Origin of the sequence: Microbacterium sp. NPDC090281 (assembly GCF_044769635.1) — a bacterium.
GTDB lineage: Bacteria > Actinomycetota > Actinomycetes > Actinomycetales > Microbacteriaceae > Microbacterium.
This window is the reverse complement of sequence record NZ_JBIVYH010000001.1, coordinates 1871189-1986531: the sequence shown is the minus strand read 5'-3', so window position 1 is coordinate 1986531 and position 115343 is coordinate 1871189. Positions and strand designations below refer to the sequence as shown.

Sequence of the window (115343 nt, the reverse complement as noted above, 5' to 3'; positions counted from 1 at the left end):
CCACGCGGCCGAGCAGGCAGCGCTGATCCGCGCGGCCGTGACGATCGACTGATCTCCCATACGAAGAACGGGCGCCACGACTCAGGTCGTGGCGCCCGTTCTCGTTTCAGCCGAAGGCGGCCTGCGGCCGGTTCAGCCGACGATCACCGGCGCTGGTGCGACACGCAGATCGGAGCTCAGCTCGGATCGCGCACGCTCCAGCGCCGCTGCGTCCGCCCCCGCAGCGCCCAGCACGAGCAGAGCCGCCCCGAGCACAGGTGGGGCATCGACGATCTGCAGGAACGCCGCCGGAGCATGTTCCGCCAGCCCCGCGCGGATGCTCTCGAGCAGGAACGGGTCCCGTCCTCTGGCGACGCCGCCCCCGAAGAGCACCGGCACCTCGGTATCTCGCAGACCGAGTCGCTCCACACAGGCGCGCACGAATGCGACGACCTCGTCGGCCTGCCGCTGCACTACTCCGCGCGCGACCGCGTCTCCTGCCGCTGCCGCCTCGAACAGCACCGGGGCGAGCGCCGCGAAGCTCTGCCCCTGGCGGCGCCCCAGGTGCACGTCTTCGATGAGTGACGCGACCGATGGTGCTCCGGTCGCCCGAAGAAGCAGTGCGACGAGCGCGGTGTCCGGCCCTCGACCGTCCTCGGCGCGGGCGGCATGCCAGACGACGGCGTCGCCCAGTTCGGCCCCGCCTCCCCAGTCGCCCGAAAGCGGACCGAGTGCGGGAAAACGCACCTGAGCGCCGTCCGCACGGACACCGATCGCGTTCATCCCGGTGCCGCAGATCACCGCGATCGCGTCCTCCGCGTCGGTCCCGGCACGAAGGAGCGCATGCAGGTCGTTCTCGACTGCAGCCTCATCCGCCCAGTGCAGGAGCGAGATCGCCGCTCGGAACGACGCGATCTCCTCGGCGAGATCGAGACCGGAGAGGTACAGGCCGACTTCGGCGAGCTCACGGGGTTCGTGGTCGCCGAGCGCGCGACGCACGAGGTCGTCGATCACCCGGACAGACTCGTCCAGGCCGTCGATCTGCGGGCTGGACCCTGGGCCGCGCTCCCATGCCAGCAACTCACCGTCGGTGTCGAGAAGCACGACGTCGGTCTTCGAACCTCCTCCGTCGACCGCCAGAACCAGCGCAGGTCGCCCCGGGACGCTCACGCCCACTCCAGGAATCGCGCGTTGGCGGCCAGGAGCAGGTCGGTCAGCTTCTCAGCGCGCTCATGCTGCAGCACCAGCGGATGCGCCCGCATCGCGCGCAGCACCCGGTCGCGTCCGCCGCCGATCGCCGCATCCAGCGCGAGACGTTCATATCCAGCCACCGCGCTGATCAGACCGCTGATGTCGTCGGGGAGGGCAGCGACAGGCTCGGCCACGAATCGTCCGCCGACGTGACGGGCAGGTACCTCGATCACGTGATCGTCGGGGAGGAACGGCAGCACACCGTCATTGCGCATGTTGACCACACGCGGCAGGTCTGTGCCGCCACGGATCGCGATGAGCAGTTCGATCGCCGCCTCGGAGTAGAAGGCGCCGCCGCGCTTCTCGAGGATCGCGGGCTTGGTGTCGACGCTCGGATCGGCGTAGAGGCCGAGGAGCTCATTCTCGATCGCACGCACCTCTGCCGCCCTGGTGGCGTTGTGCCGCTGTTCGTGCAGCACCTCGTCATGGGCGTAGTAGTAGCGCAGGTAGTACGAAGGGATCACTCCCAGCTGCGCGAGCAGTGCCGGTGCGAGCTCGACCGTGTCTGCCAGTTCTCCGACGCGGGTCTCGAGTGCCTCGGGAAGCCGGTCGACGCCGTCGATGAAGACGCCGCGTTCCCACGTGAGGTGGTTGAGTCCCACGTGGGCGAGCGCCACCCGATCCGGTTCGACTCCGGCTTCCTCCGCGAACCGCCGTTGGAAGCCGATCGCGACGTTGCAGAGGCCGACGGCACGATGTCCAGCCTGCAACAGCGCACGGGTGACGATGCCGACCGGGTTGGTGAAGTCGACGATCCACGCGTCGGGCTTGGCATGCCGGCGAACCACATCGGCGATGCGGAGCACCACCGGGACGGTCCGCAGCGCCTTCGCGAGTCCGCCCGGCCCCGTCGTCTCCTGCCCGATGCAGTCCACGTCGTGTGGCCAGCTCTCGTCCTGCTCCCGAGCGTCCTGGCCACCGACCCGCAGCTGGATGAGCACAGCATCGGCGTCGCTCACCCCGGCGACGAGGTCATCGGTCGTGATCAGTCGAGCCGGATGCCCGCCGCGGGCCAACATGCGACGCGACACGGCGCCGACGAGCTCCAGACGCCTCGGGTCCGTGTCGACGAGCACGAGCTCTTCGATGGGGAGCTCGCGCTGCAGGCGGATGAAGCCGTCGATCAGCTCCGGGGTGTACGTCGATCCTCCGCCGACGATGGCCAGTTTCATCTGGTCTCCTTGTTCCTGAGGGTCATCCGCCCGTCGATGGGCGTCAGTCTGTGGGGATGCGTTCTTCGAGAATGGTGCGGATCTGCTCGACGAGCAGTCGGCGGGCGCCGACGAGTACAGCTCTCTCGCCGGTACCGCTGAGGCGCACCTCGGGGACCGGTCGTTCTTCAGCCGCGGCCCTTTCAGCGACGAGCTCAGCGAGACGGCGGCCTCCGGCCAGGCCCGTAGGGCCACCGAGCACGATCATCGCGGGGTCGAGCACCACGAGCACGGGCTCGATGGTGAGGGCGATCCGGTCGGCGACCGTGTGCAGCGCCTGTTCGTCATCGGCAAGAGCCAGGATGCCCTGCGGATAGTCGACGCCACGCTCGCGCAGGAGGTCGAGGACGACTTGAGAGCCGAGCAAGTCGGTGGTGACGGCGCCGGGCTCTCCCGTACCGGCTGAAACCGTCAGGTAGCCGATCTCGCCTGCGCTCCCGTGCGCACCCCGATGGATCGTGCCACCGAGGTCGACGCCGACGCCGAGGCCGACCCCGACCCAGAGGAACGCGAAGCTGTCGACCTCCTGCGCGACTCCGACGGCACGCTCAGCCATCGTGGCGAGATTCACGTCGTTCTCCAGCGTCACCGAGACGCCGAGCTCGGCTTCGATCCGTGCCCTGGCACCGAAGGCGGGCCAGCCCGGCAGGGAGTCGGTCAGCGACAGCGTGTCCTGTCCGCGGCTGACGGCCGCCTGCACCGCAACGGTCACCGTCTCGATGGTGTCGCGGCCTGCGCCGGCCGCTGCACACGCGGCGTCGATGGCGCGGGCGATGTCGCGCTCGGGCGAACGCTCCTCCCCCTGCACCGGCAGATCGACGATCGGATACTCGGATCCTGCCGCGTCGACGAGAGACGCCTGGATGCTGCCGTCGAGCATGTTCACCGCGACGCCGGCCACGCGGTCGGTCCGCACGCCCCAGCTGACCGCGCTCGGACCACGACTGCCCGCGACCTCACCGACCGGCAGAACCAGCTCGGCGCGCTCGAGCCGCGCGATCATCTGCGTAGCCGTCGGCTTCGACATCCCCGACAGCTCGCCCAGACGGGTCCGCGTGAGGGAGCCGTGCTCGAGGATCAGCCGAAACGCCTCGCGGTCGTTCCTGGTGCGCAACCAGGCCGAGGTTCCCGGGTCGATCTGTGACATGTACTGTTCCTTCCGAGCGGCCTGGTCAGGCAGTGCCGAGTTCGATGCCGAGTTCGGTGCGGACTTCGTCGCGGAGGCGGCCGAGGTTGTCGGGCTCGGGCGCGGCGCCGAGGAGCGTCTTGGTGTACTCGTGCTGCGGGTTCAGGATGACCTCGTCCGCGGGTCCCCGTTCGACGACGTCGCCCTTGTAGAGCACCATGATCTCATCCGAGAAATGCCTCGCCGTGGCCAGATCATGCGTGATGTAAAGAACGCCCAGGTTCTCCTCGCGCTGCAGGTCTGCGAGGAGGTTCAACACCCCCAACCGGATCGACACATCGAGCATCGACACGGGCTCGTCGGCGACGATGAACCGCGCCCCCGGGGCGAGGGCTCGGGCGATCGCGACACGTTGCCGCTGCCCGCCGGACAGTTCGTGCGGGCGACGCTCGGCGAAGCTCTCCCCCGGGGTGAGACGCACCCGCTCTAACAGCTCCACCGCCCGCTCCCGCACCTGCGCGCGGGACAGGTCCGGGTGATGCAGACGGATCGGCCGCTCCAGATGATGCACGATCGTGTGGAACGGGTTCAACGACGCGAACGGATCCTGGAACACCATCTGCACATCCGCGCGATACCGCTCCAACGCCCGCCCCCGAGTACCCGACGGCTTCCCATCCAGAAGAATCTCCCCGGATGTCGGAGTCTCCAACTTCATCAGCATCCGCGCGATCGTCGACTTCCCCGACCCCGACTCCCCCACCAGAGCGACCGTCTTCCCGGCCTCGATCGTGAACGACACATCCTTCACCGCATGCAACACGCTCGTCTTGAACCCGGAACGCAGATGGAAATCCTTCACCAGATTCCGCGCCTCCAACGACGCCGTCCCCGGCACCGTCGTCCCGGCGCTATTCGTATTCGCGTTCATCGGACGCCCTCCTGGCTGACACCGGTGCGCACGAAATCGCCCCGCTCGCCCTTCAGCGACGGGAAACTCGACAACAACCGTCGCGTGTACTCATGCTGCGGAAACCGGTAAATCTCCTCCGCCGTCCCCTCCTCCACGATCTGCCCCTGCAACATGATCGCGATCCGGTCACTGATCTCAATCAACATCGGCAGATCATGCGTGATGAAAATCACCGCGAAACCGAGCTTCTCCCGCAACCGCATGATCTCCCGGATGATCCCGCGCTGCACCACCACGTCAAGCGCCGTGGTCGGCTCGTCCATGATCATCACCTGCGGGTCGAGGGCCAAAGCCATCGCGATCATCATCCGCTGCCGCATCCCACCCGACAACTCATGCGGGAAACTCGACAAACGATTCGGATCGACACCGACGAGGGTGAGCAGCTCCTCCGCCCGCGCCGTCTTCGCCTTCTTCGACATCCCGGGCCGGTGCGTGTCGAAAATGTCGAAGATCTGCGCCTTCACCGAAATCACCGGATTCAACGAGTTCATCGCACCCTGGAACACCATCGAGATCTTGTCCCACCGGAACGCCCGAAGACCCTCCCCATCCAAACCCACGATGTCGATGTCATGACCATCCCGGTCATGAAACACGATCTCCCCACCCGTCATCAACGCCGGAGCCTTCAACAACCGATTCATCCCATACGCGAGAGTCGTCTTCCCGCAGCCCGACTCCCCGGCGAGCCCGAGGATCTCGCCGCGGTTCAACGTCAGCGACACATCCCGCACCGCCCTCACCGGCGGATCCACCTCATACTCAATCGACACATTCCGCGCCGTCAACACCGCCGTCTTCTCGGTCATGCGACTGCTCCCTCTCCCCCGACGCCGCGACCCGCTCGGCGTGCCAGACGCTGCCGTCGAGCAGCAACCGGCACCAGACGCAGCTTCGGATTCACGATCTCGTCGATCGCGAAGTTGATCAGAGACAAGGCGGTCCCGATGAGCGCGATGATCAGACCGGGTGGCACGAACCACCACCAGGCACCGCTGCCCACGGCCTGACCGGTCTGCGCGTCGTTCAGCACGGTACCGAGCGTGATGGATCCGGTGGGTCCGAGGCCGAGATACGAGAGCCCCGCTTCGCCGAGGACTGCGAAGATCACTCCGAAGATCAGCTGAGCAGCGAGCAGCGGGACGAGGTTCGGGAGGATCTCTACGAAGATCACTCGCAGCGGACGCTCCCCCGCGACGACGGAGGCTGCGACGTAGTCCCTGGTGCGCAGCGACCGCGCTGTGCCGCGAAGCACCACCGCAGACCCCGCCCACCCGGTGATACCGAGAACGAGCGCCACGAGCAGCGAGCTGCGGGCAAGATCCCCGAGGCCCTCCGTGTGCTGCACGTACGCGGCGATCACCATCACCAGCGGGAGGCCCGGGATCACGAGCATGATGTTCGTGGCCAGCATCAGGGTCTCATCGAGCGCGCCACCGAAGTATCCGGCGAGAACACCGAACACCAGGGCCAGGAACAGCGCGACCACACCCGCGACCGCGCCGACGAAGAGCGAACCCTGCGTGCCGGTCGCGACCTGGGCGAGTACGTCGAAGCCGAGCTTGGTCGTGCCGAGCGGGTGCTCGAGGCTCGGCGGGAGCAGCGCGTCGTAGCTCGCATCGCGCGGGTCGCCGAGGAACAGCGGCCCGATCAGTCCGAAGAGCACGATTGCGCCGAGCATGATCACTCCCGTGAGGAGTTTGCCGGAGACCCGGGGGAATCCGCCTCGCAGCCGTGCAGTCCGCGCGACGGCGACGGCGTGGGTCGACTCGGACGGGGAAACGATCAGGTCAGACATCGCGGCGCACTCTCGGGTCGATGAATCCATAGAGGAGGTCGATGAGGAAGTTCGCCGCCAGCACCGTGAGGGTGATGACGAGGAACACTCCCTGCATCAGGGCGTAGTCGAGCCCCTGCACGGACTGGATCATCAGCTTGCCGAGACCAGGGTAGCTGAACACCTGTTCGGTGACGATGGAACCTGCGACGACGAATCCGAGCGCGATGCCGAAACCCGCGAGGCTCGGGATCGAGGCGTTGCGTGCCGCATATGCCGTGCGGATGCGTGAGGGCCGGAGCCCTTTGGCCTCGGCGGTGAGCACGTAGTCCTCCGCCATGGTCTGCACCATCATGTTCCGCATCCCGAGCAGCCACCCGCCGACGGATGAGATCACGATCGTCGCCGCGGGCAGCAGAGCATGCACGAACGCGCTGGCGAAGAACGCCGGCGTCCATTCCGGCCCCGCCGGGAACTCGAAGACGTCGTACCCGCCGATGATCGGCAACAACCCCAACTGCACCGAGAACACCGCGACCAGTACCAGCGCGAGCCAGAAGTACGGGATCGACTGCAGGAACGTGGTGATAGGCACGAACTGGTCGACCCACGTCCCTCGGAACCAGCCGACCCACGCTCCGGCGATGATCCCGAGGACGAAGGAGATGATCGTGGCTGCTCCCACGAGCGTCACCGTCCACGGCAGAGCCGCGGCGATGAGCTCGCCCACCGGGGCCGGGTATCGGGTCGACGAGACCCCGAGATCACCGTGCAGCAGCCGGCCCCAGTAGGCGAGGTACTGATCCCACAGTGTCGATCCCTTCTCCGCACCGAGGATCGAGGTGATCGCCTTGATCGTCTCCTCGGAGAGCGGCCTGCCCCCGTTCGCACGCCGGAGCTTGCCCAGCATGATCGCTGCGGGGTCTCCGGGGAGCAACCGCGGCAGCAGGAAGTTGAGGGAGATCGCGGCCCACAGCGTGATGATGTAGAACGCGACACGGCGCATCCAGAACTTCATGAGCCTCTCCTCTCGATGGATCGATCCATGGGTGCCGGCCCTACTTCTTGACGGGACGGAGGTGGGTCAGGATGACGGCCGAAGCAGTCGACAGGTACGGCAGCGGTGCCGCGTACAGGTCGTCCTCGGTGGGCCACCCTGTGAAGTCCGCCGTGTTGAAGAAGGACTGCGACGCGTTGAGCACCACCGGGATGTACGGCAGGTCGCGGGCGATCTCGGTCTGCACCGCGGCATAGGCTGCCTTCTTGATCGCCTCGTCCTGGGTCGCCCCCGCCTGCTTCACGGCTTCGTCCACGACGGGGTTCGTGTAGCGGGAGTAGTTCTGTCCCTTGGTCGGCTCCGCGCCGACCTTCGCACTCGCCGTCGTCGTGAAGTACTGGTCGTAGTTGGAGTACGGATCCGCCACCAGCGACTGCGTGATGCCGTAGAGCGCGAGCTGGAACTCACCGGTCGAGATCGGCGTCCAGTATTCGGCTTCCGACACCGTCCGTGCGTTCACACGGATGCCGGCCTTCGCTGCCTGTGCGCTGATGAGCTTGGCGGCGTCGTTGTAGTCGGTCCAGCCGTCGGGCGAGAACAGGTCCAGCTCGATGGCCGTGCCGTTCTTGCCGTAGAAGCCGTCATCGCCCTTCGAGTACCCGGCAGCCTCGAGGATCCCTTCCGCCGACGCGGCGTCGGGCTCCTGCGGGCTGACCGCGAGCGAGGGATCGCTCAGCCACTTCTCGTCGCGTGGCAGCAGTGCGAAGCTCGGCGATGCCTCACCCGACAGACCGGCGAACGCCTTGCTGCTGATGGCGCCCCGGTCGATCGCGACGTTCAGCGCCTGACGGACGGCAGGATCCGTCTGCGCACCCGCGCACCCCATCGAGGTGTCGGAGCAGGTCATGATCACGGTGGGGTCCTGCTGCTGGTTCATCGTGCTGATGCGTCCGTTGGAGGTGACTCCGTCCGGGTTCGCGATGAACTGACCGACCCAGTCGAGCTTGCCGGTCTTCAGCAGGTCTTCGGACGACTGGTTCGAGTCGATGCCGATGTCCTGCACCTCCTTGATCGCGGGCGCGCCGTCACGGAAGAGCGGGTTCGCCTCGAGTGTGTAGGCGGCGTCGGTGAACGACTTGAGCGTGTACGGCCCTGAGCCCACAGGGTTCGGGTTCGTCTCCGTCATGTAGTCGTCGATCTCAGACCAGATGTGCTTCGGGATGATCCAGGTCGAACCGAGGATCAGCGACGTCGCCGTGAACTTCGGCGACGAGTAGGTGACGACGACGGTGGTGCCGTCGGTGGCCTCTGCCGACACCATGTCGGGGTCGAGGTTCGAGCCGTAGCCGAGGCTGAACGCGACGTCTTCGGCCGTGAGCTCCTCGCCGTCGCTCCACTCGAGGTCGGGCTTGATGGTGATCGTGAGAACGGTGCCGTCGTCGTTGAACTCGTAGGAATCGCCGAGCATCCCGACCGGCGCATCGTCCGAGAGCTGATTGAAGAAGAACAGCGGCTCGTAGATCGCCCCGAACGTCATGTGAGTGGCGGTGTCGACGGCGAACGGGTTGAAGTTGTTCGTGATGGGGGTCATCGACCCCGACCACATGCGGAGCGGGCGATCGCCGTCTGATGAGCTGCCACCGGGTGTGCAGCCTGCCAGTGTCAGGGCGAGTGCTGCGGCACCGGCGACGAGAGGAAGGGTTTTCCTCCAGCGGTTGTCGTGCATGGGAACCTCGTCTCAAGAGCTTCATTGCGGAAGTCGAGCAGGGCGGACGGGCATCCGCTCTGAGGCGAGATTATAGTAAAGGCTCTTTCTAGTAAAGAGGTTTCTAGTTTATTTCTTCAGACACGAGAATCGGCCTCACGTAGGCACGCGAAGCCGATTCTCGAGGGGCGCGCTCCCCGCTCGCCGGGCGGTGGCGGGGAGGACCGCGTCAGTACCAGATGTCGAGCGAAGGCACGGGGAAAGCGACGAGCGTGCGGTCGAAGGCTTCGACTGCCTCGGGGTCGGCTGCGATGCGACCGGCACCGTGCAGCGACGCGGCACGAACCCCACCGGCGTAGAGCACGGAGAGAGTCGAGACGTCGAGCGTGATGTCGACCGCGGAGCCTTCCGCCGCTTCTTCGACAGTCGCGGTCCCGGACTCGTCCACGCGCAGACGCCAATCGCCGTTCGCGAAGCCCAGGGCGTCCTCGACGCGGAGGACGGTGTCGATAGGAGCGGAGTACCGACGTGCCGTCAGCGCGGTCGGGAGATCGAGGATGCGCAGCCAGCCATGGTCGTGCACCTCCTGCTTCACGCCGCGGGCGTCGTGCACCAGCCACGGCAGCGGGTCATCGAGCGGGCGGAGGTCGGCGACGACCTCGTCGACGAGGTCGTGCTGCAGCGCGAAGCGCCACAGCGCAGCGCGGGCATCGGCGGTCTCGGCAGCGAGCAGACGCACGTCCATCCGGAATCGGAAGGTGCCTCCCGCCTCACCGACCGTGTAGGCCATGACGCCACGCAGCACGCCGTCTTCGTCGAGGTACCGCACCCCGCGGGCCTGATCCCGATCCGGGGTGGGCGCGATGCCCGCATACCCCTCCCAGCGGCCTTGCCAGCCGGGAATCTGTCCGGAAGCGCGCCGGCGCGAGCGCTCGTGGACTGTCCCGAGGTCGGCCGCGAGAGTCTCGCGGTCGACGTACTCGAGACGGCCGGCCGGGGTCGGTCCGCTCCAGCCCGCACGCCGGGTGTCGACCGTGAACCGCGCGACCGGGATCGCGGAGCCGAAGCCATAGCGCCCGTAGATCGTCGCCTCAGACACCGTGAGACCCGCGACGGGCACTCCAGCCGATGCGGCCGCCCGCAGTTCGCCCTCGAGCAGAGCTCTGGCGATGCCTCGTCGGCGATGCGTCGCCGAGACCGTGACGACACTGATCGCCCACATCCCGATCTCCGCGCCACCGGGAAGTGTGAGCGGAGTCACCCAGCCGTCGATCGTCGCGACCGGAAGCGCTGCCGCCGGAGCGTCAGGCTCGAAGACGCCGATGTTGCGTCTGGCGGCGAAGGTCTTGCGCACCTGCGCGAGCATCTCGTCGTTGGGTTCGGTCGCCAGGAAGCCCCGATCGACGGCCCGCTCGAACGCGGCAGCGCTCGCATCATCACTCAGATCGACGACGCGATAGTCGAGGCCTGCAGCAGCCAGTCGTTCAGTCGAGGTGGTGTCGGCGGGAACGTCGCGCGCATCGATGAAGGTCATCGCTCCACACTACCGATGCCCTCCGACGCAGAGTCAGTGCTGGGTCGCCTGGACAGCACGCAGGCGTGCGAACACCTGGTCGCGCAGCTCCTCCGGTGCCGTCTCCTTGCACGCACGGGCGATCACGTCGGTGAGAGTGGTGGCGACCAGAGCCTCATCCCTGCACGAGGGGCAGTTCTCGAGATGCTCTCGGATCTCGGTGTGCTCGGTCTTGCACACCTCGTCGCGGAGGTACTCCTCCAGATCCTGACGGGCTTTGTCGCAGCCGCAGTCGCTCATTTCTTGCTCCTCGTCTCAGCCGCGGCGATGCCCCGCTCAGCGGCGTAATCTGCCAACAGCTCCCGCAGCATGCGCCTGCCACGATGCAGGCGGCTCATCACGGTGCCGATGGGCGTCTTCATGATGTCGGCGATCTCCTGGTACGCGAACCCCTCGACGTCGGCGAGGTACACCGCGAGCCGGAAGTCCTCCGGCACAGCCTGGAGTGCATCCTTGACGACGGACGCCGGCATCCGGTCGATGGCCTCGGCCTCTGCCGAACGGCTGTGCGACGCGGTCGTGGACTCCGCCCCACCCAGCTGCCAGTCCTCGAGCTCGTCGATCGTGCCCTGATAGGGCTCCCGCTGCCGCTTGCGGTAGATGTTGATGTACGTGTTCGTGAGAATCCGGTACAACCACGCCTTGAGGTTCGTCCCCTGCGAGAACGTCGCCCAGGAGCCATACGCCTTGACGAACGTTTCCTGCACGAGATCGGCAGCGTCTGCCGGGTTGCGCGTCATACGCATCGCGGCGGCGTAGAGCTGATCCATGAAGGGGATCGCCTGCTCCTCGAACTCGCGCCGAGGGTCGCCGACGGTGTCTGCGGTTACGGTGTCATCCATCACCGGCCAGTCTAGGCCGCTGAGGTCGATCACCTCGCGCTCCAACGTCGCCGTCATGCTCTCTCCTTCGGGTCGGGATGCCTGTCTTTCACGACGAAGCTCCCTGCGTTTACTAAGGTGAGAACCGATGAGCGCCAACAGGTATTCCCCCTCCCGTGTGCAGGGCGCCTATGCCGCGCCCACGACCGACGTGCCCGTCCACGCGGAGCTCACGATCCCCGGGTCCAAATCGTTGACCAACCGCGAGCTGATGATCGCCGCGATCGCCGATGGGCCCGGCCGCTTGATCGCCCCGCTGCACTCGGATGACTCCGCACGCATGGTCGATGCGCTGCGCGCGCTCGGCGTCGGTATCGAGGAGGTGGATGCCGGTCACGAGTTCGGCCCCGACCTCGTCGTCACCCCGGCGAAGCTCAGCGGCGGCACGACGATCGACTGCGGTCAGGCCGGCACCGTGATGCGTTTCATCGCTCCACTGGCCGGGCTCGCCGAACACGACGTGCATCTCACCGCGCATGAGACGGCCCTGCATCGTCCGATGGGCGGGCTCATCAGCGCCCTGCGCGACCTCGGCGTCGACATCGACGACGAAGGCACCTGGTCGCTCCCGTTCACGATCCGCGGCCACGGTCGCATCCGTGGCGGCCGTGTCGAGATCGATGCGTCGGCGTCGAGCCAGTTCGTCTCCGGCCTCCTGCTCGCCGCTCCGCGGTTCGACGTGGGCCTGCACCTCGTCCACACGGGCGAGCACCTGCCGAGCCTTCCGCATATCGACATGACCATCGAGGCCCTGAGCCGACGCGGCATCCGCATCGAGCGCCCCGCCGTCGGCGAGTGGCTCGTCGAGGCCGGAGTCCCGCGCGCGAAGGAGATCGCGATCGAACCCGATCTCTCCAACGCCGCGCCGTTCCTCGCTGCCGCCCTCGTCGCCGGTGGATCGGTGTCGATCACCGGCTGGCCGGCGCACTCGACCCAGCCCGGAGCACTACTGCCCGACATCCTGCAGGCCGCGGGAGCCCACGTGGGCCGTCACGCCGGCATCCTCACGGTGCGCGCGGGGTCGAGCATCCGCGGTCTCGACCTCGATCTCTCGTCCGCGAGCGAGCTCACACCGACCCTGGTCGGCCTCGCCGCGTTCGCGGAGTCGCCCACGACCATCAGGGGCATCGGGCACATCCGCCTGCACGAGACGGATCGGATCGCCGCGCTGATCGGCAACCTCCGCAAGCTCGGCGGCGAGGCCGAAGAGCTTCCGGACGGACTCCGCATCATTCCCCGCGCACTCCACGGCGGAGGCTGGGCTGCGCATCACGACCACAGGATGGCCACGACCGGAGCGCTCATCGGCCTGCGGGTTCCCGGCGTCGAGATCGACGACATCGGCACGACCGCCAAGACCCTCCCGGAGTTCACCGCGCTCTGGGAGCGGATGCTGCGAGGCTGACGGTGAGCTGGCTCGACGACACTGATGACCTCGAAGACGACTTCGAGGACTTCGACGAGAGCAGCATCCGGACCCGCCCCAACCCGAAGGCGAACCGGCCGCGCACCAAGCGTCGCCCCGCGCACGAGGACGCCCAGGTGGGCAGAGTGCTCGGTGTCGACCGTGGCCGGTACTCGGTCCTGCTCGACGAGGACACCCCCGAAGAACGGATGATCACGACGACCAGGGCCCGAGAGCTGCGACGCATGCCGATCGTGACGGGCGATCAGGCGCGCGTGGTCGGAGACACCTCGGGAGACGAGGGAACGCTCGCGCGCATCATCGGCATCGTGGATCGCACGTCACTCCTCCGGCGCAGCGCCGATGACACCGACCAGGTGGAGCGGGTCATCGTCGCCAACGCCGACCAGATGCTCGTGGTGGTCGCGGCAGCCGACCCCGAACCCCGCGCACGCCTCGTCGACCGATACCTCGTCGCCGCACTCGATGCCGGCATCCGTCCGCTTCTGGTCGTGACCAAGACCGACATCGCGGATCCGACGGAGTTCCTCACCCACTTCGACGGCCTCGACCTCCGCGTGTTCACCAGCGCGCAGGACGAGATGCCCCTCGATGAGATCGGCGACGCTCTCGTCGGCCACTCCACCGTCTTCGTCGGCCACTCCGGTGTCGGCAAGTCCACCCTCGTCAACGCGCTCGTCCCGACGGCCGACCGCGCCACCGGCCACGTGAACCAGGTCACGGGGCGAGGACGCCACACCTCCTCATCGACGGTGTCTCTGCGCTACGAGGGCGCCGACGGCACCGGCTGGGTGATCGATACCCCGGGTGTCCGCTCGTTCGGTCTCGGACACGTCGATCCGGCGAACATCCTCGCGGCGTTCACGGAGCTCGCCCTCATCGCCGAGAACTGCCCTCGCGGCTGCACCCACTTGGCCGATGCCCCCGACTGCGCACTCATTGAAGCGGCGGAGCGCGGCGAGCTGGGCGAGACCGGACGTGCCCGGCTCGACTCCTTGCAGCGGCTGCTGCAGACGTTCTCCGACAAGGCGGAGCAGGCGCCCGGCCGATAAGCTGAAGAGGTGACTCAGCGCCTCGAATCCGGAACCGCAGCTCCCGACTTCTCCCTCCTCGACCAGGACGGGTCTACAGTCCGACTGTCAGATCTGCGTGGTCAGAAGACCGTGCTGTACTTCTACCCGGCGGCGATGACGCCGGGCTGCACGACCGAGGCCTGCGACTTCCGCGACAGCATCTCCTCCCTCCAGGGCGCCGGATACCGGGTCATCGGAATCTCCCGCGACGAGCCCGCGACCCTGACGAAGTTCCGCGAGCGCGACGGCCTCACCTTCCCGCTCCTCAGCGATCCGGATCACACGGTTCACTCCGCCTACGGCGCCTGGGGCGAGAAGATGAACTATGGCAAGCTCGTCGAGGGTGTGATCCGTTCCACGTTCGTCATCGACGAAGACGGCAAGATCGTCCTCGCCCAGTACAACGTCAAGGCCACCGGGCACGTGGCGCGGCTGCGCAAGCAGCTCGGAATCGACGCCTGATCTCCCGCAGTTCCCTGCGGTAGGTCATTCCGCCTCTCGGCGCTCGCCCTCCTGACGCGCGCTCGAGACCAGCAGGGCGAACCCGACGAGACCGGGAAGCCCGACCCCGAGGGTGAACACCCACGAGATGGGCTGCAGCGTGAGCGACGCCAGAGCGAGCGCGACGGCGAGCACCTGGAACACCACTCCCCCGGAACGCGCCCATGAGCGCCCTGCGCGCACACCGAACGCGAAGGCGAAGAGTGCAGCCGCTCCGATCAACGTGAGCACGATGAGCGCCACCGCGGTCGGGATCGACGAGGCGTCACCCGCGCCGAGGCCCGCGAACTCGATGACGGCGAAGGCGAGGAGCGCGACACCCTCCAGAGCGAGCACAGCCGCCGCGGCGAGGGCCAGTCGAGGTGCGCGCAAGGTGTCTCCATGGGATCGCTCAGTGAAGAAAACCCTTGATTTCATGGTTTTCATGTAACAGAATAGAGAAAGTCATGTGCTCCCACAGCGGCGTGGGGCGAGTTTTCACACTCGCATCACTATTCGCGGACATCCGTCCGCATCTAAAAAGGGTAGCGGAACCCGAACTGCTACCCGAATCCGAGACGTCGCATCCCGACATCTCTTGAAATCCACACCGAGGAGCCCCCATGGACTGGCGCGATAAAGCCGCCTGCCTGACTGTCGACCCCGAGCTTTTCTTCCCCGTGGGGAACACCGGCCCGGCTGTCGATCAGATCGAGAAGGCGAAGACTGTCTGCGCCACCTGCACGGTCACGGAGATCTGCCTGCAGTACGCCCTCGAGAGCAGCCAGGACTCGGGCGTCTGGGGCGGCCTGTCCGAGGATGAGCGTCGCGCTCTGAAGCGTCGCGCCGCACGCGCACGTCGCGCGTCCTGAACTTCCGGAAGCGGCCTGAGATCGACTCTCAGGCCGCTTCCGTCTGTTCGGGCGCGTCCGGACTCACCGCTCCAGCCAGCGCAGCGGAATGTCGATGACCACCTCGGTGCCTTCGCCGTCGCTCCCATGCCACTCGATCGTCCCACCGAGTTCGCCCTGGATGAGCGTGCGGATGATCTGAGTGCCGAGGCCCTGTCCGATCCGGCCTTCGGGCAGGCCGAGTCCCGTGTCTCGCACCGTCACACGCAGGTTCTCCTCCGTGCGCTTGGCGTCGATCGTGACGAGTCCCTCCTGACCGGCGAGGCCGTGCTCGACGGCGTTCGTCACGACCTCTGTGAGCGCGAGCGCGAGCGGAGTCGCATACTCGCTCGGAAGCACACCGAATCGTCCGGTCGACTGCGTGCGGGCGCGTGTGTTCGGCGCCGAGGCGACCTCTGCGACGAGTTTGAGCACGCGGTGGAAGACCTCGTCGAAATCGACCTTCTGCGTCAGGCCCTGAGCCAGCGTGTCATGCACCACGGCGATCGCATCCACCCGGCGCATCGCCTGTGTGAGTGCGTCTCGCGCCTCGTCCGAGTGCGTACGGCGCGCTTGGATCCGCAGGAGCGATGCCACCGTCTGCAGATTGTTCTTGACCCGATGGTGGATCTCGCGGATCGTCGCGTCCTTGGTGATGAGCTCTTGTTCCTGATGGCGCAGCTCCGAGACGTCGCGGCACAGCACGATCGCACCGATGCGGGTCCCGTGATCCTTCAGCGGAATCGCTCGCAGCGATACCGTCACGCCCCTGGCCTCGATGTCCGTGCGCCAGGGCGCGCGTCCCGTGACCACGACGGGGAGCGACTCATCGACCTGCCGGGAGGGCGGGACGAGTCGGGTCGTGACCTCGGCGAGGGACTCCCCCTCCAGCTCGTCATCGAACCCCATGCGGTTGAATGCCGAGAGCGCGTTCGGGCTGGCGAAGGTGGTGATCCCATCGACATCGATGCGGATGAGCCCGTCAGACGCGCGCGGAGCGCCTCGCCGCGGCGAGGTCGGCGAGGTCAGATCGGGGAAGCTGCCATCGGCGATCATCCGGAACAGATCGTTCGCGCATTCGTCGAAAGTGATCTGCTGTCGTGACGGGGTGCGAACCTCACCCAGATTCGTGTGCCGGGTGACAACCCCGATCACGGTCGCGCCTGCATCGGCACCGCGACGAACACTCACGATCGGGACAGCCCGTACCCGCGTCGGCGTCTCCTCGAACCAGTCGGGTGACGATGAATCGACGATCTCCGCCGACTCGAAGGCGCCCTGCACCTGGGTACGCCACTGCGGTCGCACCCTCTCGCCGACGATGTCGCGATAGAAGAGGGTCGCGGCGCCGCTCGGTCGCGCGTGGGCGACCGCGATGAACGAACCGTCGTCGGTCTGGATCCAGATCACGATGTCGGCTGACGCGAGGTCGGCGAGGAGCTGTCCGTCACCGGCGAGGCGGTGGAGCCATTCGACATCGCTGTCGGTCAGAAGCCCCTGGGCATGTGCGAGATCACTGAGGGTTGACACCTGACCAGCCTACGGTCTGATGCCTCAGAGAATCGCCAGGGACGTCGCGCGCCAGCGACGATCGATCCCGTCGAGACGAACGGCCACCGCTCGCGTGCGACCGGGTCCGGCCACGACGACGACGGCTTCGATCACCCCGTCGAGGGGTTCCGTCACTCTCAGCGCCCGGATCTCGAAGGTGGGGCGCGCGGGTGCGACGCCACGTGCGCTGCGTGCCCTCGCTGAAAGGTTCGCCCTGGTCACCAGGCTCCGAAAGGCGTCCTCGCTGAACCACCTGGCGAGCTGATCGACCTCTCTGACTCCGGCGAGAACCTCGAGGACGCCGTGCGTGAGACCGCGCAGCAGCGGCAGCGGGTCGGGGAGCTCGCTGGTCGGTGTCGGCTGGGGGGCGAAGTACTCGTGCGGCGTCATGTCGAACTCTCGGTCGTGGCCAGGTCTGCGAGTCGCCAGTACAGCACCCGGCCCCCGTCCGCGGAGCGGAGAGGGAGGAAGAATGTGGATAACTCGTACGCCGCGGGTCAGCCTCGCCTACGCTCTGTCGGATGCACTGGGACCGTCTGTTCGAAGACCTCGAAGGCCAACTGTCCTCGGAATGGGAGGCCGAGCGAGCCATGCTCGACACCGAATCCGAGCGACTGCGGATCGCACGTCTGGATCTGCGCTCACGGCTTCGGGTGCTGTGCGGCGCAGGCGCGGACGCCACGATCGACCTCGTCAACGGCCGACGACTTCCCGTCGTGCTGCAGATGCTCGGGGCCGACTGGATCGCCGTCTCCACCCGCGGCACCGGCGAAAGCCGTGTCGCGCCCTCCGCGCTGTTCTTACCGCTCGCGGCTATCGCGGGTATCGCCACGGACCACGGCATGATCCTGGCAAGCCTCGAGGAGCCGATCTCCGCCGAACTGCCGCTCCGAGAGCGGATGACGCTCGGCTTCGTGCTGCGCGACCTCGCGCGTCGCCGCGTCCCGCTGCACATCAGCACCCACCTGGGCGACGATGTGCACGGCACGATCGACCGAGCAGCGGCCGATCACCTCGATGTCGCCCTGCACGACCCGGGAGAACCACGCCTCGCCGGGGCGGTGCATGGTTTCCGCATCATCCCGTTCTCATCGCTCGTCGCGGTGAGAACTCCCGGTGATCAGACGCCGTGAGCCGAAGACGTGCCCCAGACCTCGGGGAAGCTCGCGGTGTGTGATTGTCTCCACAGCGCCATCCGGCGGGAGTTCTCGGACTCTTCGGCCAGGTACTCGTCGAGGCTCGGCTCTTCGACGCGCCAGCGAGGCGGCGACCCCAACTGCGCACCGCGGAGCCGCCCCTCATGAACGAGAGCGATCACCTCGTCGACACCGATGCTCAACAGTTCTGCCACCTGCGCAGGCGCGAGGAAACGCGGTGCGCGAGCGGAAGAGGTTGACATGTGTCCATTCTCCCCCAGCGGTTCCCTCGGATCCGGCTCGAACACTCCCTGTGGATAACTCGGAGGGCGCCGGAAGCATTTCTGTGACGATATCGCCATGGCTTCCCTCTCTCCTCCTCGACGCGCGTTCTGGGGCGATGTCCGCTTCCTCGTGGGCATCGCTCTGGTCGTGCTCTCGATCACCGGGGTCTGGCTCATCGTCTCCGCATCCGACGATGCGATACCCGTGCTCCAGACGAACCGGACGATCACGCAAGGCGAAACACTGACCTCCGGAGACTTCCGGGTGATCGAGGTGGGCCTGGGCCCTCTGGCGGAGGACTACCTCGGCCCGGAAGACCTTCAACCCGGCAAGGTCGCGGCACGCACGCTGGAGAGCGGTGAGATCGTGCCCGCCTCGGCGCTCACGGATGCGGACCGCAACCGCACCACCACCATCGTCATCGAGAGCACCACCGGTATCCCCGATGGCGTGCAGGCCGGCACGATCGTCGAACTCTGGCAGGCGCCTCCCGTCGACGAAGGGCGGTCGTACGACACCCCGCGCATCCTCGTCGCCGATGTGATCGTGCACGAAGTACTCAAGCCGGAAGGCGTGCTCGCCGATACAGGGACCCAACTCGAGGTCGTGATCGACAGAGCCGACGTGGCTGACGTTCTCGCCGCGATCACCGGAGGCTCAGCCCTCTCGGTGGTGCCGGTCGGGTCAGGGTCATGACGAGCGTCATCGTTGCGATCCCGCAGCCGCGCGCAGGCGAGCTGGCGACGGAGCTGGAGCTCGAGGGAGTCGAGGTCGTCGCGATCATCGCCCCCAGCCCCGCCGTCGTGATTCCGCCGGGGACCGAGGCCATCATCGTCCCGGCCACCCGCGCGGTGTTGACCGCCGAGTTGATCGCGACCTGCGACCGTGCCGGAGTGCGCATTCTCGCCCTCGGCAGCGCGGACAGCCGCTTACTGGGACGACTCGGCCTGTCCACGCCCCTCCACCCGGGGGCTGCCGGGTGGGAGGTCGCCGCGGCGTTGAGCGTCGAGACGGACACCGCCGCACTGCCCCAGCCTGTTGCCCCGCATCGTGTCATCGCGGTATGGGGACCACACGGTGCCCCGGGCCGCTCGACCCTGGCGATCCAGCTCGCTGTGGAACTCACCCGCACGGGCCGCCGAACGGCGCTGGTCGACGCCGACACGGTCGCGCCCTCGCTCGCCCTGCTTCTCGGACTCAGCGACGACGCTCCGGGAGTGGCCGCTGCCTGCCGTCGCGCTGAGCGCGGCGCCCTCGACTCGGCCGAGCTGACCAGACTCGCGACGACAGTCGCAACCGGGGGCGGTGACATCGAGGTGCTACCCGGCATCAACCGCCCGAATCGATGGCCCGAGCTGTCATCCACCCGCCTGCGCGCCACACTCGGTGTCTGTCGCGAGTGGATCGAGGACACGGTGGTCGACGTGGCCGACGCCTTCGACGCCGACGACGAGGTCACATACGACCTGGCGGGACCCCGACGCCACGCTGCGACCTCCGCGTCTCTGAGCGAGGCTGACCTCATCATCGCGATAGCGTCAGCGGATCCTCTGGGCATCAGCAGGTTCGTTCGCGACCACGCGGAGCTGCGTCGTCTCACGGCACCGACGCCGGTCACTGTCGTCGTCAATCAGGTCCGACCGGGCCCCCTCGGGATCGATGCGCGCGGGCAGGTGCGGCGCACCCTCGAGCGCTTCGCGGGCATCACCGAAGTCGTGTTCCTGCCATCGGATCAGCGCGCGGCCGACGCAGCACTGCTGCACGCCCGCCCCATGACCGACGTCGCTCCACGCTCCCCCTACGTCGCCGCGGTGAGACGGCTGGCCGCCACACTCTCACCGCACGAGACGGCGACCGCTACTGCCGATAGCTCGAGAGGAAGTTCCCCAGTCGTTCGACGGCTTCGCTCAGTACTCGGGGTTCGGGGAGCGTGACCAGTCGGAGGTGGTCCGGGGTCGCCCAGTTGAAACCGGTGCCCTGGACCAGCAGGATGTGCTCCGAGACCAGCAGGTCATAGACCAACTTGGCGTCGTCCCTGATCTCATGCACGTTCGGGTCGAGCTTCGGAAACGCGTACAGCGCCCCCTCCGGCTTCACGCAGGACACTCCCGGAATCGACTCGAGTCCTTCCCAGGCGATGTCTCGCTGCTCATGCAGACGTCCGGTCGGAGCGATCAGGGCATCGATGGACTGCACACCGGAAAGCGCCGCCTGCACGGCATACTGGGCCGGGACGTTCGGGCAGAGTCGAGTCGACGCCAGCAGCGTGATCCCCTCGAGGAAGCCCTTGGCGTGATCCTGCGGCCCGGTGATGACCATCCATCCCGAGCGGTATCCCGCCACCCGATAGGTCTTGGAGAGTCCGTTGAAGGTCAGGCACAGCAGATCGGGAGCGAGCGTCGCCGTCGGGATGTGCACGGCACCGTCGAACAGGATGCGGTCGTAGATCTCGTCCGAGAGCAGCAGCAGCTGGTTCTCGCGGGCGATCTGCACCAGTCCTTCGAGGATCTGGCGGGAGTAGACCACTCCGGTGGGGTTGTTCGGGTTGATGATGACGAGAGCCTTGGTCCGCGGCGTGATCTTCGAGCGGATGTCCTCGAGATCGGGCTGCCACTGATCGTCCTCGTCGCAGAGGTAGTGCACGGGAGTCCCACCGGCGAGGCTGGTCATCGCCGTCCACAGCGGATAGTCCGGGGCCGGGATGAGCACCTCATCGCCCTCGTCCAGCAACGCCTGCATCGTCATCGTGATGAGCTCGGAGACGCCGTTGCCGAGATAGACGTCGTCGGGATCGAACCGGGGGAAACCCTCGATCTGCTCGTATCGGCTCACGACAGCGCGCCGGGCCGAGATGATGCCCTTGCTGTCGCTGTACCCGTGCGCCGTCGGCAACGCGGCGAGCATGTCGTGCACGATCTGATGGGGGGCATCGAAGCCGAAGATCGCCGGGTTCCCGGTGTTCAGCTTGAGGATCTTGTGGCCCTCCGCTTCCAACCGCGCCGCCTCGACGAGGGCGTTTCCGCGGATCTCGTACAGGACGTTCTTGAGCTTCGACGACTGGTCGAAGTTGCGCGTTGGTGTCATCGGCCAAGCCTACAGCGACGAAAGGAGGGCCAATCCACGTGGACTGGCCCTCCTTTTCGACAGAGGCTACTTCTTCTTCTTGCCCTGGGCCCGACGCTGCTCGCGGTTGCCCGCAGCAGGGGCTTCGGCGTCCGTCCGCTGCCCGAAGGCGCCACGGGGCGCCTCCTCGGGCTCGGTCTGCGGAGCCTGTGCACGAGCGGCCGCCTGGCGGACGCGGTCGGTGGCCGCCTGCTGAACCTGGCCGCGGTCGTTGCGGACCTCGACCTCGCCGGCGTCGTTCGCGGCGGAGTACTCGAGGCGCTGCTCTTCGCCACCGGTCGCGAGTCCCTTGGCCTCGACCTCGGCGGTCTGCGAGTCGCCGGCACGGCGCACCTCGACCTCGAGGTTGTAGAGGTAGCCGACCGACTCTTCCTTGATCTGCCCCATCATCGACTGGAACATCGCGTAGCCCTCGCGCTGGTACTCGATGAGCGGGTCACGCTGGGCCATGGCGCGCAGGCCGATGCCGTCCTTGAGGTAATCCATCTCGTAGAGGTGGTCGCGCCAGCGGCGGTCGAGCACCTGCAGCACCACCCGGCGCTCGAGTTCGCGGGTGGCGGCTTCGCCGAGCGCCTCCTCACGCGTCTCGTACGCGATCTTGGCGTCCGAGAGAAGCTCGCGGGTGAGCCCGTCGGCATCGATGCCGCCCTTGCGATCCGCAGCCTCTGCGACGACCTCGTCGATCGTGACCCCGACCGGGTAGAGCGTCTTGAGCTCGGTCCAGAGTGCGTCGAAGTCCCAGCTCTCGTTGTGGCCTTCACCGGTGTGATCGCGGACCACGCCGCTGATCGCGTCTTCGATGAAGTGCTGCACGCGGTCGGCGATGTCATCACCGTGCAGGATCTGACGGCGATCGGCGTAGATGGCCTCGCGCTGACGGTTCAGGACGTCGTCGTACTTGAGGACGTTCTTGCGCATCTCGGCGTTGCGGGACTCGACCTGGGACTGAGCGCTGCGGATCGCACGGGAGACGAGCCCCGACTCGATCGGCACATCGTCAGGGAAGTTGGTGCGGGACAGGATCGCCTCGGCGGCACCCGACTGGAACAGGCGCATCAGGTCGTCAGTGAGGCTCAGGTAGAAGCGGCTCTCGCCGGGGTCGCCCTGTCGTCCGGAACGACCGCGAAGCTGGTTGTCGATGCGTCGCGACTCGTGGCGCTCTGTGCCGAGCACGTAGAGACCGCCGGCCTCGATGACCTTCTCGGCCTCTTCCGAGACGACACCCTTCATCGCCTCGTACGACTCATCCCAGGCGATCTCGTATTCCTCGGGGGTCTCGACGGGGTCGAGGCCCTTGGCCTTGAGCTCCTGGACGGCGAGGAACTCGGCGTTTCCACCGAGCATGATGTCAGTGCCTCGTCCGGCCATGTTCGTGGCGACGGTGACAGCACCCAGTCGGCCGGCACGGGCGACGATCTCGGCCTCACGTGCGTGGTTCTTCGCGTTGAGAACCTCGTGCTTGACGCCCTTCTTGGCGAGCAGGCGGGAGAGGTACTCGCTCTTCTCCACACTCACCGTGCCGACCAGCACCGGCTGGCCCGCTGCGTGCCGCTCGGCGATGTCCTCGACGACCTGGCCAAACTTCGCCGTCTCGTTCTTGTAGACGAGGTCGGACTGGTCCTTGCGGATCATCGGACGGTTCGTCGGAATGGGGATGACGCCGAGCTTGTACGTCGACATGAACTCGGCGGCCTCGGTCTCGGCCGTACCGGTCATGCCCGCGAGCTTGTCGTAGAGGCGGAAGTAGTTCTGCAGGGTCACGGTGGCGAGGGTCTGGTTCTCGGCCTTGACCGGCACGCCCTCCTTGGCCTCGATCGCCTGATGGATGCCCTCGTTGTAGCGACGACCGACCAGGATGCGACCGGTGTGCTCATCGACGATCATGACCTCGTCGTTCATCACGACGTAGTCGGTGTCCTTCTTGAACAGCGCGAGCGCCTTGATCGAGTTGTTGAGGAACGAGATCAGCGGCGTGTTCGCGGATTCGTAGAGGTTGTCGATGCCGAGGTAGTCCTCGACCTTCTCGATGCCGGGCTCGAGCACGCCGACGGTGCGCTTCTTCTCGTCGACCTCGTAGTCCTCGCCGACCTCGAGAGTTCGAGCGATCTTCGCGAACTCGGCGAACCAGCGGTTGGCCTCGCCAGAGGACGGGCCGGAGATGATGAGCGGCGTACGTGCCTCGTCGATGAGGATCGAGTCGACCTCGTCGACGATCGCGAAGAAGTGCTCGCGCTGGACGAGGTCTTCCTTGCGCCACGCCATGTTGTCACGCAGGTAGTCGAAGCCGAACTCGTTGTTCGTGCCGTAGGTGATGTCTGCGGCGTACTGTTCACGGCGCACCGCGGGAGTCTGACCCGAGACGATGATGCCGGTGGTCATGCCGAGGGCGCGGAACACGCGTCCCATCAGCTCTGCCTGATAGCTCGCGAGGAAGTCGTTGACCGTGATGACGTGCACGCCCTTGCCGGCGATCGCGTTCAGATACGCGGGCAGCGTCGCCACGAGGGTCTTGCCCTCACCGGTCTTCATCTCGGCGATGTTGCCGAGATGAAGAGCCGCGCCACCCATGATCTGCACGTCGTAGGCGCGCATGCCGAGCGTGCGCTTGGCAGCCTCTCGCACGGCGGCGAACGCCTCGGGCATCAGCTGATCGAGCGTCTCGCCCTTCTCGTAGCGTGCGCGCAGCTCGACGGTTTCGTTGCGCAGCTCGTCGTCGGTGAGCTTGGAGATGTCCTCTTCCAGCGCCCCCACTGCCTTGACGACCTGATTCAGACGGCGGATGACCCGCCCCTCGCCAGCACGCAGCAGCTTCTCAAGAGGATTGGCCACGGATGTCATCTCCCTGTCAGTGGGTAAATCGCCGGCCGTCGGTGAACCCGACGCCAGGCATACTTCGCCATGTTACCGGGCTGTGACCTGCACGTCGCCTGCATGGCGTTCCCGCGCGTCGAATCACCGGGTTGCCAGGTATCCATATACTCGGTATCGCATTCGAATAGACCGCAACGGGAGACGAACATGTCAGTACGCCAGAGCCTGCTCGCCATCCTCGCTCAGGGCCCCTGCTACGGGTATCAGCTCCGACACGAGTTCGAACGGCGCACGGGGTCGATCTGGCCGCTGAACGTCGGCCAGATCTACAACACGCTCGAACGACTCGAACGCGACGGCCTGGTCGTGCGCGGCGACACCGATGAACGCGGGCACGTGTACTGGCAGGTCACCGACTCCGGGCGCGACGAGGTGGGCAGCTGGTTCTCCTCTCCGGTCGTGCGCACTCAGGGCACCCGCGATGAGCTGGCGATAAAGCTCGCGGTCGCAGCCACCCTCCCCGGAGTCGACGCGAACGTCGCGATCCAGGCGCAGCGCACCGCGTCGATCCGACAGCTGGAAGCACTGCAGCAGGAGAGACAGGCACGAGGCGACGCGGAAGACCCCGAGGGGCTGGTCTGGTCACTGGTGATCGACTCGAGGATCTTCGCCACGGAGGCCGAAGTCCGCTGGCTCGACCACACCGCACTGCGCCTCGCCAAGCATCCGCAGCACGCGATGGCGCTCGAACTCACCGCCGAGCGTCCCAAGCGCGGACGCCCGTCGAAGGTCGGCAGGGAGATCGCGGAAGCCGTCGTGGCGCCCTGACCGACGGCAGATCCCTTCCCTGTCCGGCACGACCGGGGCGAGAATGCCGTTCGCCCCGGGCGGATGCCCAGCCTCCACAGGCGCGAAGGAAACTAGGATCGGGTCATGGCTGGATTTTGGGGCAGACGCAAACGCGAACAGGAAGAACTCGCCGCACAGGACGCCGATCTGGCTCTGCGCGCTGAGCAGGCCCTGGTCGCAACCGACGAGCGGATCCGCACGACCTCGGACGAGCTCGCTTTCGCCGAGGCCGAGCTCGGCGAATCGCTCACCTCCGACCTGCGCAAGGCGCTCGCTGCGGTGCGCACCCATCTGCGTGAGGCGTTCCAGCTCCACCAGCTGAACCATGACGAGATCCCCGACACGGATGAGGAGCTGCGCACGCGCAACGCGCGCATCCTGCAGCTGTGCGGGTGGGCTCAGGATCTCCTCGACGAGAAGACTTCGGTCCTCGCCGAGTCCGTGGCCAAGGTGCGCCGTGCACCCGAGATCATCGCGCAGGTGCGAGCGGACGCCGCAGCCCTGAGCGCACGCATCCCTCAGACCAACGAGGCCGTCGCGCGACTTTCGGCACGCTACGCCGATTCGGCGATGCACCAGATCACCGCCAGCGCCGCCGAGGCGGAGCAGCTCATCAGCTTCGCGACGCACAGCGCCGATGTGTCGGAACGTCGCCGCGCAGCCAAGCAGAACGAAGAGGCGAACGTCGCACTCGAGACGGCGACCGAGGCGACCCGGCGCGCGTCTGCACTGCTCGACGCGGTCGAAGACTTCGAGATCGAGGCGCTACGGGCCGAATCCACACTCGCCGAGGTCGTGGCCGACTCTCGCGGAGACCTCATCGCCGCGCGTACCGCCCCCGCGGTTCCGGCGGTCGCCCAGGCGGTCACAGCGCTCCAAGCCGCTCTCGCCGCACTGACACCGTCGGGCACGCCCAACGACCCCTTCGCCGAGCTCTCCCAGCTGCGCGATGCCAATTCGGCATTGGACGAGGCGATCGCCAAGGCGCGTCATCGTGCCGAGAACCCGCTCCCGAGCATCGCTCAGGTCCAGCATGCGATCGATGATGCCGACCGACAGCTGGGCGTGGCCCGCGGCCTCATCTCGGGACACCGTGGCTGGATCGGTGCGGACGCCCGAACCCGCCTCGCCGAAGCTGAGCGGCTTCGCGTCGATCTCTCCGACCTCCTCCCCGCAGAAGACACGCGCGAGGCTGCGCTCATCCAGGCCCGTCGGGTCGCCCACCTCGCTTCCGAGGCCCTGCAGCTCGCACAGCGCGACATCGACTCCTCCCGCCCACAGGATCAGGACTGGGGCGGTGGCGGTGGCGGCTGGGGCGGTGGCGGTGGAAGACGCGGAGGCGGTGGCGGAGACCTCGCATCGGGCATCCTGGGCGGTCTCGTGATCGGCAGCCTCCTCGACGGCATCTTCGACTGACACCCTTCTCACCCCGAACGCCAGAACGGCCCGCTCCCGATCGGGGCGGGCCGTTCTGCGACTCGAATCAGGAAGCGAGCGCCTCCGATGGCGGAGCCTGGGTGCTCAGCGCGATCACACCGTAGTCCCAACCCTTGCGTCGGTAGACGACGCTGGGGTGATCGGTGCGGACGTCGACGAAGAGGAAGAAGTCGTGTCCGACCAGCTCCATCCGGTCGACCGCTTCTTCGACGGTCATCCATTCGGCATCGAAGCTCTTCGTGCGGATGACGACGGGAGAATACTCCTCGTCTTCGGCCGGCTGCACCGGCACGCTACCGGTCGCGACCGCCTGGAGGACATCCGCCGATGCCGGTTGGATGTCGATCCCTTCGAGCTCTCCGCTGCCCTTCTCGAAGTGGGCGCCACGCGGGTGCTGTCGTCCGTCGACTCGCTTCTCCTTCGCGCGACGCAGCTGCTCGGACATCTTGTCGACCGCGAGATCGAGTGCCACGAACTTGTCGCCGTCCGTCGCCTCTGCGCGAACGACCGGTCCCTTCCCGATCAAGGTCAGCTCGACGGTCTCATCGGGAACACGACCGTTACGATACGCGCGATGGGTGACTTTCACATCCAGCCGTTGCGCGCGAGACGCGAGCATCTGGATCTTGGCGATCTTCTCTTCGACAACGGTTCGGAAGCGATCAGTGATACCCACTCCGACGCCAACGATGCTTGTTTCCATTGCTGCCTCCTTGTCCCGGTCCTCCCGGCCAAGGGCGGACCGTGGTCGCCTTGTGTCCCCCCACCGTAGTCCGCCCGTCGGCGGAAGTCACGAGGTCATTCCCCTGTGTCATCGGTGCGTTCTCGATGAGGTTCATCAGAATCCCGCACGACGCGGCGTGGCGGCGAGCGCGACGGCCGCCACGACGCGGAAGCCGCCCGCTTCGAGAGCTCGAGCCGCCTCGTCGATCGTCGCTCCGGTCGTGATGACGTCGTCGACGATCACTGCATCGGCGCCTACCCCCGTGCGACGTGCGCGCATGGCATCGCGCATGTTCCGCTCGCGGGCCTGCGCGCCGAGCCCACGCTGGTCGACAGTGCTGGTCACCAGCGAGAGCACCCTCTGCGGGTCGGCATCCGCGCGACGGATCAAGAGATCGGGAACGCGGTACCCCCGACGCCGGAAGGCCCTTCTCGACGTCGGTACCGGGATGACCCAGGTGGTCGGAGCGATTTCCGGGGTGAGCACCGCGGCGAGCGCCGTTCCGAGCGGACCGGCCAGCAGAGTCTCTCCTTCCCCCTTGAGCCGGCGGATGCACCGCGACGCGACGCCCTCGAACGGCAGCGCGGCCCTGACCGACAAGCCACGAGGCGTGGCAGTGTCGTGCGGAGTCGGGACCAGTTCTTGCCTGCACGGCGCACACAGCAGGGTTCCCGGTTCGTCGCAGCCCGCGCAGGTCGCAGAGAGGAGCAGTGCGGCGATCTCGGCACCGATCAGAAGCAGGTCACGTCTTCTGGACATCAAGCGATTCTGCGCCGACGACGTCGCCGGATGCACCGTGGATCCGCCCCGCTGGGGAACTGGGTGGCGATGACCCGTCGTGCAGGAAGACTCACTCCCCGGCGCGCGTGGCGAGCACGGTGACGCCTGAGGCGACCTCTCGCCAGGCCGACCCCGCGTGGGCGAACAGCTCGCCGTTCGCGTCGAGAATCCGCACGCCCGTGGCAGTGCGTGCCCCCGCGACCGAGGTGGCGTTCGCCGGCGCAGCCTCCACCGATCCCGGCCCTCCCACCATCTGGGTACGGAGAGTCGGGCTGTTCGGGTCGGCCAGCACGCCCAGCCGATCAGCACCGAGCCACACCAGCCCGGTCGCCGGCTCGGCGAGCTGCGTCAGCTGCTTGACCTCGCCCAGTTCGATCGGGATGCCCGCCGAGTCACGGACCACGGCGGCCACGACGACCCACATCTGCTTGCCGACCGTGATCACCGCAGCGACCCTGGCACCGTCCGACGAGACTCTCAGATGAGAGATCGCCGATGCGCTCGGCCAGGCCTTCGTGACCTGATGCGCCACGGCGTCGCTTCCCGACGCCTGCAACGCTGTGGGCGCTCCGGCAGGGACGGACCACGTATAGCCGTAAGGATCGAGCGAGGGCCTGACGAGGCCCGGACGAGCATCGAGCTCGTCGAGACTTCCCTCCCCGATCAGATAGACGTGTCCGTCGCCGAGCTGGGTAGCCGCGCGAGCGTCGTCGGCTGCGACATCGATCGAGACGATGGGCTGCGTGATGGCGGTGATCTCCGAGCTGATACCGGCGATGGGCGAGATCTCGTCGCCGACTATCCGCCCGAACGCCCCGTTCTGCAGCACGAGTGTGCCGATCGCGGCCGATGGTTCGACGACATCCGCCACTCCGGCGTCGAGGTTGCGCCCGTCCACCGTGAACCGGACCTGTGTGATGGCGACGCCGGCGGCTCGGAGGGTCGCCTGGAGCTGGGTGCGCATACGGGCGAGCGTGGCCGCGTCGAGGCCTGCGGCGGGGCGCGTGAGCGCGACATCCGCGACCTGGCCGATGATGGGCACCGCGTCCTGCGCCAACTGCACGTCGGCAGGGAAGGCGTTCTGCACGGCGGGGTCCAGCCATTCGCTGGGCGCACCGCCGACGAGCGCCCTGGTCACCGTCGTCGCAGGGCTCTGCCGCCGCGGGAACCACCGCATGTCGGGCACCAACCTCGACCAGCCGAGGTCGAAGTACTGCAGCGGATACCCCTCGAAGACTTTGGTGAATCGCGTCTCGTCGATCACGACGCCGTCCGGCGCCTGCGTGATGCGCCATTCGCCGTTCTCCATCCGCTGCAGGGTGAAGGCCACGTTGGACGAGCCGAGTGCCTCGGAGTATCCGCCGGAATCGTCGACGCTCGCGAGCAGGTCGAGCGTGACCTGGACCTCCGCGGTGTCCGCGCCTTCGACCTCGTCATCGGGCACCGAGGAGGTGACGGTCCTGGTGTCGGCGCCGGTGTCGATCGACACCCCGGCAGAAGGGGCCCAGCTCCGCTGCAGCGAGGGTGCGAGGAAGTCGCGCGCGGTGTCCCAGTTGTCGGTCGTCGTGATGCCCGCCTCGAGGAAGCCCTCGACGATCTCTTCGGGCCCGGCACCGGTGATCGGACCGGACGCGACCGGGAGGATGTCGACGTCTTGTGGGGACTCTCCGAGTTTGAGGCCGACGGCGACGTCGCCGCTCGTGGGCAGTCCCGCACACGCGGGGAGCAGCAACGCGGCGAGCACCAGTGCGATGCCCCGCAACCCTCGATTCCCTCTTCGCTGGGTCATGTCCAGTCCTCCTCGTCGAACATGCCGGCGGGTGCGTCTGTCAGCGAGATCGGCTGCGTCGCATCGCCGATCTCCGCGAACGGTTCCTGCGGCTCGATCGAGATCGGGCTCGGGCCTTCCAGGACACCGTCGTGCCGGGGAATCGTGAGCACGAAGTTCGTTCCCACACCGAGCTCCGACCAGACGTCGAGCGTGCCGCCGTGCAGGGTCGCATCGCCCAGAGCGATCGAGAGCCCGAGGCCGGTGCCTCCGATCGTGCGCTGTCGTGACGGATCGGCGCGCCAGAAGCGGTCGAACACCCGCTCCGCGTCGGCCGGCTCCATCCCGAGACCGAAGTCGCGCACACCGGCGGCCACCGCGTGCTGATTGCTGTCGATCGTGACGACCACGGGTCGCCCCTCACCGTGCTCGATAGCGTTGCCGATCAGATTGCGCAGCACCCGGCGCACCCGCCGCGGGTCCATGTCGACAGGCGAATACCCGCCCGGCGCCACGAGCCTCAGTTCGGTGCCATGCCCTTCCGCGAGCGGTCGCATCTGCTCGATGATGTCTTCGGCCAGGTGGGTGAGGCTCGTCGCCTCCAGCTCGAGCTGCACCGATCCCGCGTCGTATCGACTGATCTCGAGCAGGTCGGACAGCAGCGTCTCGAACCGCTGCACCTGAGCGTGCAGCAGCTCGGCCGTACGTGCGGTGGTGGGGTCGAACTCCTCACGCTGATCATTGAGCATGTCGGCGGCGAGGCGGATGGTGGTCAGCGGGGTCCGCAGCTCGTGCGACACATCCGACACGAAACGCTGTTGCACCATCGAGAGCTCGCCGAGCTCCTTGATCTGCGACTCGATGCTGTCGGCCATCGCGTTGAACGAGCGTCCGAGGGTGGCCAGCTCGTCCTCGCCATGCACCTCGAGGCGCACGCCCAGGTCGCCGGCCGCCAGCCGGGCGCTCGTCTCGGCGGCCTGCACGATCGGGGTGGAGACCGCTCGAAGGACGATCCAGGAGATCGCGGCGACGATCGCCACCAGTCCGATCCCGGCTATCCACAGCGTCCGCTGCACGAACACGAGGGTCTGATCGGCATCGCCGAGGTCGTAGGCGAAGTAGATCGCGAACGACCCAGCCTCCGGCACCTGGAGCTGCTGCCCGACGATGATGCCGGGAACCTCTCCTCCGTCGGCGACGGGCAAAGCCACCGACTGCCAGGCCTGACGGTCGTCGAACTCGACGACGCGCGCCTGGAGCTCCGGACTCAGCAGGCTCCGACTCAACCCGGCCTCGAAGCCGTTCAGCCGGACACCTTCCGCATTCTCGATCTTGAATCCGGCGAGCTGATCAGTGCTCGATGTGCGGGTGAGGTTCGACTGGATGCTGTTCCACAGTTCGGTGAGGGCAGCGGGGTCGTCGCCGACCTCGGCCACGTCCAGGATCCCCTGCGCCTGGTCGACTGCGCGCCTGGCGTCTTCGAGCGCGACGTCTTTGCGCGAGACGAAGAGGTCGTTCTGGATCACGAGCGCCATCGTCACGCACGTGATGAAGATCGCCAAGGAGGTCGCGAGCAGGGTGATCGAGAGAGTGCGGAAGCGCAGCGAACGCCGCCAGAGGATGCCGAGCATCGTCGGCCAACCTCGCCAGTCGCGCAGGACAGCGACCGTCGTCGTGGTCGCTGTCGTCGCGGCCATCGTGCTCCTAGCCGACGCTCCCGGCGCGGTAGCCGACGCCGCGAACCGTCATCACGATCTTGGGGTTGTCCGGGTCGAGCTCGACCTTCGCGCGCAGGCGCTGGACGTGCACGTTCACCAGCCGGGTGTCGGCCTTGTAGTGGTAGCCCCACACCTGCTCGAGGAGCATCTCGCGGGAGAACACCTGTTGGGGCTTCGAGGCGAGCGCGACGAGAAGCTGGAACTCCAGCGGGGTGAGTGCGATAGGTGCCGTGCCTCGGCGGACCTCGTGCGCGTCGACGTCGACCGTGAGGTCGCCGACCCGCAACTGCTCGCTCGTGGCCTGGGGCGTCGGGCGGAGGCGGGTACGGATACGGGCGACGAGCTCCTTCGGATTGAAGGGCTTGACCATGTAGTCATCCGCGCCCACCTCGAGTCCACGCACGACGTCGGCCGTGTCGCTGCGCGCGGTCAGCATGATGATCGGCACACCCGATTCGGCGCGGATGCGCGTGCAGATCTCGATTCCGTCCATGCCGGGGAGCATCAGATCGAGCAGCACCAGATCGGGTCGCTGCGCGCGCCACTCGTCGACGGCACGAGCACCGTCTGCGCAGAAAACCGGCTCGAAGCCTTCGGTGCGAAGCACGATCCCGATCATCTCGGCGAGCGCGGTGTCGTCGTCGACCACGAGAATACGTGAGGTCATAAGAGTTACCTTATGGCACCGAGTCCCGCCGACCCCAGGTCTGCGCGCCACGCACGGGATATGACACGATGGGAGCGCGCGACGGAGAGGGAATGTCAATGACCGGCCAGACGTGGACCCCTGCCCCGAAGAAGGGCATCATCCCTCTTCACCCGCTGAGTTTCGGGATGTTGCTCGGGAAGGCCTTCGCCGCTCTCCGCCACAACCCGAAGGTGCTCTTCGGGTTCGCCGTGGTCATCCAACTCGTCGTGGTCCTCATCACCGCGCTCGTCATGGGTGTCGTGTTCTTCACGACCTTCAGCCGCTTGCAGACCGTCTCACCCTCTTCGCCGGACTTCGAAGCCGTGTTCGCCGGAACGATCGCGATCAATCTGATCGCGGGACTCGCCGTCGGACTCGCCTCGATCGCCTTCACGGCGATGATGCAGGGCGTCGTCGCCGCAGAGGTCGGCTACGCCTCGATCGGCGTGAAAGCGACTCTCCGGATGCTGTGGCGCAGGATGGCGCCGGCATTCTGGCGACTCGCGGGCTTCGCTTCGCTCTCGGTCGTCGCGATGTTCGGCCTCATCACGATCGTGACTGTGATCATCGCCGCCTTCATCGCCGGAGGCATGGGCGGGAGCGCCGAACTCGTCGGAGTGGTCGTGCTCGTGGTGATCCTCATCGTCCTCGCCTGCATTCCCCTGGCGGTGTGGCTGACGACGAAGCTGCTGCTGGTGCCGTCGATCCTGGTGCTCGAGCACGCACGTTTCCGTGACGCGTTCGTGCGCTCGTGGCGGCTCACCCGCGGCCGCTTCTGGGTCGCCTTCGGGGTGACCTTCCTCATCAGCGCGATCATGGGCCTCGCATCGCAGGTCGTGAGCTTCCCCGTGGTGCTGCTCAGCTCGCTCCTCAGCTCGGTCGTCGCCCCCACCGGCGCGGAAGACCCGAGCGCGGTGGTCGGGTTCATGCTGACGCTGATCGCACCGCAGATTCTGCTGCTCGTGATCCAGGCCATCACCCTCGTGGTGCAGAGCACCGGTTCGGCGCTCGTCTATCTCGACTGCCGGATGCGCTACGAAGGGCTGGACCAGACGCTCATCGCCTACGTGGAGCGGCGTGATCTCGGTTGGACCGAGGAGCAGTTGGACGATCCGTTCCGCGTCGATCCTTCACGCGCCGTCACCTCGGCGCCTCCGCCTCGACAGGTACCGGAGTACGCCATGACGGCACCGGGGAATGCGTACCCGCAGTACGCCGCCCCAGCGCCCGCGGGACAACCAGGGGTCGGACAGCCCTACCCTGCGCAGCCGTACCCTGCACAGCCGTATCCCGCACAGACCTATCCCGCACAGCAGAGCGGTGCCCCTTCGCAGAGTGGCTTCCCCGCCGGGCAGCCGACCGTCGCGTTCCCGCCGCCTCCCCCACCCCGCACATCGCCGACGCCGCCCGCTCCGACCGCAGGGTCCACCCCCGCCGAGCCCGGCTGGACCGCCCCCGGCGACGACGCGGCATGATCCGACGGCTCGACGAACTGTTCGTCCCCGATGGGGATGAGGCCCGACGCTGGGCCGAGGAGGAGCTCTCCAATCCGCGCTACGCCGACGCGAAGCCGACGTGGTTCGACCTTCTGGCGCGCGACGTCGGACGCTTCCTGGCCGATCTGTTCAGCTCACAGAACGGGGCGAACGTCGGTCCTTCCGCCCTCATCATCGTCACCGTCGTCATCGTGGCCGCATTGATCGTCGCCCTCATCATCTGGGGAAGACCACGCAGCTCGCGGGCGATCCGACGCGCTCGCACCGACCTCCTCGGCGCGAGCGACGACCGAACCGCCGCGCAGCTGAGATCCGACTCCGAGCGGGCCGCGCGTGAAGGCGACTGGGATTCGGCGACCATCCTCCGATACCGTGCCCTCGCGCGCGGTCTGCTGGAGCGCGACCTGATCGATCCGGCCCCCGGCGCCACGGCCCAGTCGATCGCCCGCGAGGCGAGCACGGTGTTCGCAGACGAGGCCGAGGCCATGCGCCACGCGGCCGTCTCCTTCGACGACGTCCGCTACCTCGCGCATCCTGCGACCCCCGAGAGCTACCGCGACCTGGCCGATACCGATGACCGGCTTCGTGCACGCCGCCCGGAGGCGGTGCCGGTATGACCGCGATCGACCAGGAAAGCCCAGCCCCCTCGACAGCGGAGCATCGCCCGAGCCGCGCGAAGACGATCATCGGCTGGGTGATCGTGGCCGCCCTCGTGCTGATCGTCGCGTTCATCGCCCTCCGAGTCAGCGTGACAGGGCCGGGAGATCGCGGAGCGCTCGACCCCGAAGGTCGAAACGATGCCGGCGCACTCGCGCTCGCGGAGATCCTGCGCGATCAGGGCGTCGAGGTCGATGTGTACCGATCTCGGGCCGAGGCGCGCGCGGCGATCGACGAGAACACGACGCTCGTGATGGCCAACCCGTACACGCTGACCGACGAGGCCCTGGAATCCCTGATGGACCCCGCCGAGCGCGTCGTCTTCCTGTCCACGAGCACACACCTGCTGAAGGTGCTCCGAATCGGCGAGAACGCCTCAGGAACGCTCCCCTCCGTGTCCGCTCAGTGCGACGCGGCCGAGTTCGCAGACGTCGGAACGATCCGTGCGGACCGGCTCTTCACCCCCGCAGACGGCGTGAACGCCTGCTTCGGCAGCGCCGAGGGGGCCGCCGTCCTCATGGATGGTCGGACGAGCCCGCTGCACGCGGTCGTCGAAGGCACACGGCTGTTCAGCAACGAGTACCTCGCCGAGAACGGCAACGCCGCCCTTGCGCTCGCATTGCTCGGACAGACGGATCGTGTCGTCTGGTACGTCCCGAGCTTCGACGACTCGGACATCGAGGCAGAGCCGACCGCGACTCTCGGCAGCCTCACGCCAGCGTGGGTGACCCCTGCGATCCTGCTGCTGATCGTGGCGGGGATCGCGATCGCGATCTCGCGCGGTCAGCGCTTCGGCCCACTCGTCGCCGAGACGCTGCCGGTGACCGTGCGCGCGTCGGAGACCATGCACGGACGCGCGCGTCTGACCGCCAAGGCGGCCGATGCGCCGCATGCCGCACAGGCGCTCCGCGACGGCGCGCAAAGGCGACTAGCCCGCAGGCTCGGGCTCGCTGTGCATGCCGGTGCCGACGAAGTCGCCGACGCGGCATCTGACCGGCTGCGGATCCCGCGCGGAACCCTGCAAGCGCTGCTGGCCGGACCGCTCCCCGAAGACGATGCCGCGCTGATCGAGCTCGCCAGACGCCTCGATGAACTCGAGAAGGCCGTGGAAGCCGACACCCGCACCGCAAGGGGCGAAGAATGATCGAGCAGGACCGACCACCCATCCCAGAGAAGCCGAGGGAACACGTGACCGTTGAGAACCAACCCACCGACGACGCCGCACTTCGTCTGGCGATGCACCGCGTACGCACCGAGGTCGACAAGGCGGTGGTCGGCCAGGCCGGCACCGTCACCGGTCTGCTCGTATCGCTGCTCGCCAGAGGCCATGTGCTGCTGGAGGGCGTTCCAGGTGTCGCCAAGACGCTGGTCGTACGCTCCTTCGCGCGAGCTCTCGGCCTCGACACCAAGCGCGTCCAGTTCACGCCGGACCTGATGCCCGGCGATGTCACCGGCTCGCTCGTGTACGACGCGCGCACCGGCGAGTTCGACTTCCGCGCCGGCCCCGTCTTCACGAACATCCTGCTCGCGGACGAGATCAACCGCACGCCGCCCAAGACTCAGGCTGCACTCCTGGAGGCGATGGAGGAGCGTCAGGTTTCGGCCGACGGCGTCAGCCGCCCCCTGCCCGATCCGTTCCTCGTGGCCGCGACCCAGAACCCGATCGAGCACGAGGGCACGTACACGCTGCCGGAAGCTCAACTGGACCGCTTCCTGATGAAGCTCGTCGTCGGCATGCCGGAGCGCGACGCCGAGGTGTCGGTACTGCGCCGGCACGCTGAAGGCTTCTCTCCGCGCGAGCTGACGGGAGTCGAAGCCGTGGTCACCGCAGACGAGATCCGCGCAGCGCAGCAGGCAGCCGCAGCGGTCGAGGTCACCGACGACGTGCTCGGATACGTCGTCGACCTCGCTCGCGCGACCCGCCAGTCCCCCTCCGTCGAGCTCGGCGCCAGCCCTCGCGCTTCGACCGGTCTGCTCGCGGCCGCGAAGGCGTGGGCCTGGCTCAACTCCTCCTCCGCAGTCACTCCCGACCACGTGCAGACGATGCTGGTTCCGGTGTGGCGTCATCGCCTCCAGCTGCGACCGGACGCTCAGATGGAGGGTGTGTCCGCCGATGCCGTGCTCACCTCGGTGGTGCAGCAGACGAGGGTTCCGATCTAGGTGTTCGTCACCGGTCGACTCGCCGTCGCCCTCGCCGTCGGCATCGTCCCGCTGGTCCTCGCAGGGCTTGCGGGCTATCCGGCGTATGCGGTGCTCGGCGCCTGGATCGGCCTGTGCGTGCTCCTGGTCGCCGTCGACGTCGCTCTCGCCGCGAGCCCACGGACGGTGACGGTGAGCCGCAGAGTGCCTCAGCGCGTCCGTATCGGCGAGCAGGTGCCGGTGAGCGTCGCTGTGCACAACCACGGTACGAGAGTGCTGCATGCGGTGCTCCGCGACGCCTGGCAGCCGACGGCCGGAGCGCCGGTGGAACGACAGCACCTGCGCCTCCCCCCTGGCGAGCGTGGCCGTGTCGCGATCCCGCTCCTGCCCCGCCGACGTGGCGAGCTCGTCAGCGAGTTCGTGATGATCCGCTCGCGCGGCCCGCTCGGCATCGCCGGCAGGCAGGCGCGGCATTCCGTTCGCGGAGCGATCCGCGTGCTGCCCGCGTTCTCCTCCCGCAAGCACCTGCCGTCGCGCCTGGCGAGGCTGCGCGAGCTGGACGGCAACACGAGCATCCAGGTGCGCGGTCAGGGCACCGAGTTCGACTCCCTGCGCGAGTACGTGCGCGGCGACGACGTGCGCTCGATCGACTGGCGGGCGACGGCCCGCGCCGGCACGACGATGCTGCGCACCTGGCGACCCGAGCGCGACCGACACGTCGTCATCATCGTCGACACCGGACGCACTGCCGCGGCCAGGGTTGGCGACGGCACCCGTGTCGACGCCGCACTCGAAGCCGCACTCCTGCTGGCGGCTCTCGCCTCCCGGGCCGGCGACCACGTGCACCTGTTGATGTACGACCGGGTCGTACGTGCAAGGGTGACGGGTGTCGAGGGCACCGCACTGCTGCCGGCGCTGACGGATGCCATGGCGCCCGTGCATGCGCGCCTGGTGGACACCGACTGGCACGGGGCGTTCTCCGCGGTCCGCACTCTCACCACCCGGCCCTCACTGATCGTCGTGCTCACCGCCCAGGATGCCGCCGAGTCCGCCCGTGGCTTCCTCGGAGCATTCCCGAACGCCTCTCGAGCGACAACCGTGCTCGTCGGGTCGGTGACCGATGACGGCATCGCCGCCCTCGCACGCCGACGCGACTCGCGGGAAGACGTGTACCTCGCCGCCGCGGCCGAGCGGACTCTCCGCGATGCGGAGAATGTCGCCGACGCGATCCGCAGGGCCGGAGGGGAGGCGATCGCCGCCGACCCGGAAGAGCTGCCCCCGAGGATCGCCGACCGCTACCTGGAGTTGAAGGCCGCCGGTCGGCTCTGATGCTGCCTGCGCGGGCAGCCGAGGATCAGCCCGCGACGAGGCGCGGGGTGCCCGCCTCATACTCGACGAGATCACCGGTCGCGCCTTGTCGATACGCCCGCCCGCCGACCACCAGCATGTAGATGAGGAAGATCGCGAGGGCGGCGGCGCCGATACCGATCTTGACCGGCCATGGCAATGCCCACCCGGTGACGAACCCTTCGACGAGCCCTGCCAGAAGAAGCGCGAAGATCAACCCCATGGCGACGGTCGCGAGTGCTCGCCCCTCCGCGGCCAATGCTTCTCCGCGCGAACGTCGTCCCGGTGCGACCCAGGCCCAGAAGACGTGCAGGCCTGCGGCGGCCGCGACGAAGATGCAGGTCATCTCGAGCATGCCGTGCGGAAGGATGTAGAGCACCATGAGGTCGGCCTTGTCGTGCGCTGCCATCACTGCGCCTGAGGTCCCGAGCCCGATCGCGTTCTGCACGAGCATGTAGACCGGCCAGATCCCGGTGACGCCGAAGAGCACGCACTGCATCGCGATCCAGGCGTTGTTGGTCCAGACCATGCCCATGAACACGGCGGCGGGATTCTCCGTGTAATAGCCGGTGAACTTCTCGTCGGCGTACTGTTCGAGCGCGGCAGGCGGGCCGAGGGTCGCCACGAGTGCGGGGTCGCTCGCGATCCAAGCAGCGGTACCGACTGCCACAGCGATGAATGAGATCGCGATGACAAGCGTCGTCCAGCGCAACCGGTAAAGCGCGGCCGGAAGCTGAAGCCGGAAGAAGCGTCCGGTCTGGGTCAGGATGCTGTCGGATGCCCCGGTGAGACGAAGCCGTGCGCGAACCAGGATGGTCGACAGGTACGCTCCCTGCGGCGAGTCGCCGACCGAGGTCTTCAGCTCTGCGAGGTCTGCGGAGGCCGCGCGATACCGCACGATCAACTCGTCCACCCCGGCGCCATCGAGACGGGCGCGGCTGAGTTCGTCCAGCCGCTCCCATTCGGCGCGGCGTGCATCAGTCAGCGCATCGGCATCCACCTGATTTACTGTACTCATGTCTGTCCCGATCGACGTCTCCGACGAGGTGCTGTCCGGCGAAGCCGTCGCGATCGACGTGCAGCCCGTCGGCTTCCTGCTGCGGGCACTCGGTGCCGCGATCGACATGCTGCTCGGATACGGCGTCCTCATCCTGTGGATCTTCCTGAGCATCTGGCTCACGGACGCCGGTGTACTCGACGAAGCCACCAGCCGGATCGCCATGGTGGCATCGCTCGTCGTGAGCTTCGTCGTGCTGCCGATCACGATGGAGGTCGCACTGAAGGGACGCAGCCTCGGAAAGCTCGCGGTCGGAGGGCGAATCGTGCGCGTGGACGGCGGCGCTGCCGGATTCCGCCACGCATTCATCCGTGCGCTTCTCGGAGTGCTCGAGATCTACATGACCTTCGGTGGCATCGCCGTGCTCACCGGCGCCTTCAATACGCGTTCACAACGGCTGGGCGACCTGGTTGCGGGGACGTACAGCCAACGCGTCCGCACGCCCGCGCTCCCCTCGCACGTCCCCGTGCTCCCGCCGGCACTCGCCGGTTGGGCGCAGATCGCAGACGTTGCCCGTCTGCCTGATCGGCTCGCGCGTCGCATCTCGCAGTTCCTTCAGAGCGCACCGCGCATGATCCCCGCAGCGCGAGCCCGCGTCGCGCACGACCTGCTCACCGAGGCGACGCCCTTCGTCTCGCCCCTGCCTCCTACGCCACCTGAGTTGACGCTGATCGGGATCACGGTGCTCCGCCGGGAGCGTGAGCGCAGGGCGCTCGAGAACGCCGATCGGCGCGCCGAACGACTCAGCGGTCGGCGCGTCGGCGTCTGAGACCGCTGACCGGAACCGACGGGTCATCGACCGGCCGGCGCCTGGGCGTCATGAACGCCTCCGCGTCACTCAGTAGCGGTAGTGCTCGAGCTTGTAAGGGCCGCCGACCGGTACCCCGATGTACGCCGCCTGCTCCTCGCTGAGAGTGGTCAGCTGCACTCCCAGGGCGCCGAGATGGAGACGTGCGACCTTCTCATCGAGGGGCTTGGGCAGGACGTGCACGCCGGTCGGGTATGCCGCGACGTTCGTGAACAGCTCGAGCTGCGCGAGCACCTGGTTGGTGAACGACGCACTCATCACGAACGACGGGTGTCCGGTGGCATTGCCGAGATTCATCAGACGCCCCTCGCTGAGCACCAGGACACTGCGCCCGCCGGGCATGCGCCACTCGTGGACCTGCGGCTTGATCTCGACCTTCTCCACGCCCTCGAGCGCTTCGAGCCCCGCCATGTCGATCTCGTTGTCGAAGTGGCCGACGTTCGCGACGATCGCGAGATGCTTCAGCGCCTGCAGGTGCTCGGTCGTCACCACATCGCGGTTGCCGGTGCCGGTCACCACGATGTCGACCTCGCCGGCAACGTCGATCAGCCGCGCGACCTGGAATCCGTCCATGGCGGCCTGCAGAGCGCAGATCGGGTCGACCTCGCTCACGATGACCCTGGCGCCCTGGCCCCGCAGAGCCTCGGCAGCGCCCTTTCCGACATCGCCGTAGCCGCACACGAAGGCGACCTTGCCACCGATGAGCACGTCGGTCGCGCGGTTGAGCCCATCGGGGAGCGAGTGACGGATGCCGTACTTGTTGTCGAACTTGCTCTTGGTCACCGAGTCGTTGACGTTGATGGCGGGGAAGAGCAGATCGCCGGTGGCGGCGAGCTCGTACAGGCGGTGCACACCGGTCGTCGTCTCCTCGGTGACGCCGATGAGGCCGGCTGCGAGCTTCGTCCAGCGATCAGGTGAAGCCGTGAGCGATCCGCGCAGGAGGTCGAGGACGATCGTGTACTCGTGCGTGTCGGCGTCGGTCGCCGTCGGCACCGCACCGGCTTTCTCGAACTCGACACCCTTGTGCACGAGCAGGGTTGCATCTCCCCCATCGTCGAGGATCAGGTTGGGCCCGTCGAAGCCCGTCGACGACCAGTCGAAGATACGATCGGCGCAGGCCCAGTACTCCTCGAGCGTCTCACCTTTCCAGGCGAAGACGGGAACACCGGCGGGCGCATCGATCGTGCCATCGGGGCCCACGACGACGGCCGCTGCTGCCTCGTCCTGCGTGGAGAAGATGTTGCAGCTGGCCCACCGCACCTCGGCACCGAGTGCCACGAGCGTCTCGATGAGGACTGCGGTCTGCACCGTCATATGCAGGGAACCCGCGATCCGGGCTCCCCTCAGCGGCTGCGCCTCGCCGAACTCCTCGCGGAGCGCCATGAGTCCCGGCATCTCATTCTCCGCAAGTCGCAGCTGGTGACGGCCGGCTTCGGCGAGGGAAAGGTCGGCGACGCTGTGCTCGAGCTCAGGCATCTTGTCATTGTTCCATCCTGTTGAAGCCGATACAGCTTGTGTTCAGAAGCGAATCGCGTCGATCACTTTCACTCGCAGCGCGACGAGTGCGGGGATGAATCCCGAAACCGCGCCGACGATCACCGAGGCGATGAGTCCGACCAGCGCCGCCCGCATCGGGAACGGCGGGATGTCCTGGATCCCGTAGAACATCGAGGTGACGACCCACTCCGAACGCAGCACCGCGACGACGATCGCGATCCCGATCACACCGGCGACGGTCGTCGCGACCAGGCTCTCCAGGAACACCGAGAAGAAGACCCGCCCCGAGCTGGCACCGAAGGCTCGTCGGACACCGATCTCCCGCACGCGCTGACGCATCGCGACGAGTTGGATGTTGATCAGACTGAGCGCACCGAGTGCGAGGATCAGCGCGGCGATGCCCCCGGTGACCATCTCGAACGTGGCCTGAGCATCCAGAGCTCCCGGTTGCGCAGCCCAGTCTGACCTGTTCACGGTGACCGTCTGCCCCGCGGGCAGGCCTGCGCGCAGGTCCATCGCCAGCACGGGCGCGATCTGATCCACCTGAGTGGGACCGACCCAGATCTCGTACTGCGTGGTCGAGTCCTTCGGCAGCGCATCGACACGAGCTCGGTACGCGTCGTAGAGCAGGTCGACGCGCAGCTCCTCGTCGCCGAATCCCTGACGCGGGGTGATGCCGATGACCTGGTAGGTGCCCCCTGCCGGGCCGGTGATCGACACGGTCGGATGCTGCGTCAACGACACTCGTCCGAGACGGTCCCAGAGCGCCTCCGTGATCACCACCGGAGGCGCCATCGCTACGATGTCCGAGTCGAGGAACCAACGCCCCTCGAGAAGCTGCTCGCGGTGGATCTGCGAGAACGCGGGGTCCATCACACGCGCCGGAACCTTGGTGATGCCCTCAGGCAGCTGCACATCCAGCACCACGCCCTGCGAGATCCGCGCCGTATGGCTGAACCCGAACCGTTCGGACGCGCGGCTGAAGCGCTCATCGAACTCGTCGGCGTCGACCGGTGTCCCGTCGTCGCTGCTGACCGCCACCACGACCGTGGCCGCTCGCCCGCCCCACCGGTCCGACTGCTCGGCCTGGAACTGTCGCTGGTACTCCGAGATGGCCACCACAGCGGTGAGCGCGCCCACCGAGACCGCGATCCCGATCAGGCTGAGCAGCACCCGCAGCTTGTGCACGCGGATCTCCGCCCACGCGTCCGCGAGCGCGCCGAGGAATCCGGTCATGAGACGCCCTCCGGCGATGCCGAGGGCACCGAAGCTGCGAGGGTCGAAGCCTCGAAAGCACGACTGAGGTCGGCGGTCTCCAGCCGACCCGCGTCCAAACGGTAGTGCCGGCGCGCACGCGCGGCGACGTGGAGGTCATGGGTGATGGTGACCAGCGCGGCATCCGTCTCGGTGGCGACCTCGTCGAGGAGGGACATGACGGATGCTCCGGTGTCGATGTCGAGCGCGCCCGTCGGTTCGTCCGCGAGGATCAGGACGGGCTTGCGCACCAGAGCCCGTGCGATCGCGACACGCTGCTGCTCACCGCCGGAAAGCTTGTCGGCGATCTGCTCGACTCGATGTCCGAGGCCGACACGGCCCAGCATGTCTGCGGCGATCTGGCGCCGGTTCCAGAACATCCGCCCCTTGGCGTGGCCGAGCGGCATCATCACATTGTCGAGCGCCGTGCGCCCCGGCAGCAGGTTGAACTGCTGGAACACGAAGCCGACGTTGTCTCCGCGCAGACGATCGAGCCGCCCTGACCGCATCCGGCGCACCTCACGCCCCTCGAAGGCGACCGTTCCCGAGGTGGGCGCATCCAGCATCCCGAGGATGTTGAGCAGGGTCGACTTGCCGGATCCCGACCGTCCGACGATCGAGACGTGATCCCCTGCCCCGACCTCGAGGGTGACGCCGCGGAGGATCTCCAGCCGTGAGTCGTCGGCCAGGAGGACGCTCTTGGAGACGTCCTCGAGTGAGACGAGGCTCACCAGCTCATCCCGCTGTCACACTGCTCCACGCCAGGGGACACCTCGTAGCAGAATTCCTCGACCGGAGCGACGAACCCCGGAACGAACTGACGGATGCTGTCGCCCTCGGCCAGTCCCTCCGTCACCTCGACCATGACGCCGTCGTTCACTCCGAGCGTGACCGCCCGCTCCTCCGGATCGGTGCCGTCCCCGGCATCCACCCAGACCTTGCCCGAACCCGCACCGCCCTGGACCGCGGTGACCGGGATCACGAGTGCATCGTCGACCTGACCGAGAGCTAGATCCATCGTCGCGGGGAGACCTGCGAACACGGTCTGATCGGCCGGGATCGCGCAGCGCACGTTCGCTGTGCCCTCCGCGGTCACCTGCACGCCCACCCCGGTGCAAGCGAACGGCGCAGGGCCTCCGGTGATCGTGACCGTCGCCTCAGTGGGAGCGTTTACGAGTCGGTACAACTGCACGGGGTCGACGGTCGCGAGCAGGTGGTAGCGCGACGGGGTCAGCTTGTACGTCTCAGTGCCGACGGTCGTCGCCTGTCCCTTGACGATCGCGAATTCCGAGACGTCGCCTGCCTCGGGGGCCAGCACATCGATGTCCTTGCGCGGGTCGTCCTGACGGACCGTGTAGAGCTTCTGGCCCGCGGCCACCGTCGCGCCCTCCCCCACATGCACCGCGAGAACCGCGCCGTTGAGCTCGCTGCGAACGGTGTAGGCCTCGTCGCGCGCCACGTTGCCGCTGAGGCTCAGCGCGTTCACCACCTGGCCACGCTCCACCAGCACCGCGGGGTCGGCGATGCCCGATTCGGGGCTGACCACGCTCTCCGCGCGATCCGGGAAGAAGGCGATCTTGACGAGTGCGGCAGCGCACGCGCCGAACACCAGTACGAGAAGCAGGGGGAAGATCCAGCGACGCCAGACGATCACGAGTGCCTTTCCGGCCGCGCCGCCCTGGCACGCCTGCGGTCAGCGTATCCAGAGATCGAATTCTCTTCAGGCGCTCGAGACCGCGTGTCGGGGCAAACGCTGTCAGGCGCGGAGCGCCTCGTGACGCACGACGAGCCAACCGGTGGGGACCGAGAGTCGGTCCGCGTGCGGTGAGCACAGATCATGCGCCTGAGGATCGTTCGCGGCGCCGAGCGGGCCGAGCGCCGCCATCTGGTCGCCATAGTCGTAGGTGAGGGTGGCCACGGCCTCTCGCGCGCAGCCGACCTTCGAGCACAGTCGTCCGTCCATCTCCGTCAGCGTACGACGCACACCGGTCGGCACCTCGGAGGCCGCGCCGCGCGAGCCCGGTACCGCCTAGACTTTCGTCATGCCTCGTCGCCGCGCCACTCACGCCTCCGCGGCGCCTCGGCGCGGTGCACGACACGGGCGACACGGGCGTCTAGGCCGCAGCGAGGTCGTGCGTCCACCGCTGGCCCCGCTCGATGGTCGTATCGACAGGTTCGACCTCACGGTCGGCACGGCCGTCGAATTCCTCCGCGGAACCTGGCCCGAGTTGCAGGACGTCAGGTTCGAGATCGGCGCGATTCCTGGATTCGACGCGACCGAGGAGGTGCCGCGCTGGCACCTCGACCGGAAGAACCAGCGCATCGTGCTGTTCCGGCTTCCCATCGAGCGTCTTCTGCCTCCGGGTCACGACGATGCAGCCCACCGTCGGATGGCGATCGAGAGCGCGGTGTTCCGGGCGGCTGCGGAGTACGTCGGCCGTGAGCCGTGGGATCTCGGCCACGACCACTGACCCACCGCCCCCTGTGAGCCCGCACGCTCGTCAGGGATAGACCGTGATGGCCTTTTCGACGCCGCCGCTCGCCTGCACCGGCAGCACAGCGAGTGCTCCCTGGGCGGTGAGCGTCACAGCTGCATGCACTGGACCGGTCGTGCGCATCCGATAGGTCGTGTCGGGCTCCACTTCGATCCCGCCGGATTCTCCTGCCGCCACGACGACCTCCTGCGGCTTGCCACCGTCGAGGGACTCGATCGAGACCGTCGCCTCCTGGCCCGAGGTGTTCGCCAGCTGCAGCCTGGCATCAGTCCCGTCGGGCACGGCGAACACGACTTCGGCATCGATCTCCGGCGCCGGCGTCACCCAGGCGAAGTCCGACCCGAGCCCGAACCCATCCTGCTGCCGGATCCCCCCGACGAGCGGGACATCGGATTCGACTTCCACGGTGTACCGGCCGGGAGCCAGGCCGCTGAGCGACACCTGGGTCGGCAGATCGGCATCGACCGGAACCGTGAACTCGTCGACCGCCGCTGTCGAGCCCTCTGCCCGCACGCGCACCTGCACCCGGGCATCAGCGCCAGGAGAGAGCACCCGCAGAACGGCCATCTCCGCATCGTCGCCGACGGCGGGGAACGCCTGCACTCCGGTGAAGACGAGCTTCTGCTGCGGACCGGCGACGGCGTCCTGAAGGTCGATGCCTGCGGGGTCCAGCACGCGCACGAGCGAGGACTGGAGGACGGCTCTGACCGGGGCGCCGACCGCGCTCACCTTGACGACGGGGGCCTCGCTGCCTGCGGCGACCGACGTCAGCGCGAGCCCGACCTGAGATCTGGCCGGAACGATCACCGTGCGGGCACTCCGGGCGGTGCCGTATACCGAGAGCGTCACGGTCGAAGGGACCTCTGCTGCGTTCGTCAGGATCACGATGTCTTCGGTGCCGGTGTCGGTGCTCCCACCGACGAGCCACGAGTCAAGTCGCGGCACACCGCAGGGCAATGCGGCATATCCCGCGAGATCGTCCGCGGCGATCGTGACGGATTCGGCGCCGGCGATCAATGGCGTCTGGCGCCCGTCGACCTCGCCGGTGAGCACCTGGACGTCGCCGCCATCCCCCAGATCCGGCGCAGCCAGGCCCTCGGACTTCGGGGCTCCAGACGTGCCGCCGTCGGTGATGCTCGGCGTCGCCGCGGAGAGCATGTTCAGTGGAGTCGACAGATCGCGACCGAGAGCTCGAAGATCCCCGTTGCAGACGAGAACGCTGTCTCCGGGAACCGGTGTGACCTCGACCTGGGCCGGATCGTGGCGGACTGTCGGCCAGGGAGCGTGAACCGCAGTCGCGACGCCGACCACGCAGGCAGCGATGACGGCGACGCCGGTGATGACTCTGGCGCCGGTCGCTGCCACCTTGAATGCGCGTGTCCCGCTCATCGGTCCTCCTCCACATCCGGCCTGGATGACTCATCAGCGTCGTTCGACCGGGCTGTGTCGACCGTCTCGGGTGCGGCATCAAGCGCAGGCGAGGGCTCGGCGATCGGGGCCAGTGCCTCATCGGTCAGAGCCGGCGTGTCCTGAGGATCCTCCATCGTGCCGATCGGATCGTCCTGGACGGATTCGATGTCTTCCGCGTGACGAGGAAGAACCATCGGCTCCTCCGGCGCTCGGCCGACGATGCGAGACTGTGCGCGTGCTGCTCGACGTGATGCGCGGGTCGGAATCGACAGTAGAAGGGCAGCGAGCACCGCCATCAGCTGAACAGTGACCACGAGACGGGCGGTGCCCTGCTGGGTCGCGCTCAGCGACGGCGGGTCTGCGACCTCGGCCTCCAGACGCCAGAGCACGCCGCGATCGGTGGTACCCGCATGCACGAGTCCGGCACGCTCATCGATGGAGGCGACCGCTGCGGTGCGGAGCGCGCGAGCCTTGTCTCCTTCACCCGGCACCTGAGCGACCAGGACGTAGCTGATGCCGTTCGCTGCCAGCTCGCCAGGAGCATCGAAGTCACGGGCGGAGAGGAGGTCCACCGACAGGGTGGATATGTCCGCGCCCTGGGGCTGACCGGCGGTGGAGATCATGGTCGACTGCGAGCCGAGAGTCTCGCTGGCGCCCCACGCCACCTCGGCTGCCAGCCCCCCGTCGTTCTGCGGGGTGAGCACGAGAGTCGCGATCGGCTTATCCCCTGCGGCCTGTGCCGCGACGTACGCCGGCAGCGTGGATTCGGGACCGTTCGTGAGGACGGAACGCCCCAAGTGCATCGCGGTGAGCGCGGGAACCGCACAGACCGCCAGAGTGAGGGCCGCCGCGACCGCGGCGAACACGCGCAGCCGCGGCATCGTGAGAGCCGTGTCGAGAGTGACGAGCGCCGCACCGACCACGCCGACCCAGGCCAAGCTGAGACCGGCCCCCGGCCAGATCGCCACCGGGGTCCCCTGTGCGAAGCTCACCGTGACGCCGACCGCGAGGAACGCGGTAGCCAGGCCGGCCATTGCGACCACGAGCAGAGTGATCCCCGCGCGCCACCGCGGTGCGACGGCCGCTCCGAGAGCGAGCACCGCAACCGGAGCGCACAGCAGTGGCGCCCAGGCCGCGACCGGCTCGGGGATGAACGTCGCCCAGCCGGCGAGATCCGCCGTCGGGAATCCGGTGGCGAGGGCCAGGCGTCCCGCGGCATCAGCTGCCGCCTGCGGTCCGGCCCAGATCAGGCCGGGGTCGCCGAGCAGTGCGAGCGGAGTGCCGTGCGCGAGCTGCCAGAAGACGAGCGGGGCGAACAGCGCGATCGTCGGCACCGGCAGCCACAGCAGGCGACCTGCGCCTCGGAACTGGGCGGTGCCGAGCACGATGCCCAGAGCGATGATCCAGAGCAGCGCGAGCGCGGGCGCCAGAGACGGAGCGCAGGCGATGACGGCAGCCAGGAGCAGTGACGCGCTTCCGGCGGCGCCCCAGGAACGGTGCGCGACCACGGCGCTGTGGAACAGCCACGGGAGCAGAAGATGCACCAGCACGGCGGCCGGGCGTGCGTCGACGAGCGCAGTGAGGAAGGTCGGGGCGAGTGCCCAGGCCACACCGGCGAAGATCCGTAGACCCTCGCGATCAGTCACGCGGGTCGCGGCGAACCACCCGCCGAGGACCGCGAGCGGAAGAGCGAGAATCCAAAGGAGCACGATCGAAAACGATGGCCCGGCCGGCCAGAGCGATCCCAGCACGGCCACAACAGCGGCGAAGGGATCGGCGGGTCCCACGAGGTCGAGGGCTATCCCGCGCATGCCCCAGGCTGCATCACCCCAGAGCGCGGCGACAGTCTGACGAAGGGGCAGCAGACCACCACCACCGAGCGCCGGCCACGCCAGCAGGCTCGTGAAGGACGCGATGCTGACGACCAGCGCCGCAAGCACTGCCCAGGCTCCGCCTCCGGAGAAGAAGCGCAGTTCGCTGACGGCGCCCCCTTCGCTGCCGTGTCCGTCATCCAGACGCCGTCGCAGGTCCGAGGATGTCACCCGCAGCGGCGCGATACTCGCCCACGTCGATGTGCGGAACGCCCGGATCCTCGCGCGCGAGCGGGCGACCGCCCCCACGCGGAACATCGCGGCGAGCGCGGCTCCCCATTCGGGGAAGACCGCTTCCGGTCGCTTCCCGACGAGGTGGGTGATCGAACGCCAGAGCGCGAGCGGAAGCAGGCTGAGCCAGTGCAGCGGCACGGCGACGGCGGGAGCGTATGCGAGGCGCCGGTGCAGCTGAGCGAGACGGGTGACGTACGCTCTGCGCGACCGTCCGGTCGGCAGTGCGGCCGGGCCGCCTGGCGCAGCGGAGATCCGCGCACTCGGGGCGAGAACGACCCGGCCGCCGCCGAGCCGGGCGCGCACGCCGAGGTCGAGTCCCTCATCGGCACCGGCGAGAGCCGGATCGAGGCGCAGAGCATCGCGAACCTCTCCCCGGATGAGGATGCCACGCACATCAGAGCCGAGCGCGTCATCCGAGCGGTCGTGCTGACCCTGATCGAGTTCCCCTGCCGCGAGTTCGACGGAGCGGCCCAGCGCCGTCATGCTGACTCCGAGCGAGACGATCTCACGATCATTGTCGGTGGCTACGAGCTTGGGGGCGATGATCGCTGCAGAGGGCGAACGCTCAAGCGTCGCTCGCAGGCGTTCCAATGCCCTCGGATGCGGGGCGGTGTCCTGAGCGAGCAGCCAGATCGCCGATCCCTCCGACACCCGCGGCCTGGCGAGATCGACTGCCTCGGCGAACGACGTCGTCGCTCGTGCCTCGATGATCCCCTCGACCGTGCTCGCGACTGTCTCGCTGTCGCGCACGGACGACGCATCGCCGCAGATGACCAGCGTCACGGCTTCCGCCGGTGCGGTCTGAGAGCGCACGGCTTCGAGAGTGCTGAGGAGTTGCGCGCGGGACGATGATCCAGTGCGCGCGACGATGATGGCGTGAACTCGGGCTGGCATGACGTCGTCAGCCTATGCGCGTGAAGGTCGGCACTGGAGCACCGGACGCGGCGCGCCCGCGAAGCCATGCGACCTCGGTGGATTCAGCTCGAAACAGCCGACTCAGCTCGCGCGACGCTTGAGCTTGCGGCGTTCGCGTTCGGAGAGCCCGCCCCAGATGCCGAACCGCTCGTCGTTGTTGAGCGCGTACTCGAGGCATTCGCCCCGCACGTCGCAGGTCGTGCAGATCCGCTTCGCATCCCTGGTGGATCCGCCCTTTTCAGGGAAGAACGCCTCAGGGTCTGTCTGCGAGCAGAGCGCATCGCTCTGCCAGGCGAGAGCGTTGTCGTCGTCCGTGGCGTCGGTGCGCCGCACCCCGGGGACACCGAGGTTGATCGGATCGACGAACCAGTTCTCCGGTACGTCTGAACGGTAACCCGTCATCTCGATCTCCAACCCTGTCTCCGCCCCCCGGCGGGCCGTGCTCATGACTAATTACACCCGTGTCATTCGCTCCGGTCAAGTCGCGGATCGTAAACCCTCAAGGGACTCTTTAAAGTTCTTGAGCCGCCATCGGCGTGTCGCGCTCCCCCGACAACGCTGGGCTCAGCGGCCAGGACCGGCGACGAAGACCTCGCCCACACCCGACACCGTGATCGACGACTCCGTCGCATCGGCGAAGGCCACGGCGCCGACCGCGAGTGCGAGCCTCTCGCCCTCGACCGAGGTGACGGTCACCTCGCCGGCGGTCGCGAGCACCATCGTCGGCCCGGAGACCTCGAGCGTGAGCGGTGCACCGTCGAGGACGACCCGCTCGAGCGCGAAGTCGGGCACGGGCACCGGGTACGTCGTGACCGCTCCATCCCCCGCAGCGCGAAGCACAGGCACTTCGCCGGGAGTGGTGTCCAGAATCGCGAGCAGCTCAGGGACGTCGATGCGCTTGGGAGTGAGACCACCACGCAGCACGTTGTCGCTCGCCGCCATGATCTCGACGCCGAGCCCGGAGAGATACGCATGCAGCAGGCCGGCGCGCAGGAACACTCCCTCGCCCCGCTCCAGCACCACGTGGTTCATGAGCAGGGCGACGACGACACCCGGATCCCCCGGATAGGTCTCGGCCACTCCCGCGATCGCACCGAGGGTCGAGCTCCACTCTCCGGCGCCGGCCTGCCGAGACGCCGCCACGACTGCGGCGATGATCTCGTCGACCTCGCTCTGCGCCTCTCCCCCGAGCAGCCAGCCGATCACGCCCCGGAGCGCGTCTCCGTCGGCCCTCAGCTGCTCCTTCAGCCGTGCGACACCGTCGTTGTCGTCGAGCGCATCGAGCAGTGCGAGCGTGTCGGCGACGGGACGCAGCCCGCTCAGCGATTCGAATCGCTCACTGAGCGCCACGAGAAGTTCCGGCTTGTGGTTGTCGTCCCGATAGTTGCGCTGCGGATCGTCGGCTTCGAGAGCGCTCTCCCGCGCCCAGCCGGCACGCGCCTGCTCGATCGTCGGGTGCACCTGGATCGAGAGCGGACGACCTGCCGCGAGGAGTTTGAGCAGGTACGGGAGCGTGCCGCCCGTGAACTGGTCGAGGGTGCCACCACCGGCGACATCGGCCGGGTCTCCGGGGTGGTCCCCGAACCAGACCTCCGCCTCCGGCGCACCGGTCGGTGTGCGCCCTTCGAGTCCGGCGAGAAGAGAGTCCGACCCCCAGGCGTAGTCGCGGGGCGTGTTCGTGAGGCTCAGCAGCATGCCACCAGCGTAGAGCCGCACTGAGGCGTTCAGCGACGCTCCGAGCGCAGAGCGGTAGCCTGAACGCGATGGCCCAGTACACGAAGCATCCGGTGTCTGCCCCGCCCACCGCGCCGGAGCGCGAGTCGACGGGGCATCTGATGCTGCGCGGCTATGTGATCCTCGTCCTCTTCGTGACGTTCGCGCACTCCGCGGTGTACAACCTGCTCGGCATCGAAGGCGCCGCGATCACGCTCGCCGTCTTCACCCTCGCCACCCTCGGCATGGGCATCCCGATGCTCGCCCGCAACCGCCCGCAGCCGTTCCGCTGGCGCCGTCTGCCCTGGACAGCTCTCGGTTACGCGACCTTCGCACTCGTATCGGTCGCGTGGTCGCAATGGCGCGAACCGACGGTCATCACCTGGTTCCTGCTCGCATCCGTCACGGTCAACGGTCTCTTCATCGCCCACGTGCTCACCTGGCATGAGATCGTGCGGGCCCTGTCGTCGGCGTTCAAGTGGATCCTCGGGCTCTCGCTGGCGATCGAGCTCTGGGTCTCACTGGTGCTGCACGGGCCCCTGCTCCCCAACTTCGTCGCCCTCCCCGACGGCAAGATCGACCCGCAGTGGTACTGGGTGCGCGACAACCTGTTCGACGGCGGCCGCATCCAGGGCATCGTCGGAAACGCGAACCTCCTGGCGATCATCTCCCTCTTCGCGATCATCACCTTCGGAGTGCTGTTCGCCGCCAGGGCGCGCTGGCGCACCACTCTCGCCCTGTGGATGCTCCTCGCCGCGTACTTCCTGTTACGTACGGCATCGGCGACCGCGCTCGCGTGCGCAGCAGCGGTCGCCGTGGTCCTCGCGGTCGCCCTGCTGATGCGGCGAGCGCGCACGCCCGGCGCACGCACCCGCATCTACGTGGTCGCGATCGGGGGCACCGTGATCGCGGCTCTCGGGGTCTGGCTACTTCGCGAACCGTTGCTCGGCCTCCTCGGCCGCAGCTCCGACCTCACCGGGCGTTCGGACAAGATCTGGACGAAGGTCCTGGCGCGCGCCGGTGAGCATCCGATCTTCGGCAACGGGTTCTCGAGTCCGTGGATCCCGACCGATCCCGCCTTCGACGAGTGGATCACCGATCACGGCATCACCGTGTTCCACGCCCACAACATGTGGCTGGACGTGCTGCTCCAGCTCGGCGTCGTCGGGGTCGTGCTGATGGCCGTCGTGTACGGCACTCTGCTGTGGCGCTCGTGGTTCTTCGCCGTCGACCGACCCCGATGGGACCTCGACGGCGAGCGGCCGTTCTCGCCGCTCACCCTGCTTCCCAGCCTGTTCACAGTGGTCCTGCTCGTGCAGGGCTTCTCCGAGTCGACGCCGATCATGCTCTGGGGCTGGATGCTGGTGGTGCTCCTGTCGTTCAAACTCAAATCCGTACCGCTGGTCGGCGTCGGTGAGCGCGACCTCCTGTTCGAACGCGGTGCCCGGCAGCGGCGGGTGCCGTGACGACGGCAGGTCCGATGGTCCGCCTGCTCGGATCGGTGGAGCTCGCTCGGGCGTTCACCCTCGCCGTGCTCGCCGCGGTGTTCGGGTCGTATGCGATCCGGCAGATGACGTCGACCGTCACCCTGGCGGCGATCGTCACTCTCCTGTGTCTGCTCGGCGCTGCGATCCTCTGGGTGCGCCGGGAAGAGCTCTCGCTGCTTCGGATCGCCCCGTCATCGCTGCTCGCCTTCCTCGCGTGGGCGCTCGTGAGCGTGATCTGGACCACCGACAAGTCCGACACCCTGTTCGGCTGGATGTCGCTGTTCGGCTACGCGTTCCTTGCCATCACCATCGGTCACATACGTGACACGCTGCAGACCGTTCGAGCGATCGGAGACACCCTCCGTGTGCTCCTTGCTGCCTCACTCGGTGTGGAGATCCTGTCCGGCATCCTGCTCGACCTGCCGTTCACGTTCCTGGGGATCCAGGGGAACCTCGCGGCGGGCGGTCCGATCCAGGGCATCTTCGGCAGTCGGAACATGCTCGGCTTCATCGCGGTCATCGCGCTGATCACGTTCGTGATCGAATGGCGCACGCAGTCGGTCAACGCCCCTCTCGCGGTCGTCTCAATCGGGCTGGCCGCGTTCCTCGCAGTGCTCTCCGCCTCACCGACGGTAGTCGTTCTCGCCGGCGCCGTCGGTGTCGTCACGGTGGCGCTCACGATCGTGCGCCACGCACCTCCGGAACGGCGCGCACTCGTGCAATGGATGCTCGGCATCGTCGTCGCCCTCGCCCTCTCGGCAGCGTTCGCGCTGCGCCACCAGATCATCGCCATGCTCGATGCGGGCTCCGACTTCTCCCTCCGCGGGTCGCTCTGGAACACGATCCTCGACTTCGTCGCCGTGAAGCCGGTGCAGGGCTGGGGGTGGTTCGGCGACTGGGCGCGTGGCGAGTACCCGTTCACGTACATCAACTTCCAGCTGGACGACCGTCACCAGAGCGCGCTCAACGCTTTCTTCGACGTGCTGTTGCAACTCGGCGCGGCAGGGCTCGTGCTGTTCCTGCTTCTCGGGGGTGTCGCACTGATCCGCTCGTGGCTGGTGGCGAGCATGCGACGATCGGTCGTCTATGCCTGGACGCCGATCATGCTCGTGACGTTGGCCGTCGACTCGATGTTCGAGAGCTTCACGCTCGTGGGCGCCGGCTGGTTCATGCTCGTGCTGTGCGCACTGCGCGCCGGTCAGTCGCGCTCCTGGCGCGAGAACATCGACGCGGCACAAACGGGTGCGATCCCGACGTTGCGTCCGCAGGAGTGACCGACCATCCGCCGAGCGGCGCAGGATCCGCGCCGGCAGCTCAGCGGAGTGAGCTCAGTTTCTCCGCCCAGGTGATCGCGTCACGCACACCGTCATCGACAGAGCGTTCGGCACGCCAGCCCAGCAGTCCGGCCGCGCGGCCGACGATGGCGAAGGCACCGGCCTGGTCTCCGGGGCGGCGAGCGGTCTCGATCACCGGGAGCGTTTCACCGGTCACACGCTCGAACGCCGCGACGAGCTCGCGGACCGTCACGCCGTCTCCCGTACCGATGTTGATCACCTGATAGGGCTCGTCGGGCGTTGCGACCTCGTCGAACCGCTGCACGGCCGCGACATGTGCGAGCGCGAGGTCCCAGACATGGATGTAGTCGCGGAGACCGGAGCCGTCGCGAGTCGGCCAGTCGGTGCCTGTTATCGCGAAGCGCTCACCCGCTGCGTAGGCCTGCATGATCTTCCCGAGTGCATGCGTGGGCACCGGGTTCTGCAACCCGGTACGCAGCTTCGGGTCTGCGCCGATCGGGTTGAAGTAGCGGAGCGCGATCGCCCGGAAATCTCCGTTCGACGCCGAGTCCTTCAGGATCTGCTCGACCATCGCCTTCGTCGTGGCGTACGGGCTGGCAGGCTCCAGGGGGCTGCTCTCGTCGGCGCCCTCTCCGCTCGCCCCCGCGTACACGGCCGCCGACGAGCTGAACACGATGCGGGAGATGCCCGCATCACGCAGCCGCTGCAGCAGCAGGACGGTCTTGCCGACATTGGTTTCGTAGTACCCGAGTGGGTCGGTCACCGATTCGGAGACGACGATTCTGGCGGCGCAGTGCACGACCGCGTCGATGTTCGGGTGGTCTTCCAGCAGACGGTCGAGGACGGCAGCGTCGGCTATGTCGCCGACGTAGAGATCACGCCCTTCGCCGAACGCGCGAAGGCCCGTCGAGAGGTCGTCGAGGAGCACGACCTCGATGCCCGCCTCGATGCACGCGGTAGCGACCGTGGATCCGATGTACCCGGCGCCGCCGGTGATCAATACCTTCATCGCTGCCAGTCTAGCCATCGGGCATCGGCACTCGAGGTGAGCCTCTCCGCAGATCCGAAGGTCACCCACGGTAGGCTACTCTCTGCTCGTCGTGCCCGGCGCTGTCCTTCGATAGGACCCGCGGCACCAACATCGGAGAACACCCCAGTGGCATACGTCTTGCAGCACGTCGTCTTCCCGGGTGGCGGCGACCCCGATGTGCTTCCGCTCTACGTCGACCTCGATTCGTGGCCCGTGACCGATGGTGCCCCGGCTCGAGACGCCGGTCATCTGAGATCAGAGGACATCCTCGGACGCCACGCGGCACGGATTCCGGCAGGGGGCACCGTTTCCCTCGGCACGTACTTCAACGGATTCCCCGCCGCCTACTGGCAGCACTGGACGAGTGTCCGCAACGTCGGCCTCACCGTCCGCTCCACGGGCCCCGTCACGATACGGGTGCACCGCTCGAACTCCGGCGGCGTCTCCCAGCAGGTCGCCACACGCCAGGTGGACGGCGAGGTGACGACCACCTTCGAACTCGAGCTCGCACACTACGACGACGGCGGCTGGATCTGGTTCGACGTCATCGCCGGAGATGCGCCGGCTGTCCTCGAAGGCGGAGAGTGGACGACCGAGCAGGCCCCGGTCCGCACGGGCAGAGCATCGCTGGGCATCACGACGTTCGACAAGCCCGACTACTGCGTGGAGACGCTGCGAACGCTTGCAGCGTCTCCAGAGGTGATGTCGTTGGTCGACCGAATCTTCGTCGTCGACCAGGGCACCAGCCTGGTCACCGCGCATGAAGGCTACGAGGTGGTCGCTGAGCGCCTCGGCGACGCCCTCGAAGTGATCCGACAGGACAATCTCGGCGGCTCCGGCGGGTTCGCCCGCGCGATGCAGGAGGCCCTGCGACGCCCCGAGAGCGAGTTCGTTCAGCTACTCGACGATGACGTCCGGCTGGAACCCGAGTCTCTGCGCCGCTCCATCGTGTTCGCCCAGTACTCGACGCAACCGCTGCTTGTCGGCGGTCATATGTTCGATCTGCTCCAGCGCTGCACTCTCCACGGCTGGGCCGAAGTGGTCGACGAGGTGCCCTTCGCCTGGGGCGACAGGCACCCGGATGAAATGCCGCACGACTTCGCTGTCGACAGCCTCCGTCGCTCGCCGTTGCTGCATGAGCGCATGGATGCCGACTACAACGGCTGGTGGATGTGCCTCATCCCGCTGCAGGCGATCCGCACCGTAGGGCTCGCACTGCCGGCCTTCATCAAATGGGACGACGCCGAGTTCTGTCTTCGCGCCGGAGAAGCGGGCTTTCCCACGGTCTCGATGCCCGGGGTGGCGCTGTGGCATGTGTCGTGGGTGAACAAGGACGACATGATCGACTGGCAGGCCTACTTCCATGCCAGGAATCGGATCGTCGCCGCACTCCTGCACTCGAACGCCCCCCGTGGCGGTCGCCTGCTCGTGCACAGCCGCCGGGTCGACCTCAAGCATCTGATGATGATGCAGTACTACCCCGTGGCGCTGCGGGCGAAGGCTCTGCAGGACGTGCTCTCCGGACCGACGCACCTGCAGCGAGATCTTGCGACGTCGATGCCCGCTGCACGCGCGCTCGCCTCCGACTTCCCGGAGACCGTCGTGCACCGTGACGACTCGACCATCCGGTCCCGGACCGGGCGCCGACTGTACGCCCAGGCTCCGTCGAGCCCCACCGGGATGAGGCTGCGGTGGTTGACGCTGTCCACACTCGTCTCGAACTGGGTCCGCCGTCCGGCATCGGAGAACGTCGCTCGACCGCAAGCGGAGTTCCGCAAGAACGACGCCCTCTGGTGGCGGCTCGGCGCCGTCGACAGCGCGCTCGTGGACACGGCGGACTCTTCGGGGAAGAACCTGTACATCCGTGACCGGCAGAAACACCGGCGGATGCTGCGCGAATCGGTCCGGCTGCACACCGAGCTGCGCCGCCGCTGGCCCGAACTGCAGAAGCACTATCGTGACGCGCTACCCGAGCTCGTCTCATCACCGTCCTGGCAGCAGATCTTCGAGGAGAAGGCATGACCGCGGCACCCGCTGCATTCGACCCGAACACGGCGACGATCGTCATCGTCACGTACAACCGATCTCATCTTCTCACCGGGTTGCTCACGAGCATCACCGCGATGGATCCGAAGCCCGGTCGCATCGTGATCATCGACAACGCCTCAGCCGACGACACCACCGACGTGGTGGAGTCCTTCCGGGAGGACATCGGCACCGAGATCGTCTACCGGCGGCTGGAGACCAACACCGGCGGATCCGGCGGCTTCAGCGAAGGAATGCGCACAGCCTACGATCTCGGCGCCGAGTGGATCTGGATGATGGATGACGACGTCGAGGTCCTCCCCGACGGACTCGCCAGGATGGGGTTCTGGACTCCGCGCTTCAAGAGCATCCAGGGGCGACGCTACGACTACGACGGCAGCGAGTTCTACTGGCAGTACCGAATCGCCGAGCGCATGGGCATCCCGATCCCGTTCGCGCCCTCCGGGTTCGACACCTCCGGCTACAAGGAGATGAACAGCGGATGCTTCGAGGGCATGTTCATCCACCGCTCGGTCGTGACGCAGATCGGTCTCCCCGATCCCCGCTTCTTCATCTACTGGGATGACCAGATGTACGGCTGGCTCGCCTCCCGCAGAACCACGGCCGTGATCGTCGACGAGTTCGTGCTGCGTCGCACACGGGAGATCAAGCAGTGGGACATGGGCATCCGCCACATGAACGCCTCCAGCAATGCGTACCGCTTCTACATCATGCGCAATCGCGCGTACATCAAGAACTACTACCGCATCCACGGTGTCTACAACCCTGTGCTGTTCGGTCTCGGGACGGCGATGACCTTCGGCAAGGAGCTCATCCGCCTCGTGTTCGTGGAGCGCACCGTGCGGGGCACCAGCAACCTCTTCCGCGGACTCAAGGAAGGCGGCCGACTGGGCCGCGATCGCTCCTGGCAGCCGATGGCTCCTCTGGAAGGATGAGGCCATGACCGATGAACCGCAGCCTGAGCTCCGCTGGGCTCCCCTGGAGCCGAAGCCGAAGAACCGGGGTCGAATCTGGTTGATTCTCGGCCTGATCGTGGCTGCATTGGTCATCGTCGGCGTGGTGCTGTTCTTCCTCCTCCCCCGGGGCGGGACGCCTGAGCCGACCGCATCTCCGTCGGCATCGCCAACGGAGAGCACGACTGCGACGCCGTCTGCCGAGCCAGAGCCCGACCCCTCGATGACCCCTGTCACCACTCCGCCCGCTCCTGCAGACCCGACGGTCGACGCTTTCCGCGGGCAGGTCCAGGGTTACCTCGACGACGCGCTCACCGGCCTCGACATCGTCTCCAAGTCCAGCGGCCAAGACGCTGTGGCAGTGGTGGATTCCCTCCAGGCCGACGCGCAGCGACTCTCCGGGTCCGCTCCTCCGTCGTCGATCGAATCGGAATGGAACGCTGCACTCAGCGACTACGCGGGGCGCCTGGCCGAGCTGCGGAGCGCAGCGGACTCCGGCAGCGGTGTCGCGGCAGCGATCGATGCCGCACGCACGTCAGCCGAAGCCCTACGCGAGACGGTCGGGCTCTGACCCGATCGACGTCACTCGAAGAGCTGGAAGCAGCAGGTCAGGCTTCCCCGGACTCGAGACGCCGCAGACGCTCTTCGTAGTGCGAGGCCAGTTCGAGGCGAAGCCGCGCACGCTCGTGTTCCAGCGTCGCTTTCGCGAGGGCGCTCTCCGAATCGGGCTCTTCGATCTCGAGCTGTGAACGAAGCCATTCGAAACGCTGCTCGAGCGCTGCGAGCTGTGGCGCGATGCGATCGAACTCGGAGCGCAGATACGAGAAATCTGCCTGATTTCCTCCGAGGCGGGCGTCGTAGTCCCGTTGTGCACGCTCGATGATCTCGCGCGCCTCCGCGAGACGCGTATCCACGCGCGCATCGACGCGCGCGTCCACTCGGGTCTCGACGGCAGCATCGAAGCGCCGACGGAATCGGTTCAGCATTGTGTCCTCAATCATTCGGGTGATTGGCGATGGTTCGGGTATTCAGTTCAACGGTGATACGAGATTCGACCGGAATCGATCCAGCTACGTACGAGCAGGGACTCGAGGTCGATACGGTGCTCGGCACCGACTGCGGACGGATCGCCGTAAGCGTGGTTCCAGGCCGTCTGATCCGGCGCGTCGACGAAGGAGAATCCGGTGGCATCGATCTCGGCATTCGGGAAGAGCCTCGTCGCGATCCAGAGCATCACGGTGCCGGTCGTCGCCCACTGCCCGCCTGCGCGGGGGTCGGCGCCCATCGCCTCGCCGAGCGGGAGCACGACCTCGCGGTTGGGCATGGTGACGATCCCGAGGTCGGCGGGCCAGAACTCGGGAAGTTTGGGATTCTCCCAGAGGAGACGCCCCGGCTCGACCATGAGGTACAAACGATCCGTGTAGTCAGCGAAGAACCAGGGCGTGGGCCGCACCCCTCGGTTGAAGACGATGACGTCCACCCTGCGTCCGACAGCGGCAGGCCCGTCGACATCGTCCATGCGGAACCCGTTGACTCGGATGACCAAGTCGGCGGAATCGATCCGCTCTGCACGCTCCGTCGACGCATCCAGCGGCTGATTTCCCACGACCGCGACCCGGCGGATGCCGTCCGCCGATCCGAAGGATGCCACGAGCGGACGAAGACGATCGTAGAAAGCGGCCTCGCCAGCCGTCGCTTGCTCGTCCGTGACGAGCTTCATTACGCGCCCCATAGATCCTCAGCCTAGGGCAATATGCCGGACGTACCGGAATAACGTTCTTGGCCGAGGAGCGAAGCATCATCCCTGTGCGAACCGCTGCGCGCCGAGGCGATGCGTTCGCCTCCTCGAGTTCGGTCGCGTCTAGAGTTGTCGGCGTGACTTCTGCGCAGACCATCGACCTCTCTTCCGCGACGATCGGTACCGGCTCCCCCGTGTTCGCCATCGCCGAGATGTCGGGAAACCACAACGGAGACATCGATCGTGCGCTCGCGATCGTGGATGCCGTATCGTCCACCGGGGCCAAAGCCCTGAAGATTCAGACGTACACGGCGGACACTCTCACGATCGACTCCGACCGTCCCGCGTTCCGGGTGGCCGGCGACCACGACCTCTGGGGTGGCCGCAATCTCTACTCGCTCTATCAGGAGGCACACACCCCCTGGGAATGGCACGCGGAGATCTTCGACAGGGCAAGGTCACACGGCCTCATCCCGTTCTCCACTCCATTCGATCCGAGCTCGGTCGCCTTCCTCGAAGATCTCGGCGTCGAGCTCTACAAGACGGCGTCGGCGGAGATCATCGATCTGCCGCTGCTGCGCGAGGTCGCTCGCACGGGCAAACCGATGATCGTCTCCACCGGAATGGCGACGCTCTCGGAGATCGACGCCGCGGTGACCGCGATCCGAGACGCCGGCAACACCCAGCTGGTGCTCCTGGCCTGCACCGCGGCATACCCTGCCGTGCCGGAGGAAGCACGACTCGGCAACATCCGCACACTCCGCGAGGCCTTCGACGTGCCGATCGGGCTGTCGGATCACACCCTCGGCATCGGGGTCGCCGTCGCTGCGGCGACGCTCGGCGCCGTCGTGATCGAAAAGCACGTGACCCTGGATCGGGGCGACGGGGGCGTCGATGCGGACTTCTCACTCAGCCCGAGCGAGTTCGCCGCGCTGGTCTCGGCCTCCGAGCAGGCCCGAGTCGCCGCAGCCAGCGGAACGGCCTTCGGGCCGACGCCTCAGGAGCAGGCCGTACTCGCACTGCGCCGTTCTCTTTACGTGACCGCCGATGTCCGCGCCGGAGACATCGTCAGCAGTTCGAACGTCCGCTCGATCCGGCCCGCGGGAGGACTCGCCCCGGACGACTTCGCCCTGGTCGAGGGGCGCCGCTTCACCCACGATGCGGATCGGGGAACCCCCCTTTCCTGGGATCTGCTGTAGTCAGCGGACCGGGGCGAGACGCCATCTCGCAAACGTCGCGAAGCCTCCGGAATCTGCCGGCAGATGCGGCAGGTAGCCTGCCCTCTGGAACAACCTCAGCGACGCCGTGTTCTCGGTGTGCACCGAGGCGATGAGCCGACTCGGCGCGTCGAGGATCAGCGCTCCCTCGGACGCGGCGAGCACAGCGGACGCCAGGCCTTGCCCGCGATGCGATGGCGCCATCGTGATCGACACCTCCCAATCCGTCTCCGAGCGCCGATCCCACCGCGCCGTCGCGACCGGATCCCCGTCGGATTCGACGATCAGCAGGCGTCGATCGGGGTCGAGCAGAGCGCCGCCGAGCCATGCGACATGTGAAGTCCATTCGAGTGGGCCGGTCGAGCGCGAGTTGGCGCGAGTGCTCTCGTCGTTGCGCCAGTCGAAGAGCATCAGGGCATCGTCAGCCGTCGCCCTCCGCACGGCCATCGGGCGCGAGGCGCGAGGCGCGTCCTGCCGGGTGTCGACAAGCTGCTCCCAGGAGGCGACGATCCTCCAGGTCCCGAGACCGTCCACCGCATCCCTCAGTGCGGTTGCCTGCGCCGCGAGCTCAGCACGGTCGTGCAGGACGGACTCGAGGGCGATGACCCGTGCCTCCAGATCGGCGTGCGGCGGCGCGCCGAGCGCTGTGGCCAGCCCCTGTGACACCACCTGCTCGTACCCCAGCCGCTGGTTGTCCACCACACACAGGAGGCCCATGGGAAGTCCCATGCATGCGAAATCCCAGACGGATGTGCCGGCCGCGGTCACCACGAAGTCATGCTCGCGGGCGATCGCGGGCAAGTCCTCGGTGAATCCGATGACACGAGTCTCGTGGGAGGAATCCGCTGCGGCGGCACGTACCTCGTCACGGTCGCGTGGATCCACCACCGTCACTCTGAGCGGATGACGGAAACCGTCCAGCGCTCGCGTGACGCGAGCCGTGAGGCCCTGCGGATCGGAACCCCCCATCACCACGAGCACACGCGGCGAGCCCGTCGTGCGGAGCGGGGCATCACGCCGACGGAGGACCTGATCGCGCACCACTGCGACGTCGAGGCCGACGAGCGCGTTCCGGCTGAGCTCCACGCGTTCGAAGGTTCTCTCCGCCCCGAGGTTCGCGTCGATGGAGAGGTCGGCTGCCCGCGCGCCGTACGGACCATCCTGCATGTTGCTGACGAGTGCCTTGGACGACGAGAGGTCAGGAGCGTCCAAATAGCTGTCCAGGTGAACGACGTCCGCGTCTCTCGCCGCATCAGCGAGCGAATCGAGCAGCGCAGCCCCCTGAGAGGAATCGAGCGCGAGGTCGGGCTCCATCCGCCGCGCGATGCTCATCCCGACCTCGTCGATGTCGCCGATGACGGACACCGACCAGCCACGGCGGTGGGCGGCGCCGCCCAGCGCGAGAGTGCGCATGAGGTGGCCCATGCCGTACTCGCCTCCCGCATTGCAGTGGAGGACGGCTCGTCGCTGGTTCATGGCTCGCCCTTCATAGCCTGCTTCGGGGCACGCTCGTCCCCACCCGATAGGATAGGCCGGGCGTGATCCAACCCGAGAATCCACGCCAACGACGACGCTGAGGGAGACAGAGTGTCGGTTCTCGAGGGCTCGAGCATCCTCATCACAGGCGGCACCGGATCGTTCGGCAAGGCATTCATCCGCCATGCCCTGACGCACCTCAACCCGCGTCGCCTCGTCATCTTCTCGCGCGACGAACTCAAGCAGTACGAGGTCAGGCAGCAGTTCGGCGACGATCCGCGTCTGCGCTGGTTCATCGGCGACATCCGCGATGAGCGACGTCTCGTGCGCGCACTGCATGGCGTCGACTACGTCGTCCATGCCGCCGCGCTCAAGCAGGTGGACACGGCGGAATACAACCCGTTCGAGTTCGTCAAGACCAACGTGCTCGGCAGTCAGAACGTGATCGAGGCTTCCATCGATGCCGGCGTCAAGCGCGTCGTCGCGTTGTCGACCGACAAGGCCTCCAGCCCGATCAACCTGTACGGCGCGACCAAGCTCACCGCTGACAAGCTCTTCATCACCGGCAACCACTACGCCGCAGCCTACGACACGCGCTTCGCTGTCGTGCGGTATGGGAATGTCATGGGCTCTCGTGGTTCGGTCATCCCCTTCTTCGAAAAGCTCGGCGCAGAGGGCAAACCCCTACCGATCACCGATCTGCGGTGCACGAGGTTCTTCATCACACTGCCTCAGGCGGTCGAGATGGTGGTCGACACCTTCGAGCTCATGCAGGGGGGTGAGCTGCTGGTTCCCCGTATCCCCTCGATGAAGGTCACCGACCTCGCACACGCCGTCGTTCCGGGTGCCGAACTCGTCGATGTGGGTCTGCGACCAGGCGAGAAGCTGCACGAGGAGATGATCAGCCCCGAAGAAGGGCGCCGCGCAGTGGTCGTCGCAGACGGGAAGTACTTCATCATCCAACCCGACCTCGCGTCGTGGGGCTACCGGGTCCCGCAAGGGGCCGTGCCTGTGCCCGAGGGGTTCGCGTACCGGTCCGACAGCAACGATCGGTGGTACTCGCAGTCGGAGATCGCGTCGATCATCAAAGCAGGGATCTGAAGATGCTCCCCTATGGGCGCCAGTCCATCTCCGAGGACGACATCCAAGCGGTGGTCGACGTGCTCCGCGGCGATTGGCTCACCACCGGTCCGTTGGTCTCAGCTTTCGAGGCGAAGCTCGGCGAGATCACCGGCGGGCACCGCGCGGTGACGGCGACCTCGGGCACCGCGGCACTGCACATGGCCTATGCGGCGGCGGGTATCTCCTCAGGTGACGTCGTGATCTCGACACCCATGACGTTCATCGCGACGACGTCGACAGCATCCATGCTCGGCGCGAGAATCGTCTTCGCCGATGTGGAAGAGGACACTGCACTCATCGATCCCGATGCCGTCGAAGCTCTCATCGACGAACGCACCCGGGTCATCGCGGCGGTGGACTACGCCGGCCACCCGGCCGACTACGACCGACTCTCAGACACAGCATCGCGCGTCGGTGCCCTCGTCTTGGATGATGCGGCGCACTCGATAGGAAGCACCTACAAGGGCCGACCGGTCGGCGACCTCGCCGACCTCACGACGCTGTCGTTCTTCCCGACGAAGAACCTCACCACCGGCGAGGGCGGCGCGCTCGTCGCCAAAGATCCACAGCTGGCGCAGCGCGCATACGAGTTCCACAACATCGGTCTCGTGCGAGACGCCGCACGCTTCCAGGTCCCCGGCGAAGGGGCTTGGCATCAGGAAGTCCACGAGTTCGGTGTGAACTATCGACTGACCGACATCGCCTGTGCGCTCGGGCTTTCACAGCTCTCCCGACTCGACGCTTTCAAGCGTCGGCGCGCGGAGATCACGCGGCGCTACGACGACGCACTCGCCGACGTCGACGGCGTGCGGACGCCCATCCAACGAGAAGACGTCGACGCGATGCGTCACCTCTATCCGGTGCGGATCCTCGACGGCCGCCGACGCGAGGTCTTCGACCGGATGCGAGAGCTCGGTGTGGGCGTACAGGTCAACTACATGCCCGTGTACTGGCATCCGGTGTACGCGGACGCGGGCTACCGTCGCGGCATGTGCCCGAATGCGGAGGCGTTCTACCGCGAGGAGCTCTCGCTGCCCATCCATCCCGAGCTGACCGACTCACAGGTCGACCAGGTCGTCGACGCTCTCACCGAGGCGCTCCATTGACGCGTGTCGGCATCATCACGCAGGCACGGATGACCAGTACGCGTCTGCCCGGGAAGGTTCTGCTCCCGGCAGGCGGGCGCTCGCTGCTCGACCATCACATCGACCGACTCCAGAGACTCGGCCTGCCGCTTATCGTCGCCACGACGACGAACGCCGCCGATGACCCGATCGCCGCTCTCGCCCTGACACGCGGCACCGGGGTCTTCCGCGGCAGCGAGTCGGACGTGCTGAGCCGCTTCGCAGGCGCGGCTCGCGATGCGCGGCTCGACACCGTCGTCCGTGTGACCTCTGACTGCCCCCTCATCGATCCGGCAGTGATCGAAGCGGGAATCCGCCGCTACATCGAGCTGGACGACCCCTCGGCACACGTGTCCAACGTGCTCGAGCGAACATACCCCCGAGGCTTCGATTTCGAGGTGTTCTCCGCCGCAGCGCTCCTGGAGGCCGACGCGCGGTCCTCAGATCCGGTGGACCGCGAGCACGTCACCCCATATCTCTACCGCAACCGCAGCGGGCACGCTGCCCTGCACGCCGTCACGCGTTCTCCCGATGCGTCCCGATACCGTCTGACGGTCGACACGCCTGAGGACCTCGTCGTGGTACGTGCGCTCATCGAGCAGCATGGCGCCGCGTCTCTCGATGCCAGCGGGATCATCGATCTCCTCGACGAGCATCCCGAACTGGTCGCGATCAACGCGCACGTCGAGCAGAAGAAACTCGGAGCCTAACGTCCGGGGCAGACGTTCTCAGCGCGCGTTGTAGTCGTCGTTGTAACGGTCGAGGACCTCGGAGATCGGTGCGTCCAGCACCAGTGCTCCCTTGTCGAGATAGAGGCCCCTGGTGCAGAAGCGACGCAGGTCGCGTTCGTTGTGGCTGACGAAGAAGAGCGTGCGCCCATCCGCGAGAAGCTCGTCGATTCGCCGGTAGCACTTCTCGCGGAAGGCCTTGTCGCCCACGGCGAGGACCTCGTCGACGAGAAGGATCGGCTCATCGAGCTGAGAGACGACCGCGAACGCGAGCCGTACCTTCATCCCATTCGACAGGTGCTTGTACGGGGTGTCCTCGAAGCCGGCGAGCTCGGCGAAGGCGATGATGCCGTCATACCGTCGCGATACCTCGTCGCGCGACATCCCGTGGAGGCCGGCGGTGAGCCGCACGTTCTCTCGGACGGTGAGATCACCGACGAATCCGCCCGTGATCTCGATGAGCGGGGCGACGCCGCCGTTGACGGTCACGGTGCCCTCATCGGGAAGCAGCACCTTCGCGACCAGTCGGAGGAGCGTCGATTTCCCCTGACCGTTGCGCCCCACGACCCCGATCGACTCCCCTGCCTGTACCGAGAAGGAGACGTCGCGGAGCGCCCAGAACTCCCCCGGCCTGGATCGGCGCGGCGCTCCGCCGAAGAGATCCTTGAGGGTCCGGCTGCCACGCCTGTTTCGGCGGAAGCTCACACCGAGTCCCCGCACTTCGATGGCCGCGGTCATCACAGCTCCTTCAGCACGGGTCGTTCCAGCTTCCGGAAGGTCCACATCCCCAGCGCGAGCACCAGCAGGCTCATCGCGATGCTGATCGTCAAGGTGAATGTGTTCCATTGGTCGGGGAAGAACGGCATGCGGTAGAGCATGAAGATCCCCGCAAGAGGGTTGAACGCGCCGAGCGTCTGGAAGATCCCGGGGAGGTCTGTCACGTTGTAGATGATCGGGGTGGCATAGAACATCGCACGCAGGATCAGAGCCGTCGTGCGCTCCAGGTCGACGAAGAGCACGCAGAGTGGAGCGACCAGCAGCCCGAGGCCGACGAGGAGGATCGTCTGCAGCAGGACCGCGAGCGGGAGCCAGAGGACACCCCAGCCGATCTGTACTGTCCTTTCCGGATCGACCTCCACCAACAGGTTGACGACGATGAACAGCACGAGCACGGGCAGAGAGAACAAGAACTCGATGCCCTTGCTGAGTACGATGCGGTTCACCCAGATCGATCGCGGGATGGCGGTCGAGCGCACCAACCGGGAGTCCTTCTTGAACGCCTTCGTGAAGTCCGAGACGGAGCTGTTGAACCACACCCACGGCAGCAGGGCGCTGATCAGGAAGATGATGTAGGGCTCTTCACCGACATCTCGTTTGAACACCTGCGTGAAGACGAACCAGTAGATCATGCTCATGACGAGCGGATCCAGCACCGACCAGAGGTACCCGAGGATGCTCGTGGAGTAGCGGACCTTGAGATCGCGCGCCGACAGCAGCCACAGCGAATGAAGATATCGCCGCGGCGTCCCCGGCGCCCCGACAGCAGCGTGACTCACAGTGCCGAGTCTAGGCGAGCTCGTTGTTCCACATCGACAGCGCCGAGCCGATCGCCATGTGCATGTCCAGGTACTGGTACGTGCCGAGGCGCCCGCCGAAATGCACGTCCGCCTCCCCCTTCGTCAGGTCGCGATACGCCAGCAGTCCCTCGCGGTCGCCCGGGGTGTTCACCGGGTAGTACGGCTCATCCTCACGCTCGGCGAAGCGCGAGAACTCGCGCATGATGACCGTCTTCTCCTGTGCGTAGATGTCCTTGCGCTCAGGGTGGAAGTGCTTGAACTCGTGAATGCGCGTGTAGGGGACGTCCATGTCGGGGTAGTTCATGACGCTCGTGCCCTGGAAGTCGCCGACGCTGAGGACTTCCTGCTCGAAGTCCAGTGTCCGCCAGCTGAGCGCACCCTCCGTGTAATCGAAGTACCGGTCGACAGGACCGGTGTAGACGACGGGAACCTGGCCCACGGTCGCCTTCTTGTTCAGCGGCTGCGCGTCGTCGAAGTAGTCGACGTTCAGCTTCACCTCGATGTTGGGGTGGTCGGCCATCCGTTCCAACCACGCGGTGTAGCCGTCGGTGGGGAGACCCTCCCAGGTGTCGTTGAAGTAGCGGTTGTCGTACGTGTAGCGCACGGGGAGGCGGCTGATGATGTCGCCCGAGAGCTTCCGCGGGTCGGTCTGCCACTGCTTGGCGGTGTAGTCACGGAAGAACGCCTCGAACAGCGGGCGACCGACGAGGGCGATGCCCTTCTCCTCGAAGTTCGCCGCGGTCTTCGAATCGAACTCCCCCGCCTGCTCCTTGACGAGTGCCCGCGCCTGGTCTGGCGTGTACGCCGACTGGAAGAACTGGTTGATCGTGCCGAGGTTCACCGGCATCGGGAAGACCGTGCCCTTGTGCGTGGTGTACACGCGGTGGACGTAGTTCGTGAAGCTGGTGAAGCGGTTGACGTAGTCCCACACCGTCGCGTTCGAGGTGTGGAACAGGTGCGCGCCGTAGCGGTGCACCTCGATGCCCGTCTCGGGTTCTGCCTCGCTGTACGCGTTGCCGCCGATGTGGTGGCGGCGGTCGATGACCGTGACCTTGCGGCCGGCGTTGGCGGCGCGTTCTGCGATGGTGAGGCCGAAGAAGCCCGATCCGACGACGAGGAGATCCATTTTGCTGCTTTCCGATTGACTATCCCGCCGACGCGATCCTTGCGGCCGAGCGGATTCCCGCGTACCGAGTCTATTCGTCCGTTGCTGACAGCCAACTCCAACCACACAGTGACATAGAGTCTTGTCGGCGGGGGAAGGCGACGAAACGACAGCATCGCGTGCGAGACGAACGCTCCTCACGAGGTCACGCCCCCAGCGCCGTCATTCTTGCGAAGGATCCCATGGCACATCACACTGCGCTCTCACCCCGGGCCGCGACGTCCGCCGCCTCGACCGGCGAGCACACCCGGTCAGGGGTGCGACCGGAGGTCCAAGCTCTCCGCGCTCTCGCCGTCCTCTCCGTTCTGATCTACCACCTGTGGCCGACCAGACTGGCCGGTGGTTTCGTCGGGGTCGACGTCTTCTTCGTGGTTTCGGGATTCCTGATCACCGCGCACCTGCTGCGTGAGCATGAGCGCAGCGGGAAGATCGCGTTGGCGAGGTTCTGGGCCCGTCGAGCGCGTCGCCTGCTCCCCGCATCGATGCTCGTGCTCCTCGTCACGGCAGGCGCCGTCTATCTTTTCGTTCCCCCGTCGCGATGGCCGCAGTTCGGCGGCGAGATCATCGCATCGGCACTCTACGGTGAGAACTGGGCCCTCGCGTGGCAGTCCGTCGACTACATGGCGCTGTCCAACGTGAAGTCGCCCACCCAGCACTTCTGGACCTTGGGAGTCGAGGAGCAGTTCTATATCTTCTGGCCCCTGCTTCTCCTGCTCGTCGCGGCGCTCGGACGGCGGGTCCGGAGGCATCACTCCCTGGTGATGCCTCTCGGAATCGCACTGATCGTCGTCGTCTCTCTCGTGCACTCCATCGCCTTCACCGCCGAGAACCAGAGCATGGCCTACTTCTTCACGAGCACGCGGGTGTGGGAGTTCGGGCTCGGAGCTCTCCTGTCCATCCTGCTCGCCAACAAGACGGCGATCCGCCTTCGACCGTATGCGGCGACCGTTCTGTCCTGGCTCGGGTTCGGTCTCATCATCGCCGCCATTGTGCTGTTCGGCCCGCAGACGCCGTTCCCCTCCTTCACCGCTCTGCTCCCTGTGGTGGGTACCTGTCTCGTGATCCTCGCGGGCGCGCCGGAGACTCGGCTCTCGACCCGCCGGGCGATGGAGCTACGCCCGGTCCAGTTCGTCGGCGACGTCTCCTATGGCGTCTATCTCTGGCACTGGCCCCTGATCGTCCTCCTCCCCTTCGTCATGGGACGCGAACTGTCGACCGTGGACAAGCTCGCGATACTCGCGGCATCGATCCTGCTCGGCTGGCTCTCCAAGGTCCTGGTCGAGGATCCGATCCGCACCGGGCGCATCTCTGCCGGCTTCGGCCCGAAGTGGGTGTTCGCCGCCGTGGCGATGGTGATGGCGGTCGTTGTGGCTGTCGCTCTGCCCCTCGCCATCTGGCGTCCCACACCCGTTCCGGAACCAGCGGCCTCGCCTGCGCAGTGCGTCGGCGCGGAGGCGATGCTCGACGAGGACTGCGGCGATCCGGCGTCCATCCCGCTGATCGCGGATCTCTCCTCCTTCAGCGCCGACATACCGCCGTCCGACGTGCTCGAGTGCGAGGTCTCTGCGCAGGCCGATGAGGTGAAGCGCTGCGACTTCGGTGACGACACATCGCCGAGGCTCGCCATCATCGGCGACTCGCACGCCACACGTTGGGTCGAATCCCTTCGAAGCGTCGCCACGGACGCCGGGTGGTCCACATCGGCATTCCTGATCTCCGGCTGCCCCGCCTTCGTCGATGACCTCGTCAGCACTGCGTGGGGGTTCCCTGAGACGGCCGAGAACTGCCGGCGGCTCTCCGAGGACGCGGTCTCCCAGATCGCCGCTGATCCCGGCATCGGTGCCGTTGTGCTGACCAACCGCACCCGACTGTACCTCTCGCCAGAGGGCGAGCCGCCCGGATTGAGCGAGTCTGCGGTAGCCGCCACGATCAGCCGGTTGCAGGAGGCCGGGAAATCGGTCGCTGTGCTCAAGGATCCGCCCGAGATGAACAGCATTCCACCGAAGAGCGGCGGAAGCGCCTCCGACTGCCTCAGCAGAGCTGCGGGGCCGGAGGACTGCACGTTGCTCCGATCGGACGCCGCTTTCGATGACCCCGTGACCGCGGCGGCGGGGAGCACCGGAGCTTCGGTCATCGACTTGGACGATGCCTTCTGCGATGCGGTCCGGTGCTACTCGCGGATCGGAGGGCTCGTCGTCTACTCCGATGACAATCACGTCACCCGCAGCTTCGCCTCGAGCACCCGCGCAGCCATCGCGGAGCAGCTGGATCCGCTCCTCCAGGCGGCGAAGTGAAGATGCACACACCGCTCGACGCGTGAATCCGAGATCACCGGCCATCCAGAATCCTTCGGTAGGCTGTTCAGGATCCGACGCCCGGATCGCTGCTCTCGAAGCGCTCAGAGCACGAAGGACGCGAGAAAGTATCCATGGCACTTCCGGACAACGGTGAGCTCGATCAGGACGCCCCAGACGGCCCGTTCCTGAGGCTCTTCAAAGACCGACGCGTCGCATTCGTCATCGTCGGCATCATCAACACCGCTGTGGGATTCGGATGGTTCGTCCTGTTCGAGTTCACCATCGGCAAGCTCTGGGGCTACATGGCGACGCTCCTGTTCGCACACGTCGCCAGCGTCCTGTGCGCGTTCGTGCTGCATCGACGTTTCGTCTTCAAGGTCCGTGGGCATGTGTGGCTGGATCTGGCTCGCTTCGAGTCGGTCTACCTCGTCGCCCTCGCAGTCAATGCGATCCTGCTTCCCGTGCTCGTCGAGTTCGCGAACATTCCGCCGATCCCCGCGCAGGCACTGATCGTCTTCGTCACGACGATGGTCAGCTGGTTCGGGCATTCTCGCTTCTCCTTCCGCAGAAAGGCCGATTCGTGACCGCTCCCCGCGTCTCCGTCGTCATCCCCGCATACAACAATGCGAAGGTCATCGGCGAGACCATCGAGTCCGTCCTCTCGCAGCAGGGTGTCGATCTCGAACTCATCGTCGCTGACCACTCGTCGACCGACGGCACTCGAGAGGTCATCGCGCAATACGAGTCCGACGCTCGGGTCACGCTGCTGGACACCCCGGCCGGCGGCGGGGCTCCTCGCAACTGGAACCGCGTCACGGCAGAAGCGACGGGCGATTTCGTCAAGCTCGTATGCGGTGACGATGTCCTCCGCCCCGGTGTCCTCGCCCGCCAAGCCGAACTCCTCACCGCGTCCGGAGCGGTGTTCACCGCCTGCCGCCGCGACATCGTCGACGCCGACAGCAAGGTCCTCTTCCATGGATGGGGACTGCGCGGCCTCTCAAAGAGCATGCCTGGAAGCGCCGCTGTGCGTCGAGCGGTACGCGCAGGATCGAACCAGTTCGGGGAACCTGCATCGGTCATGATGCGCACGACCGCGTTGAAGGATGCGGGCGAATGGTATGACCGGTTCCCGTACCTCATCGACCAGGCCTCGTACTCCCGGGTTCTGATGACCGGCGACTTCGTACCCGACCTGGAGACCGGGGCCACCTTCCGGATGAGCACCACCCAGTGGAGCGTGGCGCTCGTGAAGGAGCAGGCCACTCAGGCGCATCAGTTCCACAGATGGCTGCACGAGGCGTACCCCGATGCCGTCAAGAGCACCGACGTCGTGATCGGCAACTTCCGTGCAAGCCTCATGGCACGTGCGAGAAGACTCAGCTACCGAGTGCTGGAACGGAGAATGCGATGAGCGCAGTCGAAACCCCCGGGGTGGACACCCCCTACGTGCACCGTCTCTCCATCGTGATCCCCGTGTATCAGGGCGAGCGCACGCTCGAGGCGATCTTGGATGAGATCGCACCTCTGACCGAGCCGTTCGTCACGCGAGGCGGCAACCATGCCGTGGTGCACGAAGTGGTGCTCACGTTCGATCATGGACCCGATGATTCGGCCCGCGTCATCCGACGACTCGCCGCAGAGCGCTCCTATGTGAAAGCGGTGTGGCTGAGCCGGAACTTCGGGCAGCACGCGGCAACGCTCGCGGGCATCGCATCATCCGGTGGAGATTGGGTGGTCACGCTCGACGAGGATGGCCAGCACGATCCGTCCGCGATGGGTTCGCTGCTCGACACGGCCATGTCGCAGCAGGCCGATGTCGTCTACGCGGAGCCCACCAACGCACCGCCACACGGTTATCTCCGCAACACCGCGTCACGCACTTCCAAGCGGATCCTCGAGACCGTGTTCGGTGGAGGACGCGCTTCGAACTTCAACAGCTTCCGCCTTATCCTGGGCGAGGTCGGTCGCTCGGTCGCCGCCTACTCCGGGACCGGCGTGTACCTCGACGTCGCGTTGTCCTGGGTGGCCGCGAACATCGTGACATCGCCCGTCGAATTGCGTGAAGAGGGCGACCGTCGATCCGGGTATTCGTATCGACGACTCATGGCTCACTTCTGGCGGATGATCCTGACCTCGGGTACTCGCGGTCTTCGGCTCGTCACCGCGCTCGGGGCTCTCTTCGCCGTCGGCGGCATCGTGTTCGCGATCTGGCTGACGATCATGCGGTTCGCCGGAGGCGATGTTCCCGAGGGATGGACGTCTCAGATGGTCCTCACCGCACTGGGGACCGGTGCCATCCTGGTCGCGCTCGGCATCATCGCCGAGTACGTCGGTGTCGCCGTAAACATGGCGCTCGGCAAGCCTGCATACCTCATCGTGCGCGACCCCAAGGCAGGGCCGCTCGGGCGCCAGCGTGCAGAGCGCTGACTGGGTCATCGGCCGAGGCCTCCTCGGCTCGGCGATCGCGTCCCAACTCGGGAGTCCTGCGTTCGCCGTCTCGGTGAACTGGGCCGATCAGCTCGCGTCGGAGAATGATCTGCGCGAAGGCCTCGCTCGATTCGTCGCGGGACTCGAGGGCGAATGGAGCATCTACTGGTGCGCCGGGCGCGGTGTGACCTCGACGCCCCGCGACCGCATGCTCGCAGAAGGAGCCGTCTTCAACGCGTTCCTCGACGCCGTCGCCGAACTCCCGGAGGAGATCCGGACGCGTGGCCGCGTGTTCCTCGCTTCCAGCGTCGGAGGTGCCTACGCGGGAAGTTCGTCTCCGCCCTTCACGGAGGAGACCCCCGCTATCCCGATGTCCGCCTACGGCGAGACGAAGCTGGGCATGGAGCAATCGCTCCGTGACCACGCGGCAGCGCATGGCTTCCGTGGTTTCATCGCTCGGATCACGAACCTCTACGGCCCCGGTCAGGACCTCGGCAAGGGACAGGGGCTCATCTCGGTGATCGTGGAGAGCTATGTCACGGGCCGACCCGTATCGATCTACGTTCCCCTCGACACGCTGCGCGACTACATCTACGTCGATGACTGCGCGCGCGTCGTCCTCGCTGCGATGTCACGCATGACAGCGGAACCCGCGGGGAGCGTCGTCACGAAGATCGTCGGGGCGATGGATGCCCTCTCCATCGGCGCTCTCATGGGTGAGATGTCACGCCTGCGGCGCAAACCCGTGCCGATCGTCACAGGGCAGGGAGACGCCACCGGCCAGGCCGGCGACCTCCGCGTCCGGTCGATCGTCTGGCCGGAACTGGACGCCTTCGTCTCCACCACCGTCCCTGAGGGGCTCGGGAACATCTACCGGGCGCAGCTCAGCCAGCACATCCTGCCCTCCTGAGCCGCCTCTCGCCGCTCAGACGCGACGGCGGCGAATCCAGAGCACGCCCGCTCCGATGGCTGCGAGCACTGCGCCCGCTGCAGCAGCGAGCTCGAGGTTCCAACCCGGCGGCCGGAACGTCACCGTGATGTCCTTCCCTACGTCTTCCTTCGACACGTCGAGCGTGAGCAGGAAGCCGAGATCCGGATCTGCGATCTGTCCACCGTCCGTCGTGTAACCAGGCCACGCCAGTCGGCTGAAGACGACGGACCCGCCGTTCGCTCCGACCGAATCGACATGGAACGTGACGGTCATATCGTCGCGTGACACCAGGCTGACTTCTGCATCACCGCTCGTGCGCGCGATCCCGCCCGCGCTCTCGACGGGCTCATCGCGCGTCAACAACCAGGTGAATTCGCGGTCTTGCACAGACCAACCCGCCGGCGCGGACCCGATCCGCTCGAGCCCCTCCCCCTTGACGACGACAACGGTGTTCAGCGACATGTCGTCCGCAAGCGTCTGGCCGCTCGTCTCCTCGAAGAGGGCGTCGAACGCCTCGGGGCAAGTCCACCCGCGCAGATCCACGCAGAGCTTCTCCGAGAACGTCTTGAACGGCAGCACGGTGTAGACGCTGGCTGCTTCCTTGCCCGTCACGTACCAGAGATTCGCGAGGAGCGACTCCTCGTATGACGCAGGTGCTCCGAACTGCAGCGAGTAGACGTCGCCGACCGTGAAGATGCCGGGGTCCCAGTCCTCGGCGACGTCGCGCATCGTGGAGACGGAAGAGGGGACGTTGAAGTTCCCCAAGGGGCTCGTGGGGTACTTGACTATCTGCGGAACGAGAACGACCAGCGAGGCGATCAAGAGGACGCCGGCCTTTCGAGGAGCCGAAGACACCAGTGGGCGGAGTCGGCCGCGCGCCGCGAGAAGCAGGAAGACTGCGCTCTGGAGAACGGTGGCGAGAAGCACCCACTTCCACGAGGCTGGCTGAGCAGCCCACGCGAGCCATCCGGAGGCGGCGGTCACCCCGACGGCGATCCAAGCCCTCCTCGGTGCGACCCGTTGTGGCATCCCGTTGGACGCGATCACCGCGATGATCACAGCGATGGCGAGAACGACGTACGGCATCATGCGTGCCGGGTAACGCAGCGGACCGATCACGCTGGGGCCGATCACCAGAGCGACGCTGAACAGCAACACCAGCACCGGCATCACGAGAGACTTGAGCGATCGCCGCCAGGAACCGCAGAGCACGAGGAGCGGAATCAGCCACGACACGTACTGCAAGGGCACCGGAACCAGGTCGCCCCAGTACCCGCGGACAGAACTGGTCGCAGTGGTGATCGCAGAAGTGGCGAGATCACCGAGGTCCATGTTGAGGAACTGATCGTTGAGGATGTCTGCGCTGGCCCTCGCCGTCACGGGAGACGTGAGCAGCCCGGGCAGATAGATCAGCACGGCGATCAGGGCCGTGTAGGCACCGACGAGCAGGACACGCGTGACGTTCACCCAGTCCTTGACGATCGCACGCTCGACCAGCATCGCGATGAGAAGGAAGGCGAGTTCGATCACCCCGAACACATAGCCCGCGGTGACCAAGAGGTACGCGAAGAGGATGAACAGCCAGGGCCCCATCTTCGCGTCGAGGTGCCGACGCAGCGCCCACCAGGTCAGTGCGAACATCGCGATGTTCTGCAGACCGGTGACCCAGGAGGGGGCATCCATGAACATGGTCTGACCGCCCGTGGCAGCGATCAAGCCCGCGAGCGCAGCCCACCACGGTGCAGCACCGTACGACCTCGCCAGCAGGAACGCGCCCGTCGCGAGAAGCACGAGCAGCAGCACTTTCACGATGGTGGTGTACACCAGGGCGTTGTCGATGGCGTGGGTGCCGACCGCGATCAGCCATGTCAGCGGGTTGAAGATGCCCCACTGCCCCTCAGCGAGGTAGTTTCCCCCCTGCCATGCCCCGGGGGAAAGCAGGGACAGCTCGCCGTTCAGAAGCCGCTCGCCGAGGCCGTACCACTGCCCGTAGGCCCCGAGTTGGGAATCATCCCAGAAGAAGAAGCGCGGAGCCCTCGCGATCCGCATCACGCAGATGAGAATGACGGAGAGGATCGACGCCGCCCACCAGAACGTCGGGCTCGCAGCGAGAGACGACAGAATCCGCCGCGAACTCGTCTTGGAGTGGGGGGTATCGACAGTGTTCAGCACACCATCGAGGCTAGTCGATGCTCATGCGGCCTCCTCGCAGAGGCCTCCGGCGGCCTCAATATCGCGCAACACCGCGCTGATAGGCTCAAGCGGTGCCAAATCCTGATCGTCGACGCGCCCTCACCTTGACCATCGCAGCCGCGTTCGCAAGCGGCATCGCCATGGTCTTCATGCAGCAAGTCGGACAGATCGGGCGCGGCCACAACCCGCTCACCGGGTTGCGGACGAACTTCTGGTACGACCAGCTCGGCTATCTCGCAATCTCGGCGGACGTCGCGAACGGGCATCTCGATTCCACTGAGCCGGTATCGATGACCGGGGTCAGCCACTACCCGCGCTTCTACTACTCGATCGTCGGCGTCGTGGCCCGTGTTCTCGGGCTCCCCACCGTGACGGCGTGGAATCTCACCTCATTCGTATTGCAGATCGCGGCTGTGACGGCGATCGGAATCGTCGCCGCGGTTCTCGCCCGCCGCTGGTGGGTGGCTCTTCTCGCCCCGCTTCCTTTCTTCACTGGTACGTTCGCCTATCTCCAGGGTGACAGCTGGTACACCGTGTTACAGGCGCATGCAGTGCTCTGGGGCCCGTATGGCGCTCTGTTCTCCAACAACGGGGAGACAGCCGGTCTCTGCGTCGGCCTCATCGCCGTCTCCGGTCTGATCTGGGCATGGTCGAGTCCGCGACAGACACGCACGCGAGTGATCGTCACGATCATCGCTGCTGCCCTCATCGGCATGCTGTCCAGCTTTCAGACTTACTCCTTCCTCACGTTCACCTACCTGCTCGTGTACGGAGCAGCCATCGCGGCGATCGTGTTCGTCCGGGCGCGAAGGAAGACGATCCTCGTCGTGAGCGCCCTCCTGCTCGTGCTCGTCTTCGTGGCGGGCCCGCTCGTCGCGGATCGCATCGGTCAACTCCCGACTCTCATGTTCGGTCTGGTGCCGGCTTTCCCCGGGCTCGTGTACGCGATCATCCGCACACGCGGTCTTGTCGCGATCGCCGGCACCGTGGCCGTCCTCACAGCGGCACCGCAAGTGGTGTTCACCCTTGGCGGCGTCGTGTCGGGAGATCCGTTCCTCTCGTATCGGGTCGCTTCCAACCACCAGCTCGGCATCGTCTCCTGGCAGGCGCTGATGAGTGCTGCAGCGGTGCTCGTGCCTTTGATCCTCCTGCTGATCCTCGCCATTCGGCTGCGCGACCGCTTCACCCTCACCCTCGTATCGACGGCGCTCTTCGTAATTCCGTTCCTCTCCATCAACGACATCTGGGGCGCGAACGCGGAGCCGTATCGATTCTGGATCGAAGGACTCCTCGTCGGAGGCGTGATCGCCCTGTTCGGTTTCGCGCGTCTGTCCACCCGGGTGACGCACGCCGATGCGGAGGTCGCTGACCGCGCGAAGAACGCGCCGGAGAAGAAGCTGCTCGTGGCTGCCGTGGTCGTCTCCATCGTCGTCTGGGGCGTCTCGGTTCCCGACTGGGTCAACTCCGTCAGGGACGGCACGATGCAGGCCTCGTGGAACCCGTCGACGGAACGGGAGTCGGCGATCGCCGCGATGGCACGCGAAGGGAGCCTCGATGCGTCCACCGGGCTGCTGGTGACGGAGCGATGCGTCGACAACCGCACCGCCAAGGTCACCTCCGGCTCGCCCTTCGCCTACTACCACCTGGGGATGGCGTGGCCTGCAGACAAAGATGCCATCGATGACATCATCAGCGCGCGGGACGCGGGAGCCCTCGACTTCGAGGCGATGACGTCCTCCGACACGCGGTTCGTGCTCACGGACTCCAATTGCGCCACCGATTGGGAGACCCTCTACGCCGATCGGTTCGAGCGCGTCTCCTCTGCCGACTACCGGTTGAGTGACGGCGAAGTGATCCTCGACGGCGCGCAGGGAGATGGTCGGATCACGCTCTGGCGCGTCGCCGACTGAGGTCAGCGACCAGGCGTCCTCTGCGCGAAGTCTCCGAGGCAACAGCCTCCGAGGCGAAGACCCCCGAGGCGATGACCCCTGAGGCGACAGCTCGATGCGAGTGGAAGCTCGGCGGGAAGACGGATGCCGTCCTTCCGAGATCATCGACATCGGAAGGACGGCATCCGTCCCGGCACACTCCCTGCCGCACCTGAGCGAGCACTCCTCCCCCGGCCGGAAACGACCACGAGCAGTCGCCCTCCTCGAGGCGGTTCACCGAGCGCTCAGACGGCGCCGCCCTTGGGCAGCATGGCGAGCGAGTTCGCAGAGAGTGTGAGGATCTGAGGAGACCCGGTTCCTGCCAGCGCGACGAGCTTCGCCCACGAGGTCACGTGCTTCGCCGAACCGCCCTCGACGACGTAGACGTCGCCCGAGGAGGCGGACTTCACGAAGACCCGGTCCTTCGCGCCGCCCGCCTTCAGATCGAGACGGGCGCAGGCCGCCGCGCTCAGCTGGACCACGGAGGTGGTCGGCATCACGGTCGCGGAGATCGGCCAGAGGCCTCCCGATGACGCCAGGTACGTCTGGCCCGCGCACGCGACGATCGGGCCGACATCCGGTCCCTTCGTCATCCCAGTGAATGCTTCGGCTGACAGCAGCGTGAAGGCGAGGCTCACCCCGAGATCGGCGGCGACGCCGGCCGAGGGGATCCGGAACGCGGTCTGTCCGCTGACGAACATGATGTCGGGCGAAGTGCTGAGCTTCACCACCTGTCCGTCTGCCATCGCCGGTCCGGTGGGGAACGCGGCGAGCGTCGCGGGCTGCACGGTAGCGATGCTGGGGGCGGCTCCGCCGTTGGCCTGCACGAGCAGGCTCCAGGCGAGGACTGGCCGCTGCTTGCCTGCTTCGAGCACGACGACCGAGGGCGAGGCCGCGGTCTTCACCGCCAGGACGTTCCCCGCACCGCCGATCGACGGCAGCTGGGCGCAGGTAGCCGCCCCGGCATCCATGACGGCGACACCGGCCGACGCCGGCGTGGCGATGGGCGCCAGGGCACCGCTCGCGACGAGGTAGCTCTGGGCGCCGCAGCGGAGCCCCGGCTTGATCGCCAGACCGCTGTCCCGGTAGCGCGACATGCTGCTGGCTGGGACCGTCACCATCGATGCCGGACCGACTCCGTACTCGGCCACCTCGGACCAGTTACGGATCCACGCGAGCTTGTCGAAGTCGACGGTGAGATACACCTTGCTGTCGTTGTCCGCCTTGACCACGGATACCGGCGCGAAGTACGGAGCCGACTTCGTCAGTTTCGCGAATCGGTCGGCGGAGATGTAAGGCGCGTAAGGTGGCTTTCCCGGGGTGCTGTTGACGGCACCGGCCGCCCTGGCATCGAAGAGAGGCGTGGCCGTTGTGGCGGAGTCGAAGCGGCCCCAGGTCGACGAGCCGCGCACCTGGAAGTAGGCGCCGACCTCCGCGCCCGTCGACAACCGGTTGAAGAGCGTCGACGTCACGGTCGTCGGCGCCGCACACGAGGAGCCCCAGTACGCGACGAGCTCGCAGCTCGGAATGCGGTGCATCTGGCCGCCCTGGACCATTGCCATCGTCCCCGTCGCGGGGTCTCGTAGAACCGAGCTGGTCGTCCCTCTCAGCGTGAAGGCGCTCAGGGTCGCGTCGCTGACGACGCGCACCGGGCCGTATGCCGCGTTGAGCTCGCCGAACGACTCGAGATCGCCGATCCGCCACCGCGACTTCTCGGAGATCAGGAAGACGTCCGCACCGGAGTTGGTCTTCGCGATCGTCATGTTCGAGATCTGCGTGCTGCCGAACCAGTCGACGAAGTTCCGATAGAAGTTCCGGTTTCCGTACGCGGAGCAGCCGTCTCCGTTGCCGTAGGGGTTGTTGAGGGCGGCAGCGTTCGGCTGATAGGGGGTGTAGTAGTAGAGCGCGGCGGTCGCCTTGTTCGCGACGTAGACCGGCGAGGTGCCGCAGGCGCGCTCCGGGTTGTAGAGGATGTTCCACGTCTTCCCCGGTGCGTAGTAGGTGAAGTAACGGCCTTCCGCATAGATCTGGAACTGACGGGCCGCGCCATACACCTGATTTTGGAAGCCTGCGAAACGCGGATCGCAGGTCGCAAAATCCGGACATCCATGCCCCATCGCGATCACGTAGCGGAAATTGCTCGGCCACGTGTGTGTGATGAGGCTCTGCTCTTTCTCCAGAGTCGCAAGGATGACCTGCGGATTGATGCCGCACGAGATGGCGGTCTTGTAGATGATCCGAGCCGCCGGTTCGTTGGCCGCCCCGGCGTATCCAGCGCAGTAGGCGTCGGCGGCCTTGCTGACCGTGCTCTGGGTGTAGTCCTTCAGACAGACGTAGCCGGATTGGCACGACGGCACCTTGCTGCGCAGGAAGGCGGCGATGTCGGCCTCCGACATCGTGCCCGGGTTGAAGAAGACCTCGTCGGAGATGATGTTCCCCGCATTGAACTGACGCATGTCCGCCGCGGGCACGATCAACGACTTCGCGGCATCGTTCGAGGCGCTCGCGGTGACAGGGGCGACGACGTTCGCGGCGACAGGGGCGACGGCGTTCGCGGCGCCCGGAGCCAGTGCCAGGATGATGCCGGAAATCACTGCCACGCCGGCAACGAAGGCACGCGCCCTGGGCGCGCGGACGGGATCGGATACGCGCTGTCTCATGGGACTATTGTGGCGCATGTTAAAGGATGTGACTACTGGGATCTGAGGAAACGCTGACCGTCAGCCAGATCTATGCAGTGTGGCAAAGCAGAATCGCGGCCGTTCAGGCTCTCGACCGGGCAGCACCGACGGCTGCGGCCGCTCGTCGTACGGCGTTCAGCCACGATGTGGCACGATAGACGGGTGAAAGGCATTATTCTCGCGGGCGGCTCCGGTACTCGGCTACATCCGATCACCCTGGGCGTCTCGAAGCAGCTGATCCCCGTGTTCGACAAGCCGATGGTGTACTACCCACTGTCGACGTTGATGCTCGCCGGCATCGACGAGATCCTCGTGATCACGACCCCACATGACGCACCGTTCTTCGAACGGCTGCTGGGCGACGGTTCGCAGTTCGGAGTGTCGATCACGTTCGCCGTTCAGCCCTCTCCGGACGGTCTCGCGCAGGCGTTCACCATCGGTGCTGACTTCATCGGCACCGATCGGGTCGCCCTCGTCCTCGGCGACAACCTGCTCTATGGTCCCGGCCTCGGAACGCAGCTGAAGCGTTACACCGAGATCGAGGGTGGCGCCATCTTCGCGTACTGGGTCGCTGACCCCAAGGCATACGGGGTCGTCGAGTTCGACGACGACGGCAAGGCCATCTCCCTCGAGGAGAAGCCTGCCGTTCCGAAGAGCAGCTTCGCTGTCCCCGGTCTCTACTTCTACGACAACGACGTCATCGAGATCGCTCGCAACCTCGAGCCTTCACCGCGAGGCGAGTATGAGATCACCGATGTGAATCGTGCCTATCTCGAGCGTGGTTCTCTCCAGGTAGAAGTGCTTCCTCGGGGCACGGCCTGGCTCGACACCGGGACCTTCGATCAGATGACGGATGCCGCGGAGTACGTGCGGACCATCCAGCGCCGCACCGGGCTCTCGATCGGGGTGCCGGAAGAGGTGGCCTGGCGACAGGGCTTCCTCAGCGACGACGAACTCCGACGGCGAGCCGAACCGCTCGTCAAGTCCGGATATGGCACTTACCTCCTCGAGACCCTGGAAAGAGGCCGTCGATGACTCGCCTGCTCGTCACCGGCGGCGCCGGATTCATCGGTTCCAACTTCGTTCACCACGTGGTCGAGAACACGGATGCACATGTCACAGTGCTCGACAAATTGACCTACGCCGGCAACACCGCATCGCTCGAAGGCCTTCCCGCCGACCGGGTCCGACTGGTCCAGGGCGATATCGGCGACGCCGATCTCGTCGATACGCTCTTCGCTGACGCTGACGCCGTCGTGCACTATGCCGCTGAATCGCACAACGACAACTCGCTGCACGATCCGCGCCCGTTCCTCGACACGAACATCATCGGCACCTACACGCTGCTCGAGGCCGCGCGTCGACACGATCGTCGTTTTCATCACATCTCCACTGACGAGGTCTACGGAGATCTCGAGCTCGACGATCCGGAGCGCTTCACCGAATCGACGCCGTACAACCCGTCGTCGCCGTACTCGTCGACCAAGGCCGGCAGCGATCTCCTCGTGCGCGCGTGGGTGCGTTCGTTCGGCGTTCGAGCCACGATCTCGAACTGCTCGAACAACTACGGCCCTTACCAGCACGTAGAGAAGTTCATCCCCCGCCAGATCACCAACGTCCTCCGCGGCGTTCGCCCCAAGCTCTACGGCGCCGGGCAGAACGTGCGCGACTGGATCCATGCCGACGACCACTCCTCGGCTGTGCTGACGATCCTGGAGAAGGGCGAGATCGGTGAGACCTATCTGATCGGCGCCGACGGCGAGAAGGACAACAAGTCCGTCATCGAGCTGATCCTCACCGAGATGGGACAGCCTGCCGACGCCTACGACCACGTGACCGATCGCGCCGGCCACGACCTCCGCTACGCGATCGACTCCACGAAGCTCCGCACCGAGCTCGGATGGGCGCCCAAGTTCAGCGACTTCGAAGCCGGGCTCGCGTCGACCATCGCCTGGTATCGGGACAACGAGGCGTGGTGGGCGCCGTCGAAGGACGCCACAGAAGCGTTCTACGCAGGCAAAGGACAGTAGGGAAAGCGTGTACGGCACACCTGGTTGGGGACATCGGTCGTGACAGAGTACGGAAAGACCCTGGGTTCCAGATCGACTCCGATCCCAGGGCTTCAGGTATGGGACCTTCCGGTCCACGGCGACAGCCGCGGCTGGTTCAAAGAGAACTGGCAGCGCGAGAAGATGGTCGCAGCCGGGCTCCCCGACTTCGGCCCCGTTCAGAACAATGTCTCGTTCAATGACGCGATCGGCACCACCAGAGGGATCCACGCGGAGCCGTGGGACAAGTGGGTGTCCGTGGCGACGGGGCGCGTGTTCGGAGCGTGGGTGGATCTTCGCGAAGGACCGTCGTTCGGAACCGTCTTCACCGCCGAGATCGATGCATCCGTCGCGGTCTTCGTGCCGCGAGGTGTGGGTAACTCCTACCAGACGCTCGAAGCCGACACGTCTTACTGCTATCTCGTGAACGACCATTGGTCGCCCGATACGGCGTACAGCTTCCTGAACCTCGCCGATGAGACGGCGGCTATCGCGTGGCCCATCGATCTGGATGCCGCCGCCCTCAGCGAAAAGGATCGAGCGCATCCGCGTCTCGCCGATGTACGGCGCGTCGCACCCCGCAAGACGCTCGTCCTCGGCGGCAATGGACAGCTGGGCAGTGCGCTCCGCGAGCTGTTGCACGACCGATCCGATGTGGAGTTCACCGATCGGAGCACGCTGGATCTTCTCGACCCCGAGTTGGCGAGCGCCCGCAATTGGAGCGAATACTCGACCGTGATCAATGCGGCCGCGTACACCGCCGTGGATCGGGCCGAGACCCCTGAGGGACGACGGGCAGCTTGGCAGGTCAATGTCGACGGCGTCCGACGCATCGCGCAGGTCGCTCGAGATCATGCGCTCACTCTCGTGCATGTTTCGAGCGACTACGTGTTCGACGGCAGCAAGGACGGCGCCTACTCCGAAGATGACGCCGTCGCGCCTCTCGGCGTGTACGGGCAGACGAAGGCCGCCGGCGAGACAGCCGCCGAGATCGCTCCGCACCACTACATCGTCAGGACGAGTTGGGTCGTCGGAGACGGCCCCAACTTCGTGAAGACCATGGCCTCGCTGGCTGAGCGGGGCATCGATCCCCGGGTCGTCGACGATCAGCGCGGACGCCTCACCTTCACCGACGAACTCGCGCGTGGGATCATGCACCTCATCGAGGCTGCACCCGACTACGGCATCTACAACCTGAGCAACTCGGGCGATCCGGCGACCTGGGCTGACATCGCACGTTCTGTCTTCGCGCTCACCGGCAATGCCCCCGAGCGCGTGAGCGGGGTAAGCACCGCCGAGTACTTCCGCGATGCCGCGGACGCTGTGTCACCACGCCCGAGCAACAGCGTGCTGGACCTTTCCAAGATCCGAGCCACAGGCTTCGAACCGGCCACGCTGCAGCGTTCGCTCGAGACCTACCTCGAGAAGCCGGCCGTATAGGCCAGACCTCTTGGGCGACGATGTCGCGTCGCCCAAGAGGTGCAGTTAGCTAGCGCTCGGGAGCCTCCGGGTACTCCACCTTCGGGTTGAAGGTGATCCCCCGCAGCCACTTCGCGAGCAGCTTGGCGCGAAGGTCCAAGGACACGCGCCCTCGGTGGAGGCTGACGAACAGACGTGCACCGAACTCGATGTAGTGCACGAGCCCTCGGTGGTGCAGCTGCCAGGAGGCTTCGTTGCGGACGCCGTATGCGAACTTCCAGAGGCTCTTCCGATCGACCATCGCGAAGTTGACACCCCGGTTGTCGCCCATGTCGTGGACGACCTTGCTGTCCAGAACCTGCACTCCAGGGCAGCGCGCGGTGAGCCGGAGAGTGTATTCGCGGTCATCGAACCAGATGAAGTACTCGGAGTACGGGAATCCGTACTCCGCGATCGCCCATCGCGGAATGAGCACCGACACGAACGAGCAGGCGGTGACCATAACGTTCTGCTGGCCCTTGACGAGGAGCCGGCCCCAGTCCCATGTCGGGACCGGGTTGTTCATCTCGCAGATGCTGCCGTCGGTGAACTCCACCACCGAACACGCGAACGGCACCTCGCCACCGAGCTCTGCGACGGCACCGTCGAAACCCGCGATCAGCGCTGAGAGCGCTTCCGGCTTCGGGTAGCAATCGTCATCCATGATCCAGACGTGGTCTGCACCCGATGCGTAGCCTCGCCGCATGCCTTCGGAGAACCCGCCCGCCCCGCCGGAGTTCTTGGTCATCGTCACGACCTCGACCGGGACCGCCAACTCGAGTGCGGACAGATACTCCGCTGTGCCATCCGTGGAGGCGTTGTCGATCACGAACAGGGTCTCGACCGAATGGGTCTGCGCGGCGACGGAGGCGAGCACCGTCTTCAGCTTCTCCAGCCGGTTGAAAGTCACGACTACTGCTGCAACGCTCACCACGAGCTCACCTCTTCCTTGAACCACGAACTCGCAGACGGCCGCGACAACAGCTTCTTCTCCGCCTTGCGCTCCTTGCGCCACAGCGACTCTCTGGCGGCCTCATCGTCGATGAGCGGCCTGACGGCCTCCGCAAGACCCTGGGCTGCACGGTGCGCGAAGCGCGGTACGAGAGCCGCCTCGGGAATGATGTCACGCTGAGCGCCGACATCGGTCGAGACCACAGGAACCCCATGCGTGATGGCTTCGAGCGTCGTGAGCGTGAGGCCCTCGTTGTGAGACGAGACGACGAGGACGTGCGCTTCATCGAGGGTCTGCGCCACCGGCGTCGCCGATGTGCGGCGGATGATATCGGCGGTCATGCCCTCACCGGCGATGACGTCGTCCATCCAGCCGGCGAGTTCTCCGTCACCATGCAGGATGAAGCGGAGCGCGTATCCCTGGCGCTTGAGACGACGGGCCATCGCGACGAAGACCTCCGGTGCCTTCTGGCGGGCCATCCGGCCGATGAAGGCCACTGTGAAGGGCTCGCCCTCGAGCCGCGGGCGGAAGACCGCATCCTTGGGCTCGACCGTGAGTCCACCGAGCGGGGCCATCACCACGCGCTCGGCCGGAATACCCTGCACATCGGTCATCCAGCGCGCGAGGGTCGGCGATATAACATGGTGCTTGGTGATCGAGTTCGCCGCGATCGCACTGCTGAGCGGGTATCCCCCGCCGGCGTACTCGATGATGTGCGTGCTGTCGACGATCGGGATCCCGGGTCGCGATGCAGCGATCCAGGCGACACGATCGTAGATCCACTGGTTGTGGTGGATCACCACGCCACGGACGTCGAACGTCCGCAGCAGTGCTCGAAGAAGCTGCTCGATCCCCGGAGTCTGGGAATCGACGGTCGGCTCGGAGAACGGGATCAGGAGCGCCCCGTCGAGTTCTGCTCGCGTGATCCATGGCTGATGCGAATCGCGATTGGTCAGCACGATCGGAAGGAGACCGGCCTCACGCACGAGACGGACGGCCTCGAACGCCCAGAGCTCAGCACCACCCAGCTGGAACCAGTGCAGTCCGAAGATCACCGCTTTCTGGGCGCCTTCCGGGGCGGGCGCTGCGGGAACGATGACATCGTCTTCGTGTGCACCGCCCGGGAGGAACTCGTCGGCGTAGGTGCGACGGATCATAGGCGTGCTCAGCTTCCGTCGGAAACGCAGCAGCGAGAGGTCGCGGAGGTCGTCGTAGATGAGCGGTGCGCGTGCCTTGACGCGGCGGGCGAGTCCGCCGATGAGTCCCTGGCGTGGCGGCTGGTAAGGATCCGCTTCCAGGACAGCATCCGACGATACGTGCAGATGCCGGGTGTCAGATGCCACGAGGGCCGCCGAGGGCGCTTCGGACGTCTCGGCGACACGAGTCTCCGGCGCCACCTCGCTGATGATGTCGAACGACTCACGTCGGTGCCTGTTGAATCGCGACATGCCATCGAACGTGCTGTCGTCCGTCAGCCGCGGGCGAGTCTCGACCGTGCCGTCGTAGAGGTGGACGCGGAGCGTCCGCTCGGGCGCCATCAAGGCGTGGAAGTTGAGTGCCCCCACCAGCAGTCGTCGCTCACGTGCTGAAAACCCGGATCCGGTGTTCTCGTCGGCGAATCGGAAGAGCGCAGGCTGATCGAGAGCTTGAAGAACTGTCACGAATACTGGTTGCTTTCAGGTCGACGGACGCACGAGAACCTTCACCTTACCAGCGAGAATCACGCGCTCCCTGGGCCTCATCTGAGCGTCGACGGCTCACCGCTTTCATCAACCTGCCAGGCATCACCGACACTCACTCGTATGATTGCTTTCGGTGCGCGCGAGACGGTCGGCGCATACGGAAGGTGGATTCGCGGTGCAACAGGCTCGCACGCTCGATGCGCAGAGGATGACGACTCCCGGCGCGAATCGAGGGCTTCTCGAAGTCTTCCGACAGCGCTATCTCCTCTCGCTCATCGTGCGGAAGGAAGTGCAGATCAGATACCGAGGTTCGATCTTCGGTTGGCTCTGGTCCTATGTGAAGCCGCTCGTCCAGTTCGTCGTCTTCTTCGTCGCCATCGGTGTGTTCCTCGGGCTGAACGACCGGGTCGAGTTCTTCCCGATCTATCTGCTGTCGGGCATCACCGTCGTGACGTTCTTCAACGAAGCCTTCTCGAACGGCACCCGCTCCCTCGTGGACAATGCCGCGCTCATCAAGAAGATCTATCTGCCTCGCGAGATGTTCCCGATCGCGAGCATGATGATCGCCGCGGTGAACACCCTCCCGCAGATCATCGTCGTGGTGGGGATCTCCCTCTTCTTCGGATGGGCCCCCTCCCTCGCCTCCATCGCCGCCATCGTGCTCGCGCTGGTGATCATCGCAGTCCTGGCGAGCGGGCTCGGGCTCTTCTTCGGCGCGATCAACGTCACGTTCCGCGACGCGCAGAGTTTCGTCGAGATCATCGTGATGGTCGCGATCTGGGCGTCGCCGGTGATGTACGAGTGGACGCAGGTCGCCAGTGTCGCACCGGAGTGGCTCTTCGTCCTCTACCGGCTGAACCCGATCACCGCCGCTGTCGAGCTGTTCCACTACGGCATCTGGTTCCCTCTCGGCCCCGGCAACGCTTCTCCCCTCCCCGATCTCTGGATGTACGGACTGATCGCTCTCGTGACATCCCTCGCCGCGCTGGTCATCGGCCAGCTCGTCTTCCGCCGACTGGAGGGCCGCTTTGCCCAAGATCTCTGAGCCCCAGACGCAGACCCTGCCGCGCGTCGTCATCGACGACGTCCACAAAACCTTCAAGCTCCGCCACACGCACTCCATCAAGGAGACGGCCCTCGCGGCGATCCGTCGCAAGCCCCTCACGACGAACTTCCATGCCCTCGACGGCGTCTCGTTCTCGATCGGCGAAGGCGAGTCCGTCGCGCTGCTCGGATTCAACGGATCCGGCAAGTCCACCATGCTCAAGCTGATCTCGGGTGTTCTCGAGCCCGACAGCGGCGCTGCGCTCACGCGGGGGCGCGTGGCCGGACTCATCGAAGTCGGCGCCGGATTCCACCCGGACCTCTCCGGCCGGGAGAACATCTTCCTCAACGCCGCGATCCTCGGTATGACCAAGAAGGAGACCGAGGCTCGCTACGACGAGATCGTCGCCTTCAGCGAGATCGAGAAGTTCATCGACACCGAGGTGAAGCACTACTCCTCCGGTATGTTCCTGCGTCTGGCGTTCTCAGTGGCGATCCACACCGAGATGGATGTGCTCCTCATCGACGAGATCCTCTCGGTCGGCGACGAGCCGTTCCAGAAGAAGTGCCTGGCCCGTGTCCGCGAACTCCACGCGAAGGGCAAGACCCTCGTCGTCGTCAGCCACGACTTGAACATGGTCTCGAACCTGTGCGAGCGGGGCATCCTGCTCCAGGGCGGGAAGATCCGCTTCGACGGCCCGAGCAAGGACGCCGTCGAGTTGATGCGGGCCTAGGGCGTGTCTGACAATTGCCTGGTCCAGGCGATGATGCCGTGGAGGATGACCGCGGCTCGGTAGGTGGTCGCGTGTTTGTCGTATCGGGTGGCCGGCCGAGCCACTGCTTGAGGTGGCTGAAGCGGCGCTCGATGACGTTGCGGTTCCTGTAGTCGGCCGTGTCGAGCGCGACGGGCCGTCCGCCTCGTGATCCTCGGCGTTTGCGGTGACCCTTCTGGTCGTTGGGTTCGGGGATGACGGCCTTGATGCCGCGGTCGCGTAGGTGCGAGCGGATCGCGCGAGACGAGTACGCCTTGTCGCCGCGTACCGCGTCCGGTCTGGTGCGTGGCCGACCGATCTCACGCCCAACGCGCAGGTGCGACATGAGGGGCAGGAACATCGGCGAGTCACCGGCCTGACCGGGCGTGATCATGGTGACCAAGGGCAGCCCGTTACCATCGACGAGCTGATGGACTTTGGTCGATAGCCCGCCGCGTGAGCGACCGATGCCGTGGTCAGGCGGCTCTTCCCGCAGATTCGTGTAGTTCGACCCAGCCCCCTGTGAGGCGCGTCGTGTTCGTCGCGTGCTGATATGCACGTGCGATCGTGGAGTCCACCGACAGCGACCAGTCCACCAATCCGGCGGCATCCGCGGCAGCGGTCAATCGAGCATGCACCTTCTCCCACGTGCCCTCCACCGCCATTCGGCGATGCCAGGTCCACACCGTCTGCCACGGGCCGAACACCTCAGGCAGATCCCGCCACGCGATCCCGGTCCGATAACGGTAGACGATGGCCTCGACCATCGACCTGGCATCGGAGAACGGTCGCCCTCGTCGCCCGGTCCGTGCCGGGAGCATCGGCTCGATAAACGACCACTGAGCATCCGAGAGCACTTGGGACCGCGACATCCGCTCAGGCTCCCAGCCCGTCACCCGTACTTCTGTCAGGCGCACCCGAGTTCGATGCAGCAAGCGGCCTCGTCATATGGAAGTTTGTCATCGGCACACCGGCCGTCATGGGGTGCTGCTCGGCCTCCACGATGAAGCCGTGGCGTTCGAAGAAGGGGCGCGCCGTGAGACTGACGTCCGCCGAGAGCGCGATGGCACCAGTGGCCCGCGCCTCGGCTTCTAGCAGCGCGAGCAGCGCAGAGGCCAGACCGCGACGAGCATGACGCGGCGACACGAACATCATGTCGATGTACCCCGTCGGGCTCACATCGGAGAATCCTGCGATCGCATCATCCACGACGCAGACGTAGCTGTTGCGGCCCTTCATCGCACGGTCCCAGTCGCTCTCGTTGCGTTGTGCCGGACGCGCCCATGCGGCGATCTGTTCGGTCGAGTAATCAGCTGCCGCGGTCACCGTCACCGCATCAATGAACACCGCCAGGGTCGCGCGTGCGTCCTCGCTCCGGTACGGACGAATCTCGACATCGGGGTTCTCGTTCACTCGACCATCTTCGCAAGACGCATCCACGCTCGCTCCGGCCAACCGATCCATGGCCAGCGTCAACTGCGCCGCCGTCACATTCCACGGCATCATCGCCAGCACCAAGCAATTGTCAGACACGCCCTAGGTCACAAGTCGGCGTGCAGGCCCCAGAGGCGCTCCGCGGAGCTGGCCCAGGAGAAGGCCCGAGAGCGATCGGCTGCGAGCACGCGGAGTCTACTCGCGGCCCCCTCGGTCGCTTCGGCGACAGCGTCTGAGATAGCGGCGGCGGGAACCAGCATCCCGCCGTCAGCGACGACGTCACGGTGGGAGCCGCTGTCCACCGCGACGACGGGGATGCCGAGAGCCATCGCTTCGACCGCGCGCCACGGCCACCCGGCTACCGCACCCGTCGCGACGTAGGCGGAGGCTCCATCGAGGACCGCGGCACGATCCTCGATAGACAACGCCCCCCGCACATGCGCACGTCGCTCGGGCAGACCGGCGGCGGAGGCAGCCTCGGCGTAGCGGGGCTCTGCGCCATCGGGGGCGTCGAGGACCACGGCATCGACGCCTGCTGCCATCGCGCCTCGGAAGCCCTCCGCCAGGCTCGTAGAAGAGCCGGTGAGCACCACGTACTCGGCCGGAAGAGAGAGCGCCGCGCGACGATCGGTGGCATCGCGCGGTGCGGCGAACTTCTGCGGCGCGGCCCCGGCGATGACACGGACCCGGTCTCCGAGCTTCGCAAGCTCCGACAGCCGCTCAGCGACAGCGTGCGAAGGCACGACCACCGCGTCGGCATGCCGCACCGCACGTCGAAGCATGCCGCGCTGCCACGCCACCACACCCTTCGGCAGCAGCTCCGGAGCATCCCAGGCCCGCAGATCCCACAACGTAACGGTGGTCTGATCGTTGTCGTGCACACGATCGTGGCGCACCAGAGGCGCCATCAACGTGGGCGAGTGGATGAGTCCACCGCCGACGCCAGGCGCGATACCGAGTTGCCAGGACGCGGCGAGTTCACGGCGTCCGAGACCGAGCCTGCGTACATCGCCGACGCCTGCCAACGGCACGGCGGCCCCCGCAGGGACTATGGCGTCCACCGTGCACCCTGACGGCGCCGTCGAGACCAGCCCGGCGGCGAGATCTATCGAGGCGTGCGCCTGATCCGCATCGACGACATGCACGAGCTGATCCAGAACAACACGCAGCCGAGCACCCATGCCAACAGGCTATCTTCGCGGTGCCTCTCCTCAGCGGAACGCACCGCCCGCGCCGCGCGAATGTCAGCGTTCGCACAGATTGCGCCCACCACCGCAACAGCGGTTCATGCTTGAATGCTCGAGTGAGCGATGGTCGACTTCCCGTCCGGCGCCGATGGATCGGGTGGACCGTCGGCCTTTTGGTGTCCCTGCTGCTCCTCGCGGTCGGATGGGTCACGATCCGGGGCATCGGCGCGGTGAACGACCTCCAGCAGGTCGCCAAGGGCGCCTCCCAGCTGAAGGGAGCGATCGCCGCCGGCGACCTCGACGGCGGGAAGCCCATCGCCAGGAGCATCGCGAACAACGCAGCCTCCGCTCACGACCTCACGTCCGACCCCGTATGGCAGGCATTCGGCGCGCTACCGTGGATCGGACCGAACTTCCGTGCCGTGAGCGAGATCGCCGAGATCGCCGACGATGTGTCGTCCGATGCCCTCACTCCTCTCCTCGATGTGGCGGCGGACTTCGACCTGGCCAGCCTCGGATTCGCCGGCGGAACCATCGATCTCGCGCCGTTCGCCGAGGTCGCCGAGCCGCTCGGCACCGCCGACACCGCGCTCAGCGCCGCAGCACTGCAGGCACGACGCATCGACGCAGATGCCACGCTCCCCCCTCTCGCCGATGCCGTCAGTCAGCTTCGCTCATCGGTCACAGAAGCTGCGACCGTGGTCGGGTCCCTCCACGGCGCAGCCGTTCTGCTGCCGACGATGCTCGGCGGCGAGGGTCCGCGAAACTACGTGCTCGCGATGCAGAACAACGCGGAGCTGCGCTCGTCCGGCGGTATCATCGGCTCGATCGCGCTGCTGCACGCCGAGAACGGCAAGATCACTCTCCAAACCCAGGCGTCGACGCGGGACTTCCCGCCACTCGACGCTTCTCTTCCGCTCAGCGATTCCACGATTGCACTGTTCGAAGATCGCCCAGGACGGTATCTGCAGAACATCACGAGCATTCCGGATTTCGCAGAAGCGGGCCAGACCATCGCCGCACGCTGGGAAGGTCGATTCGGCGGGACGGTCGACGGCGTCATCGCCGTGGACGCCGTCGTCGCGAAGCATCTGATGTCCGTCACCGGCGATCTCAACTTCGGCCCGTTCACCGCGACCTCCGACAACATCACCGACATCCTCCTCTCGGAGATCTACGCCGCCGTTCCAGACCCCGCAGTACAGGACCAGATCTTCGCGCAGGTCGCAAGCGCGCTGTTCGGTGCAGCGCTTGCCGGCGGCGATCCCCAGGCGATGATCGGCGCGCTGGCGGATTCGGCCGCTGAGGGACGCATCCGCATCTGGAGCGCCCACGAAGACGAGGAGGCTGTGCTCGCCTCGTCGGCGCTGGGTGGCACGATCCCGGCCGACGACGCCGACGCCACCTATGTGGGTGTACTGATGAACGACACCACCGGCGGCAAGATGGACTATTACACCCGCGCGTCCATCACCACGGCGGTCGGCACCTGTCAGGGAGATCACACGACGCAGGTGCGAGTGACCTGGACCAACACGGCTCCGGCGGACGCCGCAACCTCTTTGCCGACGTACGTCACCGCCGATGGATTCTACGGAGTACCTGCCGGCAGCGTGCGAACGCTGATCGCGATCTATGGGCCGGACGGAGCGACTCCTTCCCACATCGATCGCGATGGGGCAGAGGAGGGCGTACAGACGGCGATGATCGGCGACCGGTCCGTGGTGCAACACGAAGTATCTCTTGCGCCGGGCGAATCGACGACGATCACCATCGAGTTCCAGGGGACGGGCTCAGGAGAACGTCTCACAGACGTGTTGCACACGCCTCTGATCAATGACCCGGACACGAAACGGGTGTCTCTCCAGTGCGCTTCGTGACTTTCTCAGGTCTTTAGGGTACTGTCGACTCACTGGGGAATATCTGGCGTCTGCCAACCTGCCGTGGGGGCAGGAAGACGCCACGCAGTCGGATGCAGGGGTGTGTCCGAAGGCGATTCCGCGTGAAATTCTGGGGAGAAATCATGCTGAAAAAACTGGCTGCCATCAGCCTTGCCGCTGGCGCACTCGTATTCGTGGCGCCCGCTGTCGCAAACGCCGCGCCGACTGTTCCGGCCGCGTCGTCCGATACGTATCCGACGCCTCCTGGAGCGAAGGTCGGTAACCCGATCATCGACATCTGCGAAGTCTCGACCATCGTGTTCGGTCCGGGTTACTTCGTTCCGTCCGAGAACGTGAACGTGTCCGTCTCCGGCTACAACGCCGGGAAGGCCGCCGTCTCGGGGAACACCGCCACTGCCGACGGCAGCCTGACGCTCACGTTCCGTCCGCCGTCCGATGGTGAGGGCTCCTATGCCGTCGCCTTCAACGGCTCGCGCTCATACACGGCGACCATCACGGTTTCGCACGGACACGACGCGGCTGCCAGCTGCGATCACGATCCTGGTGTCGCTGCTGCGGGTTCCGAGTTGCCGCTCACCGGCGGAGCCATCGAACTCGCGCTCACCGGTGGAAGCGTATCGCCGTGGGTTCTCGGTGGCGGAGCCGCGGCGCTGGTCGCCGGTGGCGCCCTCGTCGCAGTCGGAGTATCTCGCCGCAAGCGCGCCTAGATCCGGCTGCCGCCTCGTGCGGTGGTCGACTGGACGACGGTGATCCCTCCCCCTCCGATCACCGTCGTCTGGTGCATCCGGTGGACAACACCGGAAGCCCACGGCCGTCCCCTCCCTCGGGTGGGCGGCCGTGGGCTTTGTCGCACCCGCAGGGGAGCATGCACGCCCGGCACCTGCCCCTCTGTGCTGCGAGCACGCGCCGGGCCCTAGTCAAGAGTCCGTGCGGTTCCCGCGGCCGCCTCGCCATGAATACGCTGCGCGCACCGCCTCCGTGGCGGCACGCGGCGATCAGGGCGTCGGCGTCGGAGTCGGAGGATGCAGCGTCTGCTGCATCAGGTCACGGATGTACGCGTAGTCAGGCTGATGCTCGTCGATACCGGCTTCGGGTGTGAGCTCGATCGTCGTGACCTGCTGCTCCTTAGCCTTGAGCATCAGGTCGAAGAACTCGGGAAGTTTATCGGATGGCAGATCAGTGCTGATCAGCGCTGTCCCGGCCGCCGCCACCTCGTTGAATCGCGTGAGCACAGTCTGCGGCGTGAACTGGGCGAGGATGGCTCCCTGCAGCTCGCGCTGGCGCTTCATCCGATCCCAGTCACTGGTCGTGTAGCGCGAGCGGGCATACCACTGAGCGGTATCGCCGTCCATGCGCTGCTTGCCCGGCTCGATCCAGCCGATGGCCCACTCGTTCACGTCGCTGCCGGTCCACCCCTCGGGCGGGCCGCCCTTGGGCAGCCGCTCTGTGACATCGATCTCGACGCCGCCCAGGGCATCGACGAGCTCGGCGAAACCATGCATGTCGACGAAGACGTAGTACGGGATCTCGATACCGAGAATTCCTTCTGCTGCGTCCTTCGTCGCCTCGATACCCGGTTCCGAGCCGTTCGCCACAGCATCGGGATACAGGCCCTCACCGCCGTCTTCCCGGCAGACCTCGGCGGCGTTGCGCACGTGATTCATCCAGGCGTTCCAACCGCAGGTGGAGGAGCCGTGGCCCTCGAATCCGTTGGGATACAGCTCCTGCATCGGGCTACCGTCGCTGAAGGGCACATTCGGAAGCTCACGCGGGATCCCGGTGATGGTCACGGCTCCGCTGTCGGCGTTGACCGACACGACGGAGATGCTGTCGAATCGCATCGAATCACGACCGTCGCCGCTGTCCGCACCGAGCAGGAGGATGTTGTAGTACCCGTCGCTGGGCGCCACGCTGGGGCCGCTCTGTCCGAAGATCGAGCCGATGGTGTTGCGTACCGATCCGACGGCGGTCGCGGCATAACCAGCACTACCTCCGACCAGTCCCAGCAGCACCAGCGCCACGACCGGGATGGCGAGTCGTGCGACGCCGGGCACCTTCACGAGCCGGACAATGCGCAGCGTGTCGAACGTCAGCACGACCCAGAGCACGACGTACCCCACCAACAGCACCTGCACTATCGTCAAGACCGCGGCGGAGAAGAATCCGCCGCCGATCGTGAGCCACAGCAGGACGGGGCGAGCGAAGAGCGCGAGCCCCAACGCCACGATCGCCAGGAACCAGGAGAGCATCGTCGCGCCGATACCGAAGCGCCCGAGCCGACGATTGCCTGCGAGAACCTGTGCAGATCCGGGCACGAGAAGGTTCATCGCGACCAGCCACCAGCCGCGCTTGGCCATCATCCCCGAATCGGCGGAGTCGGGATGCCTCAGCGGCCGAGTCTCGATGAGCGGGCGCCGTGTTGCGCGCGGAGGCGCAAGGGTCACAGCGAACCCTTCAACCGTTCGTTCTTCGTCTCGACCTGCGCCTCGAGGTCACGGGCGTACTCTTCGACACGGTCGGCGAGAGCGGTGTCCGAGGTTCCGAGAATCCGTGCGGCGAGCAGACCGGCGTTGCGGGCGCCCCCGATGGACACCGTCGCCACCGGGATTCCTGCAGGCATCTGCACGATGGAGAGAAGGGAATCCATACCGTCGAGGTACGCGAGCGGCACCGGGACTCCGACGACGGGGAGCGGCGTCATCGAGGCGAGCATTCCCGGAAGATGGGCTGCTCCCCCGGCTCCGGCGATGATGACGCGGATACCGCGCGACCGCGCCTCGCGCGCATACGACATGAGCTTGTCCGGAGTCCGATGCGCCGAGACGACCTCGACTTCGTGCGGGATGCCGAAGTCCGTGAGCGCTTGAGAGGCATCGCTCATCACGCGCCAGTCGGAGTCGGATCCCATCACGACGCCGACCAGAGGCTCGGCGGAAGAGTGCAGTGGCTCGGTCACCAGATCAGGGTACGGTCTGCCGCTGTGAGATTCCCCGAACGGCACACCCCTTGCACGCATGTGTCGGCGAAAACCCAACGGTGGGCGTGAGTCAGAGGAAGTGCGCGGCGACGGCTCGTGCGACGTACACCGCATCATCGAGATCGTCATCGGCGACATTCACGTGACCGACCTTGCGACCTGGCCTCGGAGCTTTCCCGTAGGTGTGGATCTTCGCCTGCGGATGCTCTGCCATGGCAGCACCGAAACGCTCGTCCAGCGTGCCTTCGACAGGTCCGCCGAGGATGTTCACCATCACCGACCACGTGGCGCGCGGTGCCGTGCTCCCGAGCGGAAGGTCGGCGACAGCGCGCAGGTGCTGTTCGAACTGGCCTGTGACCGCTCCGTCCTGGCTCCAATGCCCACTGTTGTGCGGTCGCATGGCGAGTTCGTTGACGAGGATGCGTTCGTCGTCGGTCTCGAACAGCTCGACGGCGAGCATTCCGGTCACACCGAGTCCCTCCGCGATGGTGCGTCCGATCGCCTCTGCCACCTCGGCCAGGCGCTCGGCGGCCGCGGGAGCCGGAGCGATCACCTCGGCGCACACACCGTCACGCTGCACGGTCTCCACCACCGGGTAGGCGACGATCTCGCCACCGGGGCGACGCGCCACCTGCTGGGCGAGCTCGCGCACGAACGGAACGAGCTCTTCGACGAGGAGCGCGTCACCTTGGGCGAGCGCGTCCAGCCAATCCTGCGCCTCCCCTGCCGTTCGCACGACCCGCACTCCCTTGCCGTCGTATCCTCCGCGCGGGGTCTTCACGACGCCGGCGCCTGCGTGCTCGTCGAGGAATGCCTGCAGTTCAGCGATGGTGCGCACGGCCGCCCAATCCGGCTGGGGGATCCCGAGCTCGGCAAGGCGCGCACGCATCACGAGCTTGTCCTGCGCGTATTGGAGCGCGTCGGGCCCCGGGTGCACGACCACACCATCGGCGACGAGTTGCCGCAGCACGTCCTGCGGCACATGCTCGTGGTCGAAGGTGATCACGTCGACGTCTGCGGCGAAGGCACGCACCGCCTCGAGATCGCGATAGTCGCCGACCGCGGTGGCCGCGAGTCCGGCCGACATCCCTTCACCTTCGGCGAGCACTCGCAGCTCCAGTCCGAGTTCGACCGCCGGAGCGATCATCATCCGAGCCAGCTGTCCTCCGCCGATCACGCCAACACGCAGCGCCATGTGCCGCCTCCATTCGTCTGGACCCATTCTCCCGCACTCATCAGAGCGCGCACGACAGGTTGCTGTTGCGGATCCGACGACACAGCCGGCGACCTGGACCTCAGCAGCGTTGCACCGGAGAGTTCAGTCGCCGGTGGCCTGCGCGTCACGATGAGCGAGGATCTGCCCGACCTCGATCTGATCGGCGAGAGTCTCATGCACGAGCGTCACGTTGGGGACGTTCGGCAGGCGGAGCGGAGCGTCGACCCCGTTCGAGAGCGTGATCGTTCCCGAACCCCACATCCGCTGAAGCGGACCACGACGAACCGCGATCGTGTATCCCCTCGCATGCGACATCTCCTGGCGCCGACGAGCGCCGATGCCGTGCCGTGCGATGACACGCCTGGTCGTCACAGTGGTGCTCCGGGAGTACCAGATGACGAAAGGCAGCACCACGGCGAGCAACACCAGCGCGCCCGCGGCGGTCAGAAGCATCCAGTCTTCGAACCCCGCCGGCAGGTTGCCGAAGAAGTAGGCTGTGGCGCCGAAGGTTGCGATCAGCACGAGGGCGGACCAGAACAAGCGGCGTGCGTGGCTCCGAAAGCGCGCGATCAGCAGCTCTTCCGAAGGTGTACCGGGCGGTGGCATCAGGGGCCGACCGCCGAGCGTCACAGGCTGGGTCACCCCACCATTGTGCCTGTGATCTGCGACAAAGCTGTCTGTGCGGCGGCGTGTCAGCTTCCGGTCGCGCGCACATGCACGACGTCGCCGGCGGAGATGGGGTGCTCCACCCCATCGGATTCGACGAGAAGTCGGCCATCCGCATCGATCGCCGTCGCCACTCCCTCGAGGATGCGGTCAGCGGGCATCGACACTCGAACAGGCTGCCCGAGTGTTGCGCACCGGGCGGACACCGCCGCATGCAGACCGCTCGCGACAGCGTCCTCCGCGGCAGCCAGTGCCGACAGACGACCACCGAGCCGCTCGAGGTACGCGGCCAGCAGCCGGTCCTCATCGACGTCGACACCGAGCGAGGCGAACGACGTCGCCGTCGGCACCGGGAGCTGCTCGATCGTCATCGCCGTGTTGACGCCAGCGCCGACGATCACCGCGTCCGTCGTCGCCTCGGCGAGGATCCCGCAGATCTTGCGCCCATCGACGAGGACGTCATTCGGCCACTTCACGGCGACGTCGTGCCCCGGGAGCTGGTCGGCTATCGCTTCGGACATCGCCAGGCCCGCTACGAGCGGAATCCAGCTCCGCGCCGACGGATGGGCGGGAAGCGCCCGTAGCAGCACGGAGATCGCCAGCGCCGAACCTTCCGGCGCGACCCAGGTGCGATCGAGCCGGCCGCGCCCTGCCGTCTGGTTGCGCGTCACGAGAGTCGAGAGATGCGGCCAGCCGACGGCATCGTCCGCCTTCGTACGCAGATCTGCATTCGTGGAGCCGGTGTGCGCGACGAGTTCCAGGCGAGGTACCGTGGCCGCAGCGAGCGGGAGATCCATGCTCATACGTCCTCGTCGTCGACTTCTTCGTCGTCATCGTCTTCGTCTTCGCGGATGGTCCCCACCTCATGGGCCTGCCACCGCTCCCACTCCTTCATGAGGCCATCGATCGCGGCGTGGAACTTCGCGGTGGCGACCCCCTGGGTGGTGTCACCGAAGTAATGCTGCACCCACATCCGCAATCGTGCGGTCGCGGCCTCGTCGGCTCGCACCCGCTCGACCTCGGCGACGATGTCGGTGGCCGCCTCCGCAGTCAGCCACTCGCAGTCGGCGAGGTATCCCTGCGTATCGATCGAGGCGTCGTCATCCGCCGGGCGCGTGATCATCAGCGGCTTCCCCGCCGCGAGCCGATCGTAGACCATCGCCGAGATGTCCACGACGGCGACGTCGGCCGCGGTGAGCTGCCAGCCGAGTTCCGGGGCGGCGTCATAGATGTGGTGAGCGGTCGCATCGGCCGCGTTCGCCGCGTTGATCGCCGCGACGATCCGTCGATGCGCGGCCCCGTAGGCCTCGTCGACCACCCCGCTGCGGGGGTGCGGGCGATAGATCACGCGGTGCGCACCTGTTGCCAGCAGTCGGCTCACGAGCGCCTCGCCGTGCGTCGCGATCGAGCCGTAATGAGCGCTGGGACGGTCACCCTCCCAGGTGGGCGCGTAGAGCACGACGGTTCGCTCGTCCGGCGTGTACGGCAGCGCCCCCGAGTAGTGGTCCGCCTGGGGGCGCCCGATCTCGATCGTGCGGTGATCCACGTCGTAGTCCCACAGGGTGCGCGACAGGCGGTCGCGCGCGGCCTGCCCGGCGACGAATGCGTAGTCGTAGGCCTTGTACTGGTTGGTGGTCATGTACATCTTGTCGGACTCACCGTGGTTGATGAAGACGTGCCAGCGACGCCCGTAGCGGAACATCTGGAAGTTCCGCGTGTTCTGATTCACGTACAGCACGACGCGGATGTCCTGCGTCGCGATGAACCGCTCGAGATCACGGATCTTCGGCACGAAAGCTACCGGCGGAGCATCCTCTTCGAGCAGCTTCTCGGTTCCGGTCGCCTGCCTGGAGAGCACGACGACGGGCCAGCGCTTCGAGAGCTCGGCGAGCGGGCGGTACCACTGGCGCATCTGGTACATGTTCACCGCACCATCGGCGAAGTACACCGCGACCTTGAAGTGATCGACCGGGTACGGCTCGCGTTCTGCGAGCCGTCGGCGCACGCGCTGCACGGCGGTGCGGGATGCGAGCGCCCGCTTCAGCAGACGGTACGCCTTCTTCGCGTCAGACAATGCACCCATCCCTCCAGAATAGTTCGTCCTCGGCGGATCCACCGGCCTGCAGCGGGATGGCACGGCCTGCGGTCGAGCGCCTCACCCCTCCTCATCAGGGAACGCCCGAAGACACCATGCCATGATCATCATGTGTCCGCAGACGAATCAGCAGCTCCCCTGCCCGGGGTGTCCTTCGTGATGCCGGTGCTCAACGAGCGCGCCTACCTCGAGCACGCGGTCGCGTCGGTGCTCGCGCAGGACGTCGATGTGCCGACGGAGCTCGTCCTCGCTCTCGGCCCGTCCAACGACGGCACCACCGAGCTTGCCCGCCGACTCGCCGCGACGGACGACCGCATCAGACTGGTCGACAATCCCGCGGCTCACATCCCCGTGGGCTTGAACTCCGCAATCCGCGCGAGTCGATACGCGACGATTCTGCGCGTCGACGCGCACTCCGAGCTCTCCCCCGGCTACGCCGCCCGCGCGCTGCAGACTCTGGAGCGCACCGAATCGGCCAACGTCGGCGGCGTGATGCATGCCGAAGGACGCACGCCCTTCCAGAAAGCGGTCGCCCGTCTCTACAACTCCCCCGTCGGGCTCGGCGGCGGGGCTTATCACGGGAGCTCGCAAGAGGGCGAGGCCGAATCCGCCTATCTCGGTGTGATGCGCCGTGACGTTCTCGACGAGATCGGCCTGTTCGATGAGTCGATCCGGCGTGGTGAGGACTGGGAGCTCAACCTCCGCATCCGCCAGGCCGGCCACCGGGTCTGGTTCGACCCGGAACTGTCTGTCACGTACTGGCCGCGGGAGAGCTGGCTGCGCCTGGCACGGCAGTTCCGCGCCACCGGTGCATGGCGCGGCGAGCTGGTGCGCCGGTTCGGGCGCCGCAACGGCATCCGTTATTTCGCTCCTCCCGCGCTCGTCGTGGTGGTGGCGCTCGCCCTCGTCGCCGGGGTCCTGCAGCTGACGGGTGTGCTCAGCGGCGTCTTCTCGCTGATAGTGTCGCTCCTCGTGTACGGGCCGCTCGCGCTGTACCTTCTGCTCGTGCTGGGCGTAGCGCTCGCGCCCGGTGGAGGGGGTGTGCGCCAGCGCCTGTGGACCCTGCTCGTGCTCCCGACGATGCACGTCTCGTGGGGTCTCGGCTTCCTCGGCGGCGTCCTCCGCGGCGCTCGGGACACCGTCGACGCGTCACGTCTGGGCACACGCAACACTCCGCTCCCCTGAGTACCCCGCTGCCCTGAGGGCGACCTTCGCCGGACTCAGCGGGTGACGAAGCCCAGATCCAGGATGCGGTCGACCACACGCTCGGCGGCATGACCGTCATCGCGGGAGTTGAACTGCTTGCGCCACGCCGCATAGCGCTCCGCGTACGCCGCCACGTGACCCTGATCGTCCAGGGCGGCAGTGAGCTCCTCCTGTGTCCGCACCAGCGGTCCGGGGGCCCTCTCCGCGAGATCGAAGTAGAAGCCTCGCAGCTGGCCACGATAGTGGTCGATGTCGGGAACCAGGAAGTACATGGGCTTTCCCGTGACGCTGAAGTCGAACATCACCGAGGAGTAGTCGGTGATCAGTGCGTCTGCGACGAGCAGCAGTCGAGCGGTCTCCGGATAGCCGGTGACGTCGATGACCCTCGCACCGGCGCGGTCCCGCCCCTGTTCCAGTGTGCGGGAGTGACCGCGCACCAACACGACGGCATTCGCCTGCTGGGCGAGCAGTTCGGCATCGACGAAGTCGACCATCTCCGCTCTGTCATCACGCCAGGTCGGTGCGTAGAGGAGCACCCGCTCCTCTGCACCGATACCCAGCGCACTGCGGACAGCGGCGGGATCGCCGGTGGTCAGCGCGTCGTTGCGTGGGTATCCCTCCACCCAGATCGGGCGGCCGAAGAATGCATATGCCTTGCGGAGAATGCGCTCGGAGTAGGTGTTCTGAGCGAGCAGCACGTCCCACCGACGCGATTCCTTGACGACGGCAGCCATCCGCCGCGGATCGAAACCGGGACGATGCAGCGCGAGCCGCTTCAACGGCGTGCCGTGCCAGGTCTGCAAGACCTTCTGCCCTGTCTTGCGGGCGAACCGGCGGCGCAGCCAGTCATTGACCACCAGCAGACGGGCGGCACCGCGCGCGTGCCACCATTGAGGGCTGCCCTCCACGACGGCGACGGCACCCTCTGGAACCTCGACAGAGAGATCGGCGACGCTCCAGTACCGCCGCACCTCGGGCGCGCGTGCCGCGAGCTCACGGTCGATGGCCCGGGGGTTGCAGCCGACGCTTCGTCCGTAGAAGCTCTCGAAGAACACGGCGTTCTCGGTCCCGCCCGCCTGCGCCACATAGCGTTCTTCCAACGTCGAGCGCCCTTCTGCGGTCTCATACACCGGGTCGATCGGCGCGGCGATGCGGACGACGCCGCTGTCCACGGCGATGCGCACACCCTTGAGCACCACCGAGGCCAGTCGCACTTCGTCGAGATCGACACCCGCGATCCGCAGCTCGTACCGCCCGGTCGGCAGCGGAAGGGATGGGCCGCCCCAGCGTGACGCCTGCAGCGGGAACGTGGCCTTCCAGGTCTTGCCGCCGCCGCTGATGCGAGCATCGACGCGCGCTCGCGGTCCGACCAGTGCAGCCGTCGCCGGTCGCTGACCGGTCCCTGCGATGATCAGGGACTCCGCCTCGTCATCGATGCGGGCCGTTGTCATGCTGCTCCCTTCGGCGCGGGAATCCCCCGCGCACGGATGACCTGGTAGACGCGCTCGGTGTTGCGTCCGTCTCGATACGCGTGCATCTCCGCGCTGAGCGTAGCGGAACGGGCCGACGCCGCATCGTACGCACCATCGTCCGTGAACAGGGCTTCGAGTTGCGCGAGCACCTGCGACCAGTCACCGGCCGCGTCCGGGCCGGCGACATCGTCGAAGCGGCCGTAGAAACCACGTGTGCGGGCGTACTCCTCGGAGTCCGGCGCCAAGAAGAGCACCGGCATCCGCAGCAGACCGACGTCGTAGGCGAGCGAGGAGTAGTCGGTGACGAGCACGTCGACCGCTGCGAGCGCGGGAGTCACATCCGCGAGGAGTGCAGCGCTCAGTGCGCGCACTCGTCTGCTCGGAAGCGGCGGCGCGTATCCCCCCTCCCCCAGAGGGTGCGAGCGCACCAGCAGGATCGCGTCGTTCTCTTCGAGCACACGGAGGATTCGGATCCACTCTTCCGCGGTCGGGACCGCAGGGTCGGCGGCACCGTCTCGCCAGGTCGGCGCGTACAGGATCGTGCGCGTCGCCTCGGGGATCTCCCCCACGACGCTGCGGAGCACGGTGGATGCTGCGTTCCGAGCCTCGGCGGCGGAACCGCGGGAGAGCACATCGACTCGAGGCTCGCCGGTCACCACCACACGATCGTCTCCGAGTCCGAACGCGGACTCCAGGCGGCCCCTCGCCCGGTGGGATGCCGCAGGAAGCACCCGGATCCGCTGGGAGGCCGCACGATAGAGGACTCCGACCGCGCGGCGCAGCACCGCGGCGCCGGGAACATTCGGCACCTGGGTCGTCGCGGGCGAATCCAGGCCGATCCGCTTCAACGGGATTCCATGCCAGAGCTGGACGACGAACCCGCCTCCGTTCGCGTAGCGGTTCACATCACCGAGCCCATGGGTGACGACGAGAACGCCGGCCCGTGCGGTCGCCCACCAACCCCGCAGACCGCTCTTCCGGACGAAGCGGATGCCGAGGGCCGCAGCCTCGCGATCCTCGCGGTCGGAAGCCGTGAGCCAGAGGGTGTCATGCCCGGCCGATGACGCGTATCGCTGGAGAGCGAGGGCTCCATCGCCGATTCCGGCACCGCAGCCGAACACCCAGCGCCGACCACGCGGAAGGAGGAACGTACCGATGCGCCCGACGGCATACAACGGGATCCGGAGCAGCTTGGCCGCATTGCCGGTGCCGAAAGAGAAGGACGCCACCCCGCGAGCCTATCGCGGGGTGGCGTCCTTCTCTGTGAGCGCGAAGGTCAGCCGGCGAGTTCGCCGAGCGTCACCTCGATGTCGTAGGACTTGCCGTCCCGGACGTAGGTGACCTTGGCGGTGCTGCCGGCTGCCGCCGCACGCACCTGGGCCGTGAGGTCGCTGGCGCTGGTGATCGGAACCCCGTTGAATTCGGTGACGACGTCACCCTCCTTCAGGCCTCCTGCTGCCGCGGCGCCGCCATCCGTCGCCTTGGCGATGTACGCCCCGGAGACGGTTGCTCCCTGGACGCTCGATGCGTCCTGGACGGATGCGCCGAGCAGACCGTGTGTCGCGGCCCCGTCGGCGATGATCTCGTCGGAGACCCGCTTGGCGATGTTCGACGGAATGGCGAACCCGATACCGATCGAGCCCGATTCCTCTGAGCTGCCCGAGCTCGCGATCGCGACGTTGATGCCGATCAGCTCACCCTTGCTGTTCACGAGCGCGCCACCCGAGTTGCCATGGTTGATCGCCGCATCCGTCTGGATGACTGCGATCGAGATGGAATCGGACGTCTGCTGGTTGCTGTTGCCCGGGATGTCGAACTGGAACGGCCCCTGGCCCTGGCCCTGGTCCGGCGCCTGCTGCTGGTCGGGGGCGTCCTCGGAGGACGAATCCGGCAGGGCGGAGGATGCGATCTGGATGCTCCGGTTCAGCGCGCTCACGATTCCGGTCGTCACCGAGTTCGCGAGTCCCAGCGGGGCACCGAGCGCGACCGCCGTGTCACCGACGTTGAGCTTCGACGAATCGGCGAACTCCATGGGCGTGAGGCCCTTGGCGTCCTTCAGCTTGATCACGGCGAGGTCGTAGATCGGGTCTGTGCCGACCACGGTCGCCTCGTAGATGCGCCCGTCCGAGGTGGTCACTCGGATGGTCGGGTCAGCGACCGCACCGCCGAGCGTGACGACGTGCGTGTTGGTGAGCACGTAGCCGTCATCGCTGATGATCACGCCGGATCCGCTGCCACCCTGGTCGGCGCCTGCCACCTCGATCGTAACGACCGACGGCAGTGCCGCGGTCGCGACAGCGGTGGTCTCGTTGACCGAACCGGGGTTGTTCACCGTGACCGTCTGCGGGCCTTCGGCCGTGCCGGAGGAAGGGCGATCCTGGAGTCCGCTGAGCAGCGCGCCGCCGCCGAAGCCGGCGACACCGCCGACGAGGGCTGCCGCGACGATGAACGCGGCGAACTTCGCGCCCCCACGAGACTTCTGCTCTTTGGTCTTAGTCCCGTCTGCCGGTGCACCCGTAGGTGCTCCGCCATCGAGTGGCTGGGTGGGCTGGGTGTAGGACGCCGCCGTGGGGATGCCGAAAGCGGCTCCCGGTGCGGTGGCATGCGCGGGGGCGGTGGGTGCCGCGTAGGCGTTCGGTACAGGCGCGATCATGGGTGCGGCCGGTGCCTGCGAGGTGAAGGTCGATGGCACCTCGTGTCCCTGCGCGGGCGCGGCGACGGCCGGCGCGGCGGGAGCCGGAGCGGCGGGAGCCTGCCCGGTGATGTCAGCGGCGTCAGGCGTAGCCGACTGAGCGGCGACCTCTGCAGCCTCGGTGGACGGCACGGCGTCGTTCGACGCGGATGCCGACTGGTCCTGAGTGTTGTCTTCGTTCATGGTGTGTGCTCCTTCAACGACCATTTCAGAATGACGCCTGTATCTGTGCGTTCTCTATGTCGAAGATGAGTTTCAGCTATGGCCTTAGCCTGTTCTTCATGAGTGTCATCCCCGGCGCCTGGCGGCGCACGGCAGCAGGTGCAGGCCTGCTCGCCTCAGACGGAACCGTCGCGCCCACCATCTTCGCAGAGATGTCGGCCGCAGCGGCCCGTACCGGTGCGATAAATCTCGGCCAGGGCTTCCCCGATGAGGATGGGCCAGCCGAGGTGTTGGAGGCAGCGCGCAGCGCGATCGCGAACGGCGCGAATCAGTACCCGCCAGGACGCGGCATCCCCGACCTGCTCGAGGCCATCAGCGCCCATCAGCATCGGTTCTACGGGCTCGACGTGGACCCTGCCAGCGAAGTGATCGTGACGGCAGGGGCCACCGAAGCTCTGACCGCGACCCTGCTCGCTCTCATCGACGGGCCGGAAGACGAGGTGGTCGTCTTCGAGCCGTACTACGACTCGTATGCCGCCGCCGTCGCATTGGCGGGTGCCCGTCTTCGCACGGTTCCCCTGCGCGCACCGGACTTCCAGCCTGATCTCGAGCAGCTCGCTGCGAGCGTGACCGATCGCACGCGGGTCATCCTGATCAACGATCCACACAATCCCACGGGCGCGGTGTTCGGCCGTGGAGTGCTCGAAGAGGTCGTGCGACTGGCCGAGAAGCACGACGCGATCATCGTCACCGACGAGGTGTACGAGCACCTGGCTTTCGACTCGCCGCATACGCCGGTCGCCACGCTGCCCGGAGCCGCCGAGCGCACGCTGACCATCTCCTCTGCCGGCAAGACCTTCTCCACGACCGGCTGGAAGATCGGCTGGGTCCATGGGCCAGCCGCCCTCATCACGGCTGTGCTCACGGTCAAGCAGTACCTCACGTACGTGAACGGATCCGCGTTCCAGCCCGCCATCGCCGTCGGGCTGCGGATGGATGACTCCTACTTCGCCGGCGCTGCGGCCGTGCTCGCCCGCAAGCACGAGATCCTCGGCGACGGGCTGCGTGCGGCCGGCTTCACCGTGCACGCCCCGCAGGGCGGCTACTTCACGGTCGCGGACGCGACCGCCCTCGGCGGAGCGGATGCTGCAGCCTTCTGCCGAGCCTTGCCGGAACGCGCAGGAGTGGTGGCGATCCCGCTGACCGCGTTCGTCTCAGAATCGAACAGGCACGAATACTCGGGACTGGTGCGTTTCGCCGCTTGCAAGCGCGTCGACGTGCTCGAGGAAGCCGCCGTGCGCCTCACACGGTTCTCCGTCTGAACTCGCGGCGATTGCGGCCTAGAGCTCACGGGCGACGACGGCATATCGTCGCACACGCAGCGACGGGTTCGTCTCCCGCACCCGCTCGATGACCAATTTCTCGACGACCGCCACCGCGATCCCCGAGGCCGTCCCCACGCCCGCGAGCACGACGCCCTGAGGGTCGACGATCTGCGAATGCCCCACGCCGATCGGTGTCGGGTGGTCTGCGGCGACCACGTACACGGTGTTCTCGATCGCGCGCGCGGCGAGCAGCGTCGTCCAGTGGTGCTCCTTGAGAGGCCCCCTGACCCACTCGGCCGGCACGACCAGGACGTCGGCCGCAGCATCGACCAGCGAGCGCCCTACCTCGGGGAAGCGCAGGTCGTAGCAGGTCATGAGCCCGAAACGCAGACCGCCCAGCTCGAAGGTCGCTGCCTCCCCCAACGCCCCGGCTTCCACCCAATCGGACTCGGTCTGCCCGAAGGCATCGTAGAGGTGCTGCTTGCGGTACACCGCGAGGACTCCATCGCCCCGCACCGCCACGACCGTGTTCCGCACCCGATGGCCGTCAGCAGCCCGTTCAGCGAGTCCCGCGACGATGACGACCGCGTAGTCGGCGGCCAGCGCGGTGAGGGTCGTGACGAACTCCCCGTCGAGGTCTTCGGCGTTCGCGGCCAGAGTGTCATCCATCGGGTCGACGAAGTAGCTCGAGTACTCCGGGAAGACGATCAGCTTCGCACCGCGCGCCACGGCATCCGCCGTGAGCTCCGCGATCCGCTCGCGGTTGTCGGCGCGGGAGGCCGTGGGCGCGAACTGACATACGGCGACAGGGACGGCTGCGGTCTCGGACATACCCTCATCCTCTCGCATCGACACGCCCGGGACGTCACGCGGAGGCCCCCTCGATTCGCCCGACCTCGGAATCCGTGATAAGTTTCTTCTTGTGCCGCGGGGTGGAGCAGTTCGGTAGCTCGCCGGGCTCATAACCCGGAGGTCGCAGGTTCAAATCCTGTCCCCGCAACAAATGAAAGGCCCTCTGACTCGGAGAAATCCAGGTCAGGGGGCCTTTCGCTTTGAGCATCCGGCTACGACGGGCACGCGTCGCACCATGGTGATCAGGTCGTCGGGAGCCTGTACCGCCTCAGTCGTGACATCTTGGGCGCTACTGCCGTGATGTCTATGGCCGAGCCTCGGCCATAGACTCCTCCACCACGACGGGGTTGATCTGATCGGCGGGTAGGGGCCCGCGGACCGGACCTCGATACGGGCGCCGGCGACGTAGCAGAGAAAGCCCGCAACCGTACCCCACAGACGCGAACGGGCACCCCCGGAGGGGTGCCCGTTCGGCGTTCTAGACGAGGGTCACTTGCCCTCTGCGGCGTCCAGTTCGAGCAGCTTCTGCACGGCTGCGGTCAGACGCTCATCGGCCTCGGCGAACTTGGCGAGGTCACCCGACTTCAGCGCAGTCTCACGGTCGATCAGAGCGGCCTGCGCTGCGGAGAGAGCGTCTGCCTGGGCATCCGTCGTCGGCGGCGTCGGCTCGGTCGGCACCTCACCGGTGTCGGGGACGACCGCATCCGGATCGGGTTCGACGGTGTCGTCTCCACCGGTCGCACCGGAATCACCGCCGAAGAGCGTGTCGAGCGCCTCGGTGAGGGTGTTCTCGAAGGCGACACGATCACCGAAGGCGACGAGCACCTTCTGCAGTCGCGGCAGCTGCGTTCCCTCAGAAGACTGCACATACACCGGCTGCACATAGAGCAGACCGCCACCCACGGGCAGCGTCAGCAGGTTGCCGTAGATCACCTCGGACTCACCCTGCTGGAGCAGGTTGAGCTGCGGGACGACCGAGGTATCGGAGTTGTAGGTGTTCTGCACCTGACCGGGACCTGGAACCGTGGTGTCGGTGTCGATCTCGAGCATGCGCAATTGGCCGTAGCCGTCTGCCTTCTTGCCCTTCTCCGAGCCCGCATCCGAATCGACTGCGAGATAGCCCATCAGCACGTCGCGGCTCCCACCCGCTCCCTGCGAGTTGGGGATGAAGGTCGAGAACATCGAGAACCGCGGAGTGTCCTGCCCCGGCATCTGCATGGTCAGGTAGTACGGCGGCTGCAGCATCGACTCGCTGCGCGGGTCGTTCGGCGTCTGCCAGCGGTTGTCCTGCTGGGCGAACGAGCCGGCCTTGTCGACGTGGTAGACGCCGAGGATGTCGCGCTGCACCTTGAACAGGTCGGTCGGGTAGCGCACGTGGCTCATGAGCTCACCGGACATCTCGCTGATCGGCTCCACCGTCGACGGATAGACCTTCTGCCAGGTCTTGAGCACCGGGTCCTCGGCATCCCATGCATACAGCTTCACCGAACCGTCGTAGGCATCGACCGTGGCCTTGACCGAGTTGCGGATGTAGTTGATGTCGTCGATGGCGAGCGTCGGCGACGGGATGTTGGAGTCGGCGATCGCGTCGGACAGGCTCACGCTCGTCGAGTACGGGTACGTCTGGCTGGTCGTGTAACCGTCGATGATCCACACGATGCGACCGTCCACCACGCTCGGGTACGGGTCGCTGTCGAGCTCGAGGTACGGTGCGACCTTCTGCACGCGAGTCTTCGGATCGCGGTCGTACAGGATCTGCGAGTCCTCGTTCACGAGGTTCGAGAACAGGATCTGCTCCGACTGGAACTTCAGCGCGTAGAGGAGCTTCGTGAAGGTGTCGCCGATCTTCGGACCGCCGTCTCCTTCGAACGTCGTCTTCGTCTCACTCGAGCCGTCCTTGCCGCGCGGGTAGTCGATCTCCGCGGGCTCAGAGTCCTTGGGAGCGCCGACGATCGAGTACTCGGGCGAGTTCTCGCCGAAGTAGACGCGCGGCTCGAAGTTCTCACGATTGGAAAGGAACCCGGATGTGGGGATGCCGCGCTCGAGGAACACCGGCTCGCCGTCTGTGGTGCGCTGGTTGCCCGCTGCTGCCACGAGGCCGTAGCCGTGCGTGTAGACCGCGACGCGGTTGTTCCAGTTGTCGCCGTCGCCGAGACCCGACATGTCGAGGTCGCGCACGGACACCACGGTGTCCTGCATCTTCCCGTCGATCTCGTAGCGGTCGACGTCCATCGTCGTCTGGAACTGGTAGTACCCGCGGTACTGTTCGAGCTGGCGGACCGTCGGCGGAATGACCTTCGGGTCCATGATGCGTGTGGACGCGGTGGTCTCGGCGTCGGCGCGCAGCTGACCGGCCTCGGCGTCCGTCTTTGCGGCGAACGGCGTGGTCTCGAGGTCTGCGACCCCGTACGCCTCTTTCGTGCCGTCGATGTTCCGCTGGTAGTACTCGGCCTGATAGGCGTTCTGGTTCGGCTTCACCTGGAAGGTGGTGACCACCCACGGGTATCCGACGCCGACGACGAGCGAGGCGACGATCAGCAGCGCGGTCGCGGCCAGCGGGAAGCGCCAGCGGCCGATGATGGCCGTGACGAAGAAGAGGATCGCCACGACAGCGGCGATGATCGCGAGGATCGCGAGGCCAGGAATCGTCGCGTTGACACCCGTGTACGCCGCACCGGTGATGCGGTCGTCGGGCTCGACGAGGGTCTTGTACTGGTCGAGCCACAGGCTCGCCGCCTGCACGAGCAGGTAGAGACCAGCGATGACCGCGAGCTGGATGCGCGCAGGCTTGGAGATGCGCAGTTCACCCTGCCCGATACGCACGGAGCCGTAGAGGTACGACACGAGCGCGGTGACCAGGAGCGAGAGCAGGAGCACCGCCGAGACGAACGCGAGCAGGATCGTGTAGAACGGCATCGCGAACATGTAGAAGCCGGTGTCGATGCCGAACTGCGGGTCGACCGAGGAGGTCGCCACGCCGTTGGCCCAGAGCCAGACCGTCTTCCACTGCCCTGCGGCCGCGAAGCCGGCGAACAGCCCGAAGAAGATCGGCATGCCCCACATCGCCAGGCGACGCAGCGGTTCGATGACCTCCTGGTACCGGTCCAGCTGCGAGCTGAGCCGCACGTACACGGGACGGAGCCGGTACGCGAGCTGGATGACGACGAACAGCGGGACGGCCATACCGAGGAAGCCCACCACGAACATCACCGCCGTGGCGATCCACTGCGTCGTGAGGACGCCGGTGAAGCCCACCTGGTCGAACCAGAGGAATTCGGTGTAGAGGGAGGCGAACACGAAGAACACCGCGATCAATGCGGCGATGATCACCAGAGAAATACCGAGAATACGTCGGGACGTTCGAGGCGTGGCCGGATTCGGGGCTGAGGGAGAGGTCACCCGTCCATCCTAGGCAACGCTCACTGTGCACGGGCTGTCATCCCGGTCACGGCGCGGTCACGGTGGCGCTCGGCGAATCAGCTCCCGGTGCTCTCGCAGCTCGGCAGCGTGGCGACGTCTCCGTCGTCGGCGATGACCTCGAGCGCAGCCAGCGACTCGTCGAGCGTCGCGGTGCGGATGACCTGGAGGCCGTCGGGCACGTGCCCGACGACCTCATCGCAGTTGGCCGCAGGGGCGAGGAAGTACTCGGCCCCGGCATCTCGCGCTCCGTACAGCTTCTGCCGGATGCCGCCGATGGGACCGACAGTGCCGGCCGCATCGATCGTCCCTGTGCCTGCGATGTCCTTCCCGCCGTTGAGCTCGCCTTCGGTCAGGGTGTCGATGATTCCGAGCGCGAACATCATCCCCGCGCTGGGGCCTCCGACGTTGTCGAGCTGAATCGTCACATCGATCTCGAAGTCGTAGTCGGTGCGGAGCGTGATGCCGATGAGCCAGGCGGTGGCGTCACCCTCGGTGCGCTTCTCCGGTGTGATCTCGACGGTCTGCTCCGCACCATCGCGCTGCACGGTGAGCACCACGGGGTCTCCCCCGGAATCCTGGATGGCCTGGCGCAGCTGTGTGGCGGACGTCACCGACGTGCCGTCGATCGCCGTGATCACGTCGTCGGCTTCGAGGATGCCGGAGGCCGGCGAGTCGGCGAGCGCCTCGACGACGACGACCTGGGCGCCGGTGTCGTACCCGAGCTCGTTCAACGCGGCCGCGGTCGCCTCGTGCTGAGAATCGACCATCAGCGTGGCATTGCGCTCGTCACGCTGCTCGCTGGTCACCCCCGCCGGGAACACCGAGTCGAGCGGGACGACCGCCTTGGACGAATCCGTCCACGCCAGCGCGAGCTCGAACCAGCTGGGGGTGCGCTCACGATTGCCGACGACCTGGACAGTGGTGAGGTCGAGCGTGCCGGCGGTCTCGAACGTCTCGGTGCCTTCCACGCTGATGAGCGGGACCTGCTCGCCGTCTGCGCCTTCCGCGGTGCCGAGGGTGTCGTACACCGGCCCCGGGCGCTGGATCACGTAGGGCGACGGCAGGAACGTCAGCACGACCAGGGCGATGAGCGCGACGACCAGCGCCCAGACTCCGAGTCCGAGCTTCCCAGACCGCGTTCGATCCACAGCATTCCTCCGTCGTTCGCGAGCGGCGTACACCGATCTGCCCGCATCGGGTTCGCGCGCAGAAACCTGTGACTAGCGTAGAGGCCACGGCAACAGATGTGCTGAGAGGGCGAGCGACATGGCAGACAACGACCCGACACCCGAGGACTTCCAGGAGTTCCTGCGGAAGATGCTCGCGAACCAGAGCGGCGGGGACATCGATCCCGAGGCGCTCCGGGGCGCGTTCGAAGGAATGGACGGCTTCACACTCGACCCGGCGATGATGCAGACGATCATGTCGCAGCTCCAGGGCGCGTTCGGAGGCGACCCCTGGGAGAACGCGCTGCGCCAGGCTCTGTTCATCGCCAACCGCGACGGACAGGGCGTGACCGACGGGTCGCGCACATCGCTCGCCGACTCCTTCGCCCTCGCGAACCTGTGGCTGGGCGAGGCGACGACCATCTCCGAGCTCTCCGAGGCCCCGACCGCGATGACCCGAGGCGAGTGGGTCGAGAAGACCCTGCCGGTGTGGAAGGAGATCGCCGACCCCGTGTCGACGAGCATCGCCGACGCCCTGACCTCGGCGCTGGACACCCAGGTGCCCGAGGAGATGCGCAGCGTCGTCCAGGGCGCGGGCAAGCTGATGCGGGGTCTGGGCGGCTCCGTGTTCGCCGCCCAGTTCGGGCAGGTGCTCGGCAACCTCTCACTCGAGGTGGTGTCCGGCGGCGATGTCGGCATTCCCGTGCTCCCGGCGGGGACCGCGGCGATCGTCCCCCAGAACCTGACGGCATTCGGCGAGGGTCTCGAGATCCCCGAAGACCAGATCGCGCTCTACCTCGCCACCCGCGAGCTCGCCTATGCGCGTCTCTACCGCCATGCGAAGTGGCTGCACCTGCACGTGATGGCGCAGATCACCGACTTCGCGCGCGGAGTGACCGTCGACGTGGACGCCCTCGAAGACGTCGCAAGTCGCCTCGACCCCTCGGACCCCGAGGAACTGCGCGCGGCCATCGAGGGCGGGGCACTGCTCCCCGTGCAGAGCGAAGCACAGCGTGAGGCGCTCACCCGACTCGAGAACCTCATCGCGACGATCGACGGCTGGGTCGACGTGGTCACCGCCCAGGCGACCTCGCGCCTCCCCGACGGCGCCCGCATCGCAGAGGCAGCCCGACGTCGACGTGCGGTGGGCGGACCTGCCGAGGACGCCCTCGGCGCGCTGGTGGGCCTCAAGCTCCGACCGCGGCGCATGCGCGAGGCCTCGGCCATGTGGCAGGCCGTGACGGATGCCGTCGGCATCAGCGGACGCGATTCGCTCTGGGACTACCCCGACCTCATGCCGACCGCCGAGGACATCGACGACCCGAGCTCGCTGGTGGCGCGCCTGCAAGCCGCAGAACGCGGTGAACAGCCGGTTGCCGACGAATTCGATGAGGCGCTCGCTCGCCTGCTCGACGGCGATGACTTCGCGCAGGACAAGCCTGCAGACGGCACGACCGACGAGAACGAGGACGGTGGCGACGCCGCACCCGAGGGAGACCGACCGGTCTGAACCGGGCGGGCCGACCGCGCCTGATCCGTGGACATCCGCACCTCTCCTCCCCCGTCGCGGGGACGGGGTCGAGTTGTCCACGGATGCCTCCTTCCGGCCCCGAACACCCGACATCCCCTCCAGAATCGGTGGGATGCCGCTGACTCCGTCGATCCTCACGCGCTTGAACCCGAGCGCACCGCTGCTGTGGCGGGATGAGCACACACTTCAGCTCGGCGACGACGGCGATCTGCGTGTCGACACCGAGGCGGCCTGGGTGGAACCACTGCTCAGCAGGTTGCGCTCGGGATTCCGACGTGGCTCCTTCGACGTGATCGCCCATGCGGCGGGTGCGCCACGCGACGCCGCACGGACGCTGCTCGCCCGTCTCGATCCGGTGCTGCTCGACGACGTGGCACAGGCTCGTCCGGCATGGGTGGAGAGCATCGGCATCACCGACGGACGCAGCGAGTACCGGATGCGCGATGCGCTCATGGATGAAGGCATCACCCTCGTCGGTCATGGCGACCGCCCAGGCGTCGGTGTCGTGCTCGTGCAGGGAGCCGCTGCCGCCCTGCAGTTCGCCCGCTACCTGCGCGAGGACATCGCCCACCTCCCGGTGTCGTTCGAGCCGGGCCGTGTGACCATCGGACCGCTCGTCGACCCCGGTGCTTCGGCGTGTCTCACCTGTCGTGATGCCCACGCCAGGGATCTCGATCCGGCATGGCCGCTGCTGCACACGCAGATGATCGGCCGCGACCCCGGCCCGATCCGCGCTGCTCAGGTCGCTGAGGCCGCGCGGCTCACCGCCCTGCTCCTCACCGCGAACACGAGTTCGGATGGGCGTCTGGTGCGCGTCAGCGAGGACGGTTCGCGCGAGTGGCGTTCGGTGTCGTTTCACGAAGAATGCCGGTGCCGCGGGTCGTGGTACCCATCTCAGCGAGGAACCGCGACGGGGACCGCTCCCCCCGCCCCGCAGATCTCGACCACGACAGCGCCAACGTTCGCGCGGCGCGCGTGACACCTACATAGGCCAGACGCCGTTCCTCGTCGATCGACTCGAAGGTCGTCGCGTACGAGATGGGCAATGAGCCCTCGGCCCACCCAGCCAGGTGCACGTGGGCCCATTCGAGCCCCTTCGCCGCATGCAGGGTCGACAGGGTCACCGTGCGCATCGTCGGCTCGTGCTGGTCCTTCGCCCGCGCCATCAGCGCGTCGCTGAAGCTGCGCAGGTTCGCGTCGGGTCCGGCCTCTTCCGCGAGCCTCAGGATGGCGCGTCGCGCCTCCCAGCCGCCGCGTTGAGCACCACCGGCCGCCGGCGGCTCCTCGGTGAGACCGAGCTCACGCAGCACTCGCTGCACCCCAGGCAGGAACCCCTGTTCGCTCGGAGCGACGGCAGCAGCGCGCAGCGCGAGGATCGCCTGACGCACCTCCGGCATCGAGAAGAAGCGGGTCCCTCCCAGAACCGACGTCGCGATGCCCTCGGCGCCGAGGGCCTGCTGCAGCACGGCGGACTGGGCGTGGGCGCGGTAGAGCACCGCGATCTCCGAAGGGGAGGCACCAGCCTCGATACGCGCGGAGATCGCTGCGGCGATACCCGCCGCTTCCTCACCCTCCGTGTCGT

General features: G+C 66.8%; 100 protein-coding genes, 1 tRNA gene and 1 pseudogene (2 of these 102 running past the window's edge). 43 read left to right on the top strand and 59 right to left on the bottom strand.

What is annotated here, in order from left to right; all coding sequences use genetic code 11:
- A protein-coding gene (locus ACIQTX_RS09540) for a multifunctional oxoglutarate decarboxylase/oxoglutarate dehydrogenase thiamine pyrophosphate-binding subunit/dihydrolipoyllysine-residue succinyltransferase subunit (protein WP_402971635.1) crosses the window boundary here: on the top strand, positions 1-52 show its 3' end. It extends 3635 nt beyond the left edge of the window; only the last 52 of its 3687 coding nucleotides appear in the window; the start codon falls outside the window, past its left edge; it ends in the stop codon at positions 50-52.
- Positions 53-132: 80 nt separating this feature from the next.
- On the opposite strand, the gene ACIQTX_RS09535 is transcribed toward ACIQTX_RS09540, so the two are convergent.
- The 11 genes from ACIQTX_RS09535 to ACIQTX_RS09485 form a co-directional block, all read right to left on the bottom strand.
- Positions 133-1149: an N-acetylglucosamine kinase gene (locus tag ACIQTX_RS09535; protein WP_402971633.1), complete on the bottom strand. Its 1017-nt coding sequence runs from the start codon at positions 1147-1149 to the stop codon at positions 133-135.
- Positions 1146-2402: a 6-phospho-beta-glucosidase gene (locus ACIQTX_RS09530; RefSeq protein ID WP_028502969.1), complete on the bottom strand. Its 1257-nt coding sequence runs from the start codon at positions 2400-2402 to the stop codon at positions 1146-1148. Before ACIQTX_RS09530 ends, ACIQTX_RS09535 begins: the two co-directional genes overlap by 4 nt.
- Positions 2403-2445: 43 nt before the next feature.
- Complete coding sequence (locus ACIQTX_RS09525) at positions 2446-3588, bottom strand: ROK family protein (RefSeq protein ID WP_402971631.1); 1143 nt, start codon at positions 3586-3588, stop codon at positions 2446-2448.
- 25 nt (positions 3589-3613) lie between these two features.
- Positions 3614-4498 carry an ABC transporter ATP-binding protein gene (locus ACIQTX_RS09520; protein ID WP_402971629.1) on the bottom strand — a complete coding sequence of 295 codons (885 nt, stop codon included), beginning with the start codon at positions 4496-4498 and terminating at the stop codon, positions 3614-3616.
- Positions 4495-5352: an ABC transporter ATP-binding protein gene (locus tag ACIQTX_RS09515; RefSeq protein ID WP_402971627.1), complete on the bottom strand. Its 858-nt coding sequence runs from the start codon at positions 5350-5352 to the stop codon at positions 4495-4497. Before ACIQTX_RS09515 ends, ACIQTX_RS09520 begins: the two co-directional genes overlap by 4 nt.
- Positions 5349-6341: an ABC transporter permease gene (locus ACIQTX_RS09510; RefSeq protein WP_028503740.1), complete on the bottom strand. Its 993-nt coding sequence runs from the start codon at positions 6339-6341 to the stop codon at positions 5349-5351. Before ACIQTX_RS09510 ends, ACIQTX_RS09515 begins: the two co-directional genes overlap by 4 nt.
- Positions 6334-7338 carry an ABC transporter permease gene (locus ACIQTX_RS09505; RefSeq protein WP_028503739.1) on the bottom strand — a complete coding sequence of 335 codons (1005 nt, stop codon included), beginning with the start codon at positions 7336-7338 and terminating at the stop codon, positions 6334-6336. The genes ACIQTX_RS09510 and ACIQTX_RS09505 overlap by 8 nt, the downstream gene beginning before the upstream one ends.
- Positions 7339-7378: 40 nt before the next feature.
- The gene (locus ACIQTX_RS09500; protein WP_402971624.1) at positions 7379-9043 is read right to left on the bottom strand and encodes an ABC transporter substrate-binding protein; all 1665 of its coding nucleotides are present in this window, start codon (positions 9041-9043) and stop codon (positions 7379-7381) included.
- A 208-nt stretch (positions 9044-9251) separates the two neighbouring features.
- A complete protein-coding gene (locus ACIQTX_RS09495) occupies positions 9252-10556 on the bottom strand; it encodes a GNAT family N-acetyltransferase (RefSeq protein WP_402971622.1) in 1305 nt (434 codons plus the stop codon).
- Between the two features lie 33 nt (positions 10557-10589).
- On the bottom strand, positions 10590-10835 hold the full coding sequence (locus ACIQTX_RS09490) for a zf-HC2 domain-containing protein (RefSeq protein ID WP_028503736.1): 246 nt from the start codon (positions 10833-10835) through the stop codon (positions 10590-10592).
- Positions 10832-11494, bottom strand: coding sequence for a sigma-70 family RNA polymerase sigma factor (locus tag ACIQTX_RS09485; RefSeq protein WP_028503735.1), 663 nt, complete (start codon positions 11492-11494; stop codon positions 10832-10834). The genes ACIQTX_RS09490 and ACIQTX_RS09485 overlap by 4 nt, the downstream gene beginning before the upstream one ends.
- Before the next feature lie 70 nt (positions 11495-11564).
- Between ACIQTX_RS09485 and aroA the strand changes: the two genes are divergently transcribed.
- From aroA to bcp, 3 genes are read left to right on the top strand one after another with little or no spacing between them, the layout of a single operon-like run.
- Positions 11565-12881: a 3-phosphoshikimate 1-carboxyvinyltransferase gene (gene aroA / locus ACIQTX_RS09480; protein WP_402971619.1), complete on the top strand. Its 1317-nt coding sequence runs from the start codon at positions 11565-11567 to the stop codon at positions 12879-12881.
- A 2-nt stretch (positions 12882-12883) separates the two neighbouring features.
- Entirely contained in the window at positions 12884-13954 is a 1071-nt protein-coding gene (rsgA, locus tag ACIQTX_RS09475) for a ribosome small subunit-dependent GTPase A (protein ID WP_402971617.1), read from the top strand.
- Positions 13955-13963: 9 nt separating this feature from the next.
- Entirely contained in the window at positions 13964-14437 is a 474-nt protein-coding gene (gene bcp, locus ACIQTX_RS09470; protein ID WP_402971614.1) for a thioredoxin-dependent thiol peroxidase, read from the top strand.
- A gap of 24 nt (positions 14438-14461) precedes the next feature.
- On the opposite strand, the gene ACIQTX_RS09465 is transcribed toward bcp, so the two are convergent.
- Positions 14462-14848, bottom strand: a complete 387-nt coding sequence (locus ACIQTX_RS09465) for a hypothetical protein (protein WP_402971611.1) — start codon at positions 14846-14848, stop codon at positions 14462-14464.
- 230 nt (positions 14849-15078) lie between these two features.
- Between ACIQTX_RS09465 and ACIQTX_RS09460 the strand changes: the two genes are divergently transcribed.
- The gene (locus tag ACIQTX_RS09460; protein ID WP_028503730.1) at positions 15079-15327 is read left to right on the top strand and encodes a WhiB family transcriptional regulator; all 249 of its coding nucleotides are present in this window, start codon (positions 15079-15081) and stop codon (positions 15325-15327) included.
- Positions 15328-15390: 63 nt separating this feature from the next.
- On the opposite strand, the gene ACIQTX_RS09455 is transcribed toward ACIQTX_RS09460, so the two are convergent.
- Both ACIQTX_RS09455 and ACIQTX_RS09450 read right to left on the bottom strand, forming a co-directional pair.
- A complete protein-coding gene (locus ACIQTX_RS09455; RefSeq protein ID WP_402971608.1) occupies positions 15391-16875 on the bottom strand; it encodes a sensor histidine kinase in 1485 nt (494 codons plus the stop codon).
- Positions 16876-16899: 24 nt separating this feature from the next.
- Positions 16900-17286 carry an Rv3235 family protein gene (locus ACIQTX_RS09450; protein WP_028503728.1) on the bottom strand — a complete coding sequence of 129 codons (387 nt, stop codon included), beginning with the start codon at positions 17284-17286 and terminating at the stop codon, positions 16900-16902.
- A 131-nt stretch (positions 17287-17417) separates the two neighbouring features.
- Here ACIQTX_RS09450 and ACIQTX_RS09445 point away from each other — a divergent pair, with 131 nt between their 5' ends.
- Positions 17418-18029: a hypothetical protein gene (locus tag ACIQTX_RS09445; protein ID WP_402971605.1), complete on the top strand. Its 612-nt coding sequence runs from the start codon at positions 17418-17420 to the stop codon at positions 18027-18029.
- Here ACIQTX_RS09445 and ACIQTX_RS09440 read toward each other — a convergent pair.
- Positions 18017-18295, bottom strand: coding sequence for a helix-turn-helix domain-containing protein (locus ACIQTX_RS09440; protein ID WP_402971602.1), 279 nt, complete (start codon positions 18293-18295; stop codon positions 18017-18019). The genes ACIQTX_RS09445 and ACIQTX_RS09440 overlap by 13 nt on opposite strands.
- Positions 18296-18392: 97 nt before the next feature.
- Here ACIQTX_RS09440 and ACIQTX_RS09435 point away from each other — a divergent pair, with 97 nt between their 5' ends.
- Positions 18393-19013, top strand: a complete 621-nt coding sequence (locus ACIQTX_RS09435) for an SAF domain-containing protein (RefSeq protein ID WP_402971599.1) — start codon at positions 18393-18395, stop codon at positions 19011-19013.
- Complete coding sequence (locus ACIQTX_RS09430; RefSeq protein WP_402971597.1) at positions 19010-20251, top strand: CpaE family protein; 1242 nt, start codon at positions 19010-19012, stop codon at positions 20249-20251. Before ACIQTX_RS09435 ends, ACIQTX_RS09430 begins: the two co-directional genes overlap by 4 nt.
- On the opposite strand, the gene ACIQTX_RS09425 is transcribed toward ACIQTX_RS09430, so the two are convergent.
- Together ACIQTX_RS09425 and secA are read right to left on the bottom strand one after the other, a co-directional pair.
- Positions 20175-21401: a pyridoxal phosphate-dependent aminotransferase gene (locus tag ACIQTX_RS09425; protein ID WP_105528577.1), complete on the bottom strand. Its 1227-nt coding sequence runs from the start codon at positions 21399-21401 to the stop codon at positions 20175-20177. The two genes, ACIQTX_RS09430 and ACIQTX_RS09425, sit on opposite strands and share 77 nt — an antisense overlap.
- A gap of 66 nt (positions 21402-21467) precedes the next feature.
- On the bottom strand, positions 21468-24269 hold the full coding sequence (gene secA / locus ACIQTX_RS09420) for a preprotein translocase subunit SecA (RefSeq protein ID WP_028503723.1): 2802 nt from the start codon (positions 24267-24269) through the stop codon (positions 21468-21470).
- A gap of 189 nt (positions 24270-24458) precedes the next feature.
- On the opposite strand from secA, the gene ACIQTX_RS09415 reads away from it, so the two are divergent.
- Together ACIQTX_RS09415 and ACIQTX_RS09410 are read left to right on the top strand one after the other, a co-directional pair.
- Complete coding sequence (locus ACIQTX_RS09415; protein WP_402971593.1) at positions 24459-25079, top strand: PadR family transcriptional regulator; 621 nt, start codon at positions 24459-24461, stop codon at positions 25077-25079.
- A gap of 105 nt (positions 25080-25184) precedes the next feature.
- Positions 25185-26516: a hypothetical protein gene (locus ACIQTX_RS09410; RefSeq protein WP_402971590.1), complete on the top strand. Its 1332-nt coding sequence runs from the start codon at positions 25185-25187 to the stop codon at positions 26514-26516.
- Between the two features lie 67 nt (positions 26517-26583).
- On the opposite strand, the gene hpf is transcribed toward ACIQTX_RS09410, so the two are convergent.
- From hpf to mtrA, 5 genes are all read right to left on the bottom strand, one after another.
- Positions 26584-27240 (bottom strand): ribosome hibernation-promoting factor, HPF/YfiA family, encoded by a 657-nt coding sequence (hpf, locus tag ACIQTX_RS09405; protein ID WP_028503720.1) that lies wholly within the window; start codon positions 27238-27240, stop codon positions 26584-26586.
- A gap of 135 nt (positions 27241-27375) precedes the next feature.
- Positions 27376-28020, bottom strand: a complete 645-nt coding sequence (locus ACIQTX_RS09400) for a ComF family protein (RefSeq protein ID WP_402971587.1) — start codon at positions 28018-28020, stop codon at positions 27376-27378.
- Between the two features lie 91 nt (positions 28021-28111).
- Positions 28112-29830 carry an LpqB family beta-propeller domain-containing protein gene (locus ACIQTX_RS09395; RefSeq protein ID WP_402971584.1) on the bottom strand — a complete coding sequence of 573 codons (1719 nt, stop codon included), beginning with the start codon at positions 29828-29830 and terminating at the stop codon, positions 28112-28114.
- Positions 29827-31506: an MtrAB system histidine kinase MtrB gene (gene mtrB / locus ACIQTX_RS09390; RefSeq protein WP_402971581.1), complete on the bottom strand. Its 1680-nt coding sequence runs from the start codon at positions 31504-31506 to the stop codon at positions 29827-29829. Before mtrB ends, ACIQTX_RS09395 begins: the two co-directional genes overlap by 4 nt.
- A 7-nt stretch (positions 31507-31513) precedes the next feature.
- Positions 31514-32194, bottom strand: coding sequence for an MtrAB system response regulator MtrA (gene mtrA / locus ACIQTX_RS09385; RefSeq protein WP_021199844.1), 681 nt, complete (start codon positions 32192-32194; stop codon positions 31514-31516).
- Positions 32195-32292: 98 nt separating this feature from the next.
- Between mtrA and ACIQTX_RS09380 the strand changes: the two genes are divergently transcribed.
- From ACIQTX_RS09380 to ACIQTX_RS09360, 5 genes are all read left to right on the top strand, one after another.
- A complete protein-coding gene (locus ACIQTX_RS09380) occupies positions 32293-33690 on the top strand; it encodes a hypothetical protein (protein ID WP_402971578.1) in 1398 nt (465 codons plus the stop codon).
- A complete protein-coding gene (locus ACIQTX_RS09375; protein ID WP_402971575.1) occupies positions 33687-34328 on the top strand; it encodes a DUF4129 domain-containing protein in 642 nt (213 codons plus the stop codon). The genes ACIQTX_RS09380 and ACIQTX_RS09375 overlap by 4 nt, the downstream gene beginning before the upstream one ends.
- Positions 34325-35512: a DUF4350 domain-containing protein gene (locus ACIQTX_RS09370; protein WP_402971572.1), complete on the top strand. Its 1188-nt coding sequence runs from the start codon at positions 34325-34327 to the stop codon at positions 35510-35512. Before ACIQTX_RS09375 ends, ACIQTX_RS09370 begins: the two co-directional genes overlap by 4 nt.
- A gap of 92 nt (positions 35513-35604) precedes the next feature.
- Positions 35605-36528, top strand: coding sequence for a MoxR family ATPase (locus ACIQTX_RS09365; protein ID WP_258131373.1), 924 nt, complete (start codon positions 35605-35607; stop codon positions 36526-36528).
- A complete protein-coding gene (locus ACIQTX_RS09360) occupies positions 36529-37836 on the top strand; it encodes a DUF58 domain-containing protein (RefSeq protein ID WP_402971569.1) in 1308 nt (435 codons plus the stop codon).
- 25 nt (positions 37837-37861) lie between these two features.
- Here ACIQTX_RS09360 and ACIQTX_RS09355 read toward each other — a convergent pair whose 3' ends face one another.
- Positions 37862-38854, bottom strand: coding sequence for a stage II sporulation protein M (locus ACIQTX_RS09355; protein ID WP_402973021.1), 993 nt, complete (start codon positions 38852-38854; stop codon positions 37862-37864).
- A gap of 16 nt (positions 38855-38870) precedes the next feature.
- Here ACIQTX_RS09355 and ACIQTX_RS09350 point away from each other — a divergent pair, with 16 nt between their 5' ends.
- Positions 38871-39680 carry an RDD family protein gene (locus tag ACIQTX_RS09350; protein ID WP_402971566.1) on the top strand — a complete coding sequence of 270 codons (810 nt, stop codon included), beginning with the start codon at positions 38871-38873 and terminating at the stop codon, positions 39678-39680.
- Between the two features lie 69 nt (positions 39681-39749).
- On the opposite strand, the gene ahcY is transcribed toward ACIQTX_RS09350, so the two are convergent.
- From ahcY to ACIQTX_RS09325, 5 genes are all read right to left on the bottom strand, one after another.
- On the bottom strand, positions 39750-41195 hold the full coding sequence (ahcY, locus tag ACIQTX_RS09345; RefSeq protein ID WP_402971563.1) for an adenosylhomocysteinase: 1446 nt from the start codon (positions 41193-41195) through the stop codon (positions 39750-39752).
- Positions 41196-41237: 42 nt separating this feature from the next.
- Positions 41238-42452, bottom strand: coding sequence for an ABC transporter permease (locus tag ACIQTX_RS09340; protein WP_402971560.1), 1215 nt, complete (start codon positions 42450-42452; stop codon positions 41238-41240).
- Positions 42449-43201, bottom strand: a complete 753-nt coding sequence (locus ACIQTX_RS09335) for an ABC transporter ATP-binding protein (protein WP_402971557.1) — start codon at positions 43199-43201, stop codon at positions 42449-42451. Before ACIQTX_RS09335 ends, ACIQTX_RS09340 begins: the two co-directional genes overlap by 4 nt.
- The gene (locus ACIQTX_RS09330; RefSeq protein ID WP_402971554.1) at positions 43198-44124 is read right to left on the bottom strand and encodes an efflux RND transporter periplasmic adaptor subunit; all 927 of its coding nucleotides are present in this window, start codon (positions 44122-44124) and stop codon (positions 43198-43200) included. Before ACIQTX_RS09330 ends, ACIQTX_RS09335 begins: the two co-directional genes overlap by 4 nt.
- Positions 44125-44226: 102 nt before the next feature.
- The gene (locus ACIQTX_RS09325; RefSeq protein ID WP_028503704.1) at positions 44227-44433 is read right to left on the bottom strand and encodes a DUF3499 family protein; all 207 of its coding nucleotides are present in this window, start codon (positions 44431-44433) and stop codon (positions 44227-44229) included.
- 79 nt (positions 44434-44512) lie between these two features.
- Here ACIQTX_RS09325 and ACIQTX_RS09320 point away from each other — a divergent pair, with 79 nt between their 5' ends.
- The gene (locus tag ACIQTX_RS09320; RefSeq protein ID WP_258131355.1) at positions 44513-44941 is read left to right on the top strand and encodes a metallopeptidase family protein; all 429 of its coding nucleotides are present in this window, start codon (positions 44513-44515) and stop codon (positions 44939-44941) included.
- Between the two features lie 30 nt (positions 44942-44971).
- Here the strand turns inward: ACIQTX_RS09320 and ACIQTX_RS09315 are convergent, their stop codons facing one another.
- The 4 genes from ACIQTX_RS09315 to manA form a co-directional block, all read right to left on the bottom strand.
- Positions 44972-46354, bottom strand: coding sequence for a DUF5719 family protein (locus ACIQTX_RS09315; protein ID WP_402971550.1), 1383 nt, complete (start codon positions 46352-46354; stop codon positions 44972-44974).
- Entirely contained in the window at positions 46351-49374 is a 3024-nt protein-coding gene (locus ACIQTX_RS09310) for a glycosyltransferase (protein WP_402971547.1), read from the bottom strand. The genes ACIQTX_RS09315 and ACIQTX_RS09310 overlap by 4 nt, the downstream gene beginning before the upstream one ends.
- A gap of 102 nt (positions 49375-49476) precedes the next feature.
- Positions 49477-49797, bottom strand: coding sequence for a WhiB family transcriptional regulator (locus tag ACIQTX_RS09305; RefSeq protein WP_081663178.1), 321 nt, complete (start codon positions 49795-49797; stop codon positions 49477-49479).
- 162 nt (positions 49798-49959) lie between these two features.
- Complete coding sequence (gene manA, locus ACIQTX_RS09300; protein ID WP_402971544.1) at positions 49960-51090, bottom strand: mannose-6-phosphate isomerase, class I; 1131 nt, start codon at positions 51088-51090, stop codon at positions 49960-49962.
- A 68-nt stretch (positions 51091-51158) separates the two neighbouring features.
- On the opposite strand from manA, the gene ACIQTX_RS09295 reads away from it, so the two are divergent.
- Positions 51159-52574, top strand: coding sequence for an O-antigen ligase family protein (locus tag ACIQTX_RS09295; RefSeq protein ID WP_402971541.1), 1416 nt, complete (start codon positions 51159-51161; stop codon positions 52572-52574).
- Positions 52571-53869 carry an O-antigen ligase family protein gene (locus tag ACIQTX_RS09290; protein ID WP_402971538.1) on the top strand — a complete coding sequence of 433 codons (1299 nt, stop codon included), beginning with the start codon at positions 52571-52573 and terminating at the stop codon, positions 53867-53869. The genes ACIQTX_RS09295 and ACIQTX_RS09290 overlap by 4 nt, the downstream gene beginning before the upstream one ends.
- Positions 53870-53909: 40 nt before the next feature.
- On the opposite strand, the gene galE is transcribed toward ACIQTX_RS09290, so the two are convergent.
- Positions 53910-54899 (bottom strand): UDP-glucose 4-epimerase GalE, encoded by a 990-nt coding sequence (galE, locus tag ACIQTX_RS09285; protein ID WP_402971535.1) that lies wholly within the window; start codon positions 54897-54899, stop codon positions 53910-53912.
- A gap of 147 nt (positions 54900-55046) precedes the next feature.
- Between galE and ACIQTX_RS09280 the strand changes: the two genes are divergently transcribed.
- The 3 genes from ACIQTX_RS09280 to ACIQTX_RS09270 are packed head-to-tail and all read left to right on the top strand — an operon-like array spanning position 55047 to position 58490.
- Positions 55047-56942 (top strand): glycosyltransferase, encoded by a 1896-nt coding sequence (locus tag ACIQTX_RS09280; RefSeq protein WP_402971532.1) that lies wholly within the window; start codon positions 55047-55049, stop codon positions 56940-56942.
- Complete coding sequence (locus ACIQTX_RS09275) at positions 56939-57901, top strand: glycosyltransferase (protein ID WP_028503695.1); 963 nt, start codon at positions 56939-56941, stop codon at positions 57899-57901. Before ACIQTX_RS09280 ends, ACIQTX_RS09275 begins: the two co-directional genes overlap by 4 nt.
- Positions 57902-57905: 4 nt before the next feature.
- Positions 57906-58490 carry a hypothetical protein gene (locus tag ACIQTX_RS09270; protein WP_402971528.1) on the top strand — a complete coding sequence of 195 codons (585 nt, stop codon included), beginning with the start codon at positions 57906-57908 and terminating at the stop codon, positions 58488-58490.
- Positions 58491-58527: 37 nt separating this feature from the next.
- Here the strand turns inward: ACIQTX_RS09270 and ACIQTX_RS09265 are convergent, their stop codons facing one another.
- On the bottom strand, positions 58528-58920 hold the full coding sequence (locus ACIQTX_RS09265) for a hypothetical protein (RefSeq protein ID WP_402971525.1): 393 nt from the start codon (positions 58918-58920) through the stop codon (positions 58528-58530).
- A 32-nt stretch (positions 58921-58952) separates the two neighbouring features.
- Positions 58953-59639 carry a hypothetical protein gene (locus ACIQTX_RS09260; RefSeq protein ID WP_402971522.1) on the bottom strand — a complete coding sequence of 229 codons (687 nt, stop codon included), beginning with the start codon at positions 59637-59639 and terminating at the stop codon, positions 58953-58955.
- A gap of 155 nt (positions 59640-59794) precedes the next feature.
- Between ACIQTX_RS09260 and pseI the strand changes: the two genes are divergently transcribed.
- Positions 59795-60856, top strand: coding sequence for a pseudaminic acid synthase (pseI, locus tag ACIQTX_RS09255; RefSeq protein WP_402971519.1), 1062 nt, complete (start codon positions 59795-59797; stop codon positions 60854-60856).
- On the opposite strand, the gene ACIQTX_RS09250 is transcribed toward pseI, so the two are convergent.
- Positions 60857-62350: a GNAT family N-acetyltransferase gene (locus ACIQTX_RS09250; RefSeq protein WP_402971516.1), complete on the bottom strand. Its 1494-nt coding sequence runs from the start codon at positions 62348-62350 to the stop codon at positions 60857-60859. It lies immediately after the preceding gene.
- 111 nt (positions 62351-62461) lie between these two features.
- On the opposite strand from ACIQTX_RS09250, the gene pseB reads away from it, so the two are divergent.
- From pseB to ACIQTX_RS09235, 3 genes are read left to right on the top strand one after another with little or no spacing between them, the layout of a single operon-like run.
- Positions 62462-63451: a UDP-N-acetylglucosamine 4,6-dehydratase (inverting) gene (pseB, locus tag ACIQTX_RS09245; protein WP_105526871.1), complete on the top strand. Its 990-nt coding sequence runs from the start codon at positions 62462-62464 to the stop codon at positions 63449-63451.
- Positions 63452-63453: 2 nt separating this feature from the next.
- Positions 63454-64578 carry a UDP-4-amino-4,6-dideoxy-N-acetyl-beta-L-altrosamine transaminase gene (gene pseC / locus ACIQTX_RS09240; protein ID WP_402971512.1) on the top strand — a complete coding sequence of 375 codons (1125 nt, stop codon included), beginning with the start codon at positions 63454-63456 and terminating at the stop codon, positions 64576-64578.
- The gene (locus ACIQTX_RS09235; protein ID WP_402971509.1) at positions 64464-65306 is read left to right on the top strand and encodes a cytidylyltransferase domain-containing protein; all 843 of its coding nucleotides are present in this window, start codon (positions 64464-64466) and stop codon (positions 65304-65306) included. Before pseC ends, ACIQTX_RS09235 begins: the two co-directional genes overlap by 115 nt.
- Before the next feature lie 18 nt (positions 65307-65324).
- Here the strand turns inward: ACIQTX_RS09235 and ACIQTX_RS09230 are convergent, their stop codons facing one another.
- The 3 genes from ACIQTX_RS09230 to glf are packed head-to-tail and all read right to left on the bottom strand — an operon-like array spanning position 65325 to position 68027.
- Entirely contained in the window at positions 65325-66062 is a 738-nt protein-coding gene (locus tag ACIQTX_RS09230; protein ID WP_028503686.1) for an ABC transporter ATP-binding protein, read from the bottom strand.
- Positions 66062-66880: an ABC transporter permease gene (locus tag ACIQTX_RS09225; protein WP_028503685.1), complete on the bottom strand. Its 819-nt coding sequence runs from the start codon at positions 66878-66880 to the stop codon at positions 66062-66064. The genes ACIQTX_RS09230 and ACIQTX_RS09225 overlap by 1 nt, the downstream gene beginning before the upstream one ends.
- 10 nt (positions 66881-66890) lie before the next feature.
- Positions 66891-68027 carry a UDP-galactopyranose mutase gene (glf, locus tag ACIQTX_RS09220; protein WP_028503684.1) on the bottom strand — a complete coding sequence of 379 codons (1137 nt, stop codon included), beginning with the start codon at positions 68025-68027 and terminating at the stop codon, positions 66891-66893.
- Between the two features lie 221 nt (positions 68028-68248).
- Here glf and ACIQTX_RS09215 point away from each other — a divergent pair, with 221 nt between their 5' ends.
- The 5 genes from ACIQTX_RS09215 to ACIQTX_RS09195 all read left to right on the top strand — a co-directional run bounded on the left by ACIQTX_RS09215 (position 68249) and on the right by ACIQTX_RS09195 (position 73700).
- Positions 68249-70360 carry an acyltransferase family protein gene (locus tag ACIQTX_RS09215; RefSeq protein WP_402971504.1) on the top strand — a complete coding sequence of 704 codons (2112 nt, stop codon included), beginning with the start codon at positions 68249-68251 and terminating at the stop codon, positions 70358-70360.
- 134 nt (positions 70361-70494) lie between these two features.
- Positions 70495-70947, top strand: a complete 453-nt coding sequence (locus tag ACIQTX_RS09210; RefSeq protein WP_028503683.1) for a GtrA family protein — start codon at positions 70495-70497, stop codon at positions 70945-70947.
- Positions 70944-71774: a glycosyltransferase family 2 protein gene (locus ACIQTX_RS09205; RefSeq protein ID WP_402971501.1), complete on the top strand. Its 831-nt coding sequence runs from the start codon at positions 70944-70946 to the stop codon at positions 71772-71774. The genes ACIQTX_RS09210 and ACIQTX_RS09205 overlap by 4 nt, the downstream gene beginning before the upstream one ends.
- Positions 71771-72790, top strand: a complete 1020-nt coding sequence (locus ACIQTX_RS09200) for a glycosyltransferase (RefSeq protein WP_402971498.1) — start codon at positions 71771-71773, stop codon at positions 72788-72790. Before ACIQTX_RS09205 ends, ACIQTX_RS09200 begins: the two co-directional genes overlap by 4 nt.
- A complete protein-coding gene (locus ACIQTX_RS09195) occupies positions 72777-73700 on the top strand; it encodes an NAD-dependent epimerase/dehydratase family protein (RefSeq protein ID WP_402971495.1) in 924 nt (307 codons plus the stop codon). The genes ACIQTX_RS09200 and ACIQTX_RS09195 overlap by 14 nt, the downstream gene beginning before the upstream one ends.
- Positions 73701-73715: 15 nt before the next feature.
- Here the strand turns inward: ACIQTX_RS09195 and ACIQTX_RS09190 are convergent, their stop codons facing one another.
- Entirely contained in the window at positions 73716-75893 is a 2178-nt protein-coding gene (locus ACIQTX_RS09190; RefSeq protein WP_402971492.1) for a hypothetical protein, read from the bottom strand.
- Positions 75894-75985: 92 nt separating this feature from the next.
- Here ACIQTX_RS09190 and ACIQTX_RS09185 point away from each other — a divergent pair, with 92 nt between their 5' ends.
- Entirely contained in the window at positions 75986-77824 is a 1839-nt protein-coding gene (locus tag ACIQTX_RS09185; RefSeq protein ID WP_402971489.1) for a hypothetical protein, read from the top strand.
- 263 nt (positions 77825-78087) lie between these two features.
- Here ACIQTX_RS09185 and ACIQTX_RS09180 read toward each other — a convergent pair whose 3' ends face one another.
- On the bottom strand, positions 78088-80502 hold the full coding sequence (locus ACIQTX_RS09180) for a hypothetical protein (RefSeq protein WP_402971487.1): 2415 nt from the start codon (positions 80500-80502) through the stop codon (positions 78088-78090).
- A 183-nt stretch (positions 80503-80685) separates the two neighbouring features.
- Here ACIQTX_RS09180 and rfbA point away from each other — a divergent pair, with 183 nt between their 5' ends.
- Genes rfbA through ACIQTX_RS09165 form a run of 3 tightly spaced genes read left to right on the top strand, consistent with a single transcriptional unit; the run spans position 80686 to position 84011 of the window.
- Positions 80686-81558 (top strand): glucose-1-phosphate thymidylyltransferase RfbA, encoded by an 873-nt coding sequence (gene rfbA, locus ACIQTX_RS09175; RefSeq protein ID WP_402971484.1) that lies wholly within the window; start codon positions 80686-80688, stop codon positions 81556-81558.
- Positions 81555-82553 carry a dTDP-glucose 4,6-dehydratase gene (gene rfbB / locus ACIQTX_RS09170; protein ID WP_402971481.1) on the top strand — a complete coding sequence of 333 codons (999 nt, stop codon included), beginning with the start codon at positions 81555-81557 and terminating at the stop codon, positions 82551-82553. The genes rfbA and rfbB overlap by 4 nt, the downstream gene beginning before the upstream one ends.
- Positions 82554-82592: 39 nt before the next feature.
- Positions 82593-84011, top strand: coding sequence for a sugar nucleotide-binding protein (locus tag ACIQTX_RS09165; RefSeq protein ID WP_402971479.1), 1419 nt, complete (start codon positions 82593-82595; stop codon positions 84009-84011).
- Positions 84012-84060: 49 nt separating this feature from the next.
- On the opposite strand, the gene ACIQTX_RS09160 is transcribed toward ACIQTX_RS09165, so the two are convergent.
- Together ACIQTX_RS09160 and ACIQTX_RS09155 are read right to left on the bottom strand one after the other, a co-directional pair.
- A complete protein-coding gene (locus tag ACIQTX_RS09160) occupies positions 84061-84960 on the bottom strand; it encodes a glycosyltransferase family 2 protein (RefSeq protein ID WP_402971476.1) in 900 nt (299 codons plus the stop codon).
- Positions 84957-86642, bottom strand: coding sequence for a glycosyltransferase (locus ACIQTX_RS09155; RefSeq protein ID WP_402971473.1), 1686 nt, complete (start codon positions 86640-86642; stop codon positions 84957-84959). Before ACIQTX_RS09155 ends, ACIQTX_RS09160 begins: the two co-directional genes overlap by 4 nt.
- A 229-nt stretch (positions 86643-86871) precedes the next feature.
- Here ACIQTX_RS09155 and ACIQTX_RS09150 point away from each other — a divergent pair, with 229 nt between their 5' ends.
- Positions 86872-87708: an ABC transporter permease gene (locus tag ACIQTX_RS09150; RefSeq protein ID WP_028503674.1), complete on the top strand. Its 837-nt coding sequence runs from the start codon at positions 86872-86874 to the stop codon at positions 87706-87708.
- Positions 87692-88441 carry an ABC transporter ATP-binding protein gene (locus tag ACIQTX_RS09145; RefSeq protein WP_051251252.1) on the top strand — a complete coding sequence of 250 codons (750 nt, stop codon included), beginning with the start codon at positions 87692-87694 and terminating at the stop codon, positions 88439-88441. Before ACIQTX_RS09150 ends, ACIQTX_RS09145 begins: the two co-directional genes overlap by 17 nt.
- Here the strand turns inward: ACIQTX_RS09145 and ACIQTX_RS09140 are convergent.
- The 3 genes and pseudogenes from ACIQTX_RS09140 to ACIQTX_RS09130 form a co-directional block, all read right to left on the bottom strand.
- Positions 88438-89331, bottom strand: a pseudogene (locus tag ACIQTX_RS09140) (IS5 family transposase). The gene ACIQTX_RS09145 and the pseudogene ACIQTX_RS09140 sit on opposite strands and share 4 nt — an antisense overlap.
- 4 nt (positions 89332-89335) lie before the next feature.
- On the bottom strand, positions 89336-89965 hold the full coding sequence (locus tag ACIQTX_RS09135; RefSeq protein WP_402973017.1) for a GNAT family N-acetyltransferase: 630 nt from the start codon (positions 89963-89965) through the stop codon (positions 89336-89338).
- A gap of 35 nt (positions 89966-90000) precedes the next feature.
- Positions 90001-91074, bottom strand: a complete 1074-nt coding sequence (locus ACIQTX_RS09130) for a glycosyltransferase (protein WP_402971468.1) — start codon at positions 91072-91074, stop codon at positions 90001-90003.
- Between the two features lie 122 nt (positions 91075-91196).
- Between ACIQTX_RS09130 and ACIQTX_RS09125 the strand changes: the two genes are divergently transcribed.
- Positions 91197-92960, top strand: a complete 1764-nt coding sequence (locus ACIQTX_RS09125; protein ID WP_402971465.1) for a DUF4012 domain-containing protein — start codon at positions 91197-91199, stop codon at positions 92958-92960.
- Between the two features lie 143 nt (positions 92961-93103).
- The gene (locus ACIQTX_RS09120; protein ID WP_105526893.1) at positions 93104-93688 is read left to right on the top strand and encodes a hypothetical protein; all 585 of its coding nucleotides are present in this window, start codon (positions 93104-93106) and stop codon (positions 93686-93688) included.
- A 288-nt stretch (positions 93689-93976) separates the two neighbouring features.
- On the opposite strand, the gene ACIQTX_RS09115 is transcribed toward ACIQTX_RS09120, so the two are convergent.
- From ACIQTX_RS09115 to ACIQTX_RS09090, 6 genes are all read right to left on the bottom strand, one after another.
- Positions 93977-95425: an LCP family protein gene (locus ACIQTX_RS09115; protein WP_402971461.1), complete on the bottom strand. Its 1449-nt coding sequence runs from the start codon at positions 95423-95425 to the stop codon at positions 93977-93979.
- Positions 95422-95889 (bottom strand): 5-(carboxyamino)imidazole ribonucleotide mutase, encoded by a 468-nt coding sequence (gene purE / locus ACIQTX_RS09110; protein WP_402973014.1) that lies wholly within the window; start codon positions 95887-95889, stop codon positions 95422-95424. Before purE ends, ACIQTX_RS09115 begins: the two co-directional genes overlap by 4 nt.
- Before the next feature lie 139 nt (positions 95890-96028).
- A complete protein-coding gene (locus tag ACIQTX_RS09105) occupies positions 96029-97153 on the bottom strand; it encodes a 5-(carboxyamino)imidazole ribonucleotide synthase (RefSeq protein ID WP_402971458.1) in 1125 nt (374 codons plus the stop codon).
- Positions 97154-97276: 123 nt separating this feature from the next.
- The gene (locus ACIQTX_RS09100) at positions 97277-97780 is read right to left on the bottom strand and encodes a PH domain-containing protein (protein WP_402973011.1); all 504 of its coding nucleotides are present in this window, start codon (positions 97778-97780) and stop codon (positions 97277-97279) included.
- Positions 97781-97866: 86 nt separating this feature from the next.
- Complete coding sequence (locus tag ACIQTX_RS09095) at positions 97867-98637, bottom strand: biotin--[acetyl-CoA-carboxylase] ligase (RefSeq protein ID WP_402973008.1); 771 nt, start codon at positions 98635-98637, stop codon at positions 97867-97869.
- 2 nt (positions 98638-98639) lie between these two features.
- Positions 98640-99923, bottom strand: coding sequence for a CDP-glycerol glycerophosphotransferase family protein (locus ACIQTX_RS09090; RefSeq protein ID WP_402971455.1), 1284 nt, complete (start codon positions 99921-99923; stop codon positions 98640-98642).
- Between the two features lie 171 nt (positions 99924-100094).
- Here ACIQTX_RS09090 and ACIQTX_RS09085 point away from each other — a divergent pair, with 171 nt between their 5' ends.
- Positions 100095-101120: a glycosyltransferase family 2 protein gene (locus tag ACIQTX_RS09085; RefSeq protein ID WP_402973006.1), complete on the top strand. Its 1026-nt coding sequence runs from the start codon at positions 100095-100097 to the stop codon at positions 101118-101120.
- A 35-nt stretch (positions 101121-101155) separates the two neighbouring features.
- Here ACIQTX_RS09085 and ACIQTX_RS09080 read toward each other — a convergent pair whose 3' ends face one another.
- The 3 genes from ACIQTX_RS09080 to ACIQTX_RS09070 are packed head-to-tail and all read right to left on the bottom strand — an operon-like array spanning position 101156 to position 105488.
- Positions 101156-102592, bottom strand: a complete 1437-nt coding sequence (locus tag ACIQTX_RS09080) for a CDP-glycerol glycerophosphotransferase family protein (RefSeq protein WP_402971453.1) — start codon at positions 102590-102592, stop codon at positions 101156-101158.
- Entirely contained in the window at positions 102589-103842 is a 1254-nt protein-coding gene (locus tag ACIQTX_RS09075) for a CDP-glycerol glycerophosphotransferase family protein (protein WP_402971451.1), read from the bottom strand. The genes ACIQTX_RS09080 and ACIQTX_RS09075 overlap by 4 nt, the downstream gene beginning before the upstream one ends.
- 47 nt (positions 103843-103889) lie before the next feature.
- A complete protein-coding gene (locus ACIQTX_RS09070) occupies positions 103890-105488 on the bottom strand; it encodes a S1C family serine protease (RefSeq protein WP_402971448.1) in 1599 nt (532 codons plus the stop codon).
- Positions 105489-105586: 98 nt separating this feature from the next.
- Between ACIQTX_RS09070 and ACIQTX_RS09065 the strand changes: the two genes are divergently transcribed.
- Positions 105587-106789, top strand: a complete 1203-nt coding sequence (locus ACIQTX_RS09065; protein WP_402971446.1) for an aminotransferase class I/II-fold pyridoxal phosphate-dependent enzyme — start codon at positions 105587-105589, stop codon at positions 106787-106789.
- 18 nt (positions 106790-106807) lie between these two features.
- Here ACIQTX_RS09065 and ACIQTX_RS09060 read toward each other — a convergent pair whose 3' ends face one another.
- Positions 106808-107623, bottom strand: a complete 816-nt coding sequence (locus ACIQTX_RS09060) for a carbon-nitrogen hydrolase family protein (RefSeq protein ID WP_402971443.1) — start codon at positions 107621-107623, stop codon at positions 106808-106810.
- A gap of 95 nt (positions 107624-107718) precedes the next feature.
- On the opposite strand from ACIQTX_RS09060, the gene ACIQTX_RS09055 reads away from it, so the two are divergent.
- Positions 107719-107792, top strand: a tRNA-Met gene (locus tag ACIQTX_RS09055).
- Positions 107793-108133: 341 nt separating this feature from the next.
- On the opposite strand, the gene ACIQTX_RS09050 is transcribed toward ACIQTX_RS09055, so the two are convergent.
- Both ACIQTX_RS09050 and ACIQTX_RS09045 read right to left on the bottom strand, forming a co-directional pair.
- Positions 108134-111043 (bottom strand): UPF0182 family protein, encoded by a 2910-nt coding sequence (locus tag ACIQTX_RS09050; protein WP_402971440.1) that lies wholly within the window; start codon positions 111041-111043, stop codon positions 108134-108136.
- Positions 111044-111120: 77 nt separating this feature from the next.
- Positions 111121-112212 (bottom strand): PDZ domain-containing protein, encoded by a 1092-nt coding sequence (locus tag ACIQTX_RS09045; protein ID WP_402971437.1) that lies wholly within the window; start codon positions 112210-112212, stop codon positions 111121-111123.
- Positions 112213-112330: 118 nt separating this feature from the next.
- On the opposite strand from ACIQTX_RS09045, the gene ACIQTX_RS09040 reads away from it, so the two are divergent.
- Positions 112331-113740, top strand: coding sequence for a zinc-dependent metalloprotease (locus tag ACIQTX_RS09040; protein ID WP_402971434.1), 1410 nt, complete (start codon positions 112331-112333; stop codon positions 113738-113740).
- Between the two features lie 836 nt (positions 113741-114576).
- Here the strand turns inward: ACIQTX_RS09040 and ACIQTX_RS09035 are convergent.
- On the bottom strand, positions 114577-115343 hold the 3' portion of the coding sequence (locus tag ACIQTX_RS09035) for an ATP-dependent helicase (RefSeq protein ID WP_105526907.1). The gene runs 955 nt beyond the window's last position; 767 of the gene's 1722 nt are visible here — the last part of the coding sequence; its start codon lies off the right edge, out of view; the stop codon is at positions 114577-114579.

Bases quoted from the DNA above. Each gene is read 5' to 3' on its own strand.
- galE (WP_402971535.1), bottom strand. From the start codon at position 54,899: ATGAAGGTATTGATCACCGGCGGCGCCGGGTACATCGGATCCACGGTC.
- ACIQTX_RS09425 (WP_105528577.1), bottom strand. From the start codon at position 21,401: ATGACACCAACGCGCAACTTCGACCAGTCGTCGAAGCTCAAGAACGTC.
- ACIQTX_RS09120 (WP_105526893.1), top strand. From the start codon at position 93,104: ATGCTGAAAAAACTGGCTGCCATCAGCCTTGCCGCTGGCGCACTCGTA.
- ACIQTX_RS09295 (WP_402971541.1), top strand. From the start codon at position 51,159: ATGGCCCAGTACACGAAGCATCCGGTGTCTGCCCCGCCCACCGCGCCG.
- ACIQTX_RS09265 (WP_402971525.1), bottom strand. From the start codon at position 58,920: ATGATTGAGGACACAATGCTGAACCGATTCCGTCGGCGCTTCGATGCT.
- ACIQTX_RS09500 (WP_402971624.1), bottom strand. From the start codon at position 9,043: ATGCACGACAACCGCTGGAGGAAAACCCTTCCTCTCGTCGCCGGTGCC.
- glf (WP_028503684.1), bottom strand. From the start codon at position 68,027: ATGGATCTCCTCGTCGTCGGATCGGGCTTCTTCGGCCTCACCATCGCA.
- ACIQTX_RS09505 (WP_028503739.1), bottom strand. From the start codon at position 7,338: ATGAAGTTCTGGATGCGCCGTGTCGCGTTCTACATCATCACGCTGTGG.
- ACIQTX_RS09200 (WP_402971498.1), top strand. From the start codon at position 71,771: ATGAGCGCAGTCGAAACCCCCGGGGTGGACACCCCCTACGTGCACCGT.
- ACIQTX_RS09520 (WP_402971629.1), bottom strand. From the start codon at position 4,498: ATGAACGCGAATACGAATAGCGCCGGGACGACGGTGCCGGGGACGGCG.
- ACIQTX_RS09070 (WP_402971448.1), bottom strand. From the start codon at position 105,488: ATGAACGAAGACAACACTCAGGACCAGTCGGCATCCGCGTCGAACGAC.
- ACIQTX_RS09275 (WP_028503695.1), top strand. From the start codon at position 56,939: ATGACCGCGGCACCCGCTGCATTCGACCCGAACACGGCGACGATCGTC.
- ACIQTX_RS09365 (WP_258131373.1), top strand. From the start codon at position 35,605: ATGCACCGCGTACGCACCGAGGTCGACAAGGCGGTGGTCGGCCAGGCC.
- ACIQTX_RS09340 (WP_402971560.1), bottom strand. From the start codon at position 42,452: ATGACCGGATTCCTCGGCGCGCTCGCGGACGCGTGGGCGGAGATCCGC.
- ACIQTX_RS09525 (WP_402971631.1), bottom strand. From the start codon at position 3,588: ATGTCACAGATCGACCCGGGAACCTCGGCCTGGTTGCGCACCAGGAAC.
- mtrB (WP_402971581.1), bottom strand. From the start codon at position 31,506: ATGGCCGCGACGACAGCGACCACGACGACGGTCGCTGTCCTGCGCGAC.
- ACIQTX_RS09440 (WP_402971602.1), bottom strand. From the start codon at position 18,295: ATGTCAACCTCTTCCGCTCGCGCACCGCGTTTCCTCGCGCCTGCGCAG.
- ACIQTX_RS09210 (WP_028503683.1), top strand. From the start codon at position 70,495: ATGGCACTTCCGGACAACGGTGAGCTCGATCAGGACGCCCCAGACGGC.
- ACIQTX_RS09315 (WP_402971550.1), bottom strand. From the start codon at position 46,354: ATGAGCGGGACACGCGCATTCAAGGTGGCAGCGACCGGCGCCAGAGTC.
- rfbB (WP_402971481.1), top strand. From the start codon at position 81,555: ATGACTCGCCTGCTCGTCACCGGCGGCGCCGGATTCATCGGTTCCAAC.
- ACIQTX_RS09150 (WP_028503674.1), top strand. From the start codon at position 86,872: ATGACGACTCCCGGCGCGAATCGAGGGCTTCTCGAAGTCTTCCGACAG.
- ACIQTX_RS09380 (WP_402971578.1), top strand. From the start codon at position 32,293: ATGACCGGCCAGACGTGGACCCCTGCCCCGAAGAAGGGCATCATCCCT.
- ACIQTX_RS09250 (WP_402971516.1), bottom strand. From the start codon at position 62,350: ATGAACCAGCGACGAGCCGTCCTCCACTGCAATGCGGGAGGCGAGTAC.
- ACIQTX_RS09400 (WP_402971587.1), bottom strand. From the start codon at position 28,020: ATGTCCAGAAGACGTGACCTGCTTCTGATCGGTGCCGAGATCGCCGCA.
- ACIQTX_RS09270 (WP_402971528.1), top strand. From the start codon at position 57,906: ATGACCGATGAACCGCAGCCTGAGCTCCGCTGGGCTCCCCTGGAGCCG.
- ACIQTX_RS09260 (WP_402971522.1), bottom strand. From the start codon at position 59,639: ATGAAGCTCGTCACGGACGAGCAAGCGACGGCTGGCGAGGCCGCTTTC.
- ACIQTX_RS09375 (WP_402971575.1), top strand. From the start codon at position 33,687: ATGATCCGACGGCTCGACGAACTGTTCGTCCCCGATGGGGATGAGGCC.
- pseC (WP_402971512.1), top strand. From the start codon at position 63,454: ATGCTCCCCTATGGGCGCCAGTCCATCTCCGAGGACGACATCCAAGCG.
- ACIQTX_RS09435 (WP_402971599.1), top strand. From the start codon at position 18,393: ATGGCTTCCCTCTCTCCTCCTCGACGCGCGTTCTGGGGCGATGTCCGC.
- ACIQTX_RS09040 (WP_402971434.1), top strand. From the start codon at position 112,331: ATGGCAGACAACGACCCGACACCCGAGGACTTCCAGGAGTTCCTGCGG.
- ACIQTX_RS09095 (WP_402973008.1), bottom strand. From the start codon at position 98,637: ATGGATCTCCCGCTCGCTGCGGCCACGGTACCTCGCCTGGAACTCGTC.
- ACIQTX_RS09515 (WP_402971627.1), bottom strand. From the start codon at position 5,352: ATGACCGAGAAGACGGCGGTGTTGACGGCGCGGAATGTGTCGATTGAG.
- ACIQTX_RS09445 (WP_402971605.1), top strand. From the start codon at position 17,418: ATGCACTGGGACCGTCTGTTCGAAGACCTCGAAGGCCAACTGTCCTCG.
- ACIQTX_RS09490 (WP_028503736.1), bottom strand. From the start codon at position 10,835: ATGAGCGACTGCGGCTGCGACAAAGCCCGTCAGGATCTGGAGGAGTAC.
- ACIQTX_RS09325 (WP_028503704.1), bottom strand. From the start codon at position 44,433: ATGGACGGACGACTGTGCTCGAAGGTCGGCTGCGCGCGAGAGGCCGTG.
- ACIQTX_RS09530 (WP_028502969.1), bottom strand. From the start codon at position 2,402: ATGAAACTGGCCATCGTCGGCGGAGGATCGACGTACACCCCGGAGCTG.
- mtrA (WP_021199844.1), bottom strand. From the start codon at position 32,194: ATGACCTCACGTATTCTCGTGGTCGACGACGACACCGCGCTCGCCGAG.
- ACIQTX_RS09510 (WP_028503740.1), bottom strand. From the start codon at position 6,341: ATGTCTGACCTGATCGTTTCCCCGTCCGAGTCGACCCACGCCGTCGCC.
- ACIQTX_RS09080 (WP_402971453.1), bottom strand. From the start codon at position 102,592: ATGACAACGGCCCGCATCGATGACGAGGCGGAGTCCCTGATCATCGCA.
- ACIQTX_RS09065 (WP_402971446.1), top strand. From the start codon at position 105,587: ATGAGTGTCATCCCCGGCGCCTGGCGGCGCACGGCAGCAGGTGCAGGC.
- ACIQTX_RS09415 (WP_402971593.1), top strand. From the start codon at position 24,459: ATGTCAGTACGCCAGAGCCTGCTCGCCATCCTCGCTCAGGGCCCCTGC.
- ACIQTX_RS09100 (WP_402973011.1), bottom strand. From the start codon at position 97,780: ATGCCACCGCCCGGTACACCTTCGGAAGAGCTGCTGATCGCGCGCTTT.
- ACIQTX_RS09460 (WP_028503730.1), top strand. From the start codon at position 15,079: ATGGACTGGCGCGATAAAGCCGCCTGCCTGACTGTCGACCCCGAGCTT.
- ACIQTX_RS09430 (WP_402971597.1), top strand. From the start codon at position 19,010: ATGACGAGCGTCATCGTTGCGATCCCGCAGCCGCGCGCAGGCGAGCTG.
- ACIQTX_RS09310 (WP_402971547.1), bottom strand. From the start codon at position 49,374: ATGCCAGCCCGAGTTCACGCCATCATCGTCGCGCGCACTGGATCATCG.
- ACIQTX_RS09395 (WP_402971584.1), bottom strand. From the start codon at position 29,830: ATGACCCAGCGAAGAGGGAATCGAGGGTTGCGGGGCATCGCACTGGTG.
- ACIQTX_RS09450 (WP_028503728.1), bottom strand. From the start codon at position 17,286: ATGACGCCGCACGAGTACTTCGCCCCCCAGCCGACACCGACCAGCGAG.
- manA (WP_402971544.1), bottom strand. From the start codon at position 51,090: ATGCTGCTGAGCCTCACGAACACGCCCCGCGACTACGCCTGGGGGTCG.
- ACIQTX_RS09105 (WP_402971458.1), bottom strand. From the start codon at position 97,153: ATGGCGCTGCGTGTTGGCGTGATCGGCGGAGGACAGCTGGCTCGGATG.
- ACIQTX_RS09230 (WP_028503686.1), bottom strand. From the start codon at position 66,062: ATGACCGCGGCCATCGAAGTGCGGGGACTCGGTGTGAGCTTCCGCCGA.
- ahcY (WP_402971563.1), bottom strand. From the start codon at position 41,195: ATGCCTGAGCTCGAGCACAGCGTCGCCGACCTTTCCCTCGCCGAAGCC.
- ACIQTX_RS09410 (WP_402971590.1), top strand. From the start codon at position 25,185: ATGGCTGGATTTTGGGGCAGACGCAAACGCGAACAGGAAGAACTCGCC.
- ACIQTX_RS09495 (WP_402971622.1), bottom strand. From the start codon at position 10,556: ATGACCTTCATCGATGCGCGCGACGTTCCCGCCGACACCACCTCGACT.
- ACIQTX_RS09130 (WP_402971468.1), bottom strand. From the start codon at position 91,074: ATGGGTGCTCGGCTGCGTGTTGTTCTGGATCAGCTCGTGCATGTCGTC.
- ACIQTX_RS09215 (WP_402971504.1), top strand. From the start codon at position 68,249: ATGGCACATCACACTGCGCTCTCACCCCGGGCCGCGACGTCCGCCGCC.
- ACIQTX_RS09060 (WP_402971443.1), bottom strand. From the start codon at position 107,623: ATGTCCGAGACCGCAGCCGTCCCTGTCGCCGTATGTCAGTTCGCGCCC.
- ACIQTX_RS09305 (WP_081663178.1), bottom strand. From the start codon at position 49,797: ATGACGGGTTACCGTTCAGACGTACCGGAGAACTGGTTCGTCGATCCG.
- ACIQTX_RS09485 (WP_028503735.1), bottom strand. From the start codon at position 11,494: ATGACGGCGACGTTGGAGCGCGAGGTGATCGACCTCAGCGGCCTAGAC.
- ACIQTX_RS09085 (WP_402973006.1), top strand. From the start codon at position 100,095: ATGCCGGTGCTCAACGAGCGCGCCTACCTCGAGCACGCGGTCGCGTCG.
- hpf (WP_028503720.1), bottom strand. From the start codon at position 27,240: ATGGAAACAAGCATCGTTGGCGTCGGAGTGGGTATCACTGATCGCTTC.
- aroA (WP_402971619.1), top strand. From the start codon at position 11,565: ATGAGCGCCAACAGGTATTCCCCCTCCCGTGTGCAGGGCGCCTATGCC.
- ACIQTX_RS09320 (WP_258131355.1), top strand. From the start codon at position 44,513: ATGCCTCGTCGCCGCGCCACTCACGCCTCCGCGGCGCCTCGGCGCGGT.
- ACIQTX_RS09350 (WP_402971566.1), top strand. From the start codon at position 38,871: ATGTCTGTCCCGATCGACGTCTCCGACGAGGTGCTGTCCGGCGAAGCC.
- ACIQTX_RS09090 (WP_402971455.1), bottom strand. From the start codon at position 99,923: ATGGGTGCATTGTCTGACGCGAAGAAGGCGTACCGTCTGCTGAAGCGG.
- ACIQTX_RS09135 (WP_402973017.1), bottom strand. From the start codon at position 89,965: ATGATGCCGTGGAATGTGACGGCGGCGCAGTTGACGCTGGCCATGGAT.
- ACIQTX_RS09180 (WP_402971487.1), bottom strand. From the start codon at position 80,502: ATGAGACAGCGCGTATCCGATCCCGTCCGCGCGCCCAGGGCGCGTGCC.
- ACIQTX_RS09370 (WP_402971572.1), top strand. From the start codon at position 34,325: ATGACCGCGATCGACCAGGAAAGCCCAGCCCCCTCGACAGCGGAGCAT.
- purE (WP_402973014.1), bottom strand. From the start codon at position 95,889: ATGGGATCCGACTCCGACTGGCGCGTGATGAGCGATGCCTCTCAAGCG.